Source organism: Chromohalobacter sp., from assembly GCF_039830575.1.
Lineage (GTDB): Bacteria > Pseudomonadota > Gammaproteobacteria > Pseudomonadales > Halomonadaceae > Chromohalobacter > Chromohalobacter israelensis.
On record NZ_JBDOOX010000003.1, the window covers coordinates 224575 to 339917 of the forward strand.

The 115343-nt window shown below is 64.2% G+C and carries 103 protein-coding genes (2 of these 103 only partly in view); 65 read left to right on the forward strand and 38 right to left on the reverse strand.

Translation table 11 applies throughout. The features are described 5' to 3' along the window. Window positions 1-505 carry the 5' end (the start) of a threonine ammonia-lyase, biosynthetic gene (ilvA, locus tag ABGX75_RS02040; protein WP_347410904.1) on the reverse strand. 1109 nt of this gene lie to the left of the window's left edge, so only the first 505 of its 1614 coding nucleotides appear in the window; its start codon is at window positions 503-505; the stop codon falls past the left edge of the window. 182 nt (window positions 506-687) lie between these two features. On the opposite strand from ilvA, the gene rpiA reads away from it, so the two are divergent. Continuing rightward, window positions 688-1359: a ribose-5-phosphate isomerase RpiA gene (gene rpiA, locus ABGX75_RS02045; protein ID WP_043557803.1), complete on the forward strand. Its 672-nt coding sequence runs from the start codon at window positions 688-690 to the stop codon at window positions 1357-1359. 34 nt (window positions 1360-1393) lie between these two features. Here rpiA and waaA read toward each other — a convergent pair whose 3' ends face one another. The 3 genes from waaA to ABGX75_RS02060 are packed head-to-tail and all read right to left on the reverse strand — an operon-like array spanning window position 1394 to window position 5222. Continuing rightward, window positions 1394-2683: a lipid IV(A) 3-deoxy-D-manno-octulosonic acid transferase gene (waaA, locus tag ABGX75_RS02050; protein WP_347410825.1), complete on the reverse strand. Its 1290-nt coding sequence runs from the start codon at window positions 2681-2683 to the stop codon at window positions 1394-1396. Window positions 2684-2689: 6 nt separating this feature from the next. Beyond that, the gene (gene hldE / locus ABGX75_RS02055; RefSeq protein WP_011505328.1) at window positions 2690-4120 is read right to left on the reverse strand and encodes a bifunctional D-glycero-beta-D-manno-heptose-7-phosphate kinase/D-glycero-beta-D-manno-heptose 1-phosphate adenylyltransferase HldE; all 1431 of its coding nucleotides are present in this window, start codon (window positions 4118-4120) and stop codon (window positions 2690-2692) included. After that, entirely contained in the window at window positions 4110-5222 is a 1113-nt protein-coding gene (locus tag ABGX75_RS02060; RefSeq protein ID WP_035414057.1) for a glycosyltransferase family 9 protein, read from the reverse strand. Before ABGX75_RS02060 ends, hldE begins: the two co-directional genes overlap by 11 nt. Here ABGX75_RS02060 and ABGX75_RS02065 point away from each other — a divergent pair. Together ABGX75_RS02065 and ABGX75_RS02070 are read left to right on the forward strand one after the other, a co-directional pair. Further along, window positions 5221-5946, forward strand: a complete 726-nt coding sequence (locus ABGX75_RS02065) for a 3-deoxy-D-manno-octulosonic acid kinase (RefSeq protein ID WP_043557802.1) — start codon at window positions 5221-5223, stop codon at window positions 5944-5946. The genes ABGX75_RS02060 and ABGX75_RS02065 overlap by 2 nt on opposite strands. Window positions 5947-5958: 12 nt before the next feature. Continuing rightward, the gene (locus tag ABGX75_RS02070) at window positions 5959-7806 is read left to right on the forward strand and encodes a DUF3413 domain-containing protein (protein WP_347410824.1); all 1848 of its coding nucleotides are present in this window, start codon (window positions 5959-5961) and stop codon (window positions 7804-7806) included. Here ABGX75_RS02070 and ABGX75_RS02075 read toward each other — a convergent pair. Further along, the gene (locus tag ABGX75_RS02075) at window positions 7791-8930 is read right to left on the reverse strand and encodes a glycosyltransferase family 4 protein (protein WP_224113427.1); all 1140 of its coding nucleotides are present in this window, start codon (window positions 8928-8930) and stop codon (window positions 7791-7793) included. The two genes, ABGX75_RS02070 and ABGX75_RS02075, sit on opposite strands and share 16 nt — an antisense overlap. A 60-nt stretch (window positions 8931-8990) precedes the next feature. On the opposite strand from ABGX75_RS02075, the gene ABGX75_RS02080 reads away from it, so the two are divergent. The 3 genes from ABGX75_RS02080 to ABGX75_RS02090 all read left to right on the forward strand — a co-directional run bounded on the left by ABGX75_RS02080 (window position 8991) and on the right by ABGX75_RS02090 (window position 12488). After that, window positions 8991-10061: a glycosyltransferase family 9 protein gene (locus tag ABGX75_RS02080; protein ID WP_301968686.1), complete on the forward strand. Its 1071-nt coding sequence runs from the start codon at window positions 8991-8993 to the stop codon at window positions 10059-10061. Continuing rightward, window positions 10058-10813, forward strand: coding sequence for a glycosyltransferase family 2 protein (locus ABGX75_RS02085; RefSeq protein WP_011505322.1), 756 nt, complete (start codon window positions 10058-10060; stop codon window positions 10811-10813). The genes ABGX75_RS02080 and ABGX75_RS02085 overlap by 4 nt, the downstream gene beginning before the upstream one ends. A gap of 103 nt (window positions 10814-10916) precedes the next feature. Then, window positions 10917-12488: a sulfatase-like hydrolase/transferase gene (locus tag ABGX75_RS02090; protein ID WP_224113426.1), complete on the forward strand. Its 1572-nt coding sequence runs from the start codon at window positions 10917-10919 to the stop codon at window positions 12486-12488. Here the strand turns inward: ABGX75_RS02090 and waaF are convergent. Together waaF and rfaD are read right to left on the reverse strand one after the other, a co-directional pair. Beyond that, window positions 12481-13530: a lipopolysaccharide heptosyltransferase II gene (waaF, locus tag ABGX75_RS02095; RefSeq protein WP_301968688.1), complete on the reverse strand. Its 1050-nt coding sequence runs from the start codon at window positions 13528-13530 to the stop codon at window positions 12481-12483. The two genes, ABGX75_RS02090 and waaF, sit on opposite strands and share 8 nt — an antisense overlap. Then, window positions 13523-14479, reverse strand: coding sequence for an ADP-glyceromanno-heptose 6-epimerase (rfaD, locus tag ABGX75_RS02100; RefSeq protein WP_301968689.1), 957 nt, complete (start codon window positions 14477-14479; stop codon window positions 13523-13525). The genes waaF and rfaD overlap by 8 nt, the downstream gene beginning before the upstream one ends. 127 nt (window positions 14480-14606) lie before the next feature. On the opposite strand from rfaD, the gene glyQ reads away from it, so the two are divergent. The 3 genes from glyQ (at window position 14607) to gmhB (ending at window position 18542) form a co-directional block, all read left to right on the forward strand. Next, the gene (gene glyQ, locus ABGX75_RS02105) at window positions 14607-15578 is read left to right on the forward strand and encodes a glycine--tRNA ligase subunit alpha (RefSeq protein WP_011505318.1); all 972 of its coding nucleotides are present in this window, start codon (window positions 14607-14609) and stop codon (window positions 15576-15578) included. 2 nt (window positions 15579-15580) lie between these two features. Beyond that, window positions 15581-17647: a glycine--tRNA ligase subunit beta gene (gene glyS, locus ABGX75_RS02110; protein WP_035414069.1), complete on the forward strand. Its 2067-nt coding sequence runs from the start codon at window positions 15581-15583 to the stop codon at window positions 17645-17647. A gap of 337 nt (window positions 17648-17984) precedes the next feature. After that, entirely contained in the window at window positions 17985-18542 is a 558-nt protein-coding gene (gmhB, locus tag ABGX75_RS02115) for a D-glycero-beta-D-manno-heptose 1,7-bisphosphate 7-phosphatase (protein WP_301968691.1), read from the forward strand. A 127-nt stretch (window positions 18543-18669) separates the two neighbouring features. On the opposite strand, the gene gyrB is transcribed toward gmhB, so the two are convergent. The 4 genes from gyrB to dnaA form a co-directional block, all read right to left on the reverse strand. Then, window positions 18670-21087: a DNA topoisomerase (ATP-hydrolyzing) subunit B gene (gyrB, locus tag ABGX75_RS02120; protein WP_011505315.1), complete on the reverse strand. Its 2418-nt coding sequence runs from the start codon at window positions 21085-21087 to the stop codon at window positions 18670-18672. A gap of 19 nt (window positions 21088-21106) precedes the next feature. Next, window positions 21107-22192 carry a DNA replication/repair protein RecF gene (gene recF, locus ABGX75_RS02125; RefSeq protein ID WP_011505314.1) on the reverse strand — a complete coding sequence of 362 codons (1086 nt, stop codon included), beginning with the start codon at window positions 22190-22192 and terminating at the stop codon, window positions 21107-21109. 98 nt (window positions 22193-22290) lie between these two features. Next, window positions 22291-23394, reverse strand: coding sequence for a DNA polymerase III subunit beta (gene dnaN / locus ABGX75_RS02130; protein WP_011505313.1), 1104 nt, complete (start codon window positions 23392-23394; stop codon window positions 22291-22293). A 49-nt stretch (window positions 23395-23443) separates the two neighbouring features. Then, entirely contained in the window at window positions 23444-24931 is a 1488-nt protein-coding gene (gene dnaA / locus ABGX75_RS02135; RefSeq protein ID WP_011505312.1) for a chromosomal replication initiator protein DnaA, read from the reverse strand. 589 nt (window positions 24932-25520) lie between these two features. Between dnaA and rpmH the strand changes: the two genes are divergently transcribed. The 8 genes from rpmH (at window position 25521) to efeO (ABGX75_RS02175) (ending at window position 33743) form a co-directional block, all read left to right on the forward strand. After that, on the forward strand, window positions 25521-25655 hold the full coding sequence (gene rpmH / locus ABGX75_RS02140; protein ID WP_011508608.1) for a 50S ribosomal protein L34: 135 nt from the start codon (window positions 25521-25523) through the stop codon (window positions 25653-25655). An 11-nt stretch (window positions 25656-25666) separates the two neighbouring features. Beyond that, window positions 25667-26053, forward strand: a complete 387-nt coding sequence (gene rnpA / locus ABGX75_RS02145) for a ribonuclease P protein component (RefSeq protein WP_011508607.1) — start codon at window positions 25667-25669, stop codon at window positions 26051-26053. 81 nt (window positions 26054-26134) lie between these two features. After that, window positions 26135-27826 (forward strand): membrane protein insertase YidC, encoded by a 1692-nt coding sequence (gene yidC / locus ABGX75_RS02150; protein WP_301968692.1) that lies wholly within the window; start codon window positions 26135-26137, stop codon window positions 27824-27826. A gap of 99 nt (window positions 27827-27925) precedes the next feature. Continuing rightward, window positions 27926-29302, forward strand: a complete 1377-nt coding sequence (gene mnmE / locus ABGX75_RS02155) for a tRNA uridine-5-carboxymethylaminomethyl(34) synthesis GTPase MnmE (RefSeq protein WP_011508605.1) — start codon at window positions 27926-27928, stop codon at window positions 29300-29302. Between the two features lie 184 nt (window positions 29303-29486). Then, window positions 29487-30332, forward strand: coding sequence for an iron uptake transporter permease EfeU (gene efeU / locus ABGX75_RS02160; protein WP_347410823.1), 846 nt, complete (start codon window positions 29487-29489; stop codon window positions 30330-30332). Further along, on the forward strand, window positions 30329-31456 hold the full coding sequence (gene efeO, locus ABGX75_RS02165) for an iron uptake system protein EfeO (protein WP_347410822.1): 1128 nt from the start codon (window positions 30329-30331) through the stop codon (window positions 31454-31456). The genes efeU and efeO (ABGX75_RS02165) overlap by 4 nt, the downstream gene beginning before the upstream one ends. 36 nt (window positions 31457-31492) lie before the next feature. Beyond that, window positions 31493-32827, forward strand: coding sequence for an iron uptake transporter deferrochelatase/peroxidase subunit (efeB, locus tag ABGX75_RS02170; protein WP_347410821.1), 1335 nt, complete (start codon window positions 31493-31495; stop codon window positions 32825-32827). Window positions 32828-32906: 79 nt separating this feature from the next. Further along, on the forward strand, window positions 32907-33743 hold the full coding sequence (efeO, locus tag ABGX75_RS02175) for an iron uptake system protein EfeO (protein WP_287124504.1): 837 nt from the start codon (window positions 32907-32909) through the stop codon (window positions 33741-33743). Between the two features lie 64 nt (window positions 33744-33807). On the opposite strand, the gene rlmJ is transcribed toward efeO (ABGX75_RS02175), so the two are convergent. The 4 genes from rlmJ to rdgB form a co-directional block, all read right to left on the reverse strand. After that, the gene (rlmJ, locus tag ABGX75_RS02180; RefSeq protein ID WP_179152407.1) at window positions 33808-34656 is read right to left on the reverse strand and encodes a 23S rRNA (adenine(2030)-N(6))-methyltransferase RlmJ; all 849 of its coding nucleotides are present in this window, start codon (window positions 34654-34656) and stop codon (window positions 33808-33810) included. 110 nt (window positions 34657-34766) lie between these two features. Then, window positions 34767-35447 carry an OmpA family protein gene (locus tag ABGX75_RS02185; protein WP_011508599.1) on the reverse strand — a complete coding sequence of 227 codons (681 nt, stop codon included), beginning with the start codon at window positions 35445-35447 and terminating at the stop codon, window positions 34767-34769. A 53-nt stretch (window positions 35448-35500) separates the two neighbouring features. Continuing rightward, entirely contained in the window at window positions 35501-36673 is a 1173-nt protein-coding gene (gene hemW, locus ABGX75_RS02190) for a radical SAM family heme chaperone HemW (RefSeq protein WP_347410820.1), read from the reverse strand. Beyond that, complete coding sequence (rdgB, locus tag ABGX75_RS02195; RefSeq protein ID WP_011508597.1) at window positions 36670-37275, reverse strand: RdgB/HAM1 family non-canonical purine NTP pyrophosphatase; 606 nt, start codon at window positions 37273-37275, stop codon at window positions 36670-36672. The genes hemW and rdgB overlap by 4 nt, the downstream gene beginning before the upstream one ends. Before the next feature lie 428 nt (window positions 37276-37703). Between rdgB and ABGX75_RS02200 the strand changes: the two genes are divergently transcribed. Beyond that, window positions 37704-38387: a LuxR C-terminal-related transcriptional regulator gene (locus ABGX75_RS02200; RefSeq protein WP_035414086.1), complete on the forward strand. Its 684-nt coding sequence runs from the start codon at window positions 37704-37706 to the stop codon at window positions 38385-38387. A gap of 216 nt (window positions 38388-38603) precedes the next feature. Here the strand turns inward: ABGX75_RS02200 and ABGX75_RS02205 are convergent, their stop codons facing one another. The 6 genes from ABGX75_RS02205 to ABGX75_RS02230 form a co-directional block, all read right to left on the reverse strand. Continuing rightward, on the reverse strand, window positions 38604-40199 hold the full coding sequence (locus tag ABGX75_RS02205; protein ID WP_218781736.1) for a bifunctional aminoglycoside phosphotransferase/ATP-binding protein: 1596 nt from the start codon (window positions 40197-40199) through the stop codon (window positions 38604-38606). Between the two features lie 19 nt (window positions 40200-40218). After that, complete coding sequence (gene hemL / locus ABGX75_RS02210; RefSeq protein ID WP_287124507.1) at window positions 40219-41508, reverse strand: glutamate-1-semialdehyde 2,1-aminomutase; 1290 nt, start codon at window positions 41506-41508, stop codon at window positions 40219-40221. 103 nt (window positions 41509-41611) lie between these two features. Next, window positions 41612-42274 (reverse strand): thiamine phosphate synthase, encoded by a 663-nt coding sequence (gene thiE, locus ABGX75_RS02215; protein ID WP_347410819.1) that lies wholly within the window; start codon window positions 42272-42274, stop codon window positions 41612-41614. Continuing rightward, window positions 42271-43101, reverse strand: a complete 831-nt coding sequence (locus tag ABGX75_RS02220) for a hydroxymethylpyrimidine/phosphomethylpyrimidine kinase (RefSeq protein WP_011508592.1) — start codon at window positions 43099-43101, stop codon at window positions 42271-42273. The genes thiE and ABGX75_RS02220 overlap by 4 nt, the downstream gene beginning before the upstream one ends. Then, a complete protein-coding gene (gene hemJ, locus ABGX75_RS02225) occupies window positions 43101-43532 on the reverse strand; it encodes a protoporphyrinogen oxidase HemJ (protein WP_011508591.1) in 432 nt (143 codons plus the stop codon). The genes ABGX75_RS02220 and hemJ overlap by 1 nt, the downstream gene beginning before the upstream one ends. A 76-nt stretch (window positions 43533-43608) precedes the next feature. Continuing rightward, complete coding sequence (locus ABGX75_RS02230) at window positions 43609-45342, reverse strand: chloride channel protein (protein ID WP_035414092.1); 1734 nt, start codon at window positions 45340-45342, stop codon at window positions 43609-43611. Between the two features lie 276 nt (window positions 45343-45618). Here ABGX75_RS02230 and erpA point away from each other — a divergent pair, with 276 nt between their 5' ends. The 21 genes from erpA to hemB all read left to right on the forward strand — a co-directional run bounded on the left by erpA (window position 45619) and on the right by hemB (window position 66204). Further along, the gene (gene erpA, locus ABGX75_RS02235; protein ID WP_347410818.1) at window positions 45619-45972 is read left to right on the forward strand and encodes an iron-sulfur cluster insertion protein ErpA; all 354 of its coding nucleotides are present in this window, start codon (window positions 45619-45621) and stop codon (window positions 45970-45972) included. A 141-nt stretch (window positions 45973-46113) separates the two neighbouring features. Further along, entirely contained in the window at window positions 46114-46878 is a 765-nt protein-coding gene (locus ABGX75_RS02240) for a transporter substrate-binding domain-containing protein (protein ID WP_011508588.1), read from the forward strand. A 129-nt stretch (window positions 46879-47007) separates the two neighbouring features. Then, window positions 47008-47679 (forward strand): amino acid ABC transporter permease, encoded by a 672-nt coding sequence (locus tag ABGX75_RS02245; RefSeq protein WP_035414094.1) that lies wholly within the window; start codon window positions 47008-47010, stop codon window positions 47677-47679. 10 nt (window positions 47680-47689) lie between these two features. Further along, window positions 47690-48460 (forward strand): amino acid ABC transporter ATP-binding protein, encoded by a 771-nt coding sequence (locus tag ABGX75_RS02250; protein ID WP_035414095.1) that lies wholly within the window; start codon window positions 47690-47692, stop codon window positions 48458-48460. Between the two features lie 601 nt (window positions 48461-49061). After that, window positions 49062-50957 carry a tRNA uridine-5-carboxymethylaminomethyl(34) synthesis enzyme MnmG gene (mnmG, locus tag ABGX75_RS02255; RefSeq protein WP_347410817.1) on the forward strand — a complete coding sequence of 632 codons (1896 nt, stop codon included), beginning with the start codon at window positions 49062-49064 and terminating at the stop codon, window positions 50955-50957. Then, window positions 50954-51580 (forward strand): 16S rRNA (guanine(527)-N(7))-methyltransferase RsmG, encoded by a 627-nt coding sequence (gene rsmG / locus ABGX75_RS02260; RefSeq protein WP_011508584.1) that lies wholly within the window; start codon window positions 50954-50956, stop codon window positions 51578-51580. Before mnmG ends, rsmG begins: the two co-directional genes overlap by 4 nt. 51 nt (window positions 51581-51631) lie before the next feature. Beyond that, the gene (locus tag ABGX75_RS02265; protein ID WP_011508583.1) at window positions 51632-52399 is read left to right on the forward strand and encodes a ParA family protein; all 768 of its coding nucleotides are present in this window, start codon (window positions 51632-51634) and stop codon (window positions 52397-52399) included. A gap of 40 nt (window positions 52400-52439) precedes the next feature. Beyond that, window positions 52440-53360: a ParB/RepB/Spo0J family partition protein gene (locus ABGX75_RS02270; protein ID WP_011508582.1), complete on the forward strand. Its 921-nt coding sequence runs from the start codon at window positions 52440-52442 to the stop codon at window positions 53358-53360. Between the two features lie 216 nt (window positions 53361-53576). Continuing rightward, a complete protein-coding gene (locus tag ABGX75_RS02275; RefSeq protein WP_179152401.1) occupies window positions 53577-53975 on the forward strand; it encodes an ATP synthase subunit I in 399 nt (132 codons plus the stop codon). 16 nt (window positions 53976-53991) lie between these two features. Further along, window positions 53992-54855 carry a F0F1 ATP synthase subunit A gene (atpB, locus tag ABGX75_RS02280; RefSeq protein WP_011508580.1) on the forward strand — a complete coding sequence of 288 codons (864 nt, stop codon included), beginning with the start codon at window positions 53992-53994 and terminating at the stop codon, window positions 54853-54855. A gap of 52 nt (window positions 54856-54907) precedes the next feature. Next, a complete protein-coding gene (atpE, locus tag ABGX75_RS02285; protein WP_011508579.1) occupies window positions 54908-55156 on the forward strand; it encodes a F0F1 ATP synthase subunit C in 249 nt (82 codons plus the stop codon). Window positions 55157-55224: 68 nt separating this feature from the next. Then, window positions 55225-55695 (forward strand): F0F1 ATP synthase subunit B, encoded by a 471-nt coding sequence (locus ABGX75_RS02290; RefSeq protein WP_011508578.1) that lies wholly within the window; start codon window positions 55225-55227, stop codon window positions 55693-55695. An 11-nt stretch (window positions 55696-55706) separates the two neighbouring features. Then, window positions 55707-56243, forward strand: coding sequence for a F0F1 ATP synthase subunit delta (locus ABGX75_RS02295; RefSeq protein WP_011508577.1), 537 nt, complete (start codon window positions 55707-55709; stop codon window positions 56241-56243). 16 nt (window positions 56244-56259) lie between these two features. Continuing rightward, on the forward strand, window positions 56260-57804 hold the full coding sequence (gene atpA / locus ABGX75_RS02300; protein WP_011508576.1) for a F0F1 ATP synthase subunit alpha: 1545 nt from the start codon (window positions 56260-56262) through the stop codon (window positions 57802-57804). Window positions 57805-57870: 66 nt separating this feature from the next. Further along, the gene (atpG, locus tag ABGX75_RS02305; RefSeq protein WP_011508575.1) at window positions 57871-58749 is read left to right on the forward strand and encodes a F0F1 ATP synthase subunit gamma; all 879 of its coding nucleotides are present in this window, start codon (window positions 57871-57873) and stop codon (window positions 58747-58749) included. An 87-nt stretch (window positions 58750-58836) separates the two neighbouring features. Continuing rightward, window positions 58837-60213: a F0F1 ATP synthase subunit beta gene (gene atpD, locus ABGX75_RS02310; protein ID WP_011508574.1), complete on the forward strand. Its 1377-nt coding sequence runs from the start codon at window positions 58837-58839 to the stop codon at window positions 60211-60213. Between the two features lie 72 nt (window positions 60214-60285). Then, window positions 60286-60711 carry a F0F1 ATP synthase subunit epsilon gene (locus ABGX75_RS02315; RefSeq protein ID WP_011508573.1) on the forward strand — a complete coding sequence of 142 codons (426 nt, stop codon included), beginning with the start codon at window positions 60286-60288 and terminating at the stop codon, window positions 60709-60711. 145 nt (window positions 60712-60856) lie between these two features. Then, window positions 60857-62218 (forward strand): bifunctional UDP-N-acetylglucosamine diphosphorylase/glucosamine-1-phosphate N-acetyltransferase GlmU, encoded by a 1362-nt coding sequence (gene glmU, locus ABGX75_RS02320; protein WP_347410903.1) that lies wholly within the window; start codon window positions 60857-60859, stop codon window positions 62216-62218. A gap of 226 nt (window positions 62219-62444) precedes the next feature. Then, entirely contained in the window at window positions 62445-63230 is a 786-nt protein-coding gene (locus ABGX75_RS02325; RefSeq protein ID WP_224113413.1) for a DeoR family transcriptional regulator, read from the forward strand. A gap of 16 nt (window positions 63231-63246) precedes the next feature. Beyond that, entirely contained in the window at window positions 63247-65079 is a 1833-nt protein-coding gene (gene glmS, locus ABGX75_RS02330) for a glutamine--fructose-6-phosphate transaminase (isomerizing) (protein ID WP_347410816.1), read from the forward strand. Between the two features lie 150 nt (window positions 65080-65229). Continuing rightward, entirely contained in the window at window positions 65230-66204 is a 975-nt protein-coding gene (hemB, locus tag ABGX75_RS02335) for a porphobilinogen synthase (RefSeq protein ID WP_110061780.1), read from the forward strand. Window positions 66205-66209: 5 nt separating this feature from the next. Here hemB and ABGX75_RS02340 read toward each other — a convergent pair whose 3' ends face one another. From ABGX75_RS02340 to ABGX75_RS02350, 3 genes are all read right to left on the reverse strand, one after another. Next, window positions 66210-67130, reverse strand: a complete 921-nt coding sequence (locus tag ABGX75_RS02340) for an oxidoreductase (RefSeq protein ID WP_347410815.1) — start codon at window positions 67128-67130, stop codon at window positions 66210-66212. A gap of 50 nt (window positions 67131-67180) precedes the next feature. Continuing rightward, the gene (locus tag ABGX75_RS02345; RefSeq protein ID WP_011508567.1) at window positions 67181-68305 is read right to left on the reverse strand and encodes an MltA domain-containing protein; all 1125 of its coding nucleotides are present in this window, start codon (window positions 68303-68305) and stop codon (window positions 67181-67183) included. 99 nt (window positions 68306-68404) lie between these two features. Then, a complete protein-coding gene (locus ABGX75_RS02350) occupies window positions 68405-69094 on the reverse strand; it encodes a YitT family protein (protein WP_347410814.1) in 690 nt (229 codons plus the stop codon). A gap of 204 nt (window positions 69095-69298) precedes the next feature. Between ABGX75_RS02350 and ABGX75_RS02355 the strand changes: the two genes are divergently transcribed. Further along, entirely contained in the window at window positions 69299-70141 is an 843-nt protein-coding gene (locus ABGX75_RS02355) for a DUF72 domain-containing protein (protein WP_347410902.1), read from the forward strand. Window positions 70142-70456: 315 nt separating this feature from the next. Then, complete coding sequence (locus tag ABGX75_RS02360; protein ID WP_347410813.1) at window positions 70457-71824, forward strand: sodium-dependent transporter; 1368 nt, start codon at window positions 70457-70459, stop codon at window positions 71822-71824. Between the two features lie 96 nt (window positions 71825-71920). Here ABGX75_RS02360 and ABGX75_RS02365 read toward each other — a convergent pair whose 3' ends face one another. Next, on the reverse strand, window positions 71921-72115 hold the full coding sequence (locus ABGX75_RS02365; protein ID WP_011508563.1) for a hypothetical protein: 195 nt from the start codon (window positions 72113-72115) through the stop codon (window positions 71921-71923). Between the two features lie 199 nt (window positions 72116-72314). Here ABGX75_RS02365 and hexR point away from each other — a divergent pair, with 199 nt between their 5' ends. From hexR to ABGX75_RS02380, 3 genes are all read left to right on the forward strand, one after another. Further along, window positions 72315-73184 (forward strand): transcriptional regulator HexR, encoded by an 870-nt coding sequence (gene hexR / locus ABGX75_RS02370; protein ID WP_011508562.1) that lies wholly within the window; start codon window positions 72315-72317, stop codon window positions 73182-73184. A 70-nt stretch (window positions 73185-73254) separates the two neighbouring features. Then, the gene (uvrD, locus tag ABGX75_RS02375) at window positions 73255-75474 is read left to right on the forward strand and encodes a DNA helicase II (protein ID WP_011508561.1); all 2220 of its coding nucleotides are present in this window, start codon (window positions 73255-73257) and stop codon (window positions 75472-75474) included. 64 nt (window positions 75475-75538) lie between these two features. Further along, a complete protein-coding gene (locus ABGX75_RS02380) occupies window positions 75539-76003 on the forward strand; it encodes a phosphate-starvation-inducible PsiE family protein (RefSeq protein WP_347410812.1) in 465 nt (154 codons plus the stop codon). On the opposite strand, the gene ABGX75_RS02385 is transcribed toward ABGX75_RS02380, so the two are convergent. Next, window positions 76000-76404 carry an acyl-CoA thioesterase gene (locus ABGX75_RS02385; protein WP_011508559.1) on the reverse strand — a complete coding sequence of 135 codons (405 nt, stop codon included), beginning with the start codon at window positions 76402-76404 and terminating at the stop codon, window positions 76000-76002. The genes ABGX75_RS02380 and ABGX75_RS02385 overlap by 4 nt on opposite strands. A gap of 227 nt (window positions 76405-76631) precedes the next feature. Here ABGX75_RS02385 and ABGX75_RS02390 point away from each other — a divergent pair, with 227 nt between their 5' ends. The 5 genes from ABGX75_RS02390 to phoU all read left to right on the forward strand — a co-directional run bounded on the left by ABGX75_RS02390 (window position 76632) and on the right by phoU (window position 82717). Further along, window positions 76632-77579 carry a phosphate ABC transporter substrate-binding protein gene (locus ABGX75_RS02390; RefSeq protein WP_148266842.1) on the forward strand — a complete coding sequence of 316 codons (948 nt, stop codon included), beginning with the start codon at window positions 76632-76634 and terminating at the stop codon, window positions 77577-77579. Window positions 77580-77635: 56 nt separating this feature from the next. Next, the gene (locus ABGX75_RS02395; protein WP_347410811.1) at window positions 77636-79756 is read left to right on the forward strand and encodes an ABC transporter permease subunit; all 2121 of its coding nucleotides are present in this window, start codon (window positions 77636-77638) and stop codon (window positions 79754-79756) included. Continuing rightward, complete coding sequence (gene pstA / locus ABGX75_RS02400; RefSeq protein WP_347410810.1) at window positions 79753-81126, forward strand: phosphate ABC transporter permease PstA; 1374 nt, start codon at window positions 79753-79755, stop codon at window positions 81124-81126. The genes ABGX75_RS02395 and pstA overlap by 4 nt, the downstream gene beginning before the upstream one ends. Before the next feature lie 65 nt (window positions 81127-81191). After that, a complete protein-coding gene (gene pstB, locus ABGX75_RS02405) occupies window positions 81192-81965 on the forward strand; it encodes a phosphate ABC transporter ATP-binding protein PstB (RefSeq protein WP_011508555.1) in 774 nt (257 codons plus the stop codon). Between the two features lie 32 nt (window positions 81966-81997). After that, window positions 81998-82717, forward strand: coding sequence for a phosphate signaling complex protein PhoU (gene phoU / locus ABGX75_RS02410; RefSeq protein WP_110061788.1), 720 nt, complete (start codon window positions 81998-82000; stop codon window positions 82715-82717). A 9-nt stretch (window positions 82718-82726) separates the two neighbouring features. Here phoU and ABGX75_RS02415 read toward each other — a convergent pair whose 3' ends face one another. Next, the gene (locus ABGX75_RS02415) at window positions 82727-84571 is read right to left on the reverse strand and encodes an EAL domain-containing protein (RefSeq protein WP_347410809.1); all 1845 of its coding nucleotides are present in this window, start codon (window positions 84569-84571) and stop codon (window positions 82727-82729) included. A gap of 306 nt (window positions 84572-84877) precedes the next feature. On the opposite strand from ABGX75_RS02415, the gene cysZ reads away from it, so the two are divergent. From cysZ to ABGX75_RS02455, 8 genes are all read left to right on the forward strand, one after another. Next, entirely contained in the window at window positions 84878-85606 is a 729-nt protein-coding gene (gene cysZ / locus ABGX75_RS02420; protein WP_110061790.1) for a sulfate transporter CysZ, read from the forward strand. A 29-nt stretch (window positions 85607-85635) separates the two neighbouring features. Then, the gene (locus ABGX75_RS02425; protein WP_011508551.1) at window positions 85636-86550 is read left to right on the forward strand and encodes a ZIP family metal transporter; all 915 of its coding nucleotides are present in this window, start codon (window positions 85636-85638) and stop codon (window positions 86548-86550) included. 131 nt (window positions 86551-86681) lie between these two features. Next, complete coding sequence (locus ABGX75_RS02430; RefSeq protein ID WP_011508550.1) at window positions 86682-87293, forward strand: superoxide dismutase; 612 nt, start codon at window positions 86682-86684, stop codon at window positions 87291-87293. Window positions 87294-87312: 19 nt separating this feature from the next. Continuing rightward, window positions 87313-88311: an AraC family transcriptional regulator gene (locus ABGX75_RS02435; protein WP_011508549.1), complete on the forward strand. Its 999-nt coding sequence runs from the start codon at window positions 87313-87315 to the stop codon at window positions 88309-88311. 209 nt (window positions 88312-88520) lie between these two features. After that, window positions 88521-90686: a TonB-dependent siderophore receptor gene (locus ABGX75_RS02440; protein WP_052046725.1), complete on the forward strand. Its 2166-nt coding sequence runs from the start codon at window positions 88521-88523 to the stop codon at window positions 90684-90686. A 138-nt stretch (window positions 90687-90824) separates the two neighbouring features. Next, window positions 90825-91583: a siderophore-iron reductase FhuF gene (fhuF, locus tag ABGX75_RS02445; protein ID WP_347410808.1), complete on the forward strand. Its 759-nt coding sequence runs from the start codon at window positions 90825-90827 to the stop codon at window positions 91581-91583. Window positions 91584-91776: 193 nt separating this feature from the next. Further along, the gene (locus tag ABGX75_RS02450) at window positions 91777-92238 is read left to right on the forward strand and encodes an Hsp20/alpha crystallin family protein (protein ID WP_011508546.1); all 462 of its coding nucleotides are present in this window, start codon (window positions 91777-91779) and stop codon (window positions 92236-92238) included. Window positions 92239-92275: 37 nt separating this feature from the next. After that, entirely contained in the window at window positions 92276-92674 is a 399-nt protein-coding gene (locus ABGX75_RS02455; protein ID WP_011508545.1) for an Hsp20/alpha crystallin family protein, read from the forward strand. A 184-nt stretch (window positions 92675-92858) separates the two neighbouring features. On the opposite strand, the gene phoR is transcribed toward ABGX75_RS02455, so the two are convergent. The 4 genes from phoR to ABGX75_RS02475 all read right to left on the reverse strand — a co-directional run bounded on the left by phoR (window position 92859) and on the right by ABGX75_RS02475 (window position 96484). Further along, complete coding sequence (gene phoR / locus ABGX75_RS02460; RefSeq protein WP_011508544.1) at window positions 92859-94178, reverse strand: phosphate regulon sensor histidine kinase PhoR; 1320 nt, start codon at window positions 94176-94178, stop codon at window positions 92859-92861. Window positions 94179-94181: 3 nt separating this feature from the next. After that, on the reverse strand, window positions 94182-94871 hold the full coding sequence (gene phoB, locus ABGX75_RS02465) for a phosphate regulon transcriptional regulator PhoB (protein WP_011508543.1): 690 nt from the start codon (window positions 94869-94871) through the stop codon (window positions 94182-94184). 101 nt (window positions 94872-94972) lie between these two features. After that, window positions 94973-95869 (reverse strand): 4-hydroxybenzoate octaprenyltransferase, encoded by an 897-nt coding sequence (gene ubiA / locus ABGX75_RS02470; RefSeq protein ID WP_011508542.1) that lies wholly within the window; start codon window positions 95867-95869, stop codon window positions 94973-94975. Window positions 95870-95932: 63 nt separating this feature from the next. Beyond that, window positions 95933-96484, reverse strand: a complete 552-nt coding sequence (locus ABGX75_RS02475) for a chorismate lyase (protein WP_011508541.1) — start codon at window positions 96482-96484, stop codon at window positions 95933-95935. Window positions 96485-96622: 138 nt separating this feature from the next. On the opposite strand from ABGX75_RS02475, the gene ABGX75_RS02480 reads away from it, so the two are divergent. From ABGX75_RS02480 to ABGX75_RS02500, 5 genes are all read left to right on the forward strand, one after another. Continuing rightward, window positions 96623-97783, forward strand: coding sequence for an FAD-dependent oxidoreductase (locus ABGX75_RS02480; protein WP_011508540.1), 1161 nt, complete (start codon window positions 96623-96625; stop codon window positions 97781-97783). Window positions 97784-97931: 148 nt separating this feature from the next. Next, window positions 97932-98204: an HU family DNA-binding protein gene (locus ABGX75_RS02485; protein ID WP_011508539.1), complete on the forward strand. Its 273-nt coding sequence runs from the start codon at window positions 97932-97934 to the stop codon at window positions 98202-98204. A gap of 88 nt (window positions 98205-98292) precedes the next feature. Next, window positions 98293-98652, forward strand: coding sequence for a hypothetical protein (locus ABGX75_RS02490; protein WP_011508538.1), 360 nt, complete (start codon window positions 98293-98295; stop codon window positions 98650-98652). 148 nt (window positions 98653-98800) lie between these two features. Continuing rightward, window positions 98801-101002: a YccS family putative transporter gene (yccS, locus tag ABGX75_RS02495; RefSeq protein WP_011508537.1), complete on the forward strand. Its 2202-nt coding sequence runs from the start codon at window positions 98801-98803 to the stop codon at window positions 101000-101002. Window positions 101003-101119: 117 nt separating this feature from the next. After that, window positions 101120-101560: a hypothetical protein gene (locus tag ABGX75_RS02500; protein WP_011508536.1), complete on the forward strand. Its 441-nt coding sequence runs from the start codon at window positions 101120-101122 to the stop codon at window positions 101558-101560. Window positions 101561-101591: 31 nt separating this feature from the next. Here the strand turns inward: ABGX75_RS02500 and recG are convergent, their stop codons facing one another. Next, window positions 101592-103685 carry an ATP-dependent DNA helicase RecG gene (gene recG / locus ABGX75_RS02505; RefSeq protein ID WP_347410807.1) on the reverse strand — a complete coding sequence of 698 codons (2094 nt, stop codon included), beginning with the start codon at window positions 103683-103685 and terminating at the stop codon, window positions 101592-101594. Further along, the gene (locus ABGX75_RS02510; protein ID WP_011508534.1) at window positions 103682-104602 is read right to left on the reverse strand and encodes a hydrogen peroxide-inducible genes activator; all 921 of its coding nucleotides are present in this window, start codon (window positions 104600-104602) and stop codon (window positions 103682-103684) included. Before ABGX75_RS02510 ends, recG begins: the two co-directional genes overlap by 4 nt. Window positions 104603-104707: 105 nt before the next feature. Here ABGX75_RS02510 and ABGX75_RS02515 point away from each other — a divergent pair, with 105 nt between their 5' ends. Together ABGX75_RS02515 and ABGX75_RS02520 are read left to right on the forward strand one after the other, a co-directional pair. Continuing rightward, window positions 104708-105586: an SDR family oxidoreductase gene (locus tag ABGX75_RS02515; RefSeq protein WP_011508533.1), complete on the forward strand. Its 879-nt coding sequence runs from the start codon at window positions 104708-104710 to the stop codon at window positions 105584-105586. Window positions 105587-105766: 180 nt separating this feature from the next. Continuing rightward, window positions 105767-107026, forward strand: a complete 1260-nt coding sequence (locus tag ABGX75_RS02520) for a PD-(D/E)XK nuclease family protein (RefSeq protein WP_011508532.1) — start codon at window positions 105767-105769, stop codon at window positions 107024-107026. Between the two features lie 2 nt (window positions 107027-107028). Here ABGX75_RS02520 and ABGX75_RS02525 read toward each other — a convergent pair whose 3' ends face one another. The 4 genes from ABGX75_RS02525 to ABGX75_RS02540 all read right to left on the reverse strand — a co-directional run bounded on the left by ABGX75_RS02525 (window position 107029) and on the right by ABGX75_RS02540 (window position 113626). Then, window positions 107029-108291, reverse strand: coding sequence for a PcfJ domain-containing protein (locus ABGX75_RS02525; RefSeq protein WP_347410806.1), 1263 nt, complete (start codon window positions 108289-108291; stop codon window positions 107029-107031). 203 nt (window positions 108292-108494) lie between these two features. After that, window positions 108495-109019, reverse strand: a complete 525-nt coding sequence (thpR, locus tag ABGX75_RS02530; RefSeq protein WP_011508530.1) for an RNA 2',3'-cyclic phosphodiesterase — start codon at window positions 109017-109019, stop codon at window positions 108495-108497. 141 nt (window positions 109020-109160) lie between these two features. Continuing rightward, window positions 109161-112364, reverse strand: coding sequence for a multidrug efflux RND transporter permease subunit (locus tag ABGX75_RS02535; RefSeq protein WP_347410805.1), 3204 nt, complete (start codon window positions 112362-112364; stop codon window positions 109161-109163). An 80-nt stretch (window positions 112365-112444) separates the two neighbouring features. Beyond that, a complete protein-coding gene (locus tag ABGX75_RS02540; RefSeq protein ID WP_347410804.1) occupies window positions 112445-113626 on the reverse strand; it encodes an efflux RND transporter periplasmic adaptor subunit in 1182 nt (393 codons plus the stop codon). A 366-nt stretch (window positions 113627-113992) separates the two neighbouring features. On the opposite strand from ABGX75_RS02540, the gene ABGX75_RS02545 reads away from it, so the two are divergent. Next, a complete protein-coding gene (locus ABGX75_RS02545; RefSeq protein ID WP_347410803.1) occupies window positions 113993-114961 on the forward strand; it encodes an AraC family transcriptional regulator in 969 nt (322 codons plus the stop codon). Window positions 114962-114998: 37 nt separating this feature from the next. On the opposite strand, the gene ABGX75_RS02550 is transcribed toward ABGX75_RS02545, so the two are convergent. Then, window positions 114999-115343 carry the 3' portion of a RidA family protein gene (locus ABGX75_RS02550; RefSeq protein ID WP_011508526.1) on the reverse strand. It continues 45 nt past the right edge of the window, so the window shows 345 of its 390 coding nt (coding positions 46-390); its start codon lies off the right edge, out of view; it ends in the stop codon at window positions 114999-115001.

Genomic DNA, 115343 nt, shown 5'->3' on the forward strand with positions numbered 1-115343 from the left:
CGATCAGCTCGCGCGCATGTGCCAGCGCCTCGCCGAAGGCATCGCCCTTGAGCACGACCTTGGCGCCACGCGCGCGCACGGCCTGGACCTTGATGTCGGGCGTGATGCGCGGCATCACGATGACCGCCTTGACGCCCATCTGCTTGGCGGCCATGGCCAGGCCCTGGGCATGGTTGCCGGCGGACGCGGCGATCACGCCCTTGGCCTTCTGTTCATCGCTCAGCTGGGCCATCTTGTTGTAGGCGCCGCGAATCTTGAAGGAATAGACCGGCTGCAAATCCTCGCGCTTGATCAGAATCGTGTTGTTGAGACGGCGGGAGAGAAAGGGAGCAGGGGATATCGGCGTTTCCCGGGCCGCTTCGTAAACGCGAGCCTGGAGGATTTTCTTGACGGTCTCTTCTAGCATTCTGGTGTGTCCTGCGAATTCGCGCGTCTCATTGGAAAACCGGCTCCCACTCCCCGCGCCCCGCCGAATCGGGCAAGACGCCGTCGCCGCGAGCGGCACGGACAACGAGAATGAGCGCCAGCATGGGGCCAAACCGGTAGCAAACTTCCATTGTTAGCAGAGCGCGCGGCGTGGCGTCCAGCCCCGGGCACTGCCATGTCGCTGTCACGCCCTCTTACCGCACGACGATAAGCCTTATAATGGGCACCGCACTTCGCTTTACTCGCCAAGACGGACACGACATGACCCAGGACGAACTCAAGCGCGCGGTGGCCGCCGCCGCCATCGAGGAAATCACGCCCTTGCTGGGGCGCGACACCATCATCGGCGTGGGCACCGGGTCCACCGCCAACTTCTTCGTGGACCTCCTCGCCGAGCACAAGCATGACTTCCTCGGCGCGGTGGCAAGCTCGGAAGCCACGGCCAAGCGCCTGCGCGATCACGGCATCGACGTTTACGAGCTCAATCACGTGGGCACGGTGCCGGTCTATGTCGACGGCGCCGACGAGATCGATGCGCACTTCAACATGATCAAGGGCGGCGGTGCGGCGCTGACACGGGAGAAGATCGTCGCGGCCTGCGCGGAACGTTTCGTGTGCATCGCCGACGCTTCCAAGCGCGTCGACGTGCTCGGCGGCTTTCCGCTGCCCATCGAGGTGATCCCCATGGCGCGTTCCTACGTGGCGCGGGAGATGGTCAAGCTGGGCATCACGCCGGTCTACCGCGACGGCGTGGTCACCGACAACGGCAACCAGATCCTCGACGGTTACGAATGCCTGTTCGAGGACCCCAGGGCCATGGAGCAGCGCCTCAACAACATCGTCGGCGTGGTGACCAACGGGCTCTTCGCTCAGCGCGGCGCGGATGTGCTGCTGCTGGGAACGGAGCATGGCGTCGAGCGCCACACGCCCTGACGACACGGGCCGTGCACTCCCGCGGCGTGGCGGGCTAGCGTGTCGGCGTGGCCGGCAACCGCGCGGCGATGCCCGCCAGGGTCACCTCCAGGGCACCGCGATTGGCGTCCACCACGGCTTCGCCGGCGGCTCCCAGCCCGCGGCGCGCCTCGGGGTCGTCGGCGAGCGCCACCAGGGCATCTCCCAGTGCCGCTGCATCGTCCACCTCGCGCAGGGCCTGTGCCTCGCGCAGGGTCGCAGCGATGTCCTCGAAATTCTCCAGGTGCGGCCCGGTGAGCACCGGCACGCCGAGTGCGGCGGGCTCGAGCAGATTGTGTCCGCCGATGGGCATCAGGCTGCCGCCCACGAAGGCGACATCCGCCGCGGCATAGAAGCGCATCAGCTCGCCCATGGTGTCGACCAGCAGAACGCTCGTCGCGGCGTCGGGTGTCTCGCCCTGCGAACGCCGCGCGATATGCTCGCCACGCGCCACGCAGAGCTCGGCCACGGCCGCGAAGCGCTGTGGATGACGTGGCACCAGGACCAGCAAGGCCTGCGGATCGCGCTCGCGCAGCCGGGCATGGGCATCGAGCACCTGCTCGTCTTCGCCGTCATGGGTGGAACCGGCGACCCACACGAAGCGGCTTTCCCAGGATGAATGTAAGCGCTTACCCTCATCACGAAATCCGTCGTTGAGCGGCAGATCGAATTTTATCGACCCGACCACGTCGCCACGTGCGCGGGGCAACCCCAGCGCCACGAAGCGCTCCAGGTCCGCCTCCGACTTGGCCGCCAGCCAGCTCACCGCACCCAGTGCACCATGCAGCAGTGCCCTCACCCTGCGATACCCCTGGAAGGCCTTCTCCGAGAGCCGTGCGTTGGCCACCACCACGGGCACCTGCTGCCGGTCGCACGCCGCCAGCAGGTTGGGCCACAGTTCGGTTTCGACGATGATCGCCAGTCGCGGTCGCAAGCGCCTCGTGAAGCGCCGCGCCGCGCCCGGAAAGTCCAGCGGCAGGAAATAATGCGTCAGCGCGTAGCGCTCGCCGGGAAACAGCGCACGTACGCGTTCGGCGCCGGTCGCGGTCATGGTGGTGACCACGAGACGGTGATCGGCATGGCGTTCGGCCAGGGCCTCGATCAGGGGACGCGCGGCCAGCACCTCGCCGACCGACGCGGCATGCAGCCAGATCGTCGGCGTCTCGTCCACCGCGGCGATCAGCCCCAACCGTTCCGCACGCTTGTTAGTGAGCGCATGCTCACGCCATACGCGCCACCATATCAAGGGTGACAGGAGATACAACGCGCCACTGTAGAGGCCGCGCGCGAGACGGGGCGTGAGCATCGCGCCTTAGCCTTCCCGGTCGAGAATGGTGTCGATCATGGCGGTGGTCGAGACGCCGTCCTCGAAGTTCAGCACGCGAACCTCGCCCCCGGCGGCCATGACCGCTTCGCCGCCGGCGATGTCCTCGGGACGATAGTCGCCGCCCTTGACCAGCACATCGGGCAGCACCTCGGCGATCAGTCGCGCCGGGGTTTCCTCACCGAAGGGCACCACCCAGTCGACGGCACTCAAGCCCGCCAGCACCTGCATGCGACGCTCGAGGGCGTTGATCGGACGCTTGGGCCCCTTGAGGCGTCCCACGGAGGCATCGTCGTTGACCGCCACCACCAGCCGATCTCCCAGGCGCTTGGCCTGCTCGAGGTACGCCACGTGGCCGGCATGCAGGATGTCGAAGCAGCCATTGGTCATCACCACCCGCTCGCCACGCAGCTTGGCCGCGCGCACCGCGTCGATCAGCGCGCTTTCCTCGATGGGACCGAACTCGGCGAGCTTGTCGCCATGCAGTGCCGTGTAGAGCTCGGCGATGGACAATGTCGCGGTGCCCGGCTTGGCCACCACCAGCCCCGCTGCCAGGTTGGCCAGCATGATCGCCTCCGGGTAGCCATGCCCCGCCGCCAGTGCCAGGCCGAGCACGCCGATGACGGTATCCCCGGCGCCGGTCACGTCATACACCTCGCGGGCATGGGTCGGCAGGTGCAACGGCGCGTGTCCCTCGCGAATCAGCGTCATGCCCTTCTCGCTGCGCGTGACCAGCAGCGCCTCGAGCTCCAGCTCGGCACGCAGGCGCTCGCCCTTCTCGGCCAGCGTGGCATCGTCGGGACACGGACCCACCACCGCCTCGAATTCCCCAAGATTGGGCGTGATGATGCTCGCGCCGCGATACTTGGCGAAGTCATGCCCCTTGGGATCGACCAGCACTCGCTTGCCGGCGCCACGCGCGGTGGCGATCAGCGTCTCGACGCGATTGAGACTGCCCTTGCCGTAATCGGAGAGGATGACCACGTCGGCCTCGGGCAGCGCCGCTTCGACGCGCTCGGTCAGGCCCTGGGTGTCGATTTCCCACAGCGATTCCTCGAAGTCCAGACGCAGCAACTGCTGGTTGCGGCTCATCACGCGCAGCTTGGTGATCGTGGGTATCTCGGGGCTACGGTAGAAGTAAGTACTTACATCGCAAGCTTCGAGACGTGCCGCCAGCAAGTCGGCGTTTTCATCCTCGCCGACCACGCCCGCCAGGGCCGCATGGGCGCCCAGCGCGGCGATGTTGAGCGCCACGTTGGCGGCACCGCCGGGACGGTCTTCCGATTCGCCGACCTTGACCACCGGTACCGGCGCTTCCGGCGAGATGCGCGAGGTGCCGCCATGCCAATAGCGGTCGAGCATGACATCGCCCACTACCAGCAAGCGGGCCTGTTCGAGGACGGTCAGATCAAGTTTCATGGTCGGGCTCCGGGCGGGACGAGGCGGACGGCGCGGCGTTCAGCAAGGCATCGAACTGCGCGATGACGTCGTCGGCGTGGATCAGGCTCATGGCATCGGGGTGGCGCACGCGCGCGCCCCAGGTGATGGCCTCCGGCGATTTGTGCAGGTAGCGACGCACGGCGTCGGGGTAACGGTCGACCACGAAGTCGCGCCAGCAATAGGGCGCGGCGCGCTCGGGATTGGTCGTGGCGTAAAGCCCCAGCGTGGGGGTGCGCAGCGCATTGGCCATGTGCACGGGGCCGGAATCCGGGGCGATCACCATGCGCGCGCGGTCGAGCATCGCCAGCAGGCCCTTGAGCGAGGTCGCGCCGATGGCATCGATAACCGCCTCCTCGGCGCACAGGGCGCGAATGCGCGCGCCCATTTCCTGCTCCTGGGTACTGCCGCCCCCGGTCATGACCGTGCGCAGGCCATGCTCTTGCCAGGCATGCGAGATCACGGCGGCGTAGCCTTCGGCGGACCAGTTGCGGAAATTGCGCAAGCGTGGGTTGGCGCACGGGCTGATGACGATATACGGCGCGTCGCCGGTCACGCGTGCCGCTTCCTGGTAGGCGGTGTCGGGAATCGCCAGGTCCCAGCGCAGCGGCTCGGCATCGACTCGCTCGGCACCGCCCAGCAGACGGGCGAAATCGAGGAAGGAGTCGAGCACGTGCGCACGGGGGTGAGGTGTAAGTTGGCGGTGCGTGAACCAGTGCTGCCAGTCCTTGGCACGCGCCTTGTCATAGCCGATGCGCAGATCGGCCTTGAGCCCCAGCGAGAGCACGCTCGCGCGCAGCGCCTGTTGCATGTGCAGCAGCACATCGAAGCGCGTGTCGCCCAGCTGGCGCCACACCTCGCGCATGCCGGCCAGGCCCGTGGCCTTGTCGTAGACGATGAACTCGACCCCCGAGAGGCCGGCCAGTAGACTGTGCTCCCCCTTGCCGATGATCCAGGTAATGCGGGCATCGGGCCATAGGCGCTGCAACACGCGAATGGTCGGGACGAGGTTGCAGACATCGCCCAGCGCGGAGAGTCGCAGCACGCCGATATGCGCGGGACGGACGGGCAGAGGATGCTTCATGCGGTTGGCAACATTCCAAACGGGAAAGGCATTCATTCTATATGATGCCGACATTCTATGTGACGCCGGCCAAGGGCCACAAATCGACGCGGATTGGTTCACGCCCGCGTTCTGGCGCTCGCGCGACGCCGTGATCGGCGAAGCCCCGGGACGCGGGGCCAGCCTCTTCGTCGCGCATGGCGACGAGCGCTGGGCCCTGCGGCCCTATCGGCGCGGCGGCGCGATCGCCCGCGTGAGCGAACGCCGCTATGTCTGGACCGGGCTAGAGCGCACGCGCGCCTTTCGTGAAATGCGCCTGACCGCCGCCCTCGAGCAGCGTGGCCTGCCGGTACCCACGCCGGTCGCCGCCGCCGTATGGCGCCACGCCCTGAGCTACGAAGCGGCACTGATCACCCGCGTGATTCCAGGCGTGCAGGCCCTGGCCGAGCGCCTGCCGACGGCGGACACGCCCCTGCTGGCGCGTGTCGGCCAGACCATCCGCCGCTTTCACGACGTCGGGCTGGATCATGTCGACCTCAATGCCCGCAACCTGCTCGTCGATGCCGACGACCGCGTCTGGCTGATCGATCTCGACCGCTGTCGGCTGCGTGCGCCGGGCCGCTGGCAAGAAGCCAACCTGGCACGCCTCGAGCGCTCTCTGGCGCGCTTTTCTCCCACGACGGCGGGACGCGCTTTCACCGCGATTGTCGATGGATACCGACACGCTCCCCGCGACTCACGATAAGGTGGTCCCCGCATGCAAGATACGCTGAGGCGACGCTGGCGCGGCACGCTGGCGTTCGCGCTGTTGCAGTTGCCCCTCATCTGGCTGGTGGCCCTGCGCTACACGCCTTATCTCGCCGTGCCCGACGACCCCATGGGCGTGGCTTACCTGGTCCTGACCTGGATCGGCCACTTCGGCATGCTGGCATTGCTCGGCTGGCTGCCACTGGGCGTACTGGCCCTGCTGCTGAAGGCGCGCTGGCTATGGCTGCCGGCGGCGCTGCTGGGCGCACTCGGCCTGTGTGCGCTGCTGCTGGATACCGTGGTCTATGCCCAGTACCGCTTCCATGTGAACTACTTCATGGTCTCGCTGTTCTTGAACGACGAGAATGGCGAGATCTTCAGCTTCACGACCTCGACCTGGCTGGTGGTGATCGGCTGCGTGCTGCTGGCCCTGACCCTGGAAGGCTGGCTCGCCCAGCGCCTGATCGCGGGGGGACGAGGCCGTCGCCTGCCGGTCGGCTCGGCGTGCGGCGTGGTGCTGCTGGCCCTGCTGGGCAGCCACGCGCTGCATATCGTCGCCGACGCCCGCTACATGCGCAGCGTGACCCAGCAGGTCGGCGTCTATCCGCTGCTGTTTCCCACCACTGCCAAGGACTTCATGGAGGAACACGGCTGGCTCGATCCCCGCGCCGCCCGGGCCGCGAACGCCGATATCGAGGCCCGGCAGGCACAGAATCTCGATTGGCCCAAGAACCCGCTGAGCTGTCAGGCCATGCAGCCGCCCAATGTGCTGGTGGTGCTGATCGACTCCTGGCGCGCCGACGAATACGGACCGAAGAACACGCCCAACCTGCATGCCGCACTGAACGAGAGCGGCCGGCGCTATCTGAATCACTACAGCGGCGGCAACGCGACCCGCAACGGCACCATGAGCCTGTTCTACGGCCTGACCGGCAACTACTACGCCTATCTGAACGACTCCCAGACGCCCCCGCTGCTGCTGACGCAGTTGCAGAAGCAGGATTACGCGCTGGGCATCTTCTCGTCCGCCAGCCTCGGCAGTGTCGGCTTCGACCGCACGATCTTCTCGTCGGTCGAGTCACTGCGGATGGACACCCAGGGAGACTCGCCCGCGGCCCGGGACCGGCAGATGACCGAGGACTGGATGCACTGGCTCGGCCGGCAGGAACGGCAGGACGCTACCCCGTGGTTCGGCATGCTGTTCTACGATGCGCCCCACGGCTATGACGTCCCGGCCGACGCCGCCCAGCCCTTCCAGCCGTCGGTGCAGAACATGGACTATCTCGAGCTGGGTCCCGAGACCGACCCCCTGCCGTACTTCAACCGTCATCGCAACGCCGTGCATTACGACGACGTCCTACTCGGCAAGACCATCGACGACCTGAAAGCCAAGGGCGAATGGGACGAGACCCTGCTGGTGGTCACATCCGACCATGGCCAGTCATTCGATGATTTCGACAAGAACTATTGGGGCCACAACGGCCACTTCGCCTCGCCGCAGACCCGTGTGCCGATGCTCGTCAACGGCCCCGGCGTCGAGCCGGGCGAGGTCACGGGCATGACCAGCCACCTCGACGTGGCCCCCATGCTGATGCGCCACGCCCTGGGGTGCAGCAACCCGCTCTCCGACTATGCCATGGGCGAGGACCTGCTGAAGCCCGGCATCGACCATCCCTGGGTGCAATCCAGCAGCTACATCGACTACGGCATCATCGAGCCGAACCGGATCACGGTGGTCGATGGCACCGGTCAGTGGGAGATCGTCGACCGCCAGCTCGATCCGATCGAAGGCGCCGAATTCTCGCCGGCGGTGTTCGACGCGATGCAGTGGTTCCGCCGCTTCTATCGCCAGGGCTGATCGATGTCTTCGTAAACCGCCCGCAGCCCGGTGACGTGCTTGGCCAGCGTGAAGCGCGCGTTGGCCAGCCGACGCGCGGCCGTTCCCAGTTGCTCACGCAGCGCCGGGGCATCGCGCAGCTCGCGGAGTGTCGCGGCCCAGGCCGCCGGGTCCTGCGGGTCGACCAGGCGTCCGCAGCCGGCTCCGATGAGCTCGGGGATCGCGCCGCTGTCGGACCCCACCACGGCCTTGCCCGCTGCCATCGCCTCGATCACCGTCAGGCCGAAGGCTTCGTTGCGTGACGGCACGCAGACGATGTCGAGCACTTCGAACAGCCGCGCCAGGTCGCGCCGAAAGCCCGTGAAGGTGACACGGTCCTGCAGGCCTCGCTCGGTGACCTGCTGACGCAGGGAGGCGATGAAGGTGGAGTTGCCGCCCTCGCCCGCTTCCAGCCCGCCGATCAGCACCAGGTGTGACTGACGGTCGCCTGCGTCGACCAGCCGCATGAAGGCATCCAGCAGGACCTGCTGTCCCTTGCCCGGCGTCAGACGCCCCGGCAAGGCGATCGCCACCGCCTCGCGCGGAATGCCCAGATCATCGCGCAGCGTCTGGCGTTCGGCTGCCTCGAGACGCGGCGTGAACCGTGCCGTGTCGACTCCCAGATAAAGCGGCGTGATGCGTGACGCCGGCAGCGGAAAGGCCTTGCGGTTGCGCGCCAGCGTCGCCTCGCTGATCGACAGTACGCGGTTGACGCGGCGATACACCCAGCGGTGGTAAGGGTCGTGCTTGGGACGCGTCACCCCCATGTGATCGGTGAAGATCAGGCGCAATTCGGGGCACAGGCATTTGAGCAGCGCGCCCAGGCGCAGATCGCTCGACTTGTGGCAGTGCACGACCCCGATGCCGCGCCGGCGCAACCAGCGCACCAGTGCCGGCAATTGCCACAATGCTCGCGAGGGTGAGCGCACACTGCGCACCTCGACCGCTTTGCTGTCGGCCAGCGCCTGGGCCAGGCGCGTGCCTTCGAGCGTCAGCACGTAGGCACGCCACCCCTGGCGCACCAGCTCGGGTATAATGCGCACGGGGTACATTTCCAGCCCGCCCCAGCCGCGGGATAAACAGATGTGCAAGACCTTGTGCTGCAAGGCAAGCTCCTCGGACAATGGTCGACTCACGCGTCGACGCCACCGGGCACAGGAGACTCGATGACCCAGCCGCGCCCACAGCGCATCCTCGTGGTACGCAACGACAAGCTCGGCGACTTCATGCTCGCCTGGCCGGCCCTGGCCTGCCTGAAGAGTGCTCATCCCGACAACCATGTTGCCGTGCTGGTGCCCACCTATACGGCGCCCCTGGCGCATGCGTGCCCGTGGGTCGACGAGGTGATTCTCGACCCCGGCGACGGTGCGCCCCGGGCCCAGCGCAAGGCCTTGCGTGCCGCGCTGCGCGCGGGAGGCTTCGACGCCCTGTTGACGCTGTTCTCCACGCCGCGCATCGGCTGGCTGGGGTGGCGCGCCGGCATTTCCCTGCGCATGGCGCCTGCCACCAAGTGGGCACAGGTATTTTACAACTTTCGCATTAAGCAGCGTAGATCGCGATCGCAAAAACCCGAGTACGTCTATAACCAGGAGCTCGCGCATGCGCTGCTGCGAGCGCTCGGCCAGGACATCCCCGCGACGGCGCCCCCCTACTGGCCGCTTCCGGCACAGGCGCGCGATACCCAGCGCCAACGTCTGCGCGAGGAGCTGGGGATCGCTTCCTCTGCCCCCTGGTGGTTCCTGCACCCCGGCAGCGGCGGATCGGCGGTCAACCTCAGTGTGGCGCAATACATCGATCTGGTCGTCTCGTTGAACGGATTGCTGGCGTCGCCGCCGAAGTGGGTCATCACTCACGGCCCCAACGAGGAAGCCACGGCCCAGGGACTGGTCGACACCCTCGAGGCTCGCGGCATCGAGGCATGGCTCATGCCGCCGAGGGCCAGCCTCACCGATTTCGCCCTGACCCTGGCCGCCGCCGATGCGTTCATTGCCGGCTCGACCGGCCCCTTGCACATCGCCGGCGCCCTGAACCGTCCCACGATCGGCTTCTACCCGGCCAAGCGCTCGGCGACGCCATTGCGCTGGCAAACCTGCAACGTCGAGGAACGTCGCCTGGCCTTCAGTCCCCCGGCCGACGACGCCTCCGCCACCGACATGTCACGCATCGACATCGGCGCGGTGGCGCGCCATATCGCCGATGCCTGGCCGTCCCGCGCGGCCACCGAGGAAACGCCATGAAACCGCTGACCGGAATCGTCATCACCCTGAACGAACAAGCCAACATCGCCGATTGCGTGCGCTCGCTGCGCCGCGTCTGCGACGAGGTCATCGTCGTCGATTCGTTGAGTACCGACGACACCGTGGCCATCGCCGAGGCCGAGGGCGCCACGGTGATCTCGCAGGCCTATCTCGGCGACGGGCCGCAAAAGGCCCACGGCGTGCCGTTCGCCAAGCATGACTGGATCCTGGCCCTGGACGCCGACGAACGCCTCGACGACGATGCCGTGGCACTGATCGAGTCCCTGGCACTCGACGACCCGCGCACCGCCTACAGTTTCCGGCGCAAGAATTACGTGGCGCGTCACTGGATTCGTGCGGCCGGTTTCTATCCCGACCCCGTGGTCCGCCTGTATAACCGCACCACGTCAGGTTATTTGCCCAAGAAGGCGCATTCCTCGGTACAGGCACCCCGTGTGGAGGCGACCTCGGCCCATCTGCGCCATTTCACCTACGAGGACATGTCGCACTGGATCCGGCGCATCGACACCTTGTCCAGTCGCGACGCCTGGGCCATGAAGGAACGCGGCAAGCGCCCCTCGCGGCTGAGCCCGATACTGCATGCGACGAATGCGATGCTGCGCAAGCTGGTCTTCAAGGGCGGGCTCTTCCAGGGCATGGACGGCATGACGGTCGCCATGACCACGGCGTTTCATGCCTACATGAAATACGCCAAGCTCAATGAGCTGTACGAACTGGAACGCGACGCGTAAACGCCATGCCATGTGGCCCAGGAAGGTGCCACTCATCGCCCTCGGCGTTGTCATACACTTGTCATCATGACTCATGCTTTCGTGATCAGGGACGACTCCTGCAATGAAGATATCCACCGCATCGAAAAGATGGTCAGCGCTTACTTACATCGGGCTTTGCCTGGGGTACACCTTTTCCACGCTGGCCGTTCTCAGTCACTGGTTCATGATCCCGGTCGCCGCACTGTGGGTGGCCATCGCCTGGCGCTTCCGCTGGGGCCATCCCCGGCAACGCGCGAGCCTGCGCCGCGTCTGGCCGTGGTCACTGGTGCCCTTGATCCTGTGGTGGGTTTACCTCTATCTGGACGACAGCTTCGGCAGGCTCGATCTGGGCGCGGTGATCTTCCACTTGCAGGCCGGAATGACCGAACACGGTGGCGAGCGGCGCGTCTTCGCGGCATTCGCCTTCACGCTGTGCTGTATCCTGATGCTCGTGGCCTTCACCTGGCTGGTGCGTGCCGACCACCGGTGGCGGCTCTGGGAACGAGTCGGGGCGATCTTCCTGCTGGCCTTCAACCCGCTGCTGTTCGGCCTGTCGCAACGCGGTGCCTCGGCGATCACCCAGGGCGACTGGCTGCGCCAGCACTATCAGCCTCCGCGCATCGCCACCACGCCGCAGACGCGCCCCAACCTCATCTACCTCTACCTGGAAAGCACCGAGCGCACGTACGCCGACCGCGAGACGTTCGGCAATGCCTATGAGGATCTGGCGGCTCTGGGCCGGCGCGGCACGGTCTTCGAGGGCATCAAGCAACTCGACAACACCGGCTGGACCACGGCCGGCATGGTCGCCACGCAGTGCGGCGTGCCCTTGATTCCCGCCGGCCTGATGCACGACAACCAGTTCGAACCGCTGGATGCCGTGCTGCCGCATACCCGGTGTCTCGGCGACATGCTCAACGCCCAAGGGTATGACCTCACCTACATGGGTGGTGCCAGCACGCGTTTCGCGGGCAAGAAGGTCTTCTACGAAGGACACGGTTTCGATACCGTCCTGGGACGCGACGAGCTCGAGGACGACGTCACCCCGCCCGATTATCTCAACGACTGGGGACTCTACGACGACACGCTGCTCGACATGGCCACGCAGCGCATCCGCGAACTCGCCGGTGACGCGTCGCGCCAGCCCTACGCACTGTTCGCCCTGACCCTGGCCGCGCATCCGCCATTCGGCAATCCGTCGCAATCGTGCCTGGAAAATCAGGGAGAGTTCGATGGGGTGGACATTCTGTATTCGGTGAAATGCACCGGCTGGCTGGTGCGCCGCTTCCTGGAACGGCTCGACCGCGAGGGGCTGCTCGACAACACGCTGGTGGTGATATCCAGCGATCATCTGAGCATGAAGAATTCCGAGTGGCCGCAACTGGTCACCGCCCAGCGCGAAAACACCTTCATGATGCTCGGCCAGGGCGTGCCCGCCGGCAAGCGCATCCAGCGCCAGGGCTCGATGGTCGATGTCTATCCCACCGTGCTCGAGGCCATGGGTTTCACGCTGGAGACGCGCGCCGCCGGCCTGGGGCACTCGTTGTTCGCCGAACGCCCCACGCTGATCGAAGAATACGGGCTCGAAACCATCAACGACCACATGCAAGAGGAAGACGCCCTGCAGTCTTACATGTGGAAGGGTGTCAACTGAGCGAGCGCGGTGACGCGGACCCGGCGGCGCGGATCGAGGCCAGCAGTCGCGCCGGCTCGAGGTGGCGCAGACAGTTGGTGTGCCCCAGGGGGCATTCGCGGGCGAAGCACGGCGAGCAGGACAGGTAGAGGTCGTGGATCTCGGCGTTCTCGGTCAGCGGCGGCGTATAACTCGGCGAGGACGATCCGTAGACGGCCTGAACCCTGGTGCCCACGGCGGCCGCCACGTGCATCAGCCCGGAATCGTTGGTGACCACCTGCTGGCAGTCGGCGAGCAGGTCGACGACCTCGGTCAGCTGCGTGCGACCACAGAGATTGTGGACCCCGGGCAACGCCTGGCTGATCGTCTCGCCGGCGTCGGCGTCCTTGGGGCCGCCCATCACCCGCACCTCGTACCCCTCGGCCACCAGACGCTCCGCCAGGGTGCGAAAATGCGCCAACGGCCATTGCTTGGCCGGGCCAAACTCGGCCCCCGGCATCATGCCGATCGCGGGCCCTGGCGAAAGCCCCAGGGAGTCGCGCAGGCGCTGCTGTTCGTCGCCGTTCACGTCGAGCCGAGGCGCGGGAATGGCGAAGTCTCCCGTAAGGGCCTGCTCCTCGGGCAACCCCAGCGACACGAAGCGCTTCACCGTTTGATCCAGTACGCGCTTGTCGAGCTGACGGCGGGCGTTGAGAAGCCAATAGCGCTGCTCGCCGTGGAAGCCCACGCGCTCCGGTATCCGCGCCAGGAAAGGCACCAGGGCCGATTTCCAGGACCGCGGCAGCACGATCGCCCGATCGAAGCGCCCCTTCAGCTTGCCCGCCACCGCACGGCGCGTGGCCCAGCCGAACTCGCCGTGCTTGACGTCCAGCGCGATGGTCTCGTCGACCTCGGGCATGCGCGCCAGGATCGGCAGCGACCAGCCCGGCGCCAGCACCCCGATATAGGCCTCGGGATGATGCGCCTTGAGCGTCATGAACAGGCTCTGGGCCATGACCATGTCGCCGACCCACGAGGGGCCGACGACGAGCAGGCGCGGGGAGGTGGCGGTATCGTCAGCCATTCAGCCAATCCAGGTAGGCGCTGACGCCTTCGCGAACCGTCTTGAATTCCGCCTTGTACCCCGCCTCGCGCAGCCGCGAGATATCCGCCCGTGTATAGCTCTGATAGCGCCCTTTCAGCTCCTCGGGAAAGTCGATGTAGTCGATCTTGCCGGTCGCATAGTAATCGATCACCGTCTCGGCGATGGCCTTGAACGGCTCGGCGCGGCCGGTCCCCAGGTTGAAGATACCCGAGACCTCGGGGTGATCGAGGCACCACAGGTTGACGTCGACGACATCGCCGACATAGACGAAGTCGCGGCTTTGCATGCCGGCGTCATAGCCGTCCCAGGCACCGAACAGCTTGGGATTCTCGCCACGCTTCACCTGACTGTGGTGATGATAGGCGACGCTGGCCATCTTGCCCTTGTGCTGCTCGCGGGGACCATAGACATTGAAATAGCGAAAGCCCACCACCTGAGCGTCGAACGACTCCCAGTGGACGCGCACGTACTGGTCGAACAGCAGCTTGGAGTAGCCGTAGACGTTGAGCGGCTTCTCGTGCTCCGGCGCTTCCACGAACACCTCGCTGCCGCCATAGGTGGCCGCCGACGAGGCATACAGGAAGGGGATACGCTTGTACTGGCAGAAATGCAGCAGCACCTTGGAATACTCGAAGTTGTTCTCGAGCATGAACTTGCCGTCCCACTCGGTGGTATCCGAACAGGCGCCTTCGTGGAAAATCGCCTCGATCGGCGGCAGCTCGCTGGGTTCGCCGCGCAGTTCGGCCTTCACGCGCGCCAGGAAGTCATCCTTGTCGAGATAATCCCCCAGCGTGCAGTCGGCGAGATTGACGAACTTGGTGCCGTCGGAAAGGTCGTCGACCACGAGGACATCCTCGCGGCCGCGTGCGTTCAAAGCCTTCACTAGATTGGCGCCGATGAACCCGGCACCGCCCGTCACTACGATCATGTCGTCGATTCCTTCAAGTCGTGCACCCACGCGGGAAGCGTGCATTTCGTCACGGTGCCTATAACCGATTAACCGCTAATTGTATACTTGGCGGTTCGTGAATTCATGGGCCAACGGTACTTCACCAATGACACAGTCGACGCCAGACGTGAAAACCTTCCAGGGCCTGATCCTCGCCCTGCAGCAGTACTGGGCCGAACAGGGCTGCGTGATCCTGCAACCCCTGGACATGGAAGTCGGAGCCGGCACTTTTCATCCCGCGACTTTCCTGCGCTCCATCGGCCCCGAAACCTGGAACGCCGCCTACGTGCAGCCATCGCGCCGCCCCACCGACGGTCGCTACGGCGAGAACCCCAATCGCCTGCAACACTATTACCAGTTCCAGGTGGTGATGAAGCCCTCCCCGCAGGCGCTTCAGGCGCTTTATCTGGGATCGCTCGAGCGTCTCGGCATCGACCCGCAGGTCCATGACATTCGCTTCGTCGAGGACAACTGGGAGTCTCCCACCCTAGGGGCTTGGGGGCTAGGCTGGGAAGTCTGGCTCAACGGCATGGAGGTGACGCAGTTCACCTACTTCCAGCAGGCCGGGGGCATCGAATGCTACCCGGTCACCGGCGAGCTGACGTATGGCCTGGAACGTATCGCCATGTACCTGCAGGACGTCGATAGCGTCTACGACCTGGTGTGGACCTACGCCCCCGATGGTTCGTCGGTCAGCTATGGCGATGTCTATCTGCAGAACGAGCGCGAACAGTCGGCCTACAATTTCGAGCACGCCGACGTCGATTATCTGTTCGGTGCCTTCGATCACTGCGAGGGCGAATGCCGGAAGCTGCTCGATGCCGGCCTGCCGCTGCCGGCCTATGAGCAAGTGCTGAAGGCGTCGCACACGTTCAATCTGCTCGACGCCCGGCACGCCATTTCGGTGACCGAGCGTCAACGTTACATCCTGCGTGTGCGGACCATGGCCCGTGACGTCGCCCACGCCTACTTCGAATCGCGCAAGGCAGCCGGGTTCCCCATGGCCTCGGAGACCCTACGTCAGGAATTGCTGAATCAGGAACTGCCGAGCCAGGAAAGCAACGAGGGAGACGCGTAAGCATGGCATCCACCCCCCTACTGGTCGAATTGGGCGCCGAAGAACTGCCACCGAGCGCCATCGAACCCCTCGCGCTGGCATTGCGCGATGGCATCGCCAAGGGCCTCGCCGACGCCGACGTGGCGTTCGCGAGTGCCCATGCCTACGCCACGCCGCGCCGTCTGGCCGTCAGGGTCGAAGGTCTCGACGACAAGCAGCCCGACCGCGACATCGAACGCCGCGGCCCCGCCCTGGCTGCCGCTTTCAAGGATGGCCAGCCAACCAAGGCCGCCGAGGGCTTTGCGCGCTCCTGCGGTGTCACGGTCGATGACCTGATCCACCTGGAGACCGACAAGGGAACCTGGCTGGGTTATCGCTATCAGGAAAGCGGCGAGGCCACCACGGCCCTGCTGCCGGCCATCGTCGAGCGCGCGGTCCAGGCGCTGCCGGTGCCCAAGAACATGCGCTGGGGCGCCTCGCGCACCGAGTTCTCGCGGCCGGTACACTGGCTGGTCATGCTCTACGGCGCCGATGTCGTACCGGCAACGGTGCTCGGCCTGGAGGCCGGACGCACCACCCGCGGGCACCGCTTCCATGCACCCGACGCCATTGACCTGGCCCACGCCGACGACTACCTGGACGCACTGGAAAACGCTTACGTGCTGGCCGACATGCAACGTCGACGCGAGCGCATCCGCGAACAGGTACTCGCCGAGGCGGAAGTCAACGAGGCCACGGCGGTCATCGACGAGGACCTGCTCGACGAAGTCAGCGGACTGGTCGAATGGCCCGTCGCCCTGACCGGCAGCTTCGACGAGCGCTTCCTCGACGTGCCTGCCGAATGCCTGATCTCGTCGATGAAGGCCAATCAGAAGTACTTCCACCTGCTCGATGCACAGGGCACCCTCAAGCCGCTGTTCATCACCGTCTCCAATATCGAAAGCCGCGACCCTCAGCAGGTCATCGAAGGCAACGAGAAGGTCATTCGTCCACGTCTGGCCGACGCCGCCTTCTTCTACGACACCGACCGCAAGCAGTCGCTGGCGTCACGGCGCAGCGCCCTCGAGAGCGTGGTATTCCAGCAGTCGCTGGGCACGCTGGCCGACAAGGCGCAGCGCATCGAGGCCATAAGCTCCTTCATCGCCTCCCGGATCGGTGGCGATGCCGACCACGCCTCGCGCGCCGCCCAGCTCGCCAAGTGCGACCTGGTCACCGAGATGGTGCTGGAGTTTCCCGAGCTCCAGGGCATCATGGGGACCTACTATGCGCGCCAGGACGGCGAACCCGAGGAAGTGGCCCAGGCGCTGCACGAGCAGTACTTGCCACGCTTCGCCAGCGATGACGTACCGGCCACGCCCGCCGGGCTCGCCCTGGCGCTTGCCGACCGGCTCGACACACTGACGGGCATCTTCGGGATCGGTCAGCGCCCCAGTGGCACCAAGGATCCTTTCGCGCTACGGCGTGCCGCCATCGGGGTGCTCAACATCCTGGTCAAGGCCGAGCTCGACCTCGATCTTCGCGAGCTTCTCGAACTGGCCGCAGCCCAGCATGGCGACCTGCCGAAGGCCGAGGGACTGGTCGATGACGTCCTCGACTACATGCTCGACCGTTTCCGTGCCTGGACCCAGGACGAAGGCATTGCCGTCGAAGTGTACCTGGCCGTGCGCGCCCGCCCGGTCACGCGGCCGCTCGACTTTGCACGCCGGATCCGCGCCGTGCATGCCTTCAGCCAGCGCGAGGAAGCCGTGGCACTGGCGGCGGCCAACAAGCGGGTGTCCAACATCCTGTCCAAGCAGCAGCATGACGGCTCCACCTCGGTGGATACCGGCCTGCTACAGGCCGAGGCCGAGACGACGTTGAGCACGGCGCTGGAACAATGCCATCAGTCGGTTCGCCCGCTGCTCGACGCCGCTCGCTATGCCGAGGCGCTGGATGTACTGGCTCAGCTTCGCGGCCCCGTCGATGCCTTCTTCGACGACGTGATGGTCATGGCCGAGGACGAGGCGGTGCGCCGCAATCGTCTCGCGCTGCTGGCCAGCTTGCAGTCGCTGTTCCTCGAGGTCGCCGATATCGCCCAATTGCAGCAGTGATCGCACGGGCGACGAACGAGAAAGGGTGGCCTCTGGCCACCCTTTTTTGTTTCACGTGAAACGCCGCACACCACCGAACCTGCCTGCCCGTCGTCTCTTCCAACTTTGTCGCCGCCCCGGCTTAGTTCGCGAAGTGTCGTTACGGCATGTCCACGCCCGACAGAATGTTTCACGTGAAACATGACATCACATAGTGACCAGAAGCGATATGACGCCGTGGCAGTCTCCCTTCCCTCTTCCCTCTTTCCGCTGCCCGCTGGCCTGATGCGCTCAGCATTGTTTCACGTGAAACACGGCCCTACACTGCTCTACCCGACTGGCTGCAACCGGAGCGCCCGTGCCCTTACCTCCCAAGCTCGTGATTCTCGACCGTGACGGCGTCATCAACCAAGACAGCGATGCCTACATCAAATCCCTCGAGGAGTGGATTGCCTATCCTCAGGCGATCGAGGCCATCGCGTATCTCACGCAACACGGCTGGACCGTGGCGATCGCCACCAATCAATCGGGCATCGCCCGAGGTTACTTCGACACGGCCACCCTCGATGCCATGCACGAAGAACTTCGGCATCAGGTATCTCGTGCCGGCGGCGAAATCGCGCATATCGCGTATTGCCCGCACGGTCCCGATGACGGCTGCGATTGCCGCAAGCCCTTGCCTGGGCTATTGCAGCAGGTTCAGCAAGCCTTGGGCCTGTCCACGCTGGAAGGCAGCTGGATGGTCGGCGATAGCCTCCGCGATCTGCAGGCGGGACAGGCAGCAGGATGTCATGCGGCACTGGTTCGCACGGGCAAGGGCGTCCGCACGGAGCAAAAGGGCCAAGGCCTGGAGAACGTGCGCATTTTCGACGACCTGGCATCTTTCTCGCGCTGGCTGATCCCCGACGACGCTTGAGTCGGCCTGGGGATCTGCCCTCACCTGGTACAAAAAAGGCCGGCAACGTGACGTCGCCGGCCTCTTCTCATACCGCTGTTACTCGCCGCACTGGACTCAGCCTAGCGACGATGTTTCACGTGAAACATCAGATATCCAGATTGGCGACCAGGGCATTGCGTTCGATGAAGTCACGACGCGGTTCGACTTCATCGCCCATCAGGGTATTGAACATCATGTCAGACGCCACGGCATCCTCGATGGATACACGCAGCATCCGCCGAGACTGGGGATCCATGGTGGTTTCCCACAACTGCTCGGGGTTCATCTCGCCGAGTCCCTTGTAGCGCTGTACGCTCAGGCCACGCTGGGCTTCACTCATCAGCCAGTCGAGGGCTTCGTAGAACGTGCCCACCGAGCGCTGACGCTCGCCACGCGCGACATAGGCACTTTCCTCGAGCAAGCCATCCAGCGTCTCGCCGAGTGCCGTCATGGCGTGATAATCGGCACTGCGGAAGAAATCGACGCCCCAGACGTAATCGGTGGTCACGCCATGTGCGGTCAAGGCTACGCTGGGCAGGAACAAGCCTCGTTCGGTGTCTTCCTGCAACTGGAAGGTGTAACGCGGGCCACCCTCGTAGGCGATGATGCTGTCCATCTCCGCCTGCAGATGGTCGATCCAGTTCTGCATGGTCACGCGGTCCTTGAGGCTTTCATTCTCAAGCTTGGCGGTATGCACGATCTTGCGCAGCACCAGGTTGGGATAGACGCGCGAGAGCCGGTCGATGCGCCGCATGACATCGCGATACTGGCTGACCAGGTTTTCCAGCTGCTCACCGGCGATGCCCGGCGCGTTGGCGTTCACGTAAAGGCGAGCGCCATCCAGAGCCGTGGTCGTCAGATAGTCGGTCAGCGCCTGTTCGTCCTTGAGGTACGTCTCCTGCTTGCCACGCTTGATCTTGTAAAGCGGCGGCTGGGCGATGAAGACATGTCCCCGCTCGATCAGCTCGGGCATCTGACGGAAGAAGAACGTAAGCAGCAGCGTGCGGATGTGCGAGCCGTCGACGTCGGCGTCGGTCATGATGATGATCGAATGATAGCGCAGCTTGTCGGGATTGAACTCCTCGCGCCCGATCCCGCAGCCAAGCGCCGTGATCAGCGTGCCGACCTCCGCCGAGGAAAGCATCTTGTCGAAGCGCGCCTTCTCGACGTTCAGGATCTTGCCCTTGAGCGGCAGGATCGCCTGGGTACGACGGTCGCGGCCCTGCTTGGCACTGCCGCCTGCCGAGTCGCCCTCGACCAGGTAGAGTTCGGAAAGGCTGGGATCCTTTTCCTGGCAGTCGGCCAGCTTGCCGGGCAACCCGGCGATATCCAGAGCCCCCTTGCGACGCGTCATGTCGCGTGCCTTGCGTGCCGCTTCGCGTGCCCGCGCCGCATCGAGCATCTTGTTGACGATGGCCTTGGCTTCGTTGGGCCGCTCGACGAGGTAGTCCGAGAACTGGCGCCCCATCTCCTGCTCGACCGCCGTCTTGACCTCGGAGGAGACCAGCTTGTCCTTGGTCTGCGAGGAAAACTTCGGGTCCGGCACCTTCACCGAGACGATGGCCGTCAGCCCTTCGCGCGCATCATCGCCGGAGGTGTTCACCTTCGCCTTCTTCAACAAGCCTTCGCTTTCGATGTAGTGATTGAGCGTCCGCGTCAGCGCAGCCCGGAAGCCGGCCAGGTGGGTGCCGCCATCGTGCTGGGGAATGTTGTTGGTGTAGCAGAAGATGTTCTCGGAGAACGTGTCGTTCCACTGCATCGCGACCTCGACGGCAATCCCGTCGTCACGCTGGGTCTCGAAGTGGAAGATCTGGTTCAACGCCGTCTTGTTGGTGTTGAGGTGATCGACGAACGCCCGCAGGCCGCCCTCGTAGTGGAACAGCTCCTCGGCGCCGGAACGCTCGTCGATCAAGCGGATCGCCACACCGGAATTGAGGAACGACAGCTCGCGCAGACGCTTGGCCAGGATGTCGTAGTGAAACTCGATGTTGGCGAACGTCTCGGTCGAGGGCTTGAAGTTGACCTGCGTGCCACTCTTCTCGGTCTTGCCCACCACGTCCAACGGTGAATCGGGAACGCCGTGATGGTAGATCTGCTCGTAGACCTGTCCGGCCCGCCAGACGGTCAGCTTGAGCTCCTCGGAGAGCGCGTTGACGACGGAGACGCCGACCCCGTGCAGCCCACCGGAGACCTTGTAGGAGTTGTCGTCGAACTTGCCGCCGGCGTGCAGCACCGTCATGATGACCTCTGCTGCCGAAACGCCCTCTTCCGAGTGAATATCGGTGGGGATACCGCGCCCGTTGTCACTGACGGTGATGGACTCATCGGGATGGATCACCACGCGAATTTCGCTGCAATGCCCCGCGAGCGCTTCGTCGATGGAGTTGTCCACCAGTTCGAAGACCATGTGATGCAGGCCCGTGCCGTCATCGGTATCGCCGATGTACATGCCGGGGCGCTTGCGTACCGCATCCAGTCCCTTGAGGACCTTGATGCTCGATGAGTCGTAAGCTTGTTCGCTCATTGCCTACTCCGTCGTGAAGTCATTCCGTGAGCAGTCGCCCGTGTTCCACGTGAAACATCGCGACATCCGTTTCCGACTGCCATGCATTCGCGAGCGCCTCGCGCTCGACGCTGGTAATAAAGACCTGACAGCGCAAGCGCTCCAGCCAATGACAGAAAATCCGCCGATGCGTAACGTCCAGCTCGGCGGGCAGGTCATCGATCAGATAAACGCAGGTGCGCCCCGTCAGTTCATCGAGCAAGCGCCCCTGGGCCAATTTCAGTGCACTCACCACCAGCTTTTGCTGACCGCGAGACAACTCCTCCACGGCAGCACGCTTGCCGATGCGCAAGCGCAAATCGGCGCGTTGCGGCCCTTGCTGGGTGAACCCCATCTGTCGGTCGGTGTCCCGACCGCCTTCGAGCACCTCCAGCAGACCACGCTGCTTGTCCCAACCGCGATAGTAGCGAAGCGACAAGCCGGAAAGCGGCAGCAACTCATGCAATGTATCTTCGAATGCCTTGGCGAATTGCGCCATGTACTCGCTGCGCAGGGCGTCCAGAAGCTCGCTCCAATGCGCGAGTTCCTGCTCCCATACGCGCATCGAACGTGCATCAATTCTATCATGCCTGAGCAGGGCATTCCGATGTTTCAGCGCACGTCGCACTCGCCGCCATGCCTCGAAAAACTCGTGTTTCACGTGAAACACGCCCCAATCGAGAAACTCTCGCCGTGCCGCCGGCGAGCCTTCCAGCAGACGAAAGGCATCAGGGTTGATCAGCTGCAGCGGAAGCGCCTCGGCAAGACGCGCCACACGAACGCCGCGCTCGCCGTCGAGGCGAATCTCGAGCTCGGAGGCATCGCGTGCACGGCGTACGCCCAGCGCGACCGGTGGATCGCCGGCGACGCGTCCATGCAGGGTGACGGCATCGGCATCATGCGCGATCGCATGCTTGAGCTTCTGGGTTCGAAAGGAACGTGCCATTCCCAGCACATGCATGCCTTCCAGCAAGCTGGTCTTGCCGCTGCCGTTGGCCCCGGTGATCAGATTGATCCCCGGCCCGGGGCGCATGTCGAGCGCCGCCAGATTGCGCAGGCCCAGGAAATTAAGGCGTTCGAGGGGCATACGAGGACATCAAGAGAGCGCGCCGTCCCGGCGTGACATCGGCGAGGGAGCCGACGAGGCGCCCGGGACGGAGCCGCGTGAAGGGACGGACAAGGCGATCAGAGGCGCATCGGCATGACCACGTACATGGCATCGCCGCCGCCCGGTTCCTCCAGCAGTGCACTGCTGTTGGGATCGGAAAGCGTCATCTGCACACGATCGGCGTCCAGCACGCCGAGCACATCGACGAGGTACCCCACGTTGAAACCGACTTCCAGCGCGCCCCCATCGTACTCGATGGCCACGTTCTCCTCGGCCTCCTCCTGCTCGGGGTTGTTCGCCGTCACCCGCAGGTTGTTCTCCTCGAGGTTGAGTCGCACTCCGCGATATTTCTCGTTGGAGAGAATCGCGGTGCGCGACAGCACCTGGCGCAGCTCGCCACGCTCGGCGATGACGACCTTGTCGCCCCCGCGCGGAATGACGCGATCGTAATCCGGGAACTTGCCGTCGACCAGCTTCGAGGTGAAGGTGAAATCACCGGTCTGGGCGCGCAGGTGCGTACCGCCGATGGTGAGTTCCACCGGCTCGTCGCTGCCGTCCAGCAGGCGCGCCAGCTCGAGAATCCCCTTGCGAGGCACGATCAGCTTTTGCGACGGCTCGACCTCGACGTCCGCGCTGCGCGCGCAGACCGCCAGGCGGTGGCCGTCGGTGGCGACCGTACGCACCAGATGGTGGCCGAACTCGAGCAGCATGCCGTTCAGGTAGTAGCGGACATCCTGCTGCGCCATGGCGAAGGACGTCGCATCGATCAGATGCTTGAGCGTGCCACGCGCCAGTGTCAGCGTGGTATCGCTTTGACTTCCCTCGATATTCGGGAACTCCGCCACGGGCAGCGTGGACAAGGTGAAACGCGAACGCCCGGCACGCAGGATCGCCCGTCCTTCCTCGAGCGTGAAGGTGATGTCGGTCTGCTCGGGCAGCGACTTGCAAATGTCCATCAGCTTGCGCGCCGGTACCGTGGCAGAGCCCGGTTCATCGACGTGATGCGGCGTGGTGCGGCCGATCAACTCGACCTCGAGATCCGTACCGGTCAATGCCAGCTGCGAATCCTGCACCTGGAGCAGCACGTTGGACAGCACCGGCAGGGTCTGACGACGCTCGACGACGCCAGCGACCAGCGATAGCGGGCGCAATAGGGCTTCGCGGGTGATGGTAAATCTCATGGGCTCCACTCTCGTCCTGGGGTCCAAGGGAATATTCGGGCCGCCATGCTCAACTGGTCAGCAGCCGCAGCAGGTTCTTGTAGTCCTCGCGGATATCCGCGCTTTCTTCCTTGAGTGTCTGCACCTTGCGACAGGCATGCAGCACCGTGGTGTGGTCGCGCCCACCGAAGGCATCACCGATCTCGGGCAAGCTGTGATTGGTCAATTCCTTGGCCAGCGCCATGGCCACCTGACGCGGCCGCGCGACCGAGCGCGAACGACGCTTGGAGAGAAGATCGGCCAGCTTGATCTTATAATACTCCGCCACCGTGCGCTGGATGTTGTCGACGCCGACCTGCTTGTCCTGCAGAGCCAGCAGGTCCTTGAGCGACTCGCGAATGAAATCCTGGGTGATCGGCTTGCCCATGAAATGCGAGTCGGCAATCACCTTCTTCAGCGCCCCTTCCAATTCGCGCACGTTGGAACGAATCTTCTGGGCAATGAAGAAGGCGGCATCGTGCGGGAGATCGACCTTGGCCTGGTCGGCCTTCTTCATCAGGATCGCCACGCGCGTTTCCAGCTCCGGCGGCTCGATGGCGACCGTCAGTCCCCAGCCGAAGCGCGACTTGAGACGTTCCTCCACCCCGCTGATTTCCTTGGGATAACGATCCGAGGTCAGGATCATCTGCTGGCCGCCCTCGAGCAGCGCATTGAACGTGTGGAAGAATTCTTCCTGCGAACGCTCCTTGCCGGCGAAGAACTGAATGTCGTCGATCAGCAGGGCATCCACGCTGCGATAGAAACGCTTGAAGTCGTTGATGGCGTTGAGCTGTAGCGCCTTGACCATGTCGGCGACGAAACGCTCCGAATGCAGGTAGACGACCTTGGCGTTCTCGCGCTGCCCCGCCAGATGGTTGCCGACGGCATGCATCAGGTGCGTCTTCCCCAAACCGACCCCACCGTACAGGAACAAGGGGTTGTAGGCACCACCGGGGTTCTCGGCGACCTGCCGCGACGCGGCACGCGCAAGCTGGTTGGACTTGCCCTCGACGAATGTCTCGAAGGTGAAATTGGGGTTGAGACCGCTCTGGTGCTTGAGACTCCCCTCCACCTGGACCTGGCGCTCGCCACCACCGCGCCGCGGCGTTTCCTCGCGTTCGCGAAGGCGATCGATTTCCTGCTCGTCGGCGTAGTCCCCCTTGGCACGCGGAGCAGCATGCACCGCCGGCGCCTCGGTCGGGCGCGAGGCATTCATCGTCGTCGCCGACACCGGCGCGCCCAGGTCACGCGGCGACGACATCGCCACGTTGCGGCGACTCCCCACCGTCAGCTGCACCTTGGGCGGCTTACCGGATGCCAAGTCCCGCAGCAGCTCGTTGATGCGCTTCAGGTATTTATCGTTGACCCAGTCACGCACGAAGCGGTTGGGCGCCAGAAGACACAGCTCGTTGGCGTCACCGTCTTCCGCCTGCAGTGGGCGAATCCAGGTGTTGAACTGCTGTGAACTCAGTTCGTCCTGAAGAAAGTTGAGGCATTGCTGCCAGAGAGCGACCGACACACGACCTCACCTAGCGTTGATGAATGGCCGAGTATTGTAGCGTTCGAGACCGAGGTTATCCACATGGATCCCCGCTCTCTTTTCCTGTGGAAAACCGGGCCGCCAACCACGGGGACAGATTGTCCACACATCGGGGACGCCAGCATGCCTGTGGACAGACGACGTGTTACCCACAACGACATCGACAGCTTTCCCACGGGACACCCGCAACTTCCCCACACAAAGAGGAACACGCCAACTACATGACATTCTGATCTTTTTTTGGGTTATCCACAAAATTTGTCCCCACCATTAATAACAACATCAGTAGAAAACAAACCTGTAGTAATGGAAGTGGCTGTTGGACGGTGGAAAGCCCCCTTCTCTTCAGCACATGATGATGTCCCCATACCTTCGAGTCTCGAGACGGATCGCGCTCCCCCGGCGAGGGCCGTCGCAAAAACAGGTGTGGATAAAAGCGCCAGAAAAATTGCACCTGCCCTGGGGATTCACTAGAATTGCCGGTCTTGAGCCGAATACCGCCTGGTGCCAACGTGCCGGGCTCTTCAGTTTCAACCGTTTCCAAACAACCACGTGAGAATTCGCAGCTATGAAACGCACTTTTCAGCCGAGCGTTCTAAAGCGCAAGCGCGTGCACGGTTTCCGTGCTCGCATGGCCACCAAGAACGGCCGCCAGGTGCTGGCTCGCCGTCGCGCCAAGGGCCGCAAGCGTCTGAGCGCCTGATTGAGCAACGAATGTCCGATCAGGGCTTTCCCCGGCGACAGCGTCTGCTTACCGCCGGGGACTATCAGCACGTCTTCGCTCATGCGTCCTTCAAGGTGCACGGCAAGGGCCTTCTGGTGCTTGCGCGCCCCAACGCTCTCGGCTACCCGCGGGTGGGATTCGTATTCAGCAAGAAGAACGTGCGCCGTGCCGTCGACCGTAACCGTCTGAAACGCCTCGTCCGTGAATCCTTTCGCCTCCAGTCACATCGTCTCCCCGCCGTGGACATCATCGTTCTCGCTCGTCGCGGAGTTGATGCACTGGACAATGCTACCCTGCATCGCCAACTGCACGGCATGTGGCGGCGCCTGGAAAAAGACGTTCGCAAGCAGTCGGTCGCGTCCACCCCATCCCCTTGATCGGCCTTTCCCGCCACGCCCGCCGTGTGCGCTCCGCCGGTGGGGATGTGTCGTCAGAATGTTTCACCGGGCAGAATCCTTATGGACGTAAAACGACTCTTACTCGTCATCCCGCTCGCGGTGCTCGCCTATCTGCTGGTCATTCAGTGGAACGCTGATTACGGGCAGAACAATGTCGAACACAGCGCTCCCACCAGCGTGGCGCAAGGTACCGCCGATAGCGATGACGCCAGTGAAGGCTTGTCGGCGCCTTCGGCTTCCAACGCCGGCAATAACGCATCGCCAGACAGTGCCGGCATGCCCGGCGAGAACTCCCAGACCGACGCCAACGGCCTCATCCAGGTGCGTACCGACGTACTGGACCTGCGCATCGATCCGCGCGGCGGCGATGTGGTGTACGCCGCGTTGCCCAAGCACAAGGCGTCTCTGGACAGTGATCAGCCGTTCGTGCTTCTCAGCGACAACAACGTACGCAGCTATGTCGCCAAGTCGGGCCTGCAGCTCGAGGGGCACGAAGGGCGCATTACCTATACCCCCGAGCAGACGGAGTACACCCTCGGCGAGGATCAGGACAGCCTGACCGTCGACCTCAAGGCTGAGGTCAACGGCGTGAACGTCATCAAGCGTTTCGTCTTCGATCGCAATGCATACGCGGTCCATGTCGAATATCGGCTCGACAACGAGAGCCAGACGCCGGTGTCGGCACGCTTCATCGGTCAGCTGGCGCGGGATGACAGCGATGATCCCAGCCAGGGCGTCTCCATGGGCATGAAGTCCTTCCTGGGGGCGACCTTCTCCACGCAAGAAAGCAACTACGAGAAGATCAGCTTCGAGGACATTCGCGACGGCGAATTCAACAACGTCGAATCCGAGGGTGGTTGGGTCGCCATGATCCAGCACTACTTCACCTCGGCGTGGGTGCCGGAGCAGAACCAGGAAAACCTTTACTACGCCAACATCGATTCACGCGATCGCAATGTGGCCGCGTTTGCCGGTCCTTCGCAGCAGATCGCCCCCGGCGAAACGACCCGCATGGCCGCGACGCTCTACATGGGGCCGAAGATCCAGGATCGTCTGGAGGCCATCGCCCCTCATCTGGAGCTGACCGTCGACTTCGGCTGGCTGTGGTTCATCGCCAATCCGCTGTTCTGGCTGCTGGCGAAAATCCATAGCCTGATCGGCAACTGGGGCTGGTCGATCGTGCTGCTCACGGTCATCGTCAAGATCGTGCTGTTCCCGCTGTCCGCCAAGGCGTACAAGTCGATGGCCAAGATGCGCAAGATGGGCCCGGAGATGAAGCGCATCAAGGAACAGTACGGCGACGACCGGCAGAAGATGTCCCAGGAGATGATGAAGTTCTACCAGAAGGAGAAGATCAATCCTCTGGGGGGCTGTCTGCCCATCGTCGTGCAGATGCCGGTATTCATCGCGCTGTACTGGATGTTGCTGGAATCCGTGGAGTTGCGCCACGCGCCCTTCATTCTGTGGATCAACGATCTCTCGGCACAGGATCCCTACTTCATCCTGCCGATCATCATGGGTGCCTCGATGTTCGTGCAGCAGTTGTTGAATCCCACGCCGCCGGACCCGATGCAGGCGAAGATCATGAAGATGCTGCCCGTGGTCTTCACGTTCTTCTTCCTGTGGTTCCCGGCAGGCCTGGTCATCTACTGGATCTGCAACAACGTCATCTCGATCCTTCAGCAGTGGATCATCACGCGCAAGATCGAAGCCGATGGCGAGTCGGGAAAAACGAGTAAAGCCAAGAGCTGACGCTCGCCTCGTTTCCCGTGTCCAGACCCCCGCTTTCGCGGGGGTCTGGCGTTTTTGGCCCATCACCGGGAAAATGCCGGCACGGAGTCGGAGAATCTCATGACCGCCACGCCTCTTTATCGACAAGACACCATCGCCGCGATCGCCACGCCCCCGGGGCGCGGCGGCGTGGGCATCATACGCCTCTCGGGCCCGGCCAGCCGTGACCTCGCGGAACGCATCCTCGGCCACTGCCCGGCACCACGCCACGCCCACTACGGCCCCTTCTACGATGCCGACGCGCAGGTGCTCGACGAAGGCATCGCCCTGTTCTTTCCCGGCCCTCATTCCTTTACCGGTGAGGACGTGCTCGAGCTGCAGGGCCATGGCGGGCCGGTGATCATGGACCTGCTGCTCGCGCGCTGCGTCGCCCTCGGCGCGCGCCTGGCACGCCCCGGCGAATTCTCGGAACGCGCCTTTCTCAACGACAAGCTCGATCTGGCCCAGGCCGAGGCAATCGCCGACTTGATCGACGCCAGCTCCCGAGCTGCCGCCGAAAATGCCCTGCGTTCGCTGCAGGGCGAGTTCTCGACGCGGGTCTCGGCACTCGTCGACAAGCTGATCGAGCTGCGGATGTTCGTCGAAGCCGCCATCGACTTTCCCGAGGAGGAGATCGACTTTCTCGCCGATGGCAAGGTGGCCGCGATGCTTCAGGGTGCCCAGGAGACGCTTGGCGAGGTGCGCGCCGCCGCCGGCCAAGGGGCATTGATGCGCGAGGGCATGAACGTGGTCATCGCCGGACGTCCGAATGCCGGCAAGTCGAGCCTGCTCAACGCCTTGACCGAGCGCGACAGCGCCATCGTCACCGATATCGAGGGCACCACTCGGGACGTGCTGCGCGAATATATCCACATCGACGGCATGCCGCTGCACGTCATCGATACCGCCGGCTTGCGCGATACGCCGGATGCCATCGAAAAGATCGGCGTGGCGCGTGCCTGGGAGGAAATCGAGAAGGCCGATCGGGTGCTGCTGCTGGTCGATGCGACGACCACGACACAGACCGACCCGATGCAACTCTGGCCCGAATTCGTCGCGCGCCTGCCGCATCCCGAGCGCCTCACCCTGGTGCGCAACAAGATCGACGAGAGCGGCGAAACCGAGCAAAGCGACTTATCCACATCCCCTCCGATCGTGCGGCTCTCCGCCAAGACCGGTCTGGGTGTGGATAACCTGAAGGAGCATCTCAAGGCGGTGATGGGCTTCGACGCCACCACCGAAGGACGCTTCTCGGCCCGCCGTCGACATCTCGATGCCCTGGATCGCGCCGGCGACGCCCTCGACAACGGCATCGCCCAGCTACGCGGCCATGGCGCCGGCGAGCTGCTCGCCGAGGACCTGCGCGACGCACAGCAGGCGCTGTCCGAGATCACCGGCGAGTTCACCGCCGATGACCTGCTCGGCGAGATCTTCGGCAGTTTCTGCATCGGGAAATGATACCGCGCGGTGCCCGCCCGGCATCGCCGCCTGGTCTTCGCCGGTCCTGCTTCCATCAGCAAGAATGAATCGATACTGGAATTGGCTTGCCACTCTCCGGGGGTCGGCGTAAGCTATAAACGATAACGAATCTCATTTTTCTTCGTTATGGATTCCGTTCAAACAGCTTGCCAGGACCCGCGACATGCTCGTCCCCTTTCTCATCATGCTGCGCGAGGGGCTCGAAGCCGCCCTGATCGTCGGCATTATCGCCGGTTATCTTCGCCATACCGGGCGCGGTGCCTGGATGCCCGCCGTGTGGATCGGCATATTTCTCGCTGCCGCCCTGGCACTGGCGACAGGGGCCGGCCTGCAGTTCGCAAGCGCAGCGTTCCCGCAACGTCAGCAAGAGCTGTTCGAAGCCTTCGTGGGGCTGATTGCCGTGGGCGTGCTGACCTGGATGGTCTTCTGGATGCGTCGCGCCGCCCGCAACATGCGGCGGACACTGACCGGCGCACTCGAGGACGCCTTCACCGGCCGCCGCCATACCCTGGCGTTGATCGGCATGGTCTTTCTGGCCGTGGCCCGCGAAGGCCTGGAGTCCGTATTCTTCCTACTCGCGGTATTTCAGCAAAGTACCGACCGGTCCGCACCGCTGGGGGCGTTGCTGGGTATCGTCACCTCGGTGGCGGTGGGGCTGGCCCTCTATCGTGGCAGTCTGCGCCTCGACCTCGCGCATTTCTTCCGGCTCACGGGCGTTTTCATGTTGCTGGTGGCCGCCGGGCTGCTGGCCGGCTCGGTCAGGGCCCTGCATGAGGCAGGCTGGTGGAATCATGCCCAGCAACGGGTATTCGATCTCAATGAGTGGCTGCCGCTGGACTCACCGCTCGGCGCGATCCTGTCGGGCATCCTCGGGTATCAGCCGGCGCCCACGCTCGGCGAAGCGGTGGTTTATGGCGGCTATCTGCTGGTGACACTGGGGATCTTCTTCCAGCGTGCTCGCCGGAGCTCTCCCGCCGCCCATCGCGCATCGCATGGAGAACCGTCATGAGCCCCGCGCCATTGCCGCCGCCGCGCTTCCTGAAATTCGGCGTACTGGTCTCGGCCATGTCGATGTTCGCTGCGCTGGGCGTTTTCGTGATGTCCCTGGAACCGCATGACGACACGATCGCAGGCCCACGCGTCGTGATCACCGATGCCGGCTGCGAACCCAACGCCCTCGACGTCTCGGCCGGCGAGACGACCTTTACGGTGGTCAATCGCTCCGAGCGCGCCATCGAATGGGAGATCCTCGACGGCGTGATGGTGATCGCGGAGCGCGAGAACATCGCACCCGGACTCCGGCAGCCGCTGACCGTGCGCCTGCCAGCAGGCGACTACCGCATGACCTGCGGCCTGCTGAGCAATCCGCGTGGCACGCTTCACGTGGCCGCCGCCGATGATGCGTCACCGGCCTCCCCTTTGTCGCACAAGGACTTCCTGGGCGCCCTCGCCGAATACAAGGTCTATCTGACACTGCAGAGTCGTCGCCTCATCGACGCCGCCGATACCTTGCACCAGGCCATTGAGGATGGCGACCTGGCGGCAGCCCGTGATGCCTACGCACGGGCACGCCTGATCGACCAGCGTCTGGCGATGGCCACCGGCCTGTTCAGCGATCTCGACCAGCGCCTCAACGCCCGCGCCGAGTATTTCGCTCAGCGGGACGAGGACCCGAACTTCGTCGGCTTTCAACGCCTGGCACAAGGGTTGTTCGAGGCGTCCACCACCGCAGGGCTCGCGCCGGTTTCCGCCCAGTTGCGCGACGATGTCCGCACCCTCGCCGAACGCTGGCGACACCAGTCGATCCCGCCCGCGCAACTGGCCAGTGGCAGTGCTCGCGTCCTGGCCGCCTGGCACGACCACAGCATCGATCAGGCGCCGCTGGACGCCCGCGAGCTGCTCGATCTGCGTGGTCTGCTTCAGGGCGCCGACAAGATCGCATCACTGCTCGGCCCGCTCCTCGAATCACGCGATCCCCAGACACTCTCGCGGCTCACCAGCGAGCTCGCCGCGCTGAAAACGACGCTCCCCGAGTCCGGCACCGCCGTCGATCGCGACGCGTTGCTGACCGAGACCCGGGCGCTGTCACGAACCCTGAGCGAGATCAATCACACGCTGGCCCTGCAGGGCTGACGTGCATTCCCTTGGCTTCATCACGGTTTAATCGACATGAGTGATCGTTCCGATAACATGCCGCGCTGCCCATTCTCACTGGATCGGCGGCGTTTCCTGCAAGGCCTCGGCGCCACCGGAACCGGTATTGCCATGGCCGGCTTGAGTACGTCGGCCTGGGCCAGGTCCTGTCCGGCCGACGATATGCCAGACACCGGCCATGAGGTGACGAGTGCGCCGACCAGTACCGCCACGACCGACGCCTATCCTTTTCATGGCACTCATCAGCAAGGCATTCTCACGCCGCGCCCGGCCAATGGCATGATCGTCGCCTGCGACGTGCTGGCGCGGGATCGCGACGGGCTCGAGCAATTGCTGCGCACACTCACCGAGCGCATCGCCTTTCTCACCCGAGGCGGCACCTATCCCCAGGGCGATCCACGTTATCCGCCGGCGGATTCCGGCATTCTCGGTCCCACCATCGCGCCGGATGGCCTGACCGTCACCGTCTCCCTCGGCGCCTCGCTGTTCGATGCGCGCTTCGGCCTGGCCGACGTCAAGCCGAGGCACCTGCAGCGCATGACCGGCTTCCCCAACGACGCTCTCGACCCATCGCGCTGCCATGGCGACATGTCGTTGCAGATCTGCGCCCATACGCACGACACGACCGTGCATGCCCTGCGCGACATCCTCAAGCACACCCCGGGAGGCCTGATGGTGCGCTGGAAGCAGGAAGGCACGGTGCCGGTCATGCCCCCCAGCGACACTGGCCCCACGCCCAGCGCGCGCAACTATCTGGGCTTTCGCGACGGCACCGCCAACCCCGACACCGCGGACACGGCCCTGATGGATGCGCTGGTCTGGACAGGCCACGACAGCGAGGAGCCTGCCTGGACCCGGGGTGGCAGCTATCAGGTCGTGCGTCTGATCCGCAATTTCGTCGAACGCTGGGACCGCGCGCCACTGGCCGAGCAGGAAGCCATTTTCGGGCGGCGCAAGGATAGCGGCGCTCCGCTGGCCGGTGGCACCGAGTACGATATCCCCGACTACTCCGACGATCCGGACGGCCAGGTCACCCCTCTGGACGCGCATATCCGTCTGGCCAATCCACGTACGCCAGGCTTCGAGAAACACCGCATTCTGCGCCGGCCGTTCAACTACTCCAACGCTGTCGAAGCCAACGGTCAGCTCGACATGGGGCTACTGTTCATCGTCTACCAGGCGGATCTGGAGGCCGGCTTCATTACCGTCCAGAAACGCCTGAACGGCGAGCCGCTGGAGGAATACATCAAGCCGGTGGGCGGCGGATACTTCTTCACTCTGCCCGGCGCCATCGACGAAAACGATTTTCTGGGGCGCGGACTGCTGGAAGCCGCCGCCTCTCATGCTTGATCACAACGACAGGCGCCCGAAGGCGTCGATCACCACGACCGGGACGGCCTCACCCACGATTCGTCAAAGGAGTCACCGCATGTCACCTCGCTCACTGTTTCTTGCCGCCAGTGCCTTTGGTCTCATGACCTTGCAAGGCACGGTCCAGGCCGATGTCGCCACCGAAGCGTTGGTCGAACCGGTCGCCGACTACAAGCTCTATGTGCTCGACAACCTCGATCGATTCGTCACCCACACGCAAGACTTCACCCAGGCCGTCGAAGCCGGCGACCTGGCACGCGCACAGTCCCTCTACGCGCCGACACGGGTCTATTACGAGCGCATCGAGCCCATCGCCGAATTGTTCGCCGACCTGGACGCCAGCATCGACGCCCGCGAGGACGACTACGAGAAAGGCGTCGAGGATCCCGACTTCACCGGTTTCCACCGTCTCGAGTACGGCCTGTTCGCGCAACGCACCACGCAAGGCTTCGCGCCCTACGCCAAGCGCCTGATGGCCGATGTCAACGATCTCGAGGCGCGCGTGCAGGGGCTGACCTTTCCGCCAGCGACCGTCGTGGGCGGTGCCGCCGCGTTGATGGAAGAGGTGGCCGCGACCAAGGTCAGCGGCGAGGAAGATCGCTACAGCCACACTGACCTGTGGGACTTCCAGGGCAACGTCGACGGCTCGCAGAAGATTTTCGAACTCTTCAAGCCGCTCGTGATCGACGAGGACCCGGCCTTCGTCGAACGCGTTGAAGAAAATTTCGCCGCCGTGGAAGAAACCCTCGCCCACTATCGGCAGGATGCCGACGACCCGACGTCCGGTTTCGTCAGCTACGAGCAGGTCAGCGACGAGGACCGGCGTGCCTTCGTCGGTCCGGTGAACCTGCTGGCCGAGGACCTCTCGACCTTGCGTGGCAAGCTCGGCCTGTAACGCTTCACGCCACCGACATGCCTCGGCCATGGGGAGAACGGCCGAGGTCGTGCGGCATGTCATCTCACTCCGGCACCCACCACTGCGAGGCATGCGAGGCCGTATCGCCCAGGCAAGACGCGACGCGGGCCAGGCTCGCGTTCAATTGCGTATCGATGCCCCAGGGAGGGTTGAGAAGCAGCATGCCGCTGCCGTACATCCCATGGGTGGCTTCGCCGGGCGGGTGAAGCGTCAGCTCGCTGCGCCATAGCTTGCGGAGGCCGCTGCGCCGAGCGGCCGTCAGCAGGTCATGATGACGACCGCTGGGCAGCAACGGATACCAGATCATCACGATGGCATGACGCACCTTGGCGGCGACGGCTTGCAGAGTAGCCGCGACGTCGGTGTATTCCTGCTTGCGCTCGTAGCTGGGATCGATGAGTGCGCAGAATCGTGGCGTGGCGGGTGGCAGCAGCGCACGAATGCCGGCCAGGCCGTCCGCATGCTGACGTCGCGCCTGGGGCGGCAGCACTTGTGCCTCGAGATGGGTTGCTTCGCCTGGATGCAGCTCGAACAACGCCAGGCGATCCTGCTCGCGGCAATCGTTCGCCAGCCACCAGGGGGATCCGGGGTAATGGCTGAGCGTCGATGCCCCGGACTGGACATCGCCGAGCCGCTCGCACCACGCCGCGAGCAGCGGATCGTCGGCGAGCGCCTCGCGTGCCGCCCATACGGCAGCCGCGCCCTGACGATACTCCCGCAGGCGCTGGGTTTCCTCGGCTTCGAGAGGGTAAAGACCACGCCCGGCATGCGTATCGACATACGTAATGGCGGATGACTTACGTAACAAGTACTGGAGGACAGCAAACAGGGTCAAATGCTTGTGCACGTCGGCGAAGTTGCCGGCGTGATAGGCGTGCTGATAGGCGAGCATGGCATTTCTCGAACGTCTTGGCGGGACCATGATACGCCGTTCCCCGCCATACGGGGAAATCGCGCCGCCCCGGGCGAGGCGCAAGGGCCCGGGGCGGCAAGGACGCCGATTCAGCCTTGCTGAGTGACCGGCGTCAGCGTGATTTCGACACGCCGATTCTGCGCGCGGCCGCTTTCGGTATCGTTGCTGGCCACCGGCTGACGTTCGCCGTAGCCAACCGTGTTGATGCGGTTGGCGGCGATGCCTCCCTGGCCGAGGTAGTCGGCAACGGCCTGAGCCCGGCGCTCGGAGAGGCGCTGATTGTAATCGGCGCTACCGGTGCTGTCGGTGTACCCGGCGACGTTGATGCGTGTCTTGGGGTACTCGCGCATGACGGCCGTGGCATCGTTGAGGGCCTGACGCGCGGGCGTCTTCAATGCGCTGGAATCGACATCGAAGGTCACGCTGCTGGGCATGTTGAGGACGATGTTGTCGCCCTGGCGATCGACGCCGATGCCGGTTCCATCGAGATCCCTGCGCAGCTTTTCTTCCTGGGCATCCATGTAGGCGCCGACCCCACCGCCGATGGCGGCGCCCGCCGCGGCCCCGATCAACGCACGGTCGCGACGGCTGGTGCTGCCGTCGCCGGTCAATGCCCCGGCCACCGCGCCCACGGCGGCCCCGATGCCCGCGCCACCAAAGGTCTTGCCATGATCGCCTTGCTGCTGACCGGTCTGCGTCCCGTTGCTGGCACACCCCGTGACACCGATTGCCAAGGCCAGCGGTACCGCCATCCATATCGAGCGTTGCATGCGTCCTTTCTCCTTACCTTTTCCTGTGAGTGCGTTCCGATGATTGCGCGTCGTCACGCTGCGTCGCAAAGCGCGAGCAGGTCGTTCAAGAACAACAACCCATGCGGCGATGCCTGCAGGCGTTGCGAGGGATCGCACAACAGTCCCTTGGCATGCGCCTGCTCGAGCCGCGCGTCGAGCAGTGTATCAGCTAGCCCGCTGCGTTCGTGCCAGTAACGGCGTGGCACGCCCTGGGTGAGGCGCAGCGCGTTCATCAAGAATTCCAGCGGCAATTCCTGTTCCTCGAGCGCACGCCGCCCCGCGATGAAACCACGCGGATCCTGGGCACGACGCAGATACGCCTGTGGCTGTCGTACCTTCCAGCGACGCTCGATGGCTAGACTACCGTCCAGCTGCCAGGCACTCAACTTGCCGTGCGCGCCCGCGCCGATGCCCAGGTAATCGCCGAACGTCCAGTAGTTGAGATTGTGACGCGCCTGCCGTCCGGGCCTGGCATAGGCGGAAATCTCGTAGCGTTGATAACCCGCGGCCTCGATGCGCGCATGTCCCGCTTCCTGGATATCGCACAGCGTATCCTCGTCGGGCAATCGCGGCGGACGTGAATAGAACTGCGTGTTGGGCTCCAGCGTCAGCTGGTACCAGGAGAGATGATCGGGGGCCAGCGCCAGGGCACGGTCGATATCCGCCAGCGCCAGCGCCTCATCCTGACCGGGCAGCCCATGCATGAGGTCGAGGTTGATGTTATCGAACCCGGCGCGGCGTGCGTCCTGCATGGCCTGGGCGGCTTCCTCGCCGCTGTGGATGCGCCCCAGGACCTCGAGTTGCGGCGCCTGAAAGCTCTGCACTCCCAGCGACAGACGGTTGATGCCCGCCTCACGATAGGCCGCGAAACGGTCATGCTCGACGGTGCCGGGATTGGCTTCCAGAGTGATTTCGATATCCGACGCGAACGGCAGACGCGCACGTATCCCTTGCAGCAAGTGTCGGTACGCATCACCGCTCAGCAGACTGGGCGTGCCGCCCCCGACGAAGATGCTCACCAGCTCACGGCCGTCGGCCAGCGCTGCATCCGCGTCCAGGTCGGCGAGCAGGGCCTCGACGTAGGCTGTCTCGGGGAGCGCCCGGTCCGGGTCCATGCCATGGGAGTTGAAATCGCAATACGGACATTTGCGCACGCACCAGGGCACATGCACATACAGGGACAGCGGCGGCAGCGGCATGCTCATGAGGGCGCGGAGAGCTGCGCCAGCAGGGCCTGCATGGCCCGGCCGCGATGGCTGAGTCGGTTCTTGTCCTCGGCGGACAACTCTGCGGCGGTCATGGCGCGCTCGGGCACCCAGAACAGCGAGTCGTAACCGAATCCGCCCTCGCCGCGGGGATATGCCAATACTTCGCCTTCCCAGGCACATTGCACGATGCGCGGGACCGGGTCCTCGGCATGCCGCAGATACACCAGCACGCACCAGAAGCGGGCGCCGCGCTGGCCTTCCGGCACGTCCTTGAGCGCCTCCAGCAGCTTGCGATTGTTGGCGGCATCATCGGAGGGCTCACCCGCGAAGCGGGCCGATCGAATTCCCGGCGCGCCCTGCAAGGCATCGACCTCGAGTCCCGAATCGTCGGCCAGGGCGGGCAGACCGCTCACTCGAGACGCTTCGCGCGCCTTGAGCAGGGCATTCTCGACGAAGGTCAGGCCGGTTTCCTCGACCTCGGTGACGGCGAAGTCGCGCTGCGGACGCACCTCGAGGCCCAGCGGGGCCAGCAGGCTCTGGAATTCACGCAGCTTGCCGGTGTTGCCGCTGGCCAACACCAGCGTGTCTTGATCCGCCATCATGCTTTCTCCTTATCACTCGGACGCTCATTCTACGAGTAACCCACCGGTCGGGAAACCATCTCGGGCGCTAATTAATAACACATAAAAAAACAATAACTTATATTAACAGATGAGATTTTTCATACCTTGGTGCCACATCGCGTCTAATCTAAATGAACGGCATGACTGAAATTTCTCTGCACCACTTCGGCACACTCTCATCGGCGCCAGGGAGACCCATCGGCAACATATTGATCCCGCTCGGAAATCAACTTCAGTTATAAAAACATTAGGATGATATTCGATTACGTTTCTACCAGATGCGCTTACCGTCTATTTACAAAGTACGTGGCCCGGATAACTCTTGAAGGCAACTCGGCATGATACCCGCCATAAGAAAGTCGGGAGCCGCCATGACAACACGCATGACAACGGGGATAACTCGCATGAGCTTGGAAAACGCAAGGGTTCTGATGGTGACCGACTGCAACCCTCAGTCGCAGCTGTTCATCGACTATGTCCGCCAGCAACTCGATTGCCAGGTATCCGCGCTGAGCACGCAGGAAAGTTTCGTGCCGCCGGCAGACCGCAAGGTCGTCGTGCTCCTGGATGCCGACCACGTCGATGAAAACTGCATGCACCTGTGGAACAGCCGTGCCAGCGAAAGCCCGGAAATGATTCTCGCCGCTTTCAATCTCCGTGACGACGAGCATGCGGCGGAATTGTTGATCAGCCTCCACCTGCAGGGCGTCTTCTATCGTCAGGACAATTTGCTGCTGATCTGCAAGGGCATCGCCAAGCTGCTCGAAGGCGACCTGTGGATGTCGCGCAATCTCATGACGCGTCTGATCGATTTCTATCGCCGCCAACAGCTCAATGCCTATCGCCCGGTGTGCGGCTTGACGCACCGCGAGCTGGAGATCATCGGGCTGTTGGGGACAGGTGCCTCCAATACCGAAATCGCCGATCAACTCTTCGTCAGCGAGCATACCGTCAAGTCGCACCTTTACAACATCTTCCGCAAGATCAAGGTCCACAACCGCATACAGGCCATGAACTGGGCACGCCAGAATCTCGGTGCCCCGCCGATGACCTCGTTGCGCAGCGCTCGCAAGGCGCGCACGTCGTGAACGCAGCGTTTCATGCGTCGTCGTGCCCGTATGACTGAGCATGCAGGCATAAAAAAAGCCGCTCCCGAAGAGCGGCTCAATGTCATGAGACCCACATCGTTCACTCACGCCATGAGTGCACATGGTTACCCTGAACAGACGAAGACAGGATGTCGCGAGAATGTGACGAACGCGTGTCGGCCACACGACATTGCGATGACATGCGCGATTTCAACTTCAGCGAAGCTGAATACGCTCCTGGATCATCGACACCAGCGTGAGATTGGCGTCCGGTGCCGTGGTATCGAGATGCACCAGGTGACTCAGTTCGTCGTCGGCGAAAGGCTCGAAGCGTGCCAGCTGACGTTCGAGCACCTCGAGGCCCGCCTCCGACGGATCGCCGCCGCGCTGGGCCCGTTTCTCGATGCGCGCACGCAAGGTCTGGGTATCGGCCTCGAAGCTCACCATCAGCACGGCCAGCCCGCGTCGTTCGGCTTCGAAGCACAGCTGCGCGCGCTGAGCGCGTGTCAGACAGGTGGCATCGACGCAGGCAGGCAGACCCGACTCCAGCAGGATGCCCGCCAGCTCGGCCAGGCGCGCATAGGTACGCTCGCTCGCCTGGGGCGTGTAGATATCGCCTCCCGCTCGCGTATCGGCCTGGGCCTCGAAGCCATACAGCCGCTTGCGTTCGATATCCGAGCGCACTCGTACGCCCCCCAGGCGACGCACCATCTCGCCGGTGAAACGGCTCTTGCCGCTGCCGGAAACCCCGACCCCGACCACCAGGTACGGAAAGCGAAACTCGCTGTAGCGCTCGGCCAAGGCCATGTAGCAGTGGTAATCCGCCAGCACGGCCTCGCGCTCCTCGGGCGTCAACTGCTCCTGGTGATAATGCAGGAGCGCCACCTTGACGCGTACCAAGGCACGGTACAGCTTGTAATAGGCCAGCAGGCGTACCAGTTCGTAATCGCCGGAGAGTTCCAGATAGCGATTGAGGACATGGTTGGCATAGGCCTGCTCGCCACGTGCCTCGAGATCCATCAACAAGAATGCCAGCTCGCAGCCGACATCGTTCCAGCGCAGCTCGGCGTTGAACTCCAGCCCGTCGAACAGCAGCGCGCGTCCCTCGAAATGCACCGCGTTGCCGAGATGGATATCGCCATGGGTTTCGCGCACGTAGCCCTCGCGCCAGCGCCGCTCGAATTCGTGTTCGAGCCGCGCGAAGCTATCCAGGCTCCAGGTCTCGAGACGCGATAGTCGCTCGCGTTCCTCCTGTCCCTCGAGACGCGCCTCGATCAAGCGAAACTCACGGTCCAGGGTCCGCCGCACGGTATCCGGCGAGCCCAGTTGACTGTCCCCGCTCACCCGCGGCGCCTCCTCGTGGAAGGCCACCAGTTGCGCGACGAGATCGTCGAGCAGTTCCTCGGACAACTCGCCGCTGGCCTGCAAGGTGCTGAACAAGTGACGATTGCTGAATTGACGCATCTTGACCGCGTACTCGAACGGCGTACCGCTCCCTCCCAGGCTCGGCGCCTCGGGCGTGCCGGTGATCGCGACCGTGTCGAGGTACAACGCCGGGGCAAGGCGACGGTTGAGACGCACCTCCTGCTCGCAGAGCCGGCGCCGTTTTTCCAGCGTGGAAAAGTCCAGAAAGCTGCCGAAATCCAGCGGTTTCTTGATCTTGTAGGCATAGTCCCCCGTGAGGATGACCCATGAAACATGCGTCTCGTACACCTCGATCCGGCTCACCGGATGGTCGAATCCCCGGCCCTGGCGCAATGCCTCGATCAATGCCTGGCTCACTGAGCGTTCCCCCGCGTCCCGTCGTTCCATTGCCCGTTCATCCGCCACCTCAGGCGTTCTCGAGCGTCGCCAATACCTGCTCGGCGGCATCCAGCGTGGCCTGGATATCGTCGGGCGTGTGCGCGCTGGACATGAAGCCCGCCTCGAACGGTGACGGCGCAAGATAGACGCCGTGTTCGAGCATGCCGAGGAAGAAACGCCGGAAGGTATCGGCGTTGCAGGCCGTCGCTTGCGCGAAATTATCGACACGTTGCTGGGCGGTGAAGAAGACCCCGAACATGCCACCCGCACGTTGCGTGATCAGGTCGACACCGGCCTCCCGAGCACGGGCTTCCAGGCCGTCGCAGAGGGTTGCCACGCGTTCGGCGAGCGCGTCGTGAAAGCCCGGCTGGCGAATCTTCTCCAGCAGCGCGATACCGGCGGCCATGGCCAGCGGATTGCCGGCCAGCGTGCCTGCCTGGTAGATCGGTCCCAGCGGCGAGAGCTGCTCCATGATCTCGCGCGTGCCGCCGAAGGCGCCCACCGGCATGCCGCCACCGACGATCTTGCCCAGGCAGGTCAAATCCGGGGTGACGCCGAAATGCGCCTGAGCGCCGCCCAGCGCCACGCGAAAGCCGGTCATTACCTCGTCGAAGATCAAGACGCTGCCATGCGCATCGCAGATCTCGCGCAATCCCTTGAGGAAGTCGGGCTGCGGCGGAATGCAGTTCATGTTGCCCGCCACCGGTTCGACGATGATGCCGGCGATCTCGTCGCCCAGTTCGGCGAAACACGCGCGTACCGCGTCCAGGTCGTTGTAGGGCAGCGTCACGGTGTGTTCGGCCAGGGAGGCGGGCACACCGGGCGAGCTGGGCTCGCCGTGGGTCAGCGCGCCGGAACCGGCCTTGACCAGCAGCGAGTCGGAGTGCCCGTGGTAGTTGCCCTCGAACTTGACGATCTTGTCACGGCCGGTATGGCCGCGCGCCAGGCGGATCGCCGACATGGTGGCCTCGGTGCCCGAGTTGACCATGCGCACCATGTCGATCGACGGCATGATCTCGCAGATCAACTCCGCCATGCGCGTCTCGATGGCGGTCGGCGTGCCGAAAGACAAGCCATCGTCGAGACGGCTGCGGACCGCACCCAGCACGTCGGGATCGGCGTGGCCGGTGATCAACGGCCCCCAGGAGCCGACGTAATCGATATAGCGCTGCCCTTCGACATCGTAGAGGTAAGCCCCCTGGGCGCGTTCCACGAAGACCGGCGCGCGTTCCATGCCCTTGAAGGCACGCACGGGGGAATTCACACCGCCGGGGATGTGACGGCAAGCCTGCTCGAAGAGTTGTGCGGACGTGGTCATGACTTCCTCTGGCTGTGTGTGGCTAAGATAACGTGTCGCAAAAGAAACTGTGGATAACTCTCTGGACAGGTCGAACAACTCGCCGTTCGACTCTGTGGATAAATCAGCGCTGTGCCGCGTCGCCGAGACTCGCCTGCAATGCCCTGACGGCAGCGGCGGGATCGCCGGGACCGAAGACGGCATGCACGGTGGCCAGCAGGTCCGCCCCGGCCTCACGGGCTAGACGCATAGTGTGGACGTCGAGCCCCCCGATCGCCACACGCGGCAGGCCGAAACGTGCCGCCTCGCCGAGCAGGTCGAGGGAGGCCGGCGGCGCCTCCGGCTTGGTGCGCGAGGCGAAGAAGCGACCGAAGGCCAGGTAACTGGCGCCTTCGGCCGCCGCGCGCTCGGCCAGATCCAGGCGCGCATGACAGGTGGCGCCGATGATCGCCTCGTCGCCCAGGGCTTGACGTGCATCACGCAGCGAGCCATCCCGCTGGCCGAGATGCAAACCGACATGCGATCCGACGCGTGACCGCAGACGCGCCGCCAGGGCGATATCGTCATTGACGATCAACGGCACGCCGGCCGCATGGCAACGCGCAGCCAGCCCCGAGGCCTGACGCCAGCGCTTGCCCGCGTCCGCCGACTTGTCGCGATACTGCAAAAGCGCCAGTCCCGCCTCGAGGGCTCGCTCGCATGCCGCAAACAGATGAGCGTCATCGGGCAGCAGCGTCGCATCGGTGATGGCGTAAATGCCGCGTGTCCAATCCGGCGTCCGGTTCATGTCGCCTCGCTTTCGAAAGGCGGCAGCCGCCACAGGCGATCGGGCAAGGCCTGGCCGCGTCCCGGTCGCTGGGCGTGCACCAGGCTGTCCCAGGCCACGCGCTGTGCCTGACCGCAGGCCTCGATCAACGACTCGCCGCATGCCAGCCGCGCCGCCAGCGACGCCGCCAGGGTACAGCCCGAACCGTGATACTCCCCCGCCAGGCGCGGCCAGCGCCATTGGCGACTATTGTCGGGAGTATGCAGGGTGTGGACAACCTCATCGCGGCGGCGCGCGTCGGGGTCTTCCTCCCAGGCGTCGGCCCCGGTCACCAGGATCGCCTGCGCGCCCAGCGACATCAGTTCCACGACCCGATCCACCTCACCGCCGGTGGCGGTACTCAGGCGCATCAGTTCCTGGCGGTTGGGCGTCAGCATGTCGACCAGCGGCAGCAGCTGTTCGCGCAACAGTGGCACGCAGTCGTCGGGGGCCATCGCCGCACCGCCCCCCGCCCGCAGCACCGGGTCGACGACCAGGGGCAGGTTGGGATGGGCCCGCGCCACGGCGATGACCGCCTCCAGGGACGCGCGATCGGCGACCAGGCCCACCTTGATGGCACTGATCTCGATATCGGCGAACAATGCCTCACAGGCGCTTTCGATGCTCTCCCGCGAGCACGGCATGACGCGCCGCACGTCGCGCGTGGTCTGTACCGTCAAGGCGGTAGGGACCGTCAACGGCCAGCCACCGCAAGCGCGAATGGCCTCGGCGTCGGCGGTCAATCCCGCCCCGCCCGTCGGATCGTGACCGGCCAGCACCAGGACCGCCGGCAGCGTCGGGACAGCCATCAAAACGGCTTGAGCACGACGAGCAGGATGATGACCACGAGCAGCAGCGTGGGAATGCCATTGAAGGCCCGGAAGAACGTCGCGCTCTTGTGGCAGCGTTCGGCCGCGAATTGCTTGAGATAGGCCAGACACACGTGGTGATAACCGATCAGGCCGGCCACCAGCAGCAACTTGGCATAGAACCACTCGTCATCCATGAAGCCCGGCACCAGATAAAGCAACAACCCGCCGAAGACGACCGCCACGATCATCGAGGGCAGCATGATGCCCTTGTAGAGACGCCGCTCCATGTTCAGGAAATACGCCATCACCTGGGTCTCTCCCCGGTCGCGTGCATCGGCATGGTAGGCAAACAATCGAGGCAGGTAGAACAGCGCCGCGAACCAGGTCACGACGGCGATGAGATGCAGCGATAAGATCCATTGATACATGGTGACTCCTCAATGCCAGCCCCTGCCCACACCGCCGGACATAGCGTCCGCGAATGAAGACATTCCTCGCTGGGGATCATTTGTAACGGTAGTAGTTCTCGATGGCGTCGCGGGTGATGATACCCGAAATCTTGCGGATGAGGGGCGCCGTGGTGTGCTCGACATACAGGACATCGACCCCCTGTTTGTTGAGCTGTTCGAAGGCTTCGGAGAGCGTCGCCTGCAGGGCGATCGGTGCCATGTCGACCCGCTGGCCGGGAATCTCCAGCAGGTCGAAACGCGTCTCGTCCTGCCACTGCTCGTCGAGCATCAGGCGTGCCAGTCCGGCGGCCTTGAGACCCACGGGGGGCTTGCCGTCCTCGCGCGTGATCACCAGCCAGGTCGGCTTCCCGGCAAGCAGCTCCTGAGCCTGGGCCCGCGTCAGTATGCGCGGCGCGCGGGCCACGCTGCGCTCCATGACGGCCGGTACCGCGACCCGCGACAGGGCCTGCATCAAGGGGCGTTGCAGGGGATGAAGTCCCTGGCTGTCCAGCGTCGAGATGAAGAACCCCGAGCAGTGATACCCCTGGCGCGACACCAGAACCGCGATCACCACCGCCAGCATGCCCGGCAGCAGGATGCTCGAGTTGTGGGTCAGTTCCAGCAATGCCATCAGCGCCGCCAGAGGCGCCTGCAGCACGGCCCCCATCATGGCCGCCATGCCCAGCAACGAAAAGACCACCGGCGAGGATGCCAGACCCGGCAGCAGGGTCGCCCACAGCAGTCCGCACAGCGTGCCGAAGGCCGCGCCCGCCACCAGGATCGGCCCGATGATGCTCACCGGCACGCCGAAGGCGATGGCCAGGGCCGTCAGCGCCAGTTTGCCCAGCGCCACGACGATCAGGACATCCAGGGCCGGCTCACCGACGAGCATGCGCTCCAGCGAGTCATAGCCCATGCCCTGCACCTGGGGATACCACCAGGCCACCGCGCCCACCGCCAGGCCCACTGCCAGAAAGCGCCCCCACACCGGCCAGCGCGTCTGCCAGGTCGCCGGTTTGGCGAGACGCACGAACGCCCCCGCCACCAGACCGATCAGCAACGCCGTGACGGCGATCCAGGGCAGATCGAACAACGACGCCAGTTGCACGCTGGGCACCGAGAAGGCGGGCTGCGAACCGTAGGCCAGTTGCGAGACCACGGCGCCGGTGGTCGACGCGAGAATCACCGGCATGAAGCCGGTGATGGTGTACTCCATCATCACCACTTCCATGGCGAAGATGACCCCGGCGATGGGCGTATTGAACGAGGCCGCGATACCCGCGGCGGTACCGCAGCCGACCAGTACCCGGAGACTGTTGTGCGGCAGGCGCATGGTCTGACCGATCCAGCTCGAAGCCGCCGCGCCGAGATGGATCGCCGGCCCTTCACGCCCCGCGGAAAGACCGCCCAGCAGAGCGACGAGCCCGACCCACCACTGGGTCATCCAGTTGCGCAACGGCATCTTGCCCTGATGGTAGGTGAGACGCTCGATGACATGGCCGATGCCGATCTTGCCGGCACCGTTCGGCATGCGCCACAGCCACACGCCGATCAGCCCCACGGCCATCAGCGGCAGCACGACGCGCACCGGCCCCGCGAGGCGCTCGAACGCCTCGGGATCGCCGCCCGGCATGAAAGCCAGCGCCCCCAGCTCCAGCAGCCCCCGGAATCCCACCATCAAGCCGCCGGTCAACACCCCCGAGAGTACGCCCAGCACGCAAAGCTGCGGCAAGGCATCGACGCTTGCCAGGCGACGTCGGAAACTTTCCAGGCTGGGCCGTTTGAACATGGCGCGAAAGCGAGGCGATGGCACACTGATCTCCCTGTGAGCGGTCGATCTCCGCCGGGGCAAAGGGGCAGCGGTGCGGCCAGGCCCCAGCGTGAGCGCGCCACCCATCGGTGGCGCGATGCTCTATCATACACCTTAGCGCTTGTGGATAGGCAGCGTCCGCCCCGTCGACGATGCCGCGAAGACAACGCCGTGAATGCAAAGTTGACCGTTTTGCTTGGTCTTCACGATAATAGGCATCCATATGCCATACGATGGATTCAAGGAGGGCCACCCATGAGCGGGGCTGAATCGTTCGTCCCGGCGCCCATGTACTTGACCGATGCCGCCGCCCAACGTCTGGGCGCCCTGGTCGAGGAAGAGGGCAATCCGGGGCTCAAGTTGCGCGTCTACGTCACCGGAGGAGGCTGTTCCGGCTTCCAGTACGGTTTCGACTTCGCCGATACCGTCGGCGACGAAGACACCATCATCGAGAATGGCTCGGCCTCGATGGTCGTCGATGCACTGTCCTACCAGTATTTGGTGGGGTCGACGGTGGACTTCGAGGAAGGTCTCGCCGGCGCGCGTTTCATCATCAAGAACCCCAACGCCACGTCCACTTGTGGCTGCGGCGCGTCGTTCGCCGTCTAAGCGTCGCCCATGCCTGTCGGGCGTCCGTCTCGCGGATGCCCCCTTACCTCTCCCAGCGTTCCCCACGCCGCCACTTGACGCCCCCCGCGGGACTCGTCAATGTAGAAACGGTCCCATCAACAACACCAATCGGGGAACAACATGAAACACCTACCGCTTCGCCTTTCCGCGCTCGCCCTGGCCATGGGCATCGGCGGCACCGCCCTCGCCCAGGAGACACCGACACTCGCCGTGGCGACCGACCCCAGCTTCGTGCCCTTCGAGATGATGGACGAAGAGAGCGGCGAGATGGTCGGGTTCGATATCGACATCATCAATACCATTGCCGATAGAGCCGGCTTCGAGGTCGACCTCAACACCATGGACTTCAACGGCATCATCCCCGCCGTGCAGACCGGTAACGTCGATATCGCCATCGCCGGCATCACCATCACCGACGAACGCAGCGAGATCGTCGATTTTTCCGACCCTTACTACGACAGCGGTCTGCGCATCCTGGTCCCCAGCAGCAATGACGACGTCGAGGAAATCGACGACCTCGAAGGCATGCGCATCGGCACCAAGATCGGTTCCACCAGCTACGATTACCTGCAGGAAGAACTCGGCGAGGACGCCGAGATCACGCCGTACCCGGGCAGCGCCGACATGTACATGGCACTGATGGGGGGCAGCGTCGATGCCGTCTTCTACGACGCGCCCAACGTCGGCTACTTCGCCCAGACCAAGGGCGAAGGCAGGACCAAGGTCGTCGGGCCGCTCTACGAAGGCCAGCAATACGGCATCGCCTTCGTCAAGGGCAGCAAGTGGGTAGAGCCCGCCAACGAAGCGCTCAGCGAGATGCGCGAAGACGGCACCTACGACGAAATCTACCAGAAGTGGTTCGGCAAGGCGCCCGACGCCGAATAAGCGCATCAGTACCCTTCCAGGGGGCCGGGTGGCCGATCGCCCGGCCCCTTTTCATGAGCACTACATCCACCGTAAGCGTCGTCGCCTCGTTGCGGCCGCACGCCGAGGCGCGACCCTGGAGACACTTTCGTGGACGTCAACTTCCAGTTCGACTGGCAGGCGGCCATCGCCTCCATTCCACACCTGCTGACCGGGATTCCCTGGACGCTGCTGATCTCGTTCGGCGGCCTGGCCATCGGTTTCGTCATCGGCATCATCTTCGGCTTGCTGCGCATCAACCCTCTGCGCGTGCTGCGCTGGCCCGCCATCGCCTATATCGAAGTGTTCCGTGGCACACCGGTACTCGTGCAGGTGCTGTTCATCTTCTATGGACTGCCGCAACTGCTGGGCGGGCCGATCAACGCGGTAGTGGCGGGCATCGCCGCCATCGCCCTCAACGCCGGCGCCTACATCTCGGAAATCGTGCGTGGCGGGGTGCAGTCGATCGAAAAGGGCCAGCGCGAAGCAGGACTATCGCTGGGCCTGTCGCGCATCGACACGTTCCGCTACATCATCTGGCCACAAGCCTTGCGCCGCATGATCCCCGCATTGGGCAACCAGGGCATCGTCAGCATCAAGGACACGTCGCTGTTCTCGGTCATCGGCGTCGGTGAGCTGGTGCGCCAGGGACAGGTCTACATCGCCACCACGTTCACCGCCCTGGAAGTCTATTTCATGGTCGCCATGCTGTATCTGGTGATCACCCTGAGTCTCTCTATCGCCTTGCGTCTGCTCGAACGCAAGGGTCTGGTCGGACAATGAGGCGCCCATCATGAGTGATAACGCACAAGCTTCCGCCGCGCCGATCGTGCAGTTGGAGAAGGTCAACAAATACTTCGGCAAGCTGCACGTGATGCAGGACATCGATCTCGAGATCACCGCCGGCGAGGTGGTCGTCATCATCGGCGCCAGCGGCTCCGGGAAATCCACGTTCATCCGCTGCGTCAACGGTCTGGAAGAGTTCCAGTCCGGCCGCATCATCGTCGATGGCAACGAACTCACACCGTACGGCAAGGGGGGCAAATCGCTGCAGACCATCCGGACCGAGGTCGGCATGGTCTTCCAGCAGTTCAACCTGTTTCCGCATCTGTCGGTACGGGCCAACGTCACGCTGGCCCCCACCCGGGTCCGCGGTCTGGACGATGCCCAGGCATCCAAAATTGCGGATCGCCTTCTCGAACGGGTCGGCATCAGCGATCAGGCCGACAAGTACCCCGGGCAGCTCTCAGGGGGCCAGCAACAGCGTGTCGCCCTGGCCCGCGCCCTGGCGATGGAACCGCGCCTGATGCTGTTCGACGAGCCCACCTCGGCACTCGATCCGGAAATGATCGGCGAGGTACTCGATGCCATGCGCGAACTGGCCAGCGAAGGCATGACCATGATGATCGTCACCCACGAGATGGGCTTCGCCCGCGAGGTCGCCGATCGCGTCATCTTCGTCCACGCCGGACGCATCGTCGAACAGGGCTCGCCCAGCCAGGTCTTCGACCATCCCCAGCACGAGCGTACCCAAGCCTTCCTCTCCCGCGTGCTCAAGCACTGACCTTTTCCCGACTCTCCCCCTCGACTGACGCCACGATCCCCTCGCGGATCGTGGTGTTGCCGTGCGTTGTCACGGCGCTTCACAGGCCGATTTCACGCCTGTGGACAATATTTTTTTCCTGCCCATGAAATATCGCCTCCAGCCCCCGTCACTACGGGGTTCCAGAGACGCGTGCCTGACTGTTGACGGCTACGGGGGGCGATCAGGTATACACCCGTGGATAAGTGGTGCACGTTTCGCGGTGTGGACAACCGGCATTTTCATGCACAGGGCGTCCCCTTCCTGCACGCAGCCTGTCTGCCGCTTCTACAACGTTCGACTAACATCGCAAGCAATTGTGAATGAAAGATTTTTAACCCTTATCCACAGATTTGGTCCACACCAGTAGTTACAACAGCAACAGAACTTCTTTCTACATACTTATTATTATTTATAGACCCAAGGACGAAGACACCACCGGCGGACAATCCATGTGTGGAAAACCCTGACGGTTACTCACAAGGGGTTTATACTGTCCGGCTATTTCCCAGGCGCCGTCCTCGCTCGATGACGCCTGTCGACATGTACGACCGCAGCCAGACGCTGCGATTCGAGGTGCAACGTGGATTACCCAGACCGCTTTGATGTGATCGTCATCGGCGGTGGTCATGCGGGGACAGAAGCCGCATTGGCTGCCGCTCGCATGGGCTGTCAAACGTTACTGCTGACCCATAACATCGAGACGCTCGGGCAGATGTCCTGCAATCCGGCCATTGGCGGGATCGGCAAGAGTCATCTGGTCAAGGAAATCGATGCCCTGGGCGGCGCCATGGCGCATGCCACCGATCTGGGTGGCATCCAGTTCCGGGTGCTCAATGCCCGCAAGGGACCGGCGGTGCGCGCCACGCGGGCCCAGGCCGACCGGGTGCGCTACAAGGCAGCGATTCGCGGCATGCTGGAAAACCAGCCCAACCTGACGTTGTTTCAGCAGGCCGCGGACGACCTGATCGTGGAAAACGACACGGTCCGCGGAGTCGTGACGCAGACCGGCATTCGCGTGTTCGGCGAGAGCGTTGTGCTGTGCACCGGTACCTTCCTGGGTGGCGTTATCCACATCGGGTTGGATCATCATGCCGGGGGGCGTGCCGGTGATCCGCCCTCCAATGCCCTTGCGCAGCGGCTGCGTGCCCTGCCGTTTCACGTCGACCGGCTCAAGACCGGGACTCCCCCGCGTCTGGACGCCAAGAGCGTGGATTTCTCGGTGCTCGAGACCCAGCCCGGCGACGACCCGACCCCGGTGATGTCGTATCTGGGCCGTCGGGATCAGCATCCGCGTCAGGTCGCGTGCCACATCGCTCACACCAATGCGCGCACGCACGAGATCATCCATGCCAACCTCGATCGCTCGCCGATGTATTCCGGCGTGATCGGCGGCGTGGGCCCGCGCTATTGCCCGTCCATCGAGGACAAGGTCAACCGCTTCGCCGACAAGTCGAGCCATCAGATCTTCGTCGAGCCGGAGGGGCTGGATACCCACGAGCTCTATCCCAACGGGATCTCGACCTCGTTGCCCTTCGACGTGCAGTTCGAGGTCGTGCGCTCGATAAAGGGGTTCGAAAACGCGCATATCACGCGTCCCGGTTACGCCATCGAGTACGATTTCTTCGATCCCCGCGATCTCAAGCACTCGCTGGAAACCAAATTTATCCACAACCTGTTTTTCGCCGGCCAGATCAACGGCACGACGGGGTACGAGGAAGCCGCAGCCCAGGGGCTGCTGGCGGGTCTCAACGCGGCACGCCGTGCCCAGGGCCAGGAGGCCTGGTCGCCACGCCGCGACGAGGCTTACCTGGGCGTGCTGGTCGACGACCTGATCACCATGGGCACCCAGGAGCCCTACCGCATGTTCACCTCGCGTGCCGAGCATCGTCTGCTGCTGCGCGAGGACAACGCCGACTTGCGTCTCACCGAGATCGGACGCGAACTGGGACTGGTCGACGATACGCGCTGGGCGCACTTCTCGACCAAGCGCGAAGCGATCGCGCGGGAGACCGAACGTCTGCGCGAGACGTGGGTACAGCCGAGCAGCGAGCTGGCCAAGCGTCTGTCGGGCAAGCTCGACAAGCCGCTGGCGCGTGAATATCGCCTCGCGGATCTGCTCAAGCGGCCCGAGCTGAACCACGCCGATCTCGCCGACGACGCGCCCGAGCTCGATCCGGCCGTCGCCGAGCAGGTACAGATCCAGGCTAAGTATCAGGGGTACATCGCACGCCAGCAGGACGAGATCGATCGTCTGCGTCGCCACGAGGCCCTGCGTCTGCCCGAGGACCTGGACTACGCCCGCATCGATGGGCTGTCCCACGAGATTCGCCAGAAGCTCGAGGCGGCACGACCCGAGACGCTCGCGCAGGTGGGACGCATCTCCGGCGTGACGCCGGCGGCCGTATCGCTGTTGCTGGTTCACCTCAAGAAGCGGCGTCTGATCGAGGATCAGGACGTCCAGGCGGTCAATGCATGACGCCGGCCTGCGAAGCGCGTCTCGACGCCGGCCTGGCCGAACTGGGACTCGAGGTCGACGCCACCGCGCGCGAGCGCCTGCTGGCGCTGCTTGCGTTGTTGCACAAGTGGAATCGCGCCTATAACCTCACCGCGGTACGTGATCCCGAGCAGATGGTCACGCGCCATCTGCTCGATAGCGCCAGCGTGGCGACCGCCGTACGCGGTCCCCGCTTGCTCGACGTGGGGGCCGGCGCGGGGTTGCCGGGCCTGGTTCTGGCGATTCTCGACCCGTCGCTCGAGGTGACCATGCTCGACGGCAACGGCAAGAAAGTACGCTTCCAGCGCCAAGCCGTTCTAGAGTTGGGGCTTGAGAACGTCACGCCCGTGCAGGCGCGAGTGGAACACTTCACGACGCGCGATTTCGATCAGATCGTCTCGCGGGCCTTCGCTCAACTGGCGACGTTCGTCGAGCTCACGCGCCCGCTGCTGGCCGAAGGCGGCGAGTGGCTGGCGATGAAGGGGCGCGACGCGGCGTCCGAACTCGCCGAGCTGCCGCCGGACGTGACACTGATCGAGCGCCGTGATCTCGAGGTACCCGGCGATGCGGCCCAGCGCGTGCTGCTGCGCCTGCGACGTGCCTGAATGCCACCAGCGCTGCCGTTTTCGGGAGTTGTCGATTAAAGGGAGTCGATCGTGACCAAGATAATCGCCTTGACCAACCAGAAGGGCGGCGTGGGCAAGACCACCACCGCGGTCAATCTCGCTGCCTGCCTCGCCGCGCTGGACAAGCGAGTGCTGTTGGTCGACCTCGACCCCCAGGGCCATGCCACCATGGGCAGCGGCATCGACAAGCATGAGCTCGATGGCAGCGTGCTCGAGGTATTGCTCGAGGGACGCCGTGCCAGCGAGGTCATCCTCGACTGCCCCGATGCCGGCTATGCCCTGCTGCCCGGCAACGGCGACCTGACCGCTGCCGAGGTCGATCTGCTCGACCGCGACGGTCGCGAGCGTTGCCTGGGCGAGGCCCTGGGCAGCGTGGCGGCCAGCTACGACGTGGTCATCATCGACTGTCCGCCGTCCCTCAACATGCTGACCGTCAATGCCTTGACCGCGGCGGACGGGGTGCTGATCCCGCTGCAATGCGAGTTCTACGCCCTGGAAGGCCTCTCCGCCTTGCTGGACACCGTCGAACAGATCCAGGCCAGCGTGAACCCCTCGCTCGAGGTATTCGGCATCGTGCGCACCATGTACGACGCGCGCAATAGCCTGACGCGCGACGTCAGCAAGCAATTGAGCCAGTATTTCGGCGACACCCTGCTCAAGGCGACCATTCCGCGCAACGTTCGCGTCGCCGAGGCGCCGAGCCATGGCCTGCCGGTCACCAAGTATGCCCGCTTGTCGCGGGGCAGCCAGGCCCACCGGGTGCTGGCGAAGGAACTGATTCGCCGTCTGTCGCTATGAACCGCGACGGGCGTGCGGGAGACGATTCGAGGGAATGCCTATGACGCGCAAACGCGCACTGGGACGCGGCCTGGATGCCTTGATCGGGGCGGGCGCGCGTCATCGCGATACGGTCGGCGGCGAGGGGCTTGCCGGCGATGTCGTGCTGGAACCCGCCCAGGCGCCTGCCGGCGAGGAGCAGGAACGCTTGATGCGCCTGCCGCTGGGGCAGTTGAGTCGAGGCAAGTACCAGCCGCGTCGTGACATTCAGCCGGAGTCGCTCGAAGAACTCGCCGACTCGATTCGCGCGCAGGGCGTCATGCAGCCCATCGTGGTGAGACCGGTGGGCGAGTCGCGCTACGAAATCATCGCCGGTGAACGGCGCTGGCGCGCGGCGCAGCTGGCGGAACTCGACGTCATCCCGGCGGTGGTGCGCGAGGTCAGCGACGAAGCGGCCCTCGCCCTGGCGCTGATCGAGAACATCCAGCGCGAAAACCTCAATCCGGTGGAAGAGGCCATGGCGCTGAAGCGTCTGCTCGACGATTTCGAGCTCACGCAACAGCAGGTGGCCGATGCCGTCGGCAAGTCGCGTGCCCAGGTCGCCAATCTGTTGCGGTTACTGAGCCTCGACGAGGAAGTGCAGACCCTGCTCGAGCGCGGCGACCTGGACATGGGGCATGCACGTGCCCTGCTGACGCTTCCCGCCGCGCGTCAGCGCAGCATCGCCCGCGAGGTCGTCGAGCGCGACCTGACGGTGCGCCAGACGGAAGCCCTGGCCAAGCGCGATCCGCGTGACAAGGTCGCCGACAAGCCGAAGAGCGCCGCGCGCGACAACGCCGATGTCGCACGGCTCGAAACGCGTCTGGCCGAGCTGCTCGGTGCCCCGGTCAAGATTCAGCACGGCGCCTCGGGCAAGGGGCGTGTCACGATCCGCTATACCAGCCTCGACGAGCTGGATGGGATCCTGGGGCACATTCGTTGATATCGGCGGCCTGTGCGGTGTGACAAAATGCCGCAGTAAACGTTTAGCACGTTAACGTTATTTGCCGCTTTTTCGTGCCCCTTTAGTGGTAAAGGTCTGCCAGATCGCGCTAATTCGGTGCAGGTTCGGTTGAAGGGCATTAGGCCCTCCCCTATAATCCGCCGAGGTTTGTCCAGGCGGCAACGCCAGCGGAAAGAGGACGGCACGACCGACGCCATGCACAAGACGGCACCGGCCAGACTCAAGGGCCCACGATTGTTTCCCCTGCTGACGTTGCAGCTCTGCATGGTCCTTGCGATGGCCGTGGCGGCGCTGGTATCGACCACGCCCGAGGCGGCGTTGTCGGTCTTGCTGGGAGGGGCCGTGGCCTGGTTGCCCAACGTCTTTTTCGCCTGGCAGACCTTTCGCCATCGGGGGGCATCGCAAGCGCGCAACATCGTAAAGAGTTTCTATCGAGCCGAGGCCGGCAAGTTCGGTTTGACGGCGGCACTGTTCACTCTGGTTTTCGTGGCCGTGCCTCCCTCAAACCCCGCTTTCTTCTTTGGCGCTTACGTGGTGACGCAGTTGGCGCATTGGCTGGGACCCTGGCTGTTGCGTCGACCGTCGCGCACTTGAACTCGAGGCTAACTCAATGGCAGGCAACAATCCGACCTCTTCGGAGTATATCCAGCACCACCTGCAAAACATGACCTTCGGGCTACATCCGGAGAATGGGCTGGGGCTGGCACATTCCGCACAGGAAGCTCAGGAAATGGGCTTCTGGGCCATTCATCTGGACACCATGGGCTGGTCGATCGGTCTGGGGGTTCTGTTCCTCTGGCTGTTCCGCTCGGTGGCCAAGTCGGTCTCCACGGGCGTGCCCGGCGGACTCCAGAACTTCGTCGAGATGATGGTCGAGTTCGTCGACAATTCGGTGCGCGAGACGTTTCACGGCAAGAGCAAGCTGATCGCGCCGCTGTCGCTGACGATCTTCTGCTGGATCTTCCTGATGAACCTCATGGACCTGGTGCCGGTGGACTTTCTGCCGATGCTGGCGCAGAAGATCGGCGCCTGGTTCGGTGCCGACCCGGCGCACGTCTACTTCAAGGTCGTTCCCACGACCGATGTCAACGCGACGCTGGGCATGTCCCTGGCAGTCTTCGCATTGATCATCTTCTACAGCATCCGCAGCAAGGGCCTTTCCGGCTTCCTGGCCGAGCTGACGCTGCATCCGTTCAACGCCTCCAATCCGTTCGTGCAGGCCCTGCTGATTCCCGTCAACTTCCTGCTGGAAGCGGTGACCCTGCTGGCCAAGCCAGTATCGCTGGCGCTACGTCTGTTCGGCAACCTCTATGCGGGCGAGCTGATCTTCATCCTGATTGCCATGATCGGCCTGTGGCAGCTGCCCCTGCACTTCGCGTGGGCGACCTTCCACATCCTGATCATCACGCTGCAGGCGTTCATCTTCATGATGCTGACGATCGTCTACCTGAGCATGGCGACGGAAAAGCACTAACCGGTTTTCTCAACCCCAACCCCTTAAACCTTGAAATAAACTGGAGTCAATCATGGAAGCACAAGTTCTGGGCATGACCGCTATCGCCGTCTCCCTGCTGATCGGTCTGGGCGCCCTGGGCACCGCCATCGGTTTCGGTATCCTGGGTGGCAAGTTCCTCGAAGGTGCCGCGCGTCAGCCGGAAATGATCCCGCAGCTGCAGGTGAAGATGTTCATCGTCGCCGGCCTGCTCGACGCCGTGACCATGATCGGTGTGGGTATCGCACTGTTCTTCACCTTCGCCAATCCGTTTGTCGGTTAACTTCGCCGTTCGGCCCCGCGGGGCCTCGGTGACCTTAACCCCAAACTTGTGATGCGAGAGGTGCTGGCGTGAATCTGAACCTAACCCTGATCGGTCAGGCCATAGCCTTCGCGGTTTTCGTCTGGTTCTGCATGAAGTTTGTATGGCCGCCGGTCATGCAGGCGCTGCAGGAGCGGCAAAAGAAGATCGCCGATGGCCTGGATGCGGCCAGCCGTGCGACTCGCGACCTTGAGCTGGCTCAGGAGCAAGCAGCCGAGCAGCTCAAGGAAAGCAAGGAGCAGGCGGCCCAGATCATCGAACAAGCCCATAAGCGGGCCAACCAGATGATCGAGGAAGCGCGTGACAACGCTCGTCTCGAAGGAGAGCGCATGATCGAAAGCGCTCGCGGCGAGATCGAGCAGGAGACTCAGCGCGCGAAGGAAGAGTTGCGGACCCAGGTGGCGGCACTCGCCATCCAGGGGGCCGAGCGTATCCTCGACTCCTCCATTGATGAAGCCAAGCATCGTGAGCTTGTCGACAAGCTCGCGGCCGAGCTCTGAGGAGGTGAGGCATGGCTGAAACGTCTACCGTAGCTCGCCCGTACGCCAAGGCGGCGTTCGAGTATGCGCGCGACCACAAGGCGCTGGAAGCCTGGTCCGGACAACTGGCGTCGGCGAAGCAAGTGGCAGCCGACGCCGACTTCGATGCCAAGGTAGTGAGCAACCCCAAGCTGTCGCACGATCAGAAGACAGCGTTGCTCCTCGAAGTCTGCGGCGAACTCGACGAGTCGCTTTGCAATTTCATCCGTACCGTTGGCTCGCGAGGGCGGCTCGCCGCCCTGCCGGCGATCGCCGAGCAATTTGAGGTGCTGCGTGCCGAAGAGGAGAAGCGGGTCGACGTGACCATCGTCTCCGCCTTCGATCTGGATGCCGCACAGCAGGACAAGCTCGCGACCGCGCTGAAGAAGCGTCTCAACCGCGAAATCTCCATTACCACTCGGGTGGATCGTGCGCTGATGGGCGGCGTGATCCTGCGTGCCGGCGACACCGTCATCGACGGTTCGGTACGCGGTCGATTGACGCGCCTGCGCGACGCACTTTCCGCTTGAGTTCGAGGGACATGGCATGCAGCAACTGAATCCTTCCGAGATCAGCGACATCATCAAACAGCGTATCGAAAAGCTGGATGTCGCATCCGAAGCCCGCAACGAAGGTACCGTCGTCAGCGTTTCCGACGGTATCGTGAAGATCCACGGTCTCGCCGACGCGATGTTCGGCGAGATGATCGAGTTTCCCGGCAGCATCTTCGGCATGGTGCTCAACCTCGAGCGCGACAGCGTCGGTGCCGTGGTGCTGGGTGACTATCTGCAGCTCGAAGAGGGCATGACCGCCCAGTGTACCGGTCGTATCCTCGAAGTGCCGGTAGGCCCGGAACTGATCGGCCGCGTGGTCGACCCCCTCGGTGTGCCGATCGACGGCAAGGGCGAGCTCGACACCAAACTGACCGATGCGGTGGAAAAGGTCGCCCCGGGCGTCATCACCCGTCAGTCCGTCGACGAGCCGATCCAGACCGGTCTCAAGTCCATCGACGCCATGGTGCCGATCGGCCGCGGTCAGCGCGAGCTGATCATCGGCGACCGTCAGATCGGCAAGTCGGCGATCGCCATCGACACCATCATCAACCAGAAAGGCAAAGGGGTGACGTGCGTCTACGTCGCCATCGGCCAGAAGCAGTCGACCATTGCCAACGTGGTGCGCAAGCTCGAAGAGCACGGTGCGATGGAACACACCATCGTCGTCGCCGCCGGCGCGGCCGATCCGGCGCCGATGCAGTTCCTGGCGGCGTATTCTGGCTGCACCATGGGCGAGTACTTCCGCGACCGTGGCGAAGACGCGCTGATCGTCTACGACGATCTCTCCAAGCAGGCCGTGGCCTATCGTCAGGTCTCGCTGCTGCTGCGTCGTCCGCCGGGCCGCGAAGCCTATCCGGGTGACGTCTTCTATCTCCACTCGCGTCTGCTCGAGCGTGCCGCGCGGGTCAACGCCGATCATGTCGAGAAGCTCACCAACGGTGAGGTCAAGGGCAAGACCGGTTCACTGACCGCGTTGCCGATCATCGAGACCCAGGGTGGTGACGTCTCCGCGTTCGTTCCGACCAACGTGATCTCGATCACCGACGGTCAGATCTTCCTCGAGACCAACCTCTTCAACTCCGGCGTGCGGCCGGCGATCAACGCGGGGCTTTCCGTTTCCCGCGTGGGTGGCAGCGCGCAGACCAAGATCATCAAGAAACTGGGCGGCAGCGTGCGCCTGGCCTTGGCGCAGTACCGCGAGTTGGCGGCGTTCTCGCAGTTCGCCTCGGATCTCGACGAAGCGACCCGCAAGCAGCTCGAACACGGTCAGCGCGTGACCGAACTGATGAAGCAGAATCAGTATTCACCGCTCTCCGTGGCCGAAATGGCGGTATCGCTGTATGCCGCCAACGAAGGCTTCCTGGACGATGTCGAGGTCAGCAAGGTGCTGGATTTCGAGCGTGCCCTGCATGCCTACATGAAATCCGAGCACGCCGAGTTGCTGGACAAGATCAACCAATCCGGCGGCTACGACGACGAGATCCAGCAGGGCCTCAAGTCCGGCCTCGAGACGTTCAAGTCCACTCAGACCTGGTGATGCGGGGCCCGGCCTCGTGCCGGGCCGGCATCCCATCCGAGTGGCTCGCAAGAGGGTGAGATCGAGATGGCAGCTGCAAAAGAGATTCGCACCCAGATCGGGAGCATCAAGAACACGCAGAAGATCACCAGTGCCATGGAAATGGTCGCTGCGTCGAAGATGCGCAAGGCCCAGGAACGCATGACGGCCAGCCAGCCCTATGCTCGGCTGATCCGTCGCGTGGTGAGCCATATCGCCAAGGCCAACCCGGAATATCGCCATGAGTACATGATCGAGCGCGAGGTGAAGCGCGTGGGCTATATCGTGGTCTCCAGTGACCGCGGTCTGGCCGGTGGCCTGAACATCAACGTGTTCAAGGCCGTGACGCGCGAAGCCAAGTATTGGCATGAACAGGGTGTCGAGGTCGATTACGCGGCCATCGGCTCCAAGGCCAACGTGTTCTTTCGCAACCATGGCGGCAACCTGGTGGCGGGTAAGAGCGGCCTGGGCGAAGCGCCGGCCGTCGATGACCTGATCGGGAGCGTCAGCGTCATGCTGAAGGCCTTCGACGAGGGACAACTGGATCGGCTTTACGTGGTGCACAACGAATTCGTCAACACCATGACGCAGAAGCCGATCGTACGTCAGTTGCTCCCCCTGGAGGCCGAAGCCGAGGCTGACGACGAAGAAGAGACACGTGCCAGCGGCAGCTGGGACTACCTGTATGAGCCGGATGCCAAGACCCTGCTCGACCATTTGCTGGTGCGCTATGTGGAATCGCAGGTGTATCAGGCGGTGGTCGAGAATGCGGCCTGTGAGCAGGCGGCGCGGATGATCGCGATGAAGAACGCGACCGACAATGCCGGCAATCTGATCGATGACCTGGAGTTGGTCTATAACAAGGCCCGTCAGGCCGCGATCACCCAGGAGATTTCGGAGATCGTCGGCGGCGCTGCTGCCGTATGACGACGCAGGTCCCGCCGGGGCGTCCCAGCGACCGACCCCGGGGTCCAGGCGAAGCAGGTTTCATTTGCAGGTATTAGAGGAACCAACATGAGCGGACGTATCGTACAAATCATCGGCGCGGTGATTGACGTAGAGTTTCCGCGGGACGCAGTGCCCAAGGTCTACGACGCGCTGAAGGTCTCCGACACCGAGACCATTCTGGAAGTGCAACAACAGCTGGGCGACGGGGTCGTGCGTGCCATCGCGATGGGCACCACCGAAGGCCTCAAGCGCGGCCTCGATGTCGTCAACAGCGGCTCGGCGATTTCCGTGCCGGTGGGCAAGGCCACCCTGGGACGTATCATGAACGTCCTTGGCGAGCCCATCGACGAAGCTGGCGAGATCGGCGAAGACGAGCGCATGCCGATTCACCGCAAGGCGCCCAGCTACGCGGAGCAGGCGGCTTCCAACGAGCTGCTGGAAACCGGCATCAAGGTCATCGACCTGGTGTGCCCGTTCGCCAAGGGCGGCAAGGTCGGCCTGTTCGGCGGCGCCGGGGTCGGCAAGACCGTCAACATGATGGAGCTGATCCGCAACATCGCCACCGAGCACAGCGGTTATTCCGTCTTCGCCGGGGTGGGGGAACGTACTCGCGAGGGTAACGACTTCTACCACGAGATGCAGGAATCCAACGTTCTCGACAAGGTGTCGCTGGTCTACGGGCAGATGAACGAGCCGCCGGGCAACCGCCTGCGCGTGGCGCTCACCGGCCTGACCATCGCCGAGAAGTTCCGTGACGACGGGCGTGACGTGCTGTTGTTCGTCGACAACATCTACCGTTACACCCTGGCCGGTACCGAGGTGTCCGCACTGCTCGGCCGCATGCCGTCCGCGGTGGGCTATCAGCCGACACTGGCGGAAGAAATGGGCGTGCTGCAGGAACGCATCACCTCGACCAAGACGGGGTCCATCACCTCCGTCCAGGCGGTCTACGTACCGGCGGATGACTTGACCGACCCCTCTCCGGCGACCACCTTCTCGCACCTCGATGCGACCGTGGTACTGGCGCGTTCCATCGCCGAGCTGGGGATCTACCCGGCCATCGACCCGCTGGATTCCACCTCGCGTCAGCTCGACCCGCTGACCGTCGGCGAGGAGCACTACAACACGGCACGTGGCGTGCAGGGCGTGTTGCAGCGCTACAAGGAACTCAAGGACATCATCGCCATCCTGGGGATGGACGAGCTGTCCGACGAAGACAAGCTGACCGTGTCGCGCGCGCGCAAGATCCAGCGCTTCCTGTCGCAGCCGTTCTTCGTCGCCGAGGTCTTCACCGGCGCCCCCGGCAAATATGTCTCCCTCAAGGAAACCATTCGTGGCTTCCAGGGAATCCTCGACGGGGAATACGACGACCTGCCCGAACAAGCCTTCTACATGGTTGGCACCATCGACGAAGCTGTCGAGAAAGCCAACAACATGAAGTAAGGCCATGCCCATACGGAAGATTCGGGGCGGCGCACGCGCCGCGCCGAGGCTTCCATGAACGAGGAGATAGCGATGGCTAGCTTCCAATGCGACATCGTCAGCGCCGAGAAGGCCATCTTCTCCGGCAGCGCCGAGCAGCTCATCGCGGCCGGCGTGTCGGGCGATCTGGGTATTCTACGTGGCCACGCACCGCTGCTGACCGAGCTCAAGCCCGGGCCGGTCCGCGTGATGCGCGAGGGTGGCGAAGAAGAGGTCTACTACGTCACCGGCGGTTTCCTGGAGGTCCAGCCCGATGTGGTCTCGGTGCTGGCCGATACCGCCACGCGGGCGCATGATCTCGACGAGGCTGCCGCCGAAGAGGCGCGTCAGGAGGCCTTGAAGGCCATGGGCGACAAGCAGTCCGATCTCGACTATACCCGGGCCGCCGCCGAATTGGCGGAAGCCGTCGCCCAGTTGCGTACCATTCAGCAACTGCGCGAGAAGGGCAGCCGCCGCTAAGTGCCGGCCGCCGCTGTCATGCAAGGCGACCTTCGGGTCGCCTTTTTTGTTGGCGGCACCGAGACATGACGCATGTCGCTTGGTGGCATTCCGCGCCCGCCGTAGAATGCGTGTATCTTTCGGGAAAGAGATAGGGATGAAAGCGATGACGCTAGACGTGGTAATTCTCGCCGCCGGCCAGGGAACGCGGATGCGCTCGACCAAGCCCAAGGTACTGCATGCACTGGCGGGCAAGCCGCTGGTGAGCCATGTGCTGGATACCGCCGAGCAACTCGGGGCGACCCGTACGCATGTGGTGATCGGCCATGGTGCCGAGCAGGTCGAGGCCGAGCTCGACGGTCGCGACGTGCGTTTCGCCCTGCAGGCGGAACAGAAGGGCACCGGCCACGCCGTGGCGCAGACGCTGGATGAACTGGGGGACGGCAAGGTATTGATCCTGTATGGCGATGTGCCGCTGATCCGGGCCGAGACGCTGACGGCGCTACTCGACGAGGTCGACGAACGGCGCCTGGGGCTGTTGACCGTGACCCTGGACGATCCCGGCGGATATGGCCGTATCGTGCGCGACGCCGAGGGACGCGTGACCCGTATCGTCGAGCACAAGGACGCCAGCGAGGCCGAGCGCGGGATCACCGAGTGCAACACCGGGATCGTCGCCGCCACCGGCACGCAGTTGAAGCGCTGGTTGCCGCAGTTGTCCGCCGAGAACGCCCAGGGCGAGTACTATCTGACCGATATCTTCGCCATGGCGGCCGCCGAAGGCATCGAGGTCGCCACGGCCAGCCCCGCCTCGGCGCTGGAAGTCGAAGGCGTCAACAACCGCTCGCAGATGGCGGCCCTCGAGCGCGCCTATCAGCGGGATCGGGCCGAGCGTCTGCTGACCGAGGGCGTGGCGCTCGCCGACCCGGCGCGTTTCGACGTGCGCGGTCGCCTGCAGTGTGGCCACGATGTGTTCATCGACGTCGGCTGCGTGTTCGAGGGTGACGTGACGCTCGGCGATGGCGTCAGCGTGGGCCCCTACACCCTGATTCGCGACAGCCATGTCGCGGCGGGGACGGTCATCGAGGCGCACAGCATCATCGAGGGCGCCGAGGTGGCGGAACAGGCGCACATCGGCCCCTTCGCGAGGCTGCGTCCCGGCACGCGCCTGGCGCGTCAAAGCAAGGTCGGGAACTTCGTCGAGACCAAGAACGCCGAGGTGGGCGAAGGCAGCAAGATCAACCACTTGAGTTACGTGGGGGATGCCAGTCTGGGAGGCGGCGTCAATATCGGCGCGGGCACGATCACCTGCAATTACGACGGCGCCAACAAGCATCGCACCGAGATCGGCGACGATGTCTTCGTGGGGTCCAACACGGCCCTGGTGGCACCAGTGGCCCTGGGCGCGGGTGCCACGATCGGCGCGGGCTCGACCATCAGTCGCGATGTCGAGGCCGGCGCATTGGCGGTGGCGCGCACGCGCCAGACCACGCGCGCCGGCTGGAAGCGCCCCCGCAAGTCTTCCTGACCCCCGGTGTCGGCGCTCTCTTGCAGGGGAGCGCCGTCCTGCGTGGGTGTCATCCGCTCATCCATCCCCGGCTTCCAGCCGCCTCGCGTGTCGCGCAAGGCGCTCCTGGTATGACATGTCTGATCGGGACGGAGGATTTTTCTCCCCGCCGCTGGGCTGCGCTTGACCGGGGGGAACGAATCGCGTTTCATAAGCGCATTGTTTCGTTTCGGAAGAAAAATCTTTCGTGAACAAGGATGCCATGCCCAAGCGCGATACCGCCCAGCGGCGCCATGCCATGCTGGCCTACGTCAATGAACATGGGGAAACCAGCGTGGACACGTTGGCCCGCCATTTCGCGACCTCCGAGGTCACCGTTCGCAAGGATCTCGCCACGCTGGAAAAAAGCGGCTTGCTGCTGCGCCGCTTCGGCGGTGCTGCGCCCTTGCCCAGCGACATCCTGACCGAGGCCAATACGCCGCTTTCACCGCGAAAGCGCGCGATTGCGCGTGCCGCCAGCGAACGCATTCGTGCGCACAATCGCATCATCATCGACAGTGGCACCACCACCTCGGCGATGATTCCCGAACTGGGCGGGCGCGAAGGCCTGGTGGTGATGACCAACGCGCTATCGGTGGCCAATGCCCTGCGCGACGTGGAGCCCGAACCGGCGATCCTGATGACCGGCGGCACCTGGGACCCGCATTCGGAATCCTTCCAGGGTCAGGTCGCCGAGCAGGTGCTGCGCTTCTACGATTTCGATCAATTGTTCATCGGTGCCGACGGCATCGACCTGGAGCGTGGCACCACGACCTACAACGAATTGCTCGGTCTCTCGCGCGTGATGGCGGAGGTCGCGCGCGAGGTCGTGGTGCTGGCCGAGTCCGACAAGATCGGACGGCGCATCCCCAATCTCGAACTGCCGTGGGCACGGATCCACACCCTGATCACCGATACCGGCCTGGACGCGACCGCCTGTCGTCGTATCGAGGCGCACGGGGTCGATGTCGTCCGGGTCACGGTCAACGAATGAAGACGAGGAGTCATCCATGTGTGGAATCGTAGGTGCCGTCGCGGCACGTCATGTGCAGGAAATCCTTCTCGAGGGGTTGCGTCGCCTCGAATACCGCGGCTACGACTCGGCGGGCATGGCCGTGCTTTCCGACGATGCGCGGCTAAATCGTCAACGCGCGGTGGGCAAGGTCGCGGCGCTGGAGGAAAAACTCGAGGACAATGCCCTCAAGGGCAATCTGGGGATCGCGCACACTCGCTGGGCCACCCATGGCCGGCCCAGCGAACAGAATGCGCATCCGCACCAATCCGGCGATAGCCTGGCGGTAGTGCACAACGGCATCATCGAGAACCACGAGGCGCTCAAGGGCGAGCTCGAAGCCCAGGGCTACGTCTTCACGTCCGAAACCGATACCGAAGTGATCGCGCACTTGTTGTCGCGTGAGTTCACCCTGGCGCAGGATCTGCTTCAGGCCGTGCAACGCAGCGTGGCCTTGCTGGAGGGCGCCTACGCGCTGGCGGTCATGCACCGTGCGCAACCCGGTGTGGTCATCGGCGCGCGCAAGGGAAGCCCGCTGGTGGTGGGCGTGGGCATCGGCGAGGCCTTTTTGGCTTCCGACCCGCTGGCGCTGTTGCAAGTCACCGATCGTTTCATCTACATGCAGGAAGGCGATGTGGTGCGCTTGTCCCAGGGCGGCAGCATCGAGCTGTTCGACGCGGGCGGTGAACGCGTCGAGCGTCCGGCGCAAATCTTCGAGCACGGCGACGGCGTGACCAGCAAGGGCGGTTATCGCCATTTCATGCTCAAGGAAATCCACGAGCAGTCGCAGGTCATCGCGGCCACGCTGGAAGGGCGGCTCGGCGATCATCAAGTGCTGGTCAACAGCTTCGGCACGGATGCCGAGCAGTTGTTCCGGGGAGTGCGGCAGGTGCATATCATCGCCTGCGGCACCAGTTACCACGCCGGCATGGTGGCGCGCTACTGGATCGAAAAGCTGGCCGGCGTGCCGACCCAGGTCGAGGTCGCCTCGGAATACCGTTACCGCGAGGTCGTGGTGCCCGAGGGCACGCTGTTCGTGACGCTGTCCCAGTCCGGCGAGACCGCCGATACCCTGGCGGCGCTGCGCTTTGCCAAGCAACGCGATTATCGCGGCAGCCTGGCGATCTGCAACGTACCGGGCAGTTCACTGGTGCGCGAATCCGACCTGACGCTGATGACGCAGGCCGGCCCCGAGATCGGGGTCGCCTCGACCAAGGCCTTCACCACCCAGCTGGTGGCCTTGATGCTGCTGGCATTGGCGCTGGGGCGCGTGCGTGGCGCCAATGGCGAGCATGCACCGATCGTCCAGGGACTCCGCGAGCTGCCGGGCGTGATCAATCAGGTCCTGGCACTGGATGGGGAGATCGAGCGCTTGTCGATGGCATTCGCCGAGAAGCACCATGCCCTGTTTCTGGGGCGTGGCGCGCACTTCCCGATCGCCCAGGAAGGTGCGCTCAAGCTCAAGGAAATTTCCTATATCCATGCCGAGGCCTATCCGGCAGGCGAGCTCAAGCACGGTCCCCTGGCACTGGTCGACAGCGAAATGCCGGTGATCGCCGTGGCTCCCAACGACGAACTGCTCGAGAAGCTGAAATCCAATCTCCAGGAAGTGCGTGCCCGCGGCGGCGAGTTGTTCGTGTTCGCCGACGAGAGCATTCGCATGGAGACCAACGAGCACCTGCACGTGCTGCGTGTGCCGGCGATCAGCGAGGCCCTGGCGCCCATCGTCTACACCATCCCGCTGCAGCTTCTCGCCTACCATGTCGCCGTGCTCAAGGGTACCGACGTCGATCAGCCGCGCAATCTGGCCAAGTCGGTGACCGTGGAATGACACGTGCCTCCGCCGACGGATGCGACAATCCGTCGGCTAGGCGTTTTTGTTAGCGTGCTATAAAATCGGTGGAAGGTTCATGTCAGGCAATGCACGCCGCGCCATCGGAGTGCGTCGGCGGCATGCCATCGACCATCCAAGGAGTCCTACATGCCTGCTCAGTTTCCCCAGGCCCGTCTGCGGCGCTTGCGGCGTACCTCCTCGCTGCGTGACATCGTGCGTGAAACCTCGCTGCGTCCGGAGCATCTGGTGTATCCGATCTTCGTGGAGGAAGGCGCGGACGACTTCGTGCCCATCGAGGGGATGCCGGGTCAGTATCGCGTTCCGGAAAATCAGCTGGCGGCGGAAGTGAAACGTCTCAGCGAGCTGGGTCTCAGAGGCATCATGCCGTTCGGCATTTCGCATCACAAGGATGCCGACGGCAGCGATGCCATGGACGACAACGGCCTGGTGTCGCGCATGGTACGCATCATCAAGACGGCCGCGCCGGAGATGGTGGTGATTCCCGATATCTGCTTCTGCGAGTACACCACGCACGGGCATTGCGGCATCCTCAAGGGTGACACCGTCGACAACGACCTGACCATCCGCAATCTCGGCATTCAGGCCGTGGCGGCTGCCAAGGCGGGGGCCGACATCATCGCGCCTTCGGCGGCCCAGGACGGCCAGGTGGCGGCGATTCGCGGCGCGCTCGACGAGGCCGGTTTCGAAGACATTCCCATCATGGCGTATTCCACCAAGCTGGCCTCGGCGCTCTACGGCCCCTTCCGCGAGGCGGCGGGCACCGAACTCAAGGGCGATCGCCACACCTATCAGATGGATCCCATGAACCGTCGCGAGGCGCTGCGCGAGTCGCTGGCCGACGAGGCCGAAGGGGCCGATTTCCTGATGGTCAAGCCGGCGCTGGCGTATCTCGACATCATGGCGGACATTCGCCGCAACAGCCTGTTGCCGCTGGTGGCGTATCAGGTCAGCGGCGAATACGCGATGATCCGCATGGCCGCGCAGCAAGGCGTGATCGACGAGGCGGCGGTGATCCGCGAGACGCTGGGCTCCATGCGGCGCGCGGGGGCCGATCTGATCATGACCTACTTCGCCCCGCAATTGCTCGAGGAAGGCCTGTAGGGCCGTTACGCGGGGGCCGTGGTATCCCAGCGTGCACCGGTGAGGTCGCAGGCAAGCTCCCACAGGCGGGCCTCGACCGCCGGGTCGCGTGCGTGGCGGGCGCGATGCGCTGCCCTGGGGGCGCCACGGGTTTCGCCCAGACCGTCCGGCCCGATGTAATCGCCGGGGCCGACCGTGTCGCTGAGCGCGGCGTGCAGGATGGGACGGGCACCCTCGGCGGCGGATTGACTGATCAGCGGCAGGGCCAGCTTGAAGACGCTGCCGATGATCGGACGGCTTCTCACGCCGTCGTCGAACAGCGCGGTACGCGACAGCCCGGGATGGGCGGCAAGGCTCAAGAGCCCCCACTGCCGGGCGTCGCTTTGTTTCTGCAGCGCCTGGGCGAACAACAGCATGGCGAGCTTGGATTGCCGATAGGCTTGCCAGGGATCGTAGTTCGCCTCGCCGTTCGGGTCGTCGAAGGCGATGCGTCCGCCCCGGTGGGCGAGGCTGGATAGCTGCACCACGCGTGGCGATGCCGCGGCGGCGAGCAGCGGCAGCAGTTCGCTGGTGAGCAGGAAGTGGCCCAGGAAGTTGACGCCCCATTGTCGCTCGAAGCCATCCCGGGTGCGCTCCAGGCGTGGCAGGGCCATGATCCCGGCATTGTTGATCAAACGGGCCAGCGAGGATTCGTCCCGGTTCAGGCGTGCGGCGAAGTCGCGTACCGAGGCGAGGCTGTCGAGGTCGAGCGCTTCGTGACGGACCGTGGCGCGTGGGACATGGGTGCGGATGGCATGGCACGCCAAGGCGCCCTTGTCCGCGTTGCGCGCAGCCACGATCACGCGATAGCCGTGGGCGGCGAGCCCCTTGGCGGTCTCGAGTCCTAGCCCGGCGGTGGCGCCGGTCACGACGGCCAGTGGCGCCGTCGCCTGGGGTTGATCGTGCATGGGTCATCCTCCCTGGCGCTTTTTCCCGACGCCCGGTCGGGGACGTGTCGTCATTTGGGCATCAGCACCCACATCTGACCGGGTTGCTTCATGCGTCCGGCGCGTTCGCCGGCGGTGTCGCCGTGCCCCCAGTAGAAATCCGCGCGCACCGTGCCCTGGATGGCGCTGCCGGTGTCCTGGGCCACCATGAGGCGCTGCAGGGGCTGCGCGGAGGCAGGCTCCGTCGTCGACAGGAATACCGGTGCGCCCAGCGGTACCTGCGAGGGGTCCACCGCCAGGCTGCGTTCGGACGTCAGCGGCACACCGAGGGCGCCGATGGGGCCTTGGTGCGCGCCATGGTCGCTGCCCAGTTCTCGAAAGAAGACCATGCGCGGATTGACGGTGAGCATCTCCTCGACCCGCTCGGGATGGCGCCTGGCCCAGGCGCGCACGCCGGGCAGCGTCGCCTGGGAGGCGTCGATTTCGCCGCGCTCGATCAGGGCACGGTTGAAGGAGCGAAAGGGTTGGTTGTTGGTGCCCGCAAAGGCCACGCGCATGGTGCTGCCGTCGTCCAGACGGACACGCCCCGACCCCTGGATCTGCAGGAACGCCGCCTCGACGGGATCGTCGACCCAGACCAGCTCCTGGCCGCGCAGGGCTCCGCTTTGCAACAGTTCCCGCTGCGAGGCACGCACGCGTTGCGGTGCCGCCTGCCAGGCGTCGGGAAAGCGGTAGAGCGGGGTCTGGTAGGGCCCGTGCCGTGTACGCGAGCCGTTCAGGATGGGTTCGTAGTAGCCGGTGATCGTGCCCGTGGTGGAGCCGTCGTCGTTGACCAGGCGGTAAGGCTGGAAACGTGTCTCGAAAAAGCGCGTGATGGCGACTTCATCGAGAGGGTCGACGGTCACCGCGTCGTGGCAGACATCGCGCCATTGCGCTTTCCCGGTCAGACGCTCGCAGCTGGCGAGAAAGGCGCTCCAGGCGGCGATGACGTGATCGTCCGACCAGCCGGGCAGCGACTGCCAGGCGGCGGGACGCATGTGTTCTGCGGTCGCGGGAGGCGGTGCGCCGGGGCCGGGCGACGGCGCTTGCGTACTGCAGGCGGCCAGCAATGAGACAGGCAGCAACCACAGCGCATGACCGAGCCGGCGCACCCGCTGGAAGGCGTCGGCGATACGTGGCGACAGGAACGTGAGCAAGCAAGGCACCTCGACATTCGAATCCGATGGCAAACACCCGCCGGGTGTCGTCAGCGATGATGCCTTGCCGCGGCGCTTCGTGCCAGTGGCGTGGTGCGCTCAGCCCTCCTCGTGGAGCGCACGCAGACGCGATACCGAGGCACGATGCGGAACCAGCGCGCCCTTGCGACGGGGAATGCGCATGCTCTCGTCATCGCCGGGCTGGCGGCGCTGGGTGCTGGCCTTGCGGTGATAACGGCCCAGTACCGCGCTCAAGGTGACGAACGCCAGGGCCGAGCCCGCGACCTGGGGCAGCGGATAGACGATGAAGGCCACCAGCAGCAGGAGCAGGTCGCAGCAGAGCGTGGTGCGACCGGCGTGAAAACCGGCACGGCGTTCCAGATACAGGGCCAGGATGTTGAGGCCGCCCAGAGAGGCGTTGGCGCGAAACAGCAAGGCCAGTCCGAGTCCGATCAACAGGCCCGCCGCGATGGCGCATACCACGGGATGGGTGTTGCCCAGCGGCAAGGTGGCGGTGAGCGTATCGCTCAAGACCGACAGCAATGTCACGCTGGCCAGGGTGCGTAGCGTGAAATCGCCGCCCAATTGCTTGAGGGCAAGGCCATAGAAAGGCAGATTGATCACGAAGAAAGCGATGCCGAAGCTTACCGGCAGCAAGTCGCTGACCAACAAGCTCAACCCCGCCGTACCGCTGACCAGCAGGTCGGCGGATTGCAGAAGGCGCACGCCGAGCGCGACCAATAGGCAGCCCTCGAGCAGCGTCAACCAGGAACGCCAGGAACCTTTCATGTTGTCTCTCCCGTGGGTGTGGAAGATGGATCGATGCCGAGGATGGTCGGCGGACCGCCGCTGGCTTGTGGCCGCGTGGCGGGTCGGTAGTGCGATGCAAGAAGCGTACCCGGTCAGGGTGTCCTGCGTGCGGCATCATAGCCGCGGCGGCCGGTCGATACAATCGCGAGGCGCGCCATGACGGGGATCGGGCCGAGGTTCTTCATGGGGCTGCCGATGTGGGCCAATGGCGATTGGCGCGGGAGCTTGTATGCGCGTCATGCGCCGTCGTCGGGCATGCTGCACGACTATGGTGCCGTGTTCGGCAGCGTGGAGGGCAATACCACCTTCTACAGCGGGCCGCCGAAAGCGGACACGGTTGCCCAATGGGCACGCCAGGCGCCGGCGGATTTCCGATTCTGTTTCAAATTGCCGGCGCAACTGACCCATGACAAGCGCCTCGTGGGCATCGAAGACGACTTCCGGACATTCTGCGATGCGCTGGCGCCGTTACACGATCGCCTGGGGCCGACCATGGTGCAATTGCCGCGCGATTTCGGCGCTCGGGAATTGCCGGCTCTGGCGGCATTCTTGGAGAAATGGCCGTCGGACATGCCCTGTGCCGTGGAGGTGCGCCATAGTGAATTTTTCCACAAAGGGGACGCTGAGCAGCAATTGAACCGCTTGTTGATAACTTTGGGCGTGGACCGTGTGATGCTGGATGTCAGGCCGCTTTTCGCCACGCCCGCCGGGGACGATGCGCGCTTGATCAAGGCGCAGAGCGAAAAGCCGAAACGCCCGCTACACGTGATTTCCACGGGACGAATGCCTATCGTGCGTTTCATCGGCCATTGTGATATGGAGATCAACGAGCGGCTTTTTACCCCTTGGTGCGAGCGCCTGGCGTTGTGGATAAAACAGGGGAAAACCCCTTTCTTGTTTGTGCACACGCCGGACAACCGTCAGGCGCCGCAATTGGCACGGCGCTTTCATGCACGTCTCTCCCGGTGCGTGACGCTTCCTCCCCTGGGCGACTTTCCCGGAGAGCGTCAAAGCGCCTTGTTCTGAAGCGGTGCCGATGGCATTGCTTGACGCCATCGGGCGGATGGTTTTGGCTACGGCTTGCCGCTAGAATGGCGCCTTTCATGGGTGGCGTCGACGACGCATGCCTTTTCAATCCGTGTTTATCGACACTCTACGATGGCTGTCGCCGCTCGTTCCGGCGCGACGGTCACCTTGTGGTCAGCGGCGAGATCCCGTGCGATCGCAAGGGCCTGTCATGCTCCATGTCGCGGTGTGCGATCCATGCCCAGGGGACGTGGCAACAACAATACCCGTCATCGCTTCCAGCGATCGATGACGCCACGCAACTCAGGTGAAGCAATGTCTTACAAGTCTCATTCGCACGCTCAATGGTCCTCCCGAATGGCCTTCGTGCTGGCAGCGGTCGGGTCCTCGGTCGGCCTGGGCAATATCTGGAAGTTCCCGTACATGACCGGCGAGAGCGGCGGCGGCGCTTTCGTCCTGATCTACTTGGTCTGCATTTTCCTGGTCGGCCTGCCGATGCTGATGTCCGAATGGCTGCTCGGTCGCCTGGGGCAGAAAAACCCCATTTCGACGATGGGCGACATCACGCGGCGCCTCAAGCGCAGCCGCGCCTGGGTTCTGATCGGTGTGGCCGGAGTTCTGGGCGCCTATCTGATCCTCTCCTTCTATAGCGTGATCGGCGGCTGGGCGCTTGCGTACATCCAAATGGCCGTGGTCGATACCTTCAGCGGACTCGACAACGACAGTGTCGGCACCCTGTTCGGCAACCTGCTGGCCAGCCCTGTCGAGCTGCTGCTCTGGCACAGCCTGTTCATGCTCATGACGATCGGTGTCGTGGTGGGCGGCGTGGCCGGTGGCCTGGAGCGCGCGGCGAAAACCCTGATGCCGACACTGGCGGTGCTGCTGGTGATACTCGTCGGCTATGCCGCGACGACCGGCGCGTTCGCCGAGGGAGCGGCCTACCTGTTCACCCCGGATTTCTCCAAGCTCACCAGCGATGGCGTGCTCGCCGCACTGGGGCATGCGTTCTTCACGCTGAGCCTGGGCATGGGCATCATGATGGCGTATGGCTCGTATCTCTCCGATGACGTCAACATCGGCCGCTCGGCGCTCATCGTGGTGGTCATGGATACCGTGATCGCCCTGCTCGCCGGCTTGGCGATCTTCCCGGTGGTGTTCGCCAACGGACTGGACGCCGCCGCTGGCCCGGGCCTGATCTTCCAGACCCTGCCGCTGGCGTTCGGCAACATGGCCGGAGGATGGCTGTTCGGTCTGCTGTTCTTCGTGCTGCTGGTGTTCGCGGCCTGGACGTCGGCGATCTCGCTGCTCGAGCCGGTGGTGGAATGGCTTGAGGAGCGCTCGCCGCTGTCGCGCGTGGGCGCGACGATCGTCGCCGGTCTGGCGACCTGGGCGCTGGGGCTGGCCACGGTGCTGTCGTTCAATATCTGGGGGGATGTCGCGCCCTTGGGCATGTTCGACAAGTTCGCCGGCATGACCATCTTCGATTTGCTCGATTATGTCACCAGCAAGCTGCTGCTGCCGCTGACCGGTCTGGCCACCGTGCTGTTCGTGGGCTGGTTCATGGGTCGCGACGAACTGCGCACCCAGCTCAACATGGGCGAGACCGCCTTCGCCCTGTGGCGCTTGGCGGTGCGGTTCATCGCCCCCATCGGCGTGGTGATCGTGTTCGTCAACAGCCTGTAAAAGGCGTTCGACAACCCGGCGCGGGCGTGCCTCGTCCGCGCCGGGGCTCTGCAAAACCTGCCCGGGCCTCGCCCTGTTCAGCGCTGGAAGTCGCGCTTATTGCCACTCGTCGTAATCGACGATGTCGCGTTCCAGTCGCTTGAATTCCTGATGCAGTTCAATGCCGCGCCGGGCGCGCAGGTATCGCGTCGCGGCGTTCTTCTTGCGTTGCTCGTGCTCGACCATTTCCAGACTCATGTGGATGTCGAGTAGCTCGCTTTTCAAGGATTGAAGATGTTCGGCATCGCGCATATCGAATCTCCCAATCGTCTTCACAACCGGCCTTTCGTCGTTCAGCCGCGTTCCGCTTGACGTTATTACTATACCTCACTTGACAGAATTGTGACCGTCAGGGTGGAAACGGACTTTTTTCTGTTTTTCAACGCCTGGGGCATACTAGCGTCGAGCTTGTCGTCACGCCGTTAAGGGTCAGCCTAGGAGTCGCGCCACCATGAGCAGTGCCTTGTTCGATGAAATGAGACGCCGTATGGAGCATTTCCGACGCTCCGAGCAGAAGGTGGCACGTTTCGTATTGCGTCACCCCGAAGACGTTATCCACATGCGCATCGTCGATCTGGCCACCGAGGCCAAGGTCAGCGAGCCGACCGTGGTGCGTTTTTGTCGCGCGCTGGGATGCAACGGATTCCAGGACTTCAAGCTCAAGCTGGCGCAGATGCTCGCCACGGGCAGCCAGTTCGCACAGTTCTCGATGAACGATAGCGACAGCGTCGCCGAGTTCGCCCACAACATCTTCGATTCCACCGTGGGCACGTTGCTGTCGGTACGTGATCGTCTCGATCACGCGGCCCTGGGCAAGGCGGTGACCGCCCTGGCCATGGCCAATCGCGTGGAGTTCTACGGCTTCGGGGCCTCGGGTGCGGTGGCGTTCGATGCCCAGCACAAGTTCTTTCGCCTGCAGATTTCCACCGCTGCCTATACCGACCCGCACATGCAGAACATGTCGGCGGTGACGTTGACGCCTCGCGACGTGGTGGTCGCCATTTCGCAGACCGGGCGCACCCGGGCGCTGGTCGCCAGCGTGCGCCTGGCGCGCGAGACCGGGGCCACGGTGATCGGGCTATGCCCCAGCGACTCGCCTCTGGCCAGCGAGGTCACCTTGCCGCTTTACATCGACGTTCACGAGGATACCGAGATCTATACGCCGATGAGTTCCCGCGTCGCCCACCTGGTGATCATCGATGTGCTGGCCGTGGGGGTCGCCAAGACGCGCGGTCCCAAGCTGGCGGAGCAGCTCAAGTCGGTGAAGAAGAGCCTGGTGCCGCTGCGCTTTCCCGAAGCCGGCGAGGAAGACGAGACATAGCCGGCGACCGAAGCGCGGGCTGGCTATGCTAAGCTGGTCGCTCATTTCGCAACGCCAAGATACGTGATCCATGGACGACGTTTCGCCGGGCGACGTTTCGCCGCTACTCGATTCGCTGAACACGGCCCAGCGCGAGGCCGTGAGCCATCCGCAGGGCAATTTGCTGGTACTGGCCGGCGCCGGCTCGGGCAAGACGCGTGTCTTGGTGCATCGTATCGCCTGGCTGATGCAGGTGGAGGGGCTGTCGCCCTACGCGATTCTCGCCGTGACCTTCACCAACAAGGCGGCGCGCGAGATGCGCACGCGTCTCGAGGCGCTGCTGGGTCTGTCGTTGCGCAACATGTGGGTGGGGACCTTCCACTCCATCGCGCACCGTCTGCTGCGGACCCATTGGCACGATGCGCGGCTGCCCCAGCACTTCCAGATCATCGATGGCGACGATCAACTGCGCCTGGTCAAGCGATTGCTCAAGGATCATCGCATCGATGACGAGCGCTTTCCGCCCAAGCAGGTGCAGTACTTCATCAGCGGCTGCAAGGAAGAAGGGCTGCGCGCGCATCAGGTGCAGACGCATGGCGATGCCTACATGGGGCAGATGGTCGAGCTCTACGAGCGCTACCAACTGGCCTGCGAGCGGGCCGGGCTGGTCGATTTCGGCGAGCTGTTGCTGCGCGGCCTGGAGTTGCTGCGCGACAACCCGGCCCTGCTGGCCCACTATCGCGAGCGTTTCAGCCATCTGCTGGTCGACGAATTCCAGGACACCAATACCTTGCAGTACGCCTGGCTCAAGCTGCTGGCCGGCGACCGCGCGGGCATGACCGTGGTCGGCGACGACGACCAGTCGATCTACGGCTGGCGCGGTGCCAAGGTCGAAAACATCCGCCGCTTCGCCGAGGAGTTTCCGAACACCTCGACGGTACGTCTTGAACAGAACTACCGCTCGACCAGCGCCATCCTCGAAGCCGCCAATGCCTTGATCAGTCATAACGCGGGGCGCATGGGCAAGGAGCTGTGGACCGACGGCGTGCAGGGCGAACCGATCTCGGTGTACGCCGGCTTCAACGATCTCGACGAGGCCCGCTTCATCGTCGACACCCTCAACGAGGAAGTGAACAAGGGCAGTGCGCGTCGCGACATCGCGATCCTCTATCGTTCCAACGCTCAGTCGCGGGTGCTCGAGGAGGCCTTGATTCGCAGCGGCGTGCCGTATCGCATCTATGGCGGCCAGCGCTTCTACGAGCGTCTCGAGATCAAGAACGCCCTGGCGTATCTCCGCTTGATGCTCACGCGTGACGACGATGCCTCGCTGGAGCGCGTGGTCAATGTGCCGGCGCGCGGCATCGGCACACGTACCGTGGAAGTGCTGCGCGAGCGTGCCCGCACGCAATCAGTGTCGTTGTGGCAGGCCCTGCATGACAGCCTCAGCGAGGGGGCGCTCAAGGGACGCGCGGCGAGCGCACTGTCGGCATTCTCGGACCTGATCGAGCGTCTCGACAACGATACCGCCGGCATGGCGCTGCACGAGCTGATCGAACACGTTCTCCATGCCACAGGCCTGCTCGAACATCACCGCAACGAAAAGGGCGAAAAAGGGCAGGCGCGTGTCGAGAACCTCGAGGAACTGATCAATGCGGCGCGCAACTTCGCCCAGGGCGATCCGTTCTCGTTGCAGGAAATCGGCGAGGGAGCGGCGGCACTGGAGCCATTCCTGGCGGAGGCCGCTCTCAACGCCGGCGATCACGAAGCCGACGATTTCGAGGACAGCGTGCAGCTGATGACGCTGCACTCGGCCAAGGGGCTGGAGTTTCCGGTGGTATTCGTCGCCGGGGTCGAGGAAGGGCTGTTTCCGCACAAGATGTCGCTGGAAGAACCGGGACGTCTCGAGGAAGAGCGGCGCCTGTGCTATGTCGGGGTGACCCGTGCCATGCGCAAGCTGTACCTGACCCACGCCGAGATACGGCGCCTGCATGGCAAAGAAACCTTCTCGCGACCGTCACGCTTCCTCCATGAGCTGCCCGAGGCGCTGCTCGAGGAAGTGCGTCTGCGCGGGCAGGTCTCGCGCCCGGTCACCACGCGCCCGGGGCGCGGGCTTTCCCAGCAGCAGAGCGTATCGAGCGACGACGATCAGCCCGCCTTGAGCCTGGGGCAGCGCGTCAGCCATCCGGTCTTCGGAGAAGGTGTGATCCTCAATGCCGAGGGCGAAGGCGCCAGAGCGCGCGTCCATGTCAGTTTCGAGGACGAAGGCGACAAATGGCTGGTTCTGGGATTCGCCAAGCTCACGCCGCTATGATGCCTGGGTGTGCCGATATCTTGCCCATGACGTCAGGCCCCGGCCGCGACAGGAGCGACAAGCAATGAAGAAATGGTTTCCCGAGCTGATGGACCAGTGGTCGCAGCTCTCCGGCTATCAACGCTTCGAGCGGCTGGTGTCACTGGTGCTCACGGTGGCGATCGGCTGCGTGGTGCTGGTGGCGCTGTATTATCTGATCATGCACGTGATCGAGCTGCTGTTCGTGCAGACGCGCGATCCCTTCGATTACCGCGTCTTCCAGGCGGTATTCGACATGATCCTGACGGTGCTGATCGCCATGGAGTTCAACAATTCCATCGTGCGCACCATGGAGGAACGCGGCGGCTTCATCCAGGTCGAGATCGTGGTGCTGATCGCGATCATGGCCCTGGTCCGCAAGTTCATGGTCATGGACATGGAAACCATCGATCCCTTGATGATCCTGGCATTGGCCGCCGCGGTACTGGCCCTGGGATTGAGCTACCGGCTGGTAAGGCGCGGCGGCCGGCATTCGGACGAGGCGGATTAGGCCTCGGGCACCGGACGGATGCGGCCATTGTCGTCCAGCGCCACCATCACGAAACGTGCCTCGGTGACCTTGTAGCGTTCCTCGGGGTCGCGTTCGTGGGGCGGGCGAATCCAGACCTCGACATCCAGCTTGATCGAACTGCGACCGACCTCGCGTACCTGGGTGAAGATATTGACCATCGCGCCCACCCGCACCGGGCACAGGAAGTCCATGCCCTCGGTGGCCACCGTGGCGGTGCGGCCACGGGCCAGGCGTCCCGCGGCGAGTTCGGCGGCCTGGTCCATCTGCGCCATGAGCCAGCCGCCGGGGATATCGCCGTAGAGATTGGTATCCTGGCGCCGGGTCACGAGCTTGAGCGTGAGCTCGCCCTGGGGCGTGGGAATGTCGTCGAGTTCGTGCATGCTGGGGATCCTGGCGATTGTTGTTGTTGAACGTCGTTGCAGATGGCGTGGTGAGCGTTGCTGCCATACGGTCGACGCGCCGCTGCAACCAGGCTCATAGTAAACGCCGCCGGGCCTCGACGACCAGTCGTCCGGCAAGGGCGTCGCGGGCGAGAACGGGAGGCGGGGCGTTGAAAGCTTTGATGAACGCGATACGGACGAGCCGGCCCGGGGCGCTGGGGCGGTGCTTGACGGTTCTTCTGGGAACGCTGCTGTTGCCGATGCTGGCGATGGCGACGCCGCTGAGCGGCACGCTAGGGTCGATCGGCTCGGATACGCTGGGCGGGCTGATGATCCAGTGGGGAGAACGGCTCACCGCGCGACACCCGCAGGTACGCCTGCAGGTGCAGGCTTCGGGCTCGGGAACGGCGCCACCGGCCCTGGCGGAGGGCGTCACGCGCTTCGGGGCCATGTCCCGTCCCATGACCGAGGCCGAGCGTGGCGAATTCATCGCTCGCCAGGGGTATCCGCCGGTGGCGGTTCCCGTGGCGCTGGATGCGTTGACGCTCTTCGTGCACCGCGACAATCCACTCGATTCGCTCTCGCCGGCGCAGGTCGAGGCGTTGTTCGCCGACACTCGCTTCTGCGGGCACGCGCCGAGCATCGAACGCTGGGGCGATCTCGGCGTCGATGCGCCCGGATGGGCGTCACGCGGGATCGTGCGCTTCGGCCGCAACACCGCCTCGGGATCGCATGCGCTGTTCAAGCAGGAGGCGCTGTGCGGGGGCGATTTTCGCCGCGATGTCAACGAGGTTCCGGGATCCTCGGCGGTGGTGGCCGCGGTGGGTCGCTCGCGCGAGGCGATCGGCTATGCCGGCCTGGGATATCCCACGGCGATGGTCAAGGTGGTGGCGCTGCGCGATGACCGGGGCACGCCACGTCTGCCCACGCACGACAACGTCGTCAGTGGCCGCTATCCCCTGACGCGACCGTTGTATCTCTACGTCAACCTGGCGCCGGGCGAGTCCCTCCCCCCTCTGGAACGCGCTTTCTTCGACCTGGTGCTGTCGCCCGAGGGCCAGGCCGTGGTCGCCCGTCAGGGGTTCGTGCCGTTGCCCGAGTCGCGCCTGGCCAGTGCCAGACGAGCGTTGCGACTGCCACCCCTTGCCGATGTCACGCAATCGTCATCAAACTGACGTAATCTGATGCTCCACCTTCACTTGCATGGCATGGATTGCCGCCGGGTTCGCCGATGACCGACCCTTTCGTTTCTCCCCAGCGTGCCAATCGTCGCGCACGCCAGCGTCTCGATCGCCTGGCGTCGGGCGCGATCGCGGCCAGCGGCATCGGCGTGGTCGCGGCGGTGCTGGCCATCGGTGTCTATCTGACGCTGGCCGTGTTGCCGTTGTTCGAGGATGCCTCGGTCGAGGTCGATGCCGAGCCCTCGCCGGCCACGTCGGGAGCCTCCATCGTCTGGCTGGCGGAGGATGGCGAATACTGGCTGAGCGCGAATGGGCGCGTGTTCGATGCCCAGGGCGAGGTGGCGACGCTGACCGAAGAGCCCCGCGTGACGACGGTCACCGAGGCGAGCGAAACCCTGCCGCTGGCCGTGGGCCTGGACAATGGCGAGGTGAGCGTGGTGCCGCGCGATGCCCGGGGCCAGCCACGCTGGACGCAGGCCACGCGCTGGCGGCTGTTTGCCTCGGCGCCGGTCGCCGCGCTGCACTTGCAGTCCACGACGCATGGCTGGGCGCTGGCCGGACGCGATGCGGACGGCCAGGTGGCGGCCTTGTGGCATGACGGCGAGACGGCACGGCGTATCGCCCTGCCGGATCGGGCCGAACATCTTGCCCTGGGCCGCGAGGGGCATCTAGTCATGTCCCAGGGGACACGCTTGACCTCGTGGAAGCTGTCCCCGGATGGCAGCGTTGCGCCATTGGCACGTGCCGAAACGGCCGCGCCGATAACGGCCCTGGCGTTCCTGCAGGGAGGCCGCACGCTGGTCGTCGGTGACGCCGAGGGCGGCTTGCGGCGTTGGCGGCAACGTCCGGACGATCAAGGCTGGCAAGCAGCCGAGACGCCCTATGCCGCCCTGGGCGAGGCACCGGTACGCCGGCTGCTGGCCCTGCCGCGTCAACGCCTGTGGCTGGCACTGGATGCCGACGGCCGGCTGGGACTCTATCAGGCGATGAGCGGCCAGCGCTGGCAGGGCGTGGCACCCGAGGCATCGCTTCCGGTCACCCTGTCGAGCGACGCGCGCGGTAATCGGGTGCGCTGGTTGAGCGAGACCGGACGCCTTTATCGGCTGGCCGTCGAGGCCCCGCACGCTGCCGTGAGCACCGCCACGCTCTGGATGCCGCAGACGTACGAGGGCTACGCCAGCGACGAGTGGCGCTGGGCGGCGGCCGCCAGCGGCGACGCGGAGCCCAAGTACAGCCTGGTGCCGCTGGCGTGGGGCACCCTCAAGGCGGCAGCCTGGGCGATGGTCTTCGCGGTACCGTTGGCCTTGGGCGCGGCGGTGCACAGTGCGTGTTACATGTCGACGCGCCAGCGCGCACGCCTCAAACCGGCCATCGAGTTGATGGAGGCCCTGCCTGGCGTGGTCATCGGGTTCGTCGCGGGCTTGCTCGTGGCCCCCTTCGTCGAGCAACACCTTGCCGGCACCCTGGCGCTTTTCATTTGCGTCCCGCTGGGGAGCGTGGCGTGCGGCTGGTTGTGGCGGCGTCTGCCCGCGCGCTGGGAGGCGCGCTTGCCGCCGGTGGGCGTCGGCGTGGGATTGATCGTGCCCCTGGCGCTGCTGTGCTGGGCGGCGTTGAGCGTTTCGCCCTGGCTCGAGGCCTGGTGGTTCGGCGGTGACCTGCGAGCCTGGATGCAGCAGACGCTGGGCTGGGACTACGCGCAGCGCAATGCACTGATCGTCGGCATGGCCATGGGACTGGCCGTCATCCCGACGCTCTACTCGCTGGCCGAGGAGGCGCTTTCCGGCGTTCCCCGCTCGCTGGCGGAGGGGTCCCTGGCGCTGGGGGCGACCCGGGCCCAGACGTTATGGCGCGTGCAGTTGCCCGCCGCCGCGCCGGGTATTCTCGCGGCGGTGATGATCGGCGCGGGGCGTGCCGTGGGAGAAACCATGATCGTGCTGATGGCCACCGGCAATACGCCATTGATGTCGCCGAGTCTCTTCGAGGGGCTGCGCTCGCTGGCCGCCAATCTGGCCATCGAATTGCCCGAAGCCGCGGTGGGAGGCACGCATTATCGCCTCTTGCTGCTCGGAGCGCTGCTGTTGTTCGTGTTCACCTTCGTCGTCAATACCCTCGCCGAAGTGGTGCGTTGGCGACTCAAGCGTCGTTACCGGCGTTATGGAGCGCGCGCATGAGATGGCGACTGGGACGCGACAGCCTGTGGCGCTGGCTGAGCGGCGCCTGCGTGGCGCTTTCGCTGCTGGCCGTGGTGGCATTGCTGGCCTTGATCGCCGTGCGCGGCCTGGCGCATTTCTGGCCCGCCGACATCGAGCGCCTCACCCTCGAGAACGGTCAACAGGTCGCCGGCATTCCCCGTGGCGGCGAGGCCGAGACTCGTCGCTACTTCACCGCCAACCGCGATCTCGACGGGCAGGTATGGCGCTGGATCGCGGTGGACAGCATCGTCGAGCGCGAGACGCCGGCGTCCCTGGTCTATGTGCAGCGGCGGGACTGGGGGCCGTTCATCGGTCGCCTGGCGGCGGTGACGACACCGGCCGGGGAGCGACTCCGCGGCGATGCCGCCGAATCGCGGCTGCACCAGGCGCTGGCAGGCGATGCCGAGCTCGCCACGTTGTCCCTGCACAATGTCGAGGGGCGTGACGTGACCTTGCCGTTCGCCCAGGTCCAGTCGCTGGCCTGGCCCAATCGCATGCATGTCGGCGACAAGCTGCTGGCCTGGGTGGATGGCGTGTGGCGCTTTCTCAGCGAGGCGCCCGGCGATGGGCGCGTCGAAGGCGGGGTATGGCCGGCGATCTTCGGCACCCTGCTGATGGTGATATTGATGTCGCTGGTGGTCACGCCGTTCGGGGTGCTGGCGGCGTTGTATCTCAACGAAGTCGCACGCCAGGGGCCCGTGACGCGGCTGGTGCGTATCGCGGTGCGCAACCTGGCCGGGGTGCCGTCGATCGTCTACGGCGTGTTCGGTCTGGGCGTGTTCGTCTACGGGCTCGGCGGGCAAATCGACCGCTGGTTCTACGCCGAGGCGCTGCCTTCGCCGACCTTCGGCACCGGGGGGCTGTTGTGGGCGTCGCTGACGCTGGCCTTGCTGACGTTGCCAGTGGTGATCGTGGCCACCGAGGAGGGGCTGGCGCGGGTGCCCGGTACGCTCCGCGAGGGGTCGCTGGCGCTGGGCGCGACACGTTTCGAGACGCTCAAGCGCGTGGTGGTGCCCATGGCGTTGCCGTCGATGCTCACCGGGGTCATCCTGGCCGTGGCGCGCGCCGCCGGCGAAGTGGCGCCGCTGATGCTGGTCGGGGTGGCCAAGCTGGCACCGGAGATTCCGCTGGATGGCGAATTTCCTTTCCTGCACCTCGAAAGCAAGTTCATGCATCTTGGCTATCACGTGTTCGATCTCGGTTTCGCCAGCCGCGATGCCGACGCCGCGATGCCGCTGGTGTTCGCCACGGCGACATTGCTGGTCGCGGTCATCGTCGTGCTTAATCTAACTGCAATATTGTTGCGTCATCATCTCAGGGCACGTCACCGTGCACTGGAACGTTCGTAGGAGGCTCGTCACCGTTGTCAGCCGCTTCTTTTCCTTCCGGCGAGGCCGTGCGTGGGTCGCCGCCGGTGGTCGATTTCTCCTCGGCGTCGAGTTGCTTCGATATCGAGAACCTGTCGCTTGCCTATGACGACAAGCCGGCGCTGAGCGATTTGACGCTCAAGGTGCCGCGGCATCGAGTGACGGCGTTCATCGGACCCTCGGGGTGCGGCAAGTCGACGTTGTTGCGTGCGCTCAACCGATTGCACGACCTCAACGACCAGGTGACGCGGACGGGCCGCATCCGGCTCGAGGGGCAGGATATCCACGCCCGCGAGGTCGACGTGGCCGAGCTGCGTCGGCGCGTGGGCATGGTCTTTCAGGCACCCAATCCGTTTCCCATGTCGATCTACGAAAACGTGGCCTATGGGCTCCGCCTGCAGGGCATTCGACGCAAGCGCGAGCTGGACGAGATCATCGAATGGGCGTTGCTGTCGGCGGCGCTGTGGGACGAGGTGAAGACGAACCTGCATGCCTCGGCCTGGACGTTGTCGGGCGGTCAGCAGCAGCGCCTGGTGATCGCCCGGACACTGGCGGTGCGCCCCGACGTGCTGCTGCTCGACGAGCCGGCCTCGGCACTGGATCCGATCTCGACGCTCAAGATCGAGGAGTTGATTCGCGGGCTGAAATCGCAGCTGACGCTGGTTCTGGTCACGCACAACATGCAGCAGGCGGCGCGGGTCTCCGATTACACCGCGTTCCTGCACGGTGGCGAGCTGGTCGAGTACGCCCCGACCGATACCCTGTTCACCAATCCGCGCCTACGGCGCACCGAAGATTACATCACCGGCCGCGTGGGGTGAGTCGCGGCGATTCCTATCAGCGGAGCAGTGCCATGGACATTACCAACGAAACGCACAGTCAGCATATTTCACGCCAGTTCAACCAGGAACTGGAGCAACTCAAGACCCAGTTGATGGCCATGGGCGGACTGGTCGAGAAACAGGTGCAGGACGCCGTCGAGGCATTGCTCGAAGGCGATAGCCGTACCGCCGAGCGGGTGCGCGACAACGATACCGCCGTCAACGACATGCAACTCAAGATCGACGAGGAGTGCACGCGCGTCCTGGCACGTCGTCAGCCGGCGGCGTCCGATCTGCGCCTGGTGCTGGCGGTGATTCGCGCCACCTCGGACCTCGAGCGCGTCGGCGACGAAGCCAACAAGATCGCCCGCAACGCCCTGGCGCTCATCGAGGCGGGACGGCATTCGCGCGGCATGGTCGAGATTCGTCACTTGAGCGAGCACGTGCGCAAGATGCTGCGCGATGCGTTGACGGCCTTCGCGCGTTTCGACACGCGTCTGGCGCTGGACGTGCTGCACGAGGATGAGTCCGTCGACAATGAATACACCACGGCCACGCGCTCGCTGGTGACCTTCATGATGGAAGATCCGCGTGCCATCACCACCATCCTCAGCGTGATGACCATTCTGCGCGCGCTGGAGCGGGTAGGCGACCATGCCGACAATCTCGCCGAACACGTCATCTATCTGGTCAAGGGACTCGATGTTCGGCATACCGACCCCGGTGATCTGGATGAGTCGCTGGGTCAGTGAGGCCAGGCGTCACTGACCGGGCGGGGTGACGTTCGCGGCGTTGTGCAGCAACGCTTCGGCATGCGTCGGTGGCAGGGCGCCCGAGAACACATGGCCCTGTATGCTGTGGCAGTAAAAGTCGCGCAGGCGCTGGACCTGGGCGTCGGTTTCCACACCCTCGGCGACGACGTGCATGCCGGCATCGCGTCCCAGCGAGATGATCGAGCGTACCAGTGAGCCCACGCGCGGGTCGTCGCCGATACGCTCGATGAAGCTCTTGTCGATCTTGAGCGTGTCGAAGGGGATGCGCGTGAGGTAGGCGAGCGACGAGTAACCGGTGCCGAAGTCGTCGATGGCGAAGCCCACGCCATGACGCTTGAGGCGTTGCATGCTCTCGATGATGGCCTCGGGGTCGTCGATCAGCGAGCGTTCCAGTACTTCCAGCTTGAGCAGGCGGCCCGGCAAGCGGTATTGGGCAAGCAATGCGCAGAACCGGTCGGCGAAGGCAGGTCGGGCGAGCTGCTCCTGCGAGATATTGAGCGCCACCGGCAACACGTCGTGCCCGCGATCCCGCCATACGGAAAGCTGTCGCATGACCCGCCGCAAGACCCAGATATCCAGTTGATCGCCGAGATCGATTTCTTCGGCGATGTCGACGATATCCTGAGGGTTGACCCACCCCAATTCTGTATCGTGCCAGCGCAGCAATGCCTCGAAGCCGTGCACGCGAAAGTCGCGCACGCTGACCTGGGGTTGATAGTGCAGACAGAAGCGATCCTCGGCCAGGGCCGAGGCGGTGCGTCGACGCAACAGATTGCGGCGCGTCAGACGCGGCAGGACCTCGGGCGTATCGAGACGAAACAGGTCGGCGCCGCGTTCGCTGTGGAGCCGGCGGCAGGTATGCTGCAAGGCGGAGAGAATGTCGTCGGCATGGCCAAGCCGGGGAGCATCATGGGCCCAGACCACGCGAGCGGCCGCGGTGACCGTCTTGCCGGCGGCGATGTAGGGGGCGCGCAGCGTGGTGGCCAGTGCCGCCATGGTGGCAGCCATGCGTGTGGCGTCGCCGCGATAGAGCAGGACGCCCAGACGCTGGTCATCGATACGCGCCAGGTCGAAGACGAATCCGTCCAGAGCCTTCTCGACCCGGGCGATGCATCGCATCAGGACATTGTTGCTGACCTGGAGCGAGAAGCGCGTGCGTATCGCGCGCATGCCGTAGAGATCGATGGCCGCCACGCCGCACAGGGTGTCGTCATCGGAGAGCGCGTTCAGACGCGCCTCGATGAGTTGTTGAAAGCGCTGCTGCGTGGCCAGGCGAGTTTGCGGATCGAATTGCGTGCCGATCTCCGCGCGTGCGCGTTCCAGCCGCATGATGGCATCGTCGCCGATTTCGTTCTCCACCAGTCGGGCGAGATCGAGCAATATCTCGCGCTGGGAGGCATCGAAATGGCGTGGATGGCGATCGATCAGGCACAGCGTGCCCAGTGGCAGCCCCGCGGCCGTGCGAATGACGGCGCCGGCATAAAAGCGAATGTAAGGCGTCTCGGTGACCAGCGGATGGTCACGGAAACGCGCATCTCGGGTGGTATCCTCGATCACCAGCAGCTTGCGTTCCAGCAAGGCGTGCGCGCAAAAGGCGTTGTCGCGGGACGTTTCACAGGCATCAATGCCGAAACGCGACTTGAACCACTGACGGTGGCGGTCAACCAGTGTGATCAGCACAATGGGCACGCCGAAGACTCGGGCGGCCAGCCGGGTGATGTCGTCGAAACGCTTCTCGGGCGGGGTATCCATCAACCCCAGGCGGTGCAGCTCGTCGAGGCGACGCGTTTCATCGGGATGATCGGGGGCAGCGACCCCCGGGACATTGACCATGCGGTGTTCTCTCGTCGCGATGCCGGGCCCGGCGTCATGCAAGCAGGCGGGTGGGAGCGCCTGAGCACTGCCATGCAGGCATCCCGGTGCTAGGAACGTTAGCACAAGGCGACGTCGCGCCGACGCTCGATTCGCCCGGTTGCGCCGAAAGGCCGAGTGGCTCATGCCTTTGGCTGAGCATTAAGTCTGATATGGCATCATACGAGTATGAAATTTCTCATCCAGCGCGAAAGATGGGCGCTGGATGGCAAGCATGCCATGCTGTCGCGCATGGCCTCCGTCATCGTTCGTCGAGGAATTCCTGCGATGCTGCACGCTTTCACGGCCATCGGACGCGGAACACGGCTCGTGTTGTCGCCGGGCATGCGACGTTTCGTCATTGCCCCGGTCTTGGTCAACCTGGTGTTGTATGCCGCAACGCTCGCCTATCTGTTCACGCATTTCGGCGGCTGGCTGGACTATTGGATGCTCAAGGTGCCGGGGTGGCTCGAGTGGCTGGAATGGCTGATCTGGCCGCTTCTGGTAGTGAGCTTGCTGTTGATGGTGTTCTTCACCTTCACGCTGGTGACCAACCTGATCGCCGCACCTTTCTATGGCTTTCTCGCCGAGAAGGTCGAATGGCGACTCACCGGCAGCCCGCCCGATGACACGCGGAGCCTGATGCGCGCCGGTGTCGATGCCCTGGGGCGCGAACTCGTCAAGTTGCGCTACATGCTGCCGCGCATGGCGCTGTTGTTCGTGCTGGGCTTCGTGCCGGGCGTGAACATGTTCATGCCGCTGCTGTGGGCCGCCTTTTCGGCCTGGATGCTGGCGATTCAATACCTGGATTATCCCATGGACAATAATCAGGTGAGCTTTAGCGACATGCGACGGCGATTGCGTGCACGCTGGTGGCCGACGCTGACCTTCGGTCTGGGCATGTCGCTGGCGACCTGGGTACCGGTGCTCAACCTCGTGCTGCTGCCGGGCGGCGTGGCCGGCGCGGTGATACTCTGGGATCATTATTATCGTCATCTGCCGGCCGTGGCACGATGAACGATCTCGACGCGACAAGGAGACCCTGCATGCAAGAGACACACGCGCCCTCCATGGCCAGTGGCGGCTTCATTCGGCGTCGCTGGGCGTTGGGGATTCTGCTCGTCGCGGCCGTGGGCGCCTTGCTGGTGTGGTGGCTGGGGGCCCAGATGCGCGATTGGCTGGGAACGTTGTCCACGCTCCAGGCGGGGATGCTGGCGAGCCTGGTGGCGGGGTTGTTCACGCCGGTGGGCGCGCTGCCGATCATGGTGCTGCGCCACATCAGTCAGCGTCTCGAGGATGCCTTGATGGGCTTCGGTGCCGGCGTGATGCTTGCCGCGACGGCGTACTCCCTGGCCATGCCGGCCTACGAGGATTCCCTGGCCTTGACCGGCACGATCGGCTGGGCCTTGACGATCGTCTGTGCCGGGATCGTCTGCGGCGGCCTCCTGGTCTGGGGAATGGATCGCTTCGTGCCGCACGAGCACTTCACGCTGGGCAAGCAGGGCGGTGCCGATGCCTTGCAGATCCGCCGCATCTGGCTGTTCATCTTTGCCATCACCATTCATAACTTCCCCGAGGGGCTGGCGGTCGGGGTGGGCTATGCGCGCGGCGACATGGCCGCCGGCGTGGCGTTGACGCTGGGTATCGGCCTTCAGAACCTGCCCGAAGGGCTGATCGTCTCCCTGGGGCTGCTGGCCATCGGCTACTCGCGCCCCACGGCATTGGGAGCAGCGTTCTTGAGCGGCCTGGTGGAGCCTGTGGGTGGTGTCATCGGCGCGCTCGCGGTGCATATCGTCGATGCCCTGCTGCCCTTCGGTCTGGCGTTCGCCGCCGGGGCCATGTTGTTCGTGATCAGTCACGAGATCATTCCCGAGTCGCACCGCAAGGGACACGAGGGCGATGCGACCTTCGGCGTGCTGGGCGGTTTCATGTTGATGTTCGTGCTCGACAAGGTGTTCTGACACCTCGCGAAGGCGGCTAAGTAATTGACAAACCTGCAATGAAAACTATTATTGATAAGTACAACTTGCCGTTGGCGCAATGTCCGGCCAACGCTCGACATTCGATGAAAGATTAATTATGGAGGTATGTCGTGGCGCATCAACTGCCGACGTTACCCTATGCCTATGATGCTCTGGAACCGCACATCGATGCGTTGACCATGGAGATTCACCATAGCCGTCACCATCAGACCTACGTCAACAATCTGAATGCGGCGCTGGAAGGCACCGGGCTCGAATCGCTGCCCGTCGAAACCCTGTTGGGCGAGCTTGAGCGCGTACCGGAAGACAAGCGTCAGGCGGTCATCAACAACGGTGGTGGCCATGCCAACCACTCGCTGTTCTGGACCGTCATGTCGCCGCAGGGTGGCGGTGCCGCCAAGGGCGATCTGGCTTCGGCCATCGAGCGCGACCTGGGCGGTGATGACGCCTTCCGCGAAGCCTTCACTCAGGCGGCCGTCAAGCGCTTCGGCAGTGGCTGGGCCTGGCTGTCGGTCACGCCGGCCAAGCATCTGGTCGTGGAAAACACGCTCAACCAGGATAGCCCGCTGATGCACGGCAACACGCCGATTCTGGGGCTGGACGTGTGGGAGCACGCCTACTACCTCAAGTACCAGAACAAGCGTCCCGAGTACATCAAGGCCTTCTTCGAGGTCATCGATTGGGACGAAGTGGCTCGTCGCTACGCCGAAGCCACTGCGTAACGCCTATAGGGAGGCTGCCATGGGTCCGGCGACAGGCATGACGCACGATGCCACGACGCCGGCCCAGCGTCTCACCATGGCCGATTTCGGCGCTTTCGAGCGCCGTTATCGTTTGTATCATCACTTTCCCTCCTTGACCCGTGCCGATGCCGTGTCCACCACGGTGGCCGAAGGCTGGGTCGATGAATGTCGCCCGGACACGGGCATCAGTCTCGTCGGCTCGCGACTCACGATTCATCACACCTACGAAACTCACGCATTGGCGGATGCTCCGGCGCACGTGTCGATCATCGTCATGCTCGAGGGGCAGGCCGAGCTGATGCATGGCGAGAAGCGCCTCACGCTGTCGCCTCGCGAGGGGGTGATGCTGGTCAACGACGGGCGCTGTCCGCTGAGTGCGCGCCACATGGGCGGCCAGCGCCTGCGCGCGATCAATCTGACGCTGCTCGACGATGCACGCACCACGCAGAACCGGCTGGCCGCGCCCTTGGCAGATCTGCTGACGTCTTCACCGGATGGCGCCTGGCGGCTGGCACCCCCCGAGGGTCTTCTGGCATCGCTCGAACAGTGGTTGAACGCCGCGGGGGAGGGGATCTCGCATACGTTGCTCGGCGAGGGACTGGGGTTGCAGCTGATGGCACATGGGCTGGCAGCCAGAGAAAACGCCCCGGCCGAGCAGACGCGCCGTCTGGGCGTGCGCGATCGCCATCATCTGGCACGCGTGCGTGCCTGTCTGCACGATCATCCCGATGCCTCGCATGACCTCGACTCCCTGGCGCAACTGGCCTGCATGAGTCCCAGCGTGTTGCGTGACAAGTTCCGCCAGGCGTACGGCCAGCCGGTCTTCGAGTACCTGCGTCAACGCCGCCTCGAAATGGCGCATGATCTGCTCCGGGAAGGCTATAGCGTGCAGTACGTTGCAACCCGTGTCGGCTATCGGCACGCCAGCAATTTCGCCACCGCCTTCAAGCAGCGTTATGGCGTGTCGCCCCGCGCCTTGCAGCGGCAAGGAGCATAGCGAGCGCCGTGCGATTCAGGCGGTAACGAGGCGATGGCCGTGACGTCGATGCATGACGCAGGTTCCCTCGCCGGACGGGCTTGCAGCATTGCGCATAGGTTTTTCGTCATTTTCCATAAGCAGAACGACTCTTAAAAGTTAATAATTCTCACTCTCTATAAGAAATGGGTCGATATCGGCCCGATGACGAGAGCGAGGATCCGTTTCCCATGAGTCGCACACTGTCTCCCCACTGGCTTACCTGCGCGTGTCTGGCCGGCGTGATGTTCGTCCCCATGACGGGCTGGGCGCAAACCGAGGGCGGAGAAACCGATGCCGTCGATCTGTCCACCGTGACGGTCTCGGGCCAGGCCGCCACCAAGACACAGACGCCGATTGTCGAAACCCCCCAGTCCGTCTCGCGTGTCGATCGCGACGAGATGGATGAGCGTGACACCCGCACCCTCAGGGAAGCCGCGCAATATACGCCGGGCGTCTATACCAACCAGGTCGGCGCCTCCAACCGCTACGACTACCTGGTCATGCGAGGGTTCTCCGACGGCAGCTTGAGCAATACCTATCTCGATGGCCTCAAGGTCATGGGCGATACCAACGGTTACAGCTCGATGGTGATCGATCCGTATTTCCTGGAGAGCGTCGAAATCGTCAAGGGACCGGCCTCCGTACTCTACGGGCGCTCCTCCCCCGGTGGCCTGGTGGCGTTGACCAGCAAGCAGCCGCAGTTCGAGACGCATCGTCAGCTGCGGTTCAGCGTCGGCAACAACAGTCAGCGCAGCGCGGCGTTCGATCTGACCGGCCCTCTGGACGACGAGCGGCGGGCCGCCTATCGCGTGGTGGGGCTGGCCAGCGGTGCGGATACCCAGTTCGACACGGTCGAGGAGGAGCGCTATGCCATCGCGCCATCGGTGACCTGGGACGTCACCGACGACACGACCCTGTCGTTCATGGCCTATCTGCAAAAGGATCCGGAGGGCGGTTATCACTCCGGCATGCCTTACGAGGGGGCGGTGGAAAGCCACAATGGACGGAAGATCAGCAACAACTTCTTCGATGGCGAGGACGATTACGACAAGTTCGAGCGTACCCAGCGCATGTTCGGCTACAGCCTCGAGCATCGCTTCAACGATGCCTGGACAGCGCGTCAGAAGGTCCGTTATCTGAATGCTGATGTCGATCTGGATCAGGTCACCCAAGGTGCTGAATACCTTTACGATAGTGCGGGCAACCTGATAGGGCAAAACGTCTGGGTCGATGGGGATAGCAACGAGCTCAAGCGTTACTATTACGGTGCCCAAGAGTCGCTGGAAGCCTGGACCATCGATAACCAAGTAGAAGCCAATCTCGACGGTGGCTTCATCGACCATACGCTGCTGGTCGGTGTGGATTATCAGACACGCCAGAACGATATTGTCTACACATCTGGCGTTTTCCCGAATATCAATCCCTTCGATCCGCAGTACGGCGCCGATCCTGTGGGAGCGATCGCCACAGCCAGCGACGAACGTCATGAACTGACACAGACGGGGGTTTATCTACAGGATCAGATGGCGTTCGACCGCTGGCGCCTGACGCTCGGAGGCCGTTACGACTGGGTTAATATCGAGAACACCGACTACCTGAAAGATAGCGAAGACAAACTGGACGATACTCAGTTCAGTGGTCGAGCCGGTGTGCTCTATATGTTCGATAATGGTGTCGCGCCCTACATGAGCTACAACACGGCCTTCACGCCGACCAGTTTCGTCGATGCCGAGGGTGACGTGCTCGAACCGATGGAAGGCGAGCAATGGGAGACGGGCCTCAAGTATCAGCCCCCGGGAACCGAGGATCGCTACAGCCTCTCGCTGTTCCGCATCACCCAGGAAAACGTCGCCACCAAGGAGCAGCCCACCGACCCCTACCGCTCCATCGGCGAAATCGAGTCTCAGGGCCTGGAGCTGGAAGCCCGCAAGCAGTTGACCGAGGGATTGCGCTTGCAGGCCGCCTACAGCTATACCGATATCCGCTATACCAAGAGCGAAGATCCGGACGAAGAAGGCAGTCACGCCATTTATGCCCCACGCCATCAAGCCAGCCTGTGGAGCCATTATGCCTTCCAGAGCGAGGCGCTTGCGGGGCTGGATGCCGGGCTGGGGGTGCGCTATTACGCCGATATCCAAGCGGATCGCGCCAACACCGAGCAAGTGCCCGATTACACGCTGGTCGATGCCATGCTGGGGTATGACCTGGGGCAGATGGGCATGTCGGGCATGCAGGTGCAACTCAATGTGGGCAACTTGCTCGACAAGGAATACGTGGCCTCGTGCAACTCGCTTCAATACTGCTACTTCGGTGCGGAGCGTAATGTGCGCGCGAGCCTGACCTACGACTTCTAGGTCCTGCAAGCCATGGCTCGACGGCGTCGCCGGCAAGATCTTGGCGCGATTGAGTCGCGAGTGGTTTTCATTTACGCTGCCTGGCGTGGGCCATGACCCACGCCACCCATTTCGGCCTCGCCACAGGAAACGTCTTCGATGTCGGTGTCGCTCACCCGGTTGTATGCCGGCCCCCTGAAGGGGATGGATCGCAAGCTGATGACCTGGGACCAGGCACCCGAGACGGCCTGGCGAGCGCAGGATCTGTTTTCCCGTCGCGGCATGGCGCACGTGATCCAGCACTATGGCGCCGAACATCAGCATGGCGACTGCCGCGCCGTCATGTCGCTCTGGTCGAAGTACTTCCTGGCGCTGACGACGTACACGGGCGTGGCGCACAATCTGCTGGCGGATCGCCAGCTGCCGCTCGCGCTGCCGCGTCTCGGGGTCGTACTCGGCGAGGACATGCTCATCGATGCGCTGGTGGTCGAGGAGACGTCCTCGCCTCTGGTCGACACCCGAGCAGAAGCGCGCTTTTTGCCCCTGATACGCGACACCTGGGGGCCCGCCATCACGTGCATGGCGCACCACAGCGGCATCGCGCCACGTGCGCTCTGGAGCAATCTGGGACAATACGTCGACTATCTCGTGCGCCAGTTGCACGCCTTGCCGGAAGCCCGGTCGGGCGCGGCGCTCGGCGAACGCTGGATGACCCTGCGCGAGCTGGCCGACGGTCAGCGCAATCCCTTGTTCCAGCCCGTTCGTCATCGCGAGAACGCCGAGGGCGACATCGAGCCCATCCGGCGCGTCTGTTGCATTCGCTACCTTCTGCCTGGCCTGGGCTATTGCGGCAACTGTCCGCTGGCGTGTCGCGAGAAGACCGAGGCGCAACCGCCACGCCGCGTGGCCAACGGCTGACTCCCCCGCCTGCTTGCCCGTTTCCCCTGCGTGGTAACGTCGACTTGTCCACACGGACATCGGCACTCGGAAAATGCATGCTCGACCCCCTTGAAAACCCCTCGACCGCTCCTATTTTCGCCTATGAGAGAGGTGCTGCATCTTCGCGTGGCGGTCTCTCTCGAGAGTCTGTCTAATGTAGGAGGTGTTCGCCATGTTCGACGATATCAAGCGTTTCGAGACGGGGGCGCCCCAGCAATTGGACTGGTTCCGTCAACTGCTGGATGGCTTCTTGAATGACGGCGACGCGATGGATATTCGCGCGGTGCCACGCGGGAGTTTCCCGATGATCAACGTGGCGCGAAGCGACGATGCCGTGCGGGTCTACGTATTTGCCGCAGGGCTGTCGCCGTCGGATCTGACCATCGATGTCCAGGATAACGTCCTCACCCTGCGTGGCCGGCGCGATACGCTGCCGGACAGTGACGAGGATGGAAACGCGCGTCCGGTATTCCGGCGCGAGCGGGCCAGTGGCGAGTTCGTGCGTGCGATCGCATTGCCGGATGGACTGGACGCCGAGCGTGCCGAGGCGCGCCATGCCCATGGCGTGTTCGAGATCGTGTTGCCCAAGCGAGAGGAACTCAAGCCGCGGCGTATCGAAGTCAAGGCGGCTTGAAGAACGTCGATCACCTTGAACCAAGGAGGCATGCACCATGAGTAACATCGTTCGTTCATCCAGCCACTCTCCGCTTCAACAACGTGACCAGGAAAAGCGTTCACAGGACGCTCTGCTACCGGCGGTGGATATCTTCGAGGAGTCCGACGTCCTCAAGCTGGTGGCGGATATGCCCGGTGTGACGCACGAGTCGCTGAAAGTGGAAATCGACAACAACGTGCTGAGCCTGGAAGGCGACATAGCCTTGAACATGCCGGAAGGACTGAGTGCGTTGCATGCCGAGGTCCGCGGACAACGGTTCGCGCGGCGTTTCAATCTCAGCCACGAGATAGATGGCGATGCCATTACGGCCACTATCGTCAATGGTGTCTTGACGCTGACGCTGCCCAAGAAGGATAGCCATCGCACTCGGCGTATCGAAGTTCAGGCGGCATGAGTAGCAGCGCCAGTACGATGGATGGTGCCAGATGTGACCGATCGTCCATCCTGGCCCGGTCGACGTGACGAGTGCCCACATGCGCGTGGGCACTCTTTTTTCTCCCGCCGCTTTTTTCTCCATCCGACCGTGACGGAGGGAGCCGAGCGCCTTTCCAGAAGCGGGCGATGCCGCACCTAAAAGACTAGTCGCCGCCCACGGCACGGCGTTCGGCAGGGGCGGCATTCAGCCGTGCGGCGGGAAACACGCATCGAAAGAGCGCACCCTGGCCGGGGTGGCTGTCGATATCGAGGTGCGCGTCGTGGCGCAGCAGGACGTGCTTGACGATGGCCAGGCCCAGGCCGGTGCCGCCGTTGGCGGCGCTGCGCCCCTTGTCGACGCGGTAGAAACGCTCGGTGAGGCGTGGCAGGTGTACCGGGTCGATCCCTTCGCCGTCGTCCTCGACCTCGACCGCGGCACCCTCCTTCCAGGCTTTCCAGCGCAACGTGACGGTGCTGCCCGACGGCGTGTATCGCACGGCGTTGAAGACCAGGTTGGAAACGGCGCTGCGTATCTCGCCATCGGCGCCCAGCAGATGGCGGTCGTCGTCGATTTCCAGGCGCACGTCATGACTGCCGTTGCAGAGTGCGGCGGCATCGTCGCGAATGTTCGCCAGCAGCGCGGCCATGTCCAGCGGTACCGGATCGTCACGGGTCTGGTCGGTTTCCAGCTTCGACAGCAACAGCAGATCCTCGACCAGTCGCTGCATGCGTTGCGACTGCTCCTGCATCTGTCCGAGACCCCGTTGCCAGCGGGGCGGTAATTGATCGGCGTTGTCGAGGTAGGTTTCCAGATAGCCGGTGAGCACGGTGAGCGGCGTGCGCAGTTCGTGGGAAACGTTGGCGACGAAGTCGCGCCGCATTTCTTCCAGGCGATGCAGTCGCGAGATGTCGCGGGCCATGACCAGGCGCTCGTTGTCGCCGAACAACGTGATTTGATACTGCAGCGTCACGTCATCGCGCAAGGGCGATGCCAGGGTGAGCGGTTCGCGGTAATCGCGGGCGTTGAAGTAGGCCACGAAGCGCGGGTCCCGCAGGAAGTTGGTGATGTGCTGGCCGCGGTCGTGGGGCGATTGAAAGCCGAGCATCTGCGTGGCGGCGGTGTTCCACCACTCCAGATCGCCATGGCCGTCGAGCATGACCACGGCATCGCGCATCGCCTCGCAGGAGTCCTGCACGCGCCGGATGATGTCGCGCAGGCGTGCCTGGGATTGGCGCTGCGTCTTCTGATACTTGTAGAGGCGGTCGAACAGATCGCCCCAGACGCCGGCCCCGACGGGGGGTGTCTCGTGGGGGTGCTGGGTCAGCCAGACGTACAGGGCACGCAAATGGCGCAGATGCAGATACACGTAGAGGCCCAGGCCGGCGGCCAGCCCCCAGCCGGGCTCGCCGAGCAGCCAGCCCAGAGCACCGAGTCCGACGACCAGGTACGCCAGTCGCCACAGTTCGTTGGTCCAATAGTGCACGCGCTAGTCCTTGGCGGAGAAGCGATAACCGGTGCCGCGTACCGTCTGGATGAGATGCTGATGGGCCTCGCCGAGCGCCTTGCGCAGGCGGCGGATGTGCACGTCGACGGTGCGCTCCTCGACGTAGACATTGCCACCCCAGACCTGATCGAGCAACTGGCTACGCGTGTAGGCCCGCTCCTGATGGGTCATGAAGAACTGCAAGAGCCGATACTCGGTGGGGCCTACATCCAGTGCCTGGCCGTTGGCGCTGACCCGATGGCTGACCGGATCGAGGAGCAGGCCCTCGATCTCCACCGGGTCCTCCACGCCCTTGGGAGTCGTGCGGCGCAGCACGGCCTTGAGGCGTGCCACCAACTCCCGCGGCGAGAAGGGCTTGGTGATGTAGTCGTCGGCGCCGGCTTCCAGCCCCTGGATCTTGTTGTCTTCCTCGCTCTTGGCGGTGAGCAGGATGATCGGCAATTCGGCAGTGGCGGTATCGCGCTTGAGACGCCGCGCCAGTTCGATGCCGCTGGTGCCGGGCATCATCCAGTCGAGCAGCAACAGGTCGGGTTGGTCGTCGACCACCATGGCATGTGCCGCCTGAGCGTTGTCGGCTTCCAGCACACGGTAGTCGGCCATTTCCAGCGCCACCGCGATCATTTCGCGGATGGACGCTTCGTCATCGACGATGAGCACGGTCTTGGCGGTCATGGGCGTAGGCCTCTTGCGGATCGCGATGGCGCGAATCACTCATGAATGACATCAGCATGACGATTACAACGCGCTAATGTGACAACTTCGTGACACGCGATCTACAGCATAGGCCATAGCGACAAGGCGATGCCCGCGAAGACCACCAGACCGGCCCAATGATTGTTGAGAAAGGCCCGGAAGCAATGGTCGCGTTCGCGATGGCGGATCAGGCGGTGCTGGAAGACGAAGATCGCCCCCATCGCAGCCAGCCCCAGCCAGAAGAAGCCTCCCAGCGCCAGGCGCAGGCCGACCCAGGCCAGCAGCAGCAGGGTCAGCGCCTGCAGCAGTCCGATCATCAGGCGGTCGGCGCGCCCGAACAGCACCGCCGTGGACTTGATGCCGACCTTCAGGTCGTCATCGCGGTCGACCATGGCATATTCGGTATCGTAGGCCACCGTCCAGGCCACGTTGGCGGCGAGCAGTAGCCAGGCTTCCAGCGGTACCTGGCGTTGAATGGCCATGAACGCCATGGGGATCCCCCACGAGAAGGCAGCCCCCAGCACTACCTGGGGGAAGTGCGTATAGCGTTTCATGAACGGGTAGGTGGCCGCCAGGGCCAGTGCCGCGAAGGACAGCAGCACGGTTGGCAGATTGGTCAGGCAGACCAGGCCGAAGGCAATGATCACCAGGCCCGCGAAGAGCACCTTGGCTTCTTTCTCGGTGATGCGTCCGGTAGCCAGTGGCCGGTCGCGGGTACGCTTGACGTGCCCATCGAAATGGCGATCGGCGTAGTCGTTGACCACGCAACCGGCGGCGCGCATCACGTACACGCCGATGACGAAGATCAGCAGCGTACCGCGTTCGGGGATACCCTCGGCCGCCAGCCACAGCGCCCACAACGTCGGCCACATCAGCAGCCAGGTGCCGATGGGGCGGTCGAGTCGTGTCAAGCGCAGAAAGTCCGGCACGCGGGCCAGGCCGCTGGGGTGCGCGGCATCGGATGAGTCGGCGGACATCGGGCTCTCCTATGACAACGTGGCTGTGAAAAGCAACGTGGCTGTGTAACGTGAGCGGCCAGCTTAGCGCGATGGCAGCGAGAGGTCAGCGGCCATCGCGGCGAGAAAGAATTCCTGGACGAGAATCCTGGTTCTGCCCACGCGCAGGAGCGAGCGCCGCCCCCAGGGGCCGGCGTCTCCTCGCCAGGCGTCCAGCCCCGTCATGGCCGGCGCACGGATCGCTTCGATGGGGCCGCGCTCGAGGTTAGGTTGCCGAAATAGCCAACTGCCCAGCGAACGCTCTCCCAGCGTGCATAGCCGTGCGCCGGACAGTCCCTCCAGCGGTGCCACGGAACGGGCCGCAACCCAGGAGGCATTGCCCAGCCGCAACAGGACTTCCCGGTGCCAGACGTGCGTGCGGTGCGGCAGCCCCAGTGCCTGGGCTTCGTCGAGGCGTGGCCTGGTCACGCCCTGGGTGAGCAGACGCACCGAGAATGGACGGGGGCTGGCGATGCGCAAGCGCGCGGTCAGTGAATCGCGAGAGGCCACCCAGGGCCACCAGTCGGGGCTCATTCGAGGACGCTGCGCGGCGATGGGCAGCCAGTGCGGCCAGCCTGGGAAGCGGTCAGGAGACATGAGAGCGATGGCTTAGAAAAGAAAGATGTTAGTGTAACATGCGCAGCTTACGCGCTTTTTCGGCGTTCGAGCGATAGCCCGCCACGCCGGGTGTGGATATGTCATTACCATGAGCTTGTCATCAGTGCGTGAGGCGTTATGAGCGATCCTCTGATCATCGTCGGCAGCGGCATGGCCGGTATGGGCCTGGCGCGCCAGGTGCGCGCCCGCGATGCACGGCGTGCCATCACCCTGATCACCGCCGATAGCGGTGACGAATACTCGAAACCGCTGCTGTCCACGGGCTTCGCCAAGCATTTGCCGCCTGCACGGCTGGCGATGCGTTCCCCTCTCGAGGTCGCCGAGGCGCTGTCGGCGGTGGTGCGTACGCATACCCGGGTCGAGGCCATCGATCCTCGCGAGCGCACGCTTGGCATAGGCGCGGAACGCCTCGCCTACGGCGACCTCGTGCTGGCCACCGGTGCCGCACCCAGCGTCCCCTTCACGTGGGACGCTGCCTTGCACGATCGCGTATTCACCATCAACGACCTCGACGACTATCGCGGCTTTCATGCCGCGTTGTCGCGCCTGGGACCGGGGGCGCGCGTGGCCATCGTCGGTGCCGGCCTGGTGGGGTGCGAATTCGCCAACGACTTGCTGGCCGGAGGACATCGCATTGCCCTGGTCGCGCCCGAAGCGGCACCGCTGGCGCGCCTGCTGCCGCCGGCCCTGGGCCGCGTGCTGGGCGGTGCGATGCACGACGCCGGCATCGACATGCGGCTGGGACGCACCGTTGCGAGCCTGCAGCGCGATGGCGAGGCGGTGGCACTGACGCTCGATGACGGCGATACCTTGCCCGCCGACCTCGTGCTGATCGCCACCGGGCTCATGCCGCGCACCGAGCTTGCCGATGCCGCCGGTCTCGAGACGTCGACCGCGGGCATCCAGACCGACCGTTACCTGGCGACTTCCGCGCCGCGTATCCATGCGTTGGGCGATTGCGCCTGTGTGGCGGGGCTCAATGCCATGTACGTTCAGCCGCTCCAGGCCAGCGCCAAGGCACTGGCGGCCACCTTGACCGGCACGCCGACGCCGGTGGCCTATGGTGCCTGGCCGGTGGTGGTCAAGACGCCGTTGTGCCCGGTGGTGGCCCTGCCGCCACGCCAGTCGCCGGCACGCTGGCGTATCGAAGGCGACGGCAGCGATTTCAGCGCCTTTGCCGAAGACGAAGCGGGGCGTTTATTAGGATTTGCGTTGACAGGGGGCTGCGTACGTCGGAAAGTCGAGCTGGCGCGGGCTGCCCCGCCGTTGCTACCCTAGCTGAAGTCGCCACGCCGGCGGTCGTCGGCTGGCGCCATCATGGGGATAGTGTCAGTACCGTGCCAATGGCGCGGTGCTCATTTCGACCACTGAAAAACAACAAGCGACATCATGGGTGTCGCGTTCGTTGCCAAACCAGGAGGGCTTTATGCGCAAGCCAGAACTCGCCGCGGCTATCGCCGAGCGTGCCGATCTTTCCAAAGACAAGGCCAGTCAGGTACTTAACGTCATTCTCGATGAAATCACAGGCACTGTGTCCAAGGGCCAGGATGTCTCGTTGATCGGCTTCGGTGCCTTCACCGTACGCGAGCGTGCCGCGCGTACCGGCAAGAATCCGCAGACCGGCAAGCCGTTGACCATTCCGGCGAGCAAGACCGTGGCCTTCAAGCCCGGCAAGGCGCTCAAGGACGCCGTGAAGTGAGTGAAGGCACGGAGCGTGCGTGCCATTGCATGGCCCGCGCTCCGTGCGATTTCTCCTTTCCCTTTTTCTTCCCCGTGGCAGGTAGCGCATGAAACTGCGTCTGATGCTGTGGTTGCTGGGCGTCATGCTCAAGCGTGCGCGCCGCCGCAATCCCCGTTTTCGCGACACCCTGGCGACCTTGCAGCGCTTCGACTGGGGGGTGGCCACCGAGGATCTCAGTCTCGCGCGGCATTACCGCATGCGTCCCGATGCGGTTACCGATGCGCCGGGATTGCCCATCGATCTCGACCTCGAACTGCGCTTTCGCGATGCCGCCTCCGGCGTTGCCTTCCTCAAGCGTCCCACGCCACATGCCTTCTTCGAGGGCCTGCGTAGCGGTCGCCTGCGGCTGGTCGGCGACTCGCGCGACCTGGAACGTCTGCAAGGATTGCTCAAGCACCTGCGCTAGCGACGGCTGGACGCGGCTGACGGTGGCGAGCGGTGCCCCTCGTCGAGTCGAGTTCGTTATACTAAGGTCGTAGGCGAGTTCTTCCGCCGCCAATGCTGCGTGGCGACATCGGCCACGCGACGTTCTTGCCATCGCCTTGTCGAGAGATATGCTGCCCACCTCGCTGACTCAACCGCTCAGACGCCTCTGGACCCTGGAGCCCTTCGCCTACAGCCTGCGTGTCTTCATCGCTCTGGCCGGTGCCATGGCGACGTGCTGGTACCTCGACGACATGGGCAAGCTGATCCCGCTGTTCCTGGGGATCATCGCCAGTGCTCTGGCGGAAACCGACGATACCTGGCAGGGGCGCCTGCAGGCGCTGTTGGTCACTCTGTTCTGTTTCGGCGTCGCGGCGCTGTCGGTGGAACTGACGTTTGCGCATCCGCTGGCGTTCGCGGTAGGACTCGGAGTGTCGAGCTTCGCCATGACCATGCTCGGCGCGGTGGGACAACGTTACGCGACCATTGCCACCGCGACATTGATCCTGGCCATCTACACCATGATCAGCCTGGAACAGCGCGGTGGCGTGGCTCTGGGCGAGCTATGGCGAGAGCCCTTGCTGCTGGTGGGCGGCGCGGCCTGGTATGGCGCGATCTCGGTGGTGTGGTGTGCGCTGTTCTCGCGACATCCCCTCAAGCTGAGTCTGGCTCAGGTCTTTCGTGAACTGGGTGTATACCTGAGTCTCAAGTCGGCGTTGTTCGAGCCCTTGCGCGGTCTGGACATCGAGCAGCGCCGCCTGGCGCTGGCCCGCCAGAATGGGCGTGTGGTGGCGGCGCTCAACCAGAGCAAGGAGATGATTTTCCGCCGCCTCGAGGGACAGCGCGGCGGGCGCAAGCTCAATCGCTACCTGCGCCTGTACTTCATTGCCCAGGACATTCACGAGCGGGCCAGCTCATCGCATTATCCGTATGGTGAACTGGCCGAGGCCTTCTTTCATCACGACATCCTGTTTCGCGCACAACGCCTGCTCGATCAGCAAGGGCGTACCTGCAAGGCGTTGAGCCGGGCGCTGCTTCTCGACCGTCCCTTCGATCACGGCCAAAGCGCCCAGGCGCTGGAAGATCTGAATGCCTCGCTGTCCCATCTGCGCGCCCAGCAGCGTGACGAATGGCGCGACCTGCTACGCTCGCTGGCGGCGCTGGCCGACAACCTGGCGACCCTGGAAGACAAGCTGGCGAGTGCCGACAACCCGGATGCGCGCGCCGACAACGAGGACAGCAGCCTTTTCGATCGCTCGCCGCGCGGGCTGGGAGACATCGCGGACCGCCTGCGCTCGCACCTGACCTTGTCGTCGCCGGTGTTTCGGCACGCGCTGCGCTTGAGCGTGACGCTGCTGGCGGGGTATGGCGTGCTGCACTGGATCCATCCCACCCAAGGCTACTGGATCCTGCTGACCAGCGTGTTCGTATGCCGCCCCAACTTCGGCGCCACCCGGCGGTTTCTGCGTCAGCGCATTCAGGGCACGGTGCTGGGGTTGATCGCGGGATGGGCGTTGATCACCTTGTTTCCCGCCGAGCCCATCCAGGCGCTGATCGCGGTAGCGGCCGGGGTGGCCTTCTTCGCCACTCGTGCACGTCATTACACGCTGGCGACGGCGGCGATCACGCTGATGGTGCTGTGTTGCTTCAATCAGGTCGGCGACGGGTTCGGGCTGATCTGGCCACGGTTGTTCGATACCTTGCTGGGGGCCGCGATCGCGGGCCTGGCGGTGCTGGTGATCCTGCCCGACTGGCAGGGACGCGGCCTGCATCGCCAGGCGGCCACGACGCTCGAGGCCAGTGCGGCCTATCTGCGTGCGATACTCGCGCAATACGCCCAGGGCAAGCGCGACGACCTCGCCTATCGGCTGGCGCGTCGCAATGCCCACAACGCCGATGCCACGCTGTCCACCTCGCTGGGCAACGTGTTGCTGGAGCCCGGACATTTCCGCAAGGACGCCGATCTCGGATTGCGCTTTCTGGTCCAGTCCCACACCTTGCTGGGATATCTCTCGGCCCTGGGCGCGCATCGCGGGGCGGCCGGTGCGGCGGGCGCCGACGATGCGGCGGTGATGGCGGCCGGTGAGGAAGTGGCCGATACCCTGGAGCACCTGGCCCGTCAACTGGCGGCGCGGGCGACTGTCGCGGTGCCGGAAGCGGCCCTGATGTCGCATGCCCGGGCGTTGGAAGCGGCGGCCGCCGAGGAAGCCGGCGACGAGCGCCGCCTGCTGCAGACCCAGCTGGCGCTGGTCAGCCGACAGCTCGTCGCGGTGGGCGAGTCGGCGGAACGGCTTTCTGCCCAGGCCTCTCGCGAACAAGGCGATCTGAAGTAAGTCATGACTAACCTTGGCCGAGACGGCGAGAAAACGTAACCGATAGTGCCGTCGAATCGCTCAAATAACAACAAAACGGTTACGTCGTATCGGGGCGAGACGCCTTACTGTGCAGGCATGGAAGATGCCAAGACTCAATTCGCCGCACGTCTGCGCGAGGCCATGCAACAGGCGGGTTATGCGCCCAAGCCGGCCATCCTGGAGCGTGAATTCAATCTGCGTAACCCGGGACGCCCGGTGACGCTGCACGGCGTGCGCCGCTGGTTGCGCGGCGAGACGCTGCCGACCCAGGAAAAGCTCGTGGTGCTCGCCGAGTGGCTGAAGGTGCCGCCGGAAGCCTTGCGTTTCGGTACGCAGGTACGTCATCGCATCCGCGAGAGCGAGCAGCTATGGGAAGCCTTGAGCTACCGCGAGCGCGAGACGCTGGAGGTTTTTGCCAGCCTGCCGCCCAGCCAGCGTGCGATCGCCCGCGAGGTCATCATGGCGCTGGCCAAGGCCGGCAAGTGGGAGCGGCAGGCGGGCCTCCAGACCGACGACGATGAACCGCCCTCATCCTGACGCGCCTTCCCACATGGCCGCGTCCATGACGTCATACCTGTCCGTAATGCCCGGCGTCTTCGCCCAGCCAGCGACGAATCAACGGCGTGGCCGCCTCGGGCGCCTCGTCGAGTAGCGCGCGTGCCAGGGGACTGATGGTGTCGAGCAGGTCGCGATCGCGCTCCAGGTCGGCGATCTTCATCTGCGCCAGGCCCGTCTGACGCGTGCCGAGTACCTCGCCGGGGCCGCGCAACTCGAGATCCTTCTCGGCGATGCGGAAGCCGTCGGTCGTGTCGCGCATCACCCCGAGCCGCTCGCGCGAATGGTGTGACAGCGGCGGATGATACAGCAGCACACAGAAGCTTTCGGTCGCGCCGCGTCCTACGCGGCCACGCAACTGATGCAGCTGCGACAGCCCCAGGCGCTCGGGATTCTCGATGATCATCAGGCTGGCGTTGGGCACGTCCACCCCGACCTCGATCACCGTGGTGGCGACCAGCAGATCGAGCTCGCCGGACGTGAAGGCGGCCATGACCTCGGCTTTCTCGCCGGCTTTCATGCGCCCGTGCACCAGGCCGACCGCCAGGTCGGGCAGAGCCTCGCCCAGGTGGGCATGGGTCGCCTCGGCGGCCTGGCACGTCAGTGCCTCGGACTCCTCGATCAGCGTGCATACCCAATAGGCTTGATGCCCCTCGGCGCAGGCGCGCCGGATGCGCTCGACCACCTCGGGGCGGCGTTCGTCGGGCACCGCCACCGTTTGCACCGGCGTACGACCGGGCGGCAATTCGTCGATCATCGACAGGTCGAGATCGGCATAGGCGCTCATCGCCAGCGTGCGCGGGATCGGGGTGGCGGTCATGATCAACTGATGCGGGGTGAGGCCGCCGGCTTCGCCCTTCTGACGCAATGCCAGGCGCTGATGGACGCCGAAACGGTGCTGCTCGTCGATGATCGCCAAGCCCAGGCGATGAAACCGCACATCGTCTTGGAACAGTGCATGCGTGCCCACGGCGACCTGCACACGACCATCGGCGATGGCCGCCTTGGTGTCCAGGCGCGCCTTGCCCTTGAGCTTGCCGGACAGCCAGCCGACCTCGATGCCCAGTGGCGCGAACCAGTCGCTGAAATTGCGATAGTGCTGCTCGGCGAGGATCTCGGTGGGGGCCATGATCGCCGCCTGGCAGCCACCGGCGATGGCGGCCAGGGCCGCCATCGCGGCGACCACGGTCTTGCCCGAGCCGACATCGCCCTGCACCAGGCGCAGCATGGGCACGGCGCGTTCCAGGTCGTGGCCGATTTCGTCGAGCACTCGCCGCTGCGCACCGGTCAGCGAGAACGGCAATTGGGTCAAGAAACGCGCTTGCAGGCCACGGCCGCCGCCCAGGGAAGGGGCGCTGTCCGTCTGGATGCGCAGGCGTACCTGGCGCAGGCTGAGCTGGTGCGCGAGCAGTTCTTCCAGGGCCAGGCGGCGTTGCGCCGGATGCTTGCCCTCGACGAGTTGCGCCACCGGTGCGTCGGGCGGAGGTTCGTGCAGGTAACGCAGCGACTCGACCAGGCCCGGCAAGCGAAAGCGCTGGCGCAGGCTATCGGGAATCCAGTCCGGCAGTCCCGCATCATCATCGTCGAGGCGCTTGAGGGCCTGCTGGACCAAGCCCCTCAGGCGGGGCTGGGCCAGCCCCTCGGTGGTGGGGTAGATCGGTGTCAGGTGTTCCTCGACCGGGGCGTCTTCCTGACGCAGCAGGCGGTATTCGGGGTGGTAGATCTCCAGCCCCGTGGCCCCGGCACGCGCCTCGCCGAACGCGCGCACCCGCATGCCGCGCACGAACTGCTGCTGCTGCGCGGGCGAGAAATGAAAGAACCGCAGGCTGAGAATTCCCGAGCCATCCTTGAGACGCACCAGCAGGCTGCGCCGTCGTCCCTTGACGATATCCGCGGCGGCGATTTCGCCCTCGACCACGGCCTCGGTGCCGGCGCGCAGGGTCCCGATCGGCGTGATGCGCGTACGGTCCTGATACCGCAACGGCAGATGGAAGAGCATGTCGGCGATACTGACGATACCCAGCCGGGCGAGCTTGGCGGTCAATGCCTCGCCCACCCCGGAGAGTTCGCCGACCGGTGCGTCCAGTGCCTGAGTCTCGGTGCTCATGCCGCCTGGATGCTTTGCTGCTGGCATGCGTCGATGGCCGCGGTCAGGGCATCGATGGCCTTGGGCCGCGGGAAGCTGGCGCGCCAGGCGATGGCCACCGTGCGACTCGGTACGCTATTGGCGAATGGCCGGCTCTCGAGCAGCCCCGACTCGTAGTGCCCGGTACCGATGGCCGACTTGGGCAATACCGTGATGCCCAGCCCGGATGCCACCATGTGGCGAATGGTTTCCAGCGAGCCGCCCTCGGCGATCAGGGTGTTGCTGGGATTGTTGAGCTGGTTGCTGATGGCCGGGCATGCCTCGAGAATCTGGTCGCGGAAGCAGTGTCCCTCGCCCAGCAGCAACAGCCGTTCCGTGAGCAGGTCTTCCTTGGCGATGGCGTCACGCTGGGCCCAGGGGTGCCCCGTGGGTATCAGCACCTCGAACGGCTCTTCGTAAATCGCCTTGGTCAGCACGTCCGGCTCGTTGAACGGCAGGGCGACGATGATGGCGTCGAGTTCGCCGCTGCGCAGTTTGCGACGAAGTTCCCCGGTGAAGCCCTCTTCGATGTACAGTGGCATCTGCGGAGCATGACGCGACAGCTCGGGGATCAAGTGCGGGAACAGGTAAGGCCCGATGGTGTAGATCGCGCCGATGCGCAGCGGACTCGCCAGCTGGTCCTTGCCTTCGGTGGCCATCTCCCTGATGAGGCTGGCCTGTTCCAGCACGCGTTGGGACTGCTCGACGATCTTCTCGCCCAGCGGCGTGACCTGTACGGTGGACTTGGAGCGTTCGAACAGCGCGATGCCCAGCTCTTCTTCCAGCTTCTTCACGGCGACCGACAGCGTGGGCTGCGACACGTAGCAGCGCTCGGCGGCGCGTCCGAAGTGGCGCTCCTGGGCCAAGGTTACGATATAACGGAGTTCTGTTAGAGTCATGATCTGGGCCTGTTCGGGCCTCCTGAGCGGCGCAATGGGTTCACTAAGGTACTCGGTGTCAGGGACTTTTTACCAAGGGACTTTTTACCAAGGGGCTAGGGAAAGGTGAAGAAATCGACTCTGATTATTGGTTGTGGCGACATCGGCATCCAGCTGGGCAAGCGCCTGCTCGAGGCGGGCCAGCGTGTGATCGGCGTCCGCCGTCATGTCGCGCCACTCGAGGGCACGGGCATCGAGCCTCTGGCGCTGGATATCTCCGACCCCGCCGGGCTCGGGCAGCTGCCCGACGCGGATACCGTAGTCTACATTCTGAGTGCCGAGCGTTTCGACGAGAACGCTTACGCCGAGGCCTATCCCAAGGGGCTCAAGGCGGTGCTCGGTGAACTCGAGACGCGTGCCACGCCTCCCCGGCGGGTGTTCTTCGTCTCCTCGACCAGCGTCTACGCCCAGCAGGCGGGCGAGGTCGTCGACGAGACCTCGGAGACGGTGCCCTCGGGCTTCTCCGGCGTGTTGATGCGCGAGGCCGAGCAGGCGCTGCTCGATCATCCGCTGCCCGGCACTGTGGTACGTTTTTCCGGCATTTACGGCCCGGGGCGCGACCGCCTGATTCGCCAGGTCAAGGAGGGGCGCGTCGCGGCGGCGAATCCGCCGATGTATTCCAACCGCATCCACCGCGACGACTGTGCCGGTGTCCTGACCCACCTGATCGCCCTGGCGCAGGACGGCCAGCCGCTGGAGACGCTCTATCTGGCCAGTGACTGCGAGCCGACGCCGTTGCACGAAGTCATGACCTGGATGGCCGGCAAGCTCAAGGTCGAGCTCACCGAGACCATCCAGTCGCCACTGCGTCGGCGTGCCAGCAAGCGCTGCGACAACACCCGGCTGCGTGACAGTGGCTACCGCTTTCAGTATCCCACCTTTCGCGAGGGGTACGAAGACGTTCTCAAGCAGGGCGGCTTCCTGACCGCCACGGAAAGCGCCTGACGACTGACCTCGCCAACCCGCAAAACCATGACAAAGCGCCTGCGGGCGCTTTTCTGCTGTCTGCCGGGCGCGGGCGTTCAGTGTCTTGGCGAGACGGTTCCTGTTCGGGGCGATCTGGCACTGTTCTTTCTTGTGTGAAAATGTAAAGGCCTTGCGTCAAAATGATGGCTCAACCCACACATGAACCATGACGTGATGTCTTCAGAAACGACCGACTTGGCAGCATTGGAGCGTTTTTTCGAGAAACTGGCGTTGCTTCCCCCACCAGCGCCCCCTACGCCCAATCTGTTTTCCGAGGCAGGGCCAGGGACGAACGAGAACCGCCTGTCAAACTTGATGGCCTTCTTCATGGGTGGTTATCCCGGCTCGCCCCGTTGGTTGGCCAAGGCCGTGTTGCATGCACTCGTACGTCAAGGTGGCTTCGATCACGAACACCTACAGCGAATCGACTGGGAATCGGTCACTACCGAGCGGGAAGCGGGAAGCTGGAATATCGAGAGCGAATCGACGAAACGCCTGGATCTGGTGGTTTCGGGACACGACTTCGTATTGGGTATCGAGCATAAAGTGTGGTCGTCCGCGAAATATAACCCGTTCAACGTTTACGACGACTTGCTGAACCGTCGTGCGGCTCAAGTCTACAAGTGCATCCTGCGCCCGGACGATTCCGAGGAGGATGTTCCAGGATATGCAAAAAAAGCAGGTTGGGTAGTGCTGTCCTACTCGGCAATATTGAAGTCGGCTTACGAACTGTATGGGCAAGATGTCGCGGCATTAAATCAGACGAAATGGCAAATATTCTATCAAGAGTTGTTGCAGCATCTCGACGCTATTGCTCACCCGAAGGAAGCAAAGACAATGACGGAAGAAGAGCTGGATTTTTCGCTAAAGCATTTCAACGACCTCTACGAAGCCTCTCAACGTCTGGATAAATTCGAGCAAGAGTTGATGGCGGAAGGCAAAAGCCATATTGCTGCTGCGTTGCAGATAGACACCAGCGAGCTTGGCACCAATAAAAGGTCGGAGGATTGGGGAGAGCAGACAAGGGTATGGCGCTTCTTCCCTCACACTTGGGGTGAAAATAATGGTAAAGGCTCTCAGGTATGCTTGATTTATTACCCGTCAGCAGAGTCAGAAGGCGATGAAAGCATCGGTTTCGAGGTGAGAGCGTATTTGGAAAGTCAGGAGCGTCACGACCCCTGGCTTAAGGAAATCGAGCAGGCATTTTTGAAAATAACGCCTATCACCAAACAGCGGGATTGCACTTGGTATAGGGATGGCTATGGCAATGACACTTGGCCTGAAATCGCAGGGCGCTGGCTGGTTTTGAGTGCTTGGCCCCGCGAGTACACCAAAGCAGGCGCGATGACAGCACTGGGCGATTTGGCTAAGTGGGTGGACGAACACGCCTTTCAGACAGAAACTCATATCGCAGGCTAGGTCTAGTAGTAAGCTGCCAACCACCATTGTATTGCCTTCAGTGACACCTCGCTTGGCGAGGCGTTGCAATAACCGCGTGCTTCTTGCAGCCCCCATTTACCGCCTTGCGGGGCGAGCGCAATGGTCAGCACTTCAGGCGCTTGCATGTGGTAGACGATTACCTGGCGCGCGGCGATTTGTGCCGCGTAACTGCCGATGCAGTGATGCATTCGCTTGCCTTCTTCCAGCAGGGCATCCCAGCTCGTCAGCGCGACGATATCGGCATCGCCGGGCAGGGGCGCCTCAGGATAATCGCCATACTGCATAGCGAATGCAGCGCCACAGTTCTCCCGGCTCAGGGCATTGAAACGTTCCACCAAGTCGTCATGCAGCTGCTGCAACGCCTGGGGGTCGCTTGCGCGGTAGAGCTGGGTGCCATTGGGCGCGAGGCGTTGAATGTCCAGGACCATGCGCTGTAACCAGATGATTTCGTGCAACGGCGCGTCCTGCCCGATCATCTCCAGCAGCTTTGGCCAAGAAGCGGGGAAGCGGTGCAGGAACCACACATGGTTGAGAGTAGGGTGAGTGAGGTGCCTTAGTAGCGCCAAGGCATCGGGGTGTTGCAGGCATTGCCGTGCGGCGTCCAACTGCCAGTTCGTGAGCGGAGTCACTGGAATACGACGCAACAGCCTAGCGAGTGAAGCGGAGCCGGGCAGGCCGATGGTTTCCAATAGCCGGGCGCGCTTGCTGGAAAGCCATGCCGCCAGTTCGGCTTGTTCAATATCCATCCGATGTGCCCAATCGAGGGCGAAGATCAGCAGTAGTGGGCAGTCCACGGCTAGTTGTCGGGCGGAGGTTAGGCAGGCGCATGCCTGATAGAGGGCATAACGCAGGAAAGGTACGTTATTGCCCAAGAATACGAGTTCCGACGGTACGCCCTCCCCGATGATATCGTCCCGAGCGAGCAGCATTTCCAGAGGGATACCGGGCGCTTGGAGAAAGCAGCTTTTCACGATGATGGTGCCTTCGCTGATGCTTCTCCAGGCGAAGGGGCTGGAGCCGCACCAGCCTTGAATCTCAAGCGTCAGTGGATAACCCAGCTGCGCGGAGAGATCCACCGAGCGCCAGTTGGCGTCCTCACCGTGGTGTGTGGACCGACAGGATGGTAAGAGCACCTTTTTCAGGCGTTGCCACGGTAGTAGGGCAACCTTCCTTGAGGGGAGCCGCTCCCAGAGGGAGACGTGCTTCTTATCCTGGCGTCCGTCTTGAGCGAATAGCGGCTTCATCGGAGGAGCTCTGTACGGGAGAAAACCATGGCCGGACTGTACAACACGGCTGCGACAAAACGCGTCGCGAACTTGCCCGTCAATAGCGACTTGCAGGGAAAATTACGCGCTTTGAACAGCATCCTGGCGGATGTTCAGCACTTTCTCCTGGCAGATTTGGCAACGCGTACCGTCATTCTTCTGGGCAATTCATGCTGGTGGTATCAATCGACACCGCACGCCAACGTCCGATAGCGCGAGCCACCATTGTCGAGCTGCGATTCCACCAGGGCGAGACGGTCGAAGCGCCAGCGGATCGGGGTGGGCAGCCGTGACGCCGGTGCCGCGCGGTCGGCCTGGCGCACCAGGCTGACATGCGGGGTGAAGTCACGCTGCGGCGCGGTGAAGCCATGACGGGCCAGCGCCTGCCAGAGCTCGGCATCGAGCGCCATCAGCTCGGGACTCGACGCCTGGCTGCCCGCCCAGACGATGCGGGGCTTGGGGAAATGCCCCAGCCGATCCAGCGTCCACTCGCCCTGCAGCGCCGGCCAGGCCTGCGCGAGGGCGACGAGTGGGGCGATTCGGGCCTCGTCGACATTGCCCAGAAACGCCAGCGTGATATGCATGTTCTCCGCGGGCAGCGGGTAGCCGCCGCAGAGTGGCGCCAGGCGCTGAGCCTCGGCGGCCAGCGCCCGGCGAGTGGTGTCGTCGGGCCACAGGGCGAAGAAGAGTCGGCGAGAAACGGTCACGATGGCGGCTCCCGGTGGGGTTGCCAGCAGGGTGACGCATCAGCCCTTTCTTGCCAACGGTGTCAGGCACGGTCCGCACGAGGCCTGTCCCCACAAGAAGACCCATGGCTGCCCAGGCCGATCGCGCGCATGACATGCCGCTCATGCAGGTTCGTCGCCCTGCCGAGGGTGGCTTTCACCTTCCGGATTGCTTTCACCCTCCATCGTGGAGCCGTGACCCCGATCGAGCGGGCCGGCCAGCTTGCGCAGTGCGACGTAGAAGACCGGCGTCAGGAACAGGCCGAACAGGGTCACGCCGAGCATCCCGGCGAACACCGCGATCCCCAGCGCCTGACGCACCTCGGCCCCCGCGCCGTGCCCCAGCGCCAGCGGTATCACCGCCGCGGTGAAGGTGATCGAGGTCATGATGATCGGACGCAGCCGCAACCGGCAGGCCTCCAGTGCCGCTTCCACCACGCCGTGCCCCTGGAACTCGAGCTCGCGGGCGAATTCGACGATCAGGATGGCGTTCTTGCAGGCCAGCCCGATCAGCACCACCAGGCCCACCTGGACGAAGACGTTGGTATCGCCGCCTGAGAGCCTGACACCGACGAGTGCCGACAGCAGGCACATCGGCACGATCAGGATCACCGCCAGCGGCAGGATCCAGCTTTCGTAGAGCGCCGCCAGTACCAGGAACACCAGCAGGACCGCCAGCGGGAACACCACCAGCGCGGCATTGCCCTGAGTGGACTGCTGATAGCTGAGGTCGGTCCATTCGAAGTCGATGCCATCCGGCAGTACCCGTGCGCCGATATTGGACAGGACGCTCATCGCCTGGGGCGAGGAGAGCACCCGCGGATCGGCCTCGCCGGCCAGGTCCGCCGCCGGATAGCCGTTGAAGCGCAGCACCGGGTCGGGGCCGAAGCTCTGGTGGATATCGATCATCGAGCCGATCGGTACCATGTCGCCCTGGGCGTTGCGGGTGCGCAGCCGGGCGATGTCCTCGACGCTGTCGCGATAGGGGGCGTCGGCCTGGGCGATGACCTGCCAGGTGCGGCCGAAGGTATTGAAATCGTTGACGTAGGTGGAGCCAAGATAGGTCTGCAGGATATCGAACAGGTCGCTCACCGCCACGCCCTGGGTCTTGGCCTTGAGTCGGTCCACCTCGGCATCGAGCTGGGGCACGTTGGCCTGATAGCTGGTGATCGGATAGCTCATGCCCGGCGTCTGCACCACCGCGCCCTGGAAGGCGGTCACTGCCTCCTGCAGCGGGCCGTAGCCGAGGCCGCCGCGGTCCTCGATGAACAGCTGATAGCCCGAACCGTTGCCCAGCCCGAGAATCGGCGGCGGCATGAACGAGAACGCGATGCCATCCTTGAGACCGCCGATCTTGCCGGCGATCTCGGCATTGATCTCCGCCGCGGTGCGGGTGCGCTGATCGAACGGCTTCAGGGTCAGAAACGCCAGCCCGGTGTTGGCGGTGTTGGTGAACTGCAGCGCGTTGAGGCCGGGAAACGAGATGGCGTGTTCGACGCCGTCGGTCTCCATGGCGATGTCCACCACCTGACGCAGCAGGGCATCGGTACGTGCCAGCGAAGCGCCCTCGGGAAGTTTCACGCCGGCGATCAGGTACATCTTGTCCTGCACCGGAATGAACCCTGGCGGCACGATCTTCAACAGATAGCCGGTGGCCCCCAGCAGGGCCAGGTAGACCACGAACACCGCGCCGCGACGGCGCAGGCTCCTCGATACCACGCCCTGGTAGCGCCTGGAGCTGGCGTTGAAGAAGCGGTTGAACGGTCGGAACAGCCAGCCGAACAGGACGTCGATCACCCGGGTCAGGCGATCCTTCGGAGCGTCGTGGGGCCTGAGCAGCATCGCCGCCAGGGCCGGTGACAGGGTCAGCGAGTTGATCGTCGAGATCACCGTCGAGATGGCGATGGTCACCGCGAACTGGCGGTAGAACTGGCCGGTCACGCCGGAGAGGAACGCCATCGGCACGAACACCGCGCACAGCACCAGGCCGATGGCGACGATCGGCCCGGACACCTCGCGCATCGCCTGATGCGCGGCGGCCCGTGGCGCCAGCCCCTGGCCGATGTTGCGCTCCACGTTCTCCACCACCACGATGGCGTCGTCGACCACGATACCGATGGCGAGCACCAGCCCGAACAGGGTCAGGGTGTTGATCGAATACCCCAGCAGCAACAGCACCGCGAAGGTCCCCACCACCGAGACCGGCACCGCCAGCAGCGGAATCAGCGAGGCGCGCCAGGTCTGCAGAAACAGCGTCACCACCAGCACCACCAGCAGTATCGCCTCCAGCAGGGTCTGGATCACCGAGCGGATCGAGTCGCTGACGAACAGGGTGGTGTCGTAGACGGTGCGATACTCCACCCCCGGCGGGAACCGGGTGGCCAGCTCGTCCATGGTGCGGACTACCTGGTCGCGGATCTGCAGGGCGTTGGCGCCGGGCGACTGGAAGATGCCGATTGCCACCGCCTCCTTGCCGTCCAGCCGGGAGCGCAGAGTGTAGTCGCCCGCGCCCATCTCGAGCCGAGCGACATCGCCAAGTCGCAGGATCTCGCCATCCTCGCCGACCTTGAGCACGATGTTGCCGAATTCCTGCTCGGTGGACAGGCGCCCCTTGGCGTTGATCAGGGTGAGGAAGTCGCTGTCCGGCATCGGCTCGGCGCCGATCTGGCCGGCGGAGACCTGGACGTTCTGTTCGCGCATGGCGTCGACCACATCACCGGCGGTGAGACCGTGAGAGGCGATGCGGTCGGGGTCCAGCCAGGCGCGCATGGCGTAATCGCCGCCGCCGAACAGCTGCGCCTCGCCGACACCGGAAATCTTCGCCAGCTGGTCGCGCACGTGCAGGCGCGCGTAGTTGCGCAGGTAGAGGGTATCGTAGCTGTCATCCGGCGAGACCAGGTGCACCACCATCAGGAAGGTGGGGGACTGCTTCTGGGTGGTCACGCCCTGTCGCCTCACCGCTTCCGGCAATCGCGCCAGCGCCTGGCTGACCCGGTTCTGGACGCGCACGGTGGCCTGTTCGGCATCCGTCCCGGGCTGGAAGGTGATGGTCATCTGCAGCACGCCATCGGAGCCGGCCACGGACTTGAAGTACATCATGTCCTCGACACCGGTGATCGCCTCCTCCAGCGGCGTCGCCACGGTTTCCGCGATCTCCTTGGGGTTGGCACCCGGATAGGTGGTGCGCACCAGTACCGAGGGCGGTACCACCTCCGGATACTCGCCGACCGGCAGGTTGGGAATGGAAATCGCCCCCACCGCGAAGATGATGATGGAGAGCACCGCGGCGAAGATCGGCCGGTCCACGAAAAAGCGGGAAAAATTCATGACCACTGGCTCCTGGGCGGTGAGGACGACGCCCACCGCGTCTTGTCATTCCGGGGAGAAAGAAGCGCCTGCAGGCAGTGCTAGGACCGCGTGGCGATGTCGTTGCCGGCGTTCGGCTCGCGCATGGCCACCGGGTTCGGCGTGACTGGCATGCCGGGGGCGAACACCTTCTGGGTACCGTTGACGATCACCCGCTCACCGGCCTTCAGCCCGTCGCGGATCACCACCAGCTCTCCCACCTCGCGGCCGAGCTCCACCTGACGGGGGGTCACGGTGGCGTCATTGCCGACCACGTAGACGAAGCGCCGATCCTGATTGGCGAGCACGGCCTTGCGATTCACCAGCACGGCCTGCTCGAGGTGAGCCACGGGCATTTCCACACGCGCGAACTGGCCGGGCCTGAAGAGGCCATCCGGATTGGGCAGAACGGCGCGATAGCGCAGCGTGCCGGTATCGGCGTTGATCTGGTTGTCGACGAAATCCAGCCGTCCCTGATGGGGGAAGCCCGTCTCGCCGGTCAGGCCGATGTTCAGCGTCAGGGGTTCGTCCCGGGCCATCAGTGCCTGCGTCCCCTGGGCTTCGGTTTCGTTGCTGTCGAAGTAGACGTACAAGGGATCCATCGACACCAGCGTGGTCAGCACCGACTGGTCGGCACTGGCGAGGTTGCCCCGGGTGATCATGGCGCGACCGGTGCGGCCGGCCACCGGTGCGGTGACCCGGGTGTACTGCAGGTCCAGCTCGGCACTGGTCAGTGCGGCTTCGGCTTCCGCTTGCTGCGCCCGGGCATTGAGCGCGGCTGCCTGGCGCTGATCGTGCTGTTCACGGGAGATCATGTTTTTCTGGATCAACTGGCGGGATCGGCCGGCCTCGACCTCGGTGAGCTGGCGCTGACTCTGCGCCTGAGCCAACGATGCCTTGGCGGCCTGGACGCGAGCCTCGTAGGGGCGGGGATCGATACGGAACAGCAGGTCACCCGACTCGACCAGCTCGCCTTCCTCGAAGGCGACCTCGTCGATGTAGCCGCTCACCCGTGGCCGGACCTGTACGGTCTGGGGTGACACTACGCGGCCGGTGAAAGTCTCGCGCAGCGTGACCGGCTCCACCAGGACCGTGGCCACGTCGACTTCCGGAGGCGGCGGCGCACTGGCGGTTTCCGCCCCGCCGCGTGCGTCGCAGCCGGCCATCAGCGCGATGAAGAGCGCCACGCCCAGACCACGGCACAGGCTCGTCTTCGAGACGCGTTTCTTGTCGAGCTTGTTCATTTTTTGACTCCGCGTTGACTGTTCCCGGTCGCGATCCGCCAGGAGGATCTTGTGAGCAAAGCTCGAGAACGGTTTCACCGTCGGGAGGGAGCATGGACACCGGGTATGGACGACCACTGTAGGATTTCGCCACGCACAGGCGTTATCGGGTTACTCGTCGTTGATTGCCCAATCCTGTAGAAAACGTTGATTGGCAGTAAGAGCGGCGTTCGCTCTGCCGGTAGATCGATAGCCGCTTGCCTGTTTCTTCAGAGGTCTTGCCCGATCCTGCAGGGATCGATTTTTGTCATCAAAATGCCGGTTAACTGGCCTATACTCGCGCTTTATCGAAAAACAATAACCGGTCGCCCAGCGAGGAGGTGAGTCGTGAGTATCATTCAACCTGTTTTCGAAACACTGGATGATGAGATCGACCAATTGGCGAATACTCTGTCTCGCCAGATTCAGAAATGGGCGCCGGAAGAGGGGCTGACCACCACGGCGGTGCCCGGACTCGAGCTGATACGCTCCAATTCCTCCCTCAACAACTGTGTAGGCTCGACGGTCTACGACCCTTCACTCTGTCTGATCGCGCAGGGGAGCAAGACGGTATGGCTGGGAGACCGGGAAATCCATTACGGGCCACTGAGCTGCATGGTGTCGGCGGTGCACCTGCCGGTACTGGGCAAGATCACCGAGGCTTCGGCGGAGCGGCCCTACCTGGGGTTGAAGCTCGCCGTCGATGCCCAGGAAGTCACCGATCTGGTACTGGAGCTGGGTGAGGGGCTGAGCGAGATGGAGGAGCGGGGATGCGCCGAGACCGCTTGCGGCCTCGGGCGCGTGCAGGCCGAGAAGGGGCTGGTGGAAGCCATGCTGCGATTGGTGAGCCTGCTCGATTCCCCCCAGGACATCCGCATTCTCGCACCGCTGGTGCGGCGCGAGATCTTCTATCGTGCGCTGGTCGGCGAGATCGGCCTGCACATGCGCAAGTTCGCGGTGGCCGATACCCAGACCCATCGCATCTCGAAGGTGATCGCGGTACTCAAGGATCGCTTCACCGAGCCGCTGCGCGTTCGCGAGCTGGCGGACATGGTGAACATGAGCGAGTCGTCACTGTTCCACAGCTTCAAGCAGGTCACCCGGATGTCGCCGGTGCAGTTCCAGAAAAAGCTGCGACTGCATGAAGCGCGCAGGCTGATGCTGGCTGAAGGGATGGAGGCGGCCACCGCCAGTTTCCGCGTGGGGTACGGAAGTCCATCCCATTTCAGCCGCGAGTACAGCCGCCTTTTCGGCGTGCCGCCCCGCACGGACGTGAGCAAGCTACGCGGCGAGCTGCCGCAGACCGCCCGCGCCTGAGGGTCCGCCCTGCGTCGCCGGAGGGCGGCTGGCGGATTCAGTCACCGATGACCATGACCGCTTCGGCCTCGACCTGGCTGCCCTTGGGAAGCTGCTTGACGCCGACCGCCGCACGGGCCGGGTAGGGTGCCTGGAAGTACTCTTCCATCACCTTGTTGACCACGCCGAAGTTGTCGAGATCGACGAGGTAGAGGTTGAGCTTGACGATGTCCTGCAGCGAGCCGGCCGCTTCCTGGCACACCGCCTGAAGATTGTCGAAGACCTGGCGTGCCTGGGCTTCGAAGTCCTCGGACACGAGCTCCATGGTGTGCGGGTCCAGCGGAATCTGGCCGGAGAGATAGACCGTGTTGCCGGCCTTGACGGCCTGCGAGTAAGGACCGAT

Excerpts from the sequence above, each read along its gene's own strand:
- recG (WP_347410807.1), bottom strand. The coding sequence starts at position 103,685 with ATGAGCACCGAGACTCAGGCACTGGACGCACCGGTCGGCGAACTCTCC.
- ABGX75_RS02185 (WP_011508599.1), bottom strand. The coding sequence starts at position 35,447 with ATGCAACGCTCGATATGGATGGCGGTACCGCTGGCCTTGGCAATCGGT.
- ABGX75_RS02315 (WP_011508573.1), top strand. The coding sequence starts at position 60,286 with ATGGCTAGCTTCCAATGCGACATCGTCAGCGCCGAGAAGGCCATCTTC.
- ABGX75_RS02240 (WP_011508588.1), top strand. The coding sequence starts at position 46,114 with ATGAAACACCTACCGCTTCGCCTTTCCGCGCTCGCCCTGGCCATGGGC.
- yccS (WP_011508537.1), top strand. The coding sequence starts at position 98,801 with ATGCTGCCCACCTCGCTGACTCAACCGCTCAGACGCCTCTGGACCCTG.
- rdgB (WP_011508597.1), bottom strand. The coding sequence starts at position 37,275 with ATGGCGGATCAAGACACGCTGGTGTTGGCCAGCGGCAACACCGGCAAG.
- ABGX75_RS02480 (WP_011508540.1), top strand. The coding sequence starts at position 96,623 with ATGAGCGATCCTCTGATCATCGTCGGCAGCGGCATGGCCGGTATGGGC.
- ABGX75_RS02200 (WP_035414086.1), top strand. The coding sequence starts at position 37,704 with ATGAGCTTGGAAAACGCAAGGGTTCTGATGGTGACCGACTGCAACCCT.
- ABGX75_RS02415 (WP_347410809.1), bottom strand. The coding sequence starts at position 84,571 with ATGGTCAATGTCCCGGGGGTCGCTGCCCCCGATCATCCCGATGAAACG.
- uvrD (WP_011508561.1), top strand. The coding sequence starts at position 73,255 with ATGGACGACGTTTCGCCGGGCGACGTTTCGCCGCTACTCGATTCGCTG.
- ABGX75_RS02295 (WP_011508577.1), top strand. The coding sequence starts at position 55,707 with ATGGCTGAAACGTCTACCGTAGCTCGCCCGTACGCCAAGGCGGCGTTC.
- ABGX75_RS02220 (WP_011508592.1), bottom strand. The coding sequence starts at position 43,101 with ATGGCTGTCCCGACGCTGCCGGCGGTCCTGGTGCTGGCCGGTCACGAT.
- atpG (WP_011508575.1), top strand. The coding sequence starts at position 57,871 with ATGGCAGCTGCAAAAGAGATTCGCACCCAGATCGGGAGCATCAAGAAC.
- ABGX75_RS02440 (WP_052046725.1), top strand. The coding sequence starts at position 88,521 with ATGAGTCGCACACTGTCTCCCCACTGGCTTACCTGCGCGTGTCTGGCC.
- phoU (WP_110061788.1), top strand. The coding sequence starts at position 81,998 with ATGGACATTACCAACGAAACGCACAGTCAGCATATTTCACGCCAGTTC.
- rfaD (WP_301968689.1), bottom strand. The coding sequence starts at position 14,479 with ATGATCGTAGTGACGGGCGGTGCCGGGTTCATCGGCGCCAATCTAGTG.
- ABGX75_RS02080 (WP_301968686.1), top strand. The coding sequence starts at position 8,991 with ATGACCCAGCCGCGCCCACAGCGCATCCTCGTGGTACGCAACGACAAG.
- rpiA (WP_043557803.1), top strand. The coding sequence starts at position 688 with ATGACCCAGGACGAACTCAAGCGCGCGGTGGCCGCCGCCGCCATCGAG.
- ABGX75_RS02360 (WP_347410813.1), top strand. The coding sequence starts at position 70,457 with ATGTCTTACAAGTCTCATTCGCACGCTCAATGGTCCTCCCGAATGGCC.
- hemJ (WP_011508591.1), bottom strand. The coding sequence starts at position 43,532 with ATGTATCAATGGATCTTATCGCTGCATCTCATCGCCGTCGTGACCTGG.
- hemW (WP_347410820.1), bottom strand. The coding sequence starts at position 36,673 with ATGAGCATGCCGCTGCCGCCGCTGTCCCTGTATGTGCATGTGCCCTGG.
- ABGX75_RS02380 (WP_347410812.1), top strand. The coding sequence starts at position 75,539 with ATGAAGAAATGGTTTCCCGAGCTGATGGACCAGTGGTCGCAGCTCTCC.
- ABGX75_RS02425 (WP_011508551.1), top strand. The coding sequence starts at position 85,636 with ATGCAAGAGACACACGCGCCCTCCATGGCCAGTGGCGGCTTCATTCGG.
- ABGX75_RS02520 (WP_011508532.1), top strand. The coding sequence starts at position 105,767 with ATGAACCATGACGTGATGTCTTCAGAAACGACCGACTTGGCAGCATTG.
- atpE (WP_011508579.1), top strand. The coding sequence starts at position 54,908 with ATGGAAGCACAAGTTCTGGGCATGACCGCTATCGCCGTCTCCCTGCTG.
- ABGX75_RS02250 (WP_035414095.1), top strand. The coding sequence starts at position 47,690 with ATGAGTGATAACGCACAAGCTTCCGCCGCGCCGATCGTGCAGTTGGAG.
- ABGX75_RS02540 (WP_347410804.1), bottom strand. The coding sequence starts at position 113,626 with ATGAACAAGCTCGACAAGAAACGCGTCTCGAAGACGAGCCTGTGCCGT.
- ABGX75_RS02060 (WP_035414057.1), bottom strand. The coding sequence starts at position 5,222 with ATGAAGCATCCTCTGCCCGTCCGTCCCGCGCATATCGGCGTGCTGCGA.
- mnmE (WP_011508605.1), top strand. The coding sequence starts at position 27,926 with ATGACCGCCACGCCTCTTTATCGACAAGACACCATCGCCGCGATCGCC.
- ABGX75_RS02475 (WP_011508541.1), bottom strand. The coding sequence starts at position 96,484 with ATGTCTCCTGACCGCTTCCCAGGCTGGCCGCACTGGCTGCCCATCGCC.
- ABGX75_RS02435 (WP_011508549.1), top strand. The coding sequence starts at position 87,313 with ATGGGTCCGGCGACAGGCATGACGCACGATGCCACGACGCCGGCCCAG.
- atpB (WP_011508580.1), top strand. The coding sequence starts at position 53,992 with ATGGCAGGCAACAATCCGACCTCTTCGGAGTATATCCAGCACCACCTG.
- gyrB (WP_011505315.1), bottom strand. The coding sequence starts at position 21,087 with ATGAGCGAACAAGCTTACGACTCATCGAGCATCAAGGTCCTCAAGGGA.
- ubiA (WP_011508542.1), bottom strand. The coding sequence starts at position 95,869 with ATGTCCGCCGACTCATCCGATGCCGCGCACCCCAGCGGCCTGGCCCGC.
- efeO (WP_347410822.1), top strand. The coding sequence starts at position 30,329 with ATGAGCCCCGCGCCATTGCCGCCGCCGCGCTTCCTGAAATTCGGCGTA.
- ABGX75_RS02500 (WP_011508536.1), top strand. The coding sequence starts at position 101,120 with ATGGAAGATGCCAAGACTCAATTCGCCGCACGTCTGCGCGAGGCCATG.
- ABGX75_RS02350 (WP_347410814.1), bottom strand. The coding sequence starts at position 69,094 with ATGAAAGGTTCCTGGCGTTCCTGGTTGACGCTGCTCGAGGGCTGCCTA.
- ABGX75_RS02230 (WP_035414092.1), bottom strand. The coding sequence starts at position 45,342 with ATGTTCAAACGGCCCAGCCTGGAAAGTTTCCGACGTCGCCTGGCAAGC.
- hemL (WP_287124507.1), bottom strand. The coding sequence starts at position 41,508 with ATGACCACGTCCGCACAACTCTTCGAGCAGGCTTGCCGTCACATCCCC.
- ABGX75_RS02535 (WP_347410805.1), bottom strand. The coding sequence starts at position 112,364 with ATGAATTTTTCCCGCTTTTTCGTGGACCGGCCGATCTTCGCCGCGGTG.
- fhuF (WP_347410808.1), top strand. The coding sequence starts at position 90,825 with ATGTCGGTGTCGCTCACCCGGTTGTATGCCGGCCCCCTGAAGGGGATG.
- ABGX75_RS02070 (WP_347410824.1), top strand. The coding sequence starts at position 5,959 with ATGCAAGATACGCTGAGGCGACGCTGGCGCGGCACGCTGGCGTTCGCG.
- cysZ (WP_110061790.1), top strand. The coding sequence starts at position 84,878 with ATGCTGCACGCTTTCACGGCCATCGGACGCGGAACACGGCTCGTGTTG.
- rpmH (WP_011508608.1), top strand. The coding sequence starts at position 25,521 with ATGAAACGCACTTTTCAGCCGAGCGTTCTAAAGCGCAAGCGCGTGCAC.
- recF (WP_011505314.1), bottom strand. The coding sequence starts at position 22,192 with ATGCCCCTCGAACGCCTTAATTTCCTGGGCCTGCGCAATCTGGCGGCG.
- phoB (WP_011508543.1), bottom strand. The coding sequence starts at position 94,871 with ATGACCGCCAAGACCGTGCTCATCGTCGATGACGAAGCGTCCATCCGC.
- thiE (WP_347410819.1), bottom strand. The coding sequence starts at position 42,274 with ATGAACCGGACGCCGGATTGGACACGCGGCATTTACGCCATCACCGAT.
- ABGX75_RS02205 (WP_218781736.1), bottom strand. The coding sequence starts at position 40,199 with ATGGAACGACGGGACGCGGGGGAACGCTCAGTGAGCCAGGCATTGATC.
- ABGX75_RS02395 (WP_347410811.1), top strand. The coding sequence starts at position 77,636 with ATGACCGACCCTTTCGTTTCTCCCCAGCGTGCCAATCGTCGCGCACGC.
- ABGX75_RS02510 (WP_011508534.1), bottom strand. The coding sequence starts at position 104,602 with ATGACTCTAACAGAACTCCGTTATATCGTAACCTTGGCCCAGGAGCGC.
- waaA (WP_347410825.1), bottom strand. The coding sequence starts at position 2,683 with ATGCTCACGCCCCGTCTCGCGCGCGGCCTCTACAGTGGCGCGTTGTAT.
- efeB (WP_347410821.1), top strand. The coding sequence starts at position 31,493 with ATGAGTGATCGTTCCGATAACATGCCGCGCTGCCCATTCTCACTGGAT.
- erpA (WP_347410818.1), top strand. The coding sequence starts at position 45,619 with ATGAGCGGGGCTGAATCGTTCGTCCCGGCGCCCATGTACTTGACCGAT.
- rnpA (WP_011508607.1), top strand. The coding sequence starts at position 25,667 with ATGTCCGATCAGGGCTTTCCCCGGCGACAGCGTCTGCTTACCGCCGGG.
- atpA (WP_011508576.1), top strand. The coding sequence starts at position 56,260 with ATGCAGCAACTGAATCCTTCCGAGATCAGCGACATCATCAAACAGCGT.
- ABGX75_RS02065 (WP_043557802.1), top strand. The coding sequence starts at position 5,221 with ATGCGGTTGGCAACATTCCAAACGGGAAAGGCATTCATTCTATATGAT.
- pstA (WP_347410810.1), top strand. The coding sequence starts at position 79,753 with ATGAGATGGCGACTGGGACGCGACAGCCTGTGGCGCTGGCTGAGCGGC.
- glyQ (WP_011505318.1), top strand. The coding sequence starts at position 14,607 with ATGACACAGTCGACGCCAGACGTGAAAACCTTCCAGGGCCTGATCCTC.
- ABGX75_RS02340 (WP_347410815.1), bottom strand. The coding sequence starts at position 67,130 with ATGCACGATCAACCCCAGGCGACGGCGCCACTGGCCGTCGTGACCGGC.
- ABGX75_RS02090 (WP_224113426.1), top strand. The coding sequence starts at position 10,917 with ATGAAGATATCCACCGCATCGAAAAGATGGTCAGCGCTTACTTACATC.
- glyS (WP_035414069.1), top strand. The coding sequence starts at position 15,581 with ATGGCATCCACCCCCCTACTGGTCGAATTGGGCGCCGAAGAACTGCCA.
- ABGX75_RS02455 (WP_011508545.1), top strand. The coding sequence starts at position 92,276 with ATGAGTAACATCGTTCGTTCATCCAGCCACTCTCCGCTTCAACAACGT.
- ABGX75_RS02450 (WP_011508546.1), top strand. The coding sequence starts at position 91,777 with ATGTTCGACGATATCAAGCGTTTCGAGACGGGGGCGCCCCAGCAATTG.
- yidC (WP_301968692.1), top strand. The coding sequence starts at position 26,135 with ATGGACGTAAAACGACTCTTACTCGTCATCCCGCTCGCGGTGCTCGCC.
- waaF (WP_301968688.1), bottom strand. The coding sequence starts at position 13,530 with ATGGCTGACGATACCGCCACCTCCCCGCGCCTGCTCGTCGTCGGCCCC.
- rsmG (WP_011508584.1), top strand. The coding sequence starts at position 50,954 with ATGACGCCGGCCTGCGAAGCGCGTCTCGACGCCGGCCTGGCCGAACTG.
- atpD (WP_011508574.1), top strand. The coding sequence starts at position 58,837 with ATGAGCGGACGTATCGTACAAATCATCGGCGCGGTGATTGACGTAGAG.
- ABGX75_RS02275 (WP_179152401.1), top strand. The coding sequence starts at position 53,577 with ATGCACAAGACGGCACCGGCCAGACTCAAGGGCCCACGATTGTTTCCC.
- ABGX75_RS02085 (WP_011505322.1), top strand. The coding sequence starts at position 10,058 with ATGAAACCGCTGACCGGAATCGTCATCACCCTGAACGAACAAGCCAAC.
- hemB (WP_110061780.1), top strand. The coding sequence starts at position 65,230 with ATGCCTGCTCAGTTTCCCCAGGCCCGTCTGCGGCGCTTGCGGCGTACC.
- ABGX75_RS02385 (WP_011508559.1), bottom strand. The coding sequence starts at position 76,404 with ATGCACGAACTCGACGACATTCCCACGCCCCAGGGCGAGCTCACGCTC.
- rlmJ (WP_179152407.1), bottom strand. The coding sequence starts at position 34,656 with ATGCTCGCCTATCAGCACGCCTATCACGCCGGCAACTTCGCCGACGTG.
- glmS (WP_347410816.1), top strand. The coding sequence starts at position 63,247 with ATGTGTGGAATCGTAGGTGCCGTCGCGGCACGTCATGTGCAGGAAATC.
- ABGX75_RS02525 (WP_347410806.1), bottom strand. The coding sequence starts at position 108,291 with ATGAAGCCGCTATTCGCTCAAGACGGACGCCAGGATAAGAAGCACGTC.
- efeU (WP_347410823.1), top strand. The coding sequence starts at position 29,487 with ATGCTCGTCCCCTTTCTCATCATGCTGCGCGAGGGGCTCGAAGCCGCC.
- hldE (WP_011505328.1), bottom strand. The coding sequence starts at position 4,120 with ATGAAACTTGATCTGACCGTCCTCGAACAGGCCCGCTTGCTGGTAGTG.
- ABGX75_RS02270 (WP_011508582.1), top strand. The coding sequence starts at position 52,440 with ATGACGCGCAAACGCGCACTGGGACGCGGCCTGGATGCCTTGATCGGG.
- hexR (WP_011508562.1), top strand. The coding sequence starts at position 72,315 with ATGAGCAGTGCCTTGTTCGATGAAATGAGACGCCGTATGGAGCATTTC.
- efeO (WP_287124504.1), top strand. The coding sequence starts at position 32,907 with ATGTCACCTCGCTCACTGTTTCTTGCCGCCAGTGCCTTTGGTCTCATG.
- ABGX75_RS02485 (WP_011508539.1), top strand. The coding sequence starts at position 97,932 with ATGCGCAAGCCAGAACTCGCCGCGGCTATCGCCGAGCGTGCCGATCTT.
- glmU (WP_347410903.1), top strand. The coding sequence starts at position 60,857 with ATGACGCTAGACGTGGTAATTCTCGCCGCCGGCCAGGGAACGCGGATG.
- ABGX75_RS02355 (WP_347410902.1), top strand. The coding sequence starts at position 69,299 with ATGGGGCTGCCGATGTGGGCCAATGGCGATTGGCGCGGGAGCTTGTAT.
- dnaN (WP_011505313.1), bottom strand. The coding sequence starts at position 23,394 with ATGAGATTTACCATCACCCGCGAAGCCCTATTGCGCCCGCTATCGCTG.
- ABGX75_RS02365 (WP_011508563.1), bottom strand. The coding sequence starts at position 72,115 with ATGCGCGATGCCGAACATCTTCAATCCTTGAAAAGCGAGCTACTCGAC.
- ABGX75_RS02490 (WP_011508538.1), top strand. The coding sequence starts at position 98,293 with ATGAAACTGCGTCTGATGCTGTGGTTGCTGGGCGTCATGCTCAAGCGT.